The 115,343-nt window shown below is 37.4% G+C and carries 112 protein-coding genes, 1 pseudogene and 1 other annotated feature (1 of these 114 cut by a window edge); of the genes and pseudogenes, 16 read left to right on the plus strand and 97 right to left on the minus strand.

Annotated features, from left to right (window positions below):
• Window positions 1-26: 26 nt before the first annotated feature.
• From IGK03_RS12020 to IGK03_RS12045, 6 genes are all read right to left on the minus strand, one after another.
• Entirely contained in the window at window positions 27-1,808 is a 1,782-nt protein-coding gene (locus IGK03_RS12020) for a hypothetical protein (protein ID WP_010707040.1), read from the minus strand.
• Between the two features lie 151 nt (window positions 1,809-1,959).
• A complete protein-coding gene (locus IGK03_RS12025) occupies window positions 1,960-2,886 on the minus strand; it encodes an anti-sigma factor (RefSeq protein WP_202334911.1) in 927 nt (308 codons plus the stop codon).
• A 2-nt stretch (window positions 2,887-2,888) separates the two neighbouring features.
• A complete protein-coding gene (locus IGK03_RS12030; protein WP_025187365.1) occupies window positions 2,889-3,353 on the minus strand; it encodes an RNA polymerase sigma factor in 465 nt (154 codons plus the stop codon).
• A 139-nt stretch (window positions 3,354-3,492) separates the two neighbouring features.
• A complete protein-coding gene (gene gst / locus IGK03_RS12035; protein WP_002370068.1) occupies window positions 3,493-4,002 on the minus strand; it encodes a DinB family glutathione transferase in 510 nt (169 codons plus the stop codon).
• Window positions 4,003-4,041: 39 nt separating this feature from the next.
• Window positions 4,042-4,803 (minus strand): hypothetical protein, encoded by a 762-nt coding sequence (locus tag IGK03_RS12040; protein WP_016618057.1) that lies wholly within the window; start codon window positions 4,801-4,803, stop codon window positions 4,042-4,044.
• Between the two features lie 33 nt (window positions 4,804-4,836).
• Complete coding sequence (locus IGK03_RS12045; RefSeq protein ID WP_010707036.1) at window positions 4,837-5,538, minus strand: hypothetical protein; 702 nt, start codon at window positions 5,536-5,538, stop codon at window positions 4,837-4,839.
• A gap of 327 nt (window positions 5,539-5,865) precedes the next feature.
• On the opposite strand from IGK03_RS12045, the gene IGK03_RS12050 reads away from it, so the two are divergent.
• On the plus strand, window positions 5,866-7,269 hold the full coding sequence (locus tag IGK03_RS12050) for a dicarboxylate/amino acid:cation symporter (RefSeq protein WP_002387350.1): 1,404 nt from the start codon (window positions 5,866-5,868) through the stop codon (window positions 7,267-7,269).
• 70 nt (window positions 7,270-7,339) lie between these two features.
• Here IGK03_RS12050 and IGK03_RS12055 read toward each other — a convergent pair whose 3' ends face one another.
• Together IGK03_RS12055 and rlmH are read right to left on the minus strand one after the other, a co-directional pair.
• Window positions 7,340-11,032 carry a polysaccharide lyase family 8 super-sandwich domain-containing protein gene (locus IGK03_RS12055; RefSeq protein ID WP_142964131.1) on the minus strand — a complete coding sequence of 1,231 codons (3,693 nt, stop codon included), beginning with the start codon at window positions 11,030-11,032 and terminating at the stop codon, window positions 7,340-7,342.
• A 580-nt stretch (window positions 11,033-11,612) separates the two neighbouring features.
• Window positions 11,613-12,092 (minus strand): 23S rRNA (pseudouridine(1915)-N(3))-methyltransferase RlmH, encoded by a 480-nt coding sequence (rlmH, locus tag IGK03_RS12060; RefSeq protein WP_002355021.1) that lies wholly within the window; start codon window positions 12,090-12,092, stop codon window positions 11,613-11,615.
• Window positions 12,093-12,492: 400 nt separating this feature from the next.
• Between rlmH and IGK03_RS12065 the strand changes: the two genes are divergently transcribed.
• Window positions 12,493-13,791 carry a S1C family serine protease gene (locus tag IGK03_RS12065; RefSeq protein ID WP_002368406.1) on the plus strand — a complete coding sequence of 433 codons (1,299 nt, stop codon included), beginning with the start codon at window positions 12,493-12,495 and terminating at the stop codon, window positions 13,789-13,791.
• A 46-nt stretch (window positions 13,792-13,837) separates the two neighbouring features.
• Here the strand turns inward: IGK03_RS12065 and ytpR are convergent, their stop codons facing one another.
• The 10 genes from ytpR to pepA all read right to left on the minus strand — a co-directional run bounded on the left by ytpR (window position 13,838) and on the right by pepA (window position 20,658).
• Entirely contained in the window at window positions 13,838-14,458 is a 621-nt protein-coding gene (gene ytpR / locus IGK03_RS12070; RefSeq protein WP_002361057.1) for a YtpR family tRNA-binding protein, read from the minus strand.
• A gap of 103 nt (window positions 14,459-14,561) precedes the next feature.
• Window positions 14,562-15,386, minus strand: a complete 825-nt coding sequence (locus tag IGK03_RS12075) for a PTS system mannose/fructose/sorbose family transporter subunit IID (RefSeq protein ID WP_049095591.1) — start codon at window positions 15,384-15,386, stop codon at window positions 14,562-14,564.
• Window positions 15,370-16,140, minus strand: coding sequence for a PTS mannose/fructose/sorbose/N-acetylgalactosamine transporter subunit IIC (locus tag IGK03_RS12080; protein ID WP_002365320.1), 771 nt, complete (start codon window positions 16,138-16,140; stop codon window positions 15,370-15,372). The genes IGK03_RS12075 and IGK03_RS12080 overlap by 17 nt, the downstream gene beginning before the upstream one ends.
• Before the next feature lie 21 nt (window positions 16,141-16,161).
• Window positions 16,162-16,635 carry a PTS sugar transporter subunit IIB gene (locus IGK03_RS12085; protein ID WP_033625179.1) on the minus strand — a complete coding sequence of 158 codons (474 nt, stop codon included), beginning with the start codon at window positions 16,633-16,635 and terminating at the stop codon, window positions 16,162-16,164.
• Window positions 16,636-16,637: 2 nt separating this feature from the next.
• Complete coding sequence (locus IGK03_RS12090) at window positions 16,638-17,381, minus strand: BtpA/SgcQ family protein (protein WP_010710898.1); 744 nt, start codon at window positions 17,379-17,381, stop codon at window positions 16,638-16,640.
• Between the two features lie 11 nt (window positions 17,382-17,392).
• Window positions 17,393-17,803 carry a PTS sugar transporter subunit IIA gene (locus tag IGK03_RS12095; protein ID WP_002359084.1) on the minus strand — a complete coding sequence of 137 codons (411 nt, stop codon included), beginning with the start codon at window positions 17,801-17,803 and terminating at the stop codon, window positions 17,393-17,395.
• 14 nt (window positions 17,804-17,817) lie between these two features.
• Complete coding sequence (locus tag IGK03_RS12100; protein ID WP_002365323.1) at window positions 17,818-18,549, minus strand: GntR family transcriptional regulator; 732 nt, start codon at window positions 18,547-18,549, stop codon at window positions 17,818-17,820.
• Window positions 18,550-18,652: 103 nt separating this feature from the next.
• Entirely contained in the window at window positions 18,653-19,108 is a 456-nt protein-coding gene (locus IGK03_RS12105; protein WP_002385249.1) for a universal stress protein, read from the minus strand.
• A gap of 147 nt (window positions 19,109-19,255) precedes the next feature.
• On the minus strand, window positions 19,256-19,570 hold the full coding sequence (locus tag IGK03_RS12110) for a thioredoxin family protein (protein ID WP_002355015.1): 315 nt from the start codon (window positions 19,568-19,570) through the stop codon (window positions 19,256-19,258).
• An 11-nt stretch (window positions 19,571-19,581) separates the two neighbouring features.
• On the minus strand, window positions 19,582-20,658 hold the full coding sequence (pepA, locus tag IGK03_RS12115; RefSeq protein ID WP_002355013.1) for a glutamyl aminopeptidase: 1,077 nt from the start codon (window positions 20,656-20,658) through the stop codon (window positions 19,582-19,584).
• 306 nt (window positions 20,659-20,964) lie between these two features.
• Here pepA and IGK03_RS12120 point away from each other — a divergent pair, with 306 nt between their 5' ends.
• Both IGK03_RS12120 and IGK03_RS12125 read left to right on the plus strand, forming a co-directional pair.
• Window positions 20,965-21,306 (plus strand): PepSY domain-containing protein, encoded by a 342-nt coding sequence (locus IGK03_RS12120; protein ID WP_002355012.1) that lies wholly within the window; start codon window positions 20,965-20,967, stop codon window positions 21,304-21,306.
• 318 nt (window positions 21,307-21,624) lie between these two features.
• Window positions 21,625-23,280 carry a peptide ABC transporter substrate-binding protein gene (locus tag IGK03_RS12125; protein WP_002355011.1) on the plus strand — a complete coding sequence of 552 codons (1,656 nt, stop codon included), beginning with the start codon at window positions 21,625-21,627 and terminating at the stop codon, window positions 23,278-23,280.
• Window positions 23,281-23,346: 66 nt separating this feature from the next.
• Here the strand turns inward: IGK03_RS12125 and IGK03_RS12130 are convergent, their stop codons facing one another.
• The 7 genes from IGK03_RS12130 to IGK03_RS12160 all read right to left on the minus strand — a co-directional run bounded on the left by IGK03_RS12130 (window position 23,347) and on the right by IGK03_RS12160 (window position 29,233).
• Complete coding sequence (locus IGK03_RS12130) at window positions 23,347-24,183, minus strand: PTS system mannose/fructose/sorbose family transporter subunit IID (RefSeq protein WP_002396861.1); 837 nt, start codon at window positions 24,181-24,183, stop codon at window positions 23,347-23,349.
• Window positions 24,155-24,928 (minus strand): PTS N-acetylgalactosamine transporter subunit IIC, encoded by a 774-nt coding sequence (gene agaW, locus IGK03_RS12135; RefSeq protein WP_010713739.1) that lies wholly within the window; start codon window positions 24,926-24,928, stop codon window positions 24,155-24,157. The genes IGK03_RS12130 and agaW overlap by 29 nt, the downstream gene beginning before the upstream one ends.
• A 24-nt stretch (window positions 24,929-24,952) precedes the next feature.
• Complete coding sequence (nagA, locus tag IGK03_RS12140) at window positions 24,953-26,104, minus strand: N-acetylglucosamine-6-phosphate deacetylase (protein WP_033625182.1); 1,152 nt, start codon at window positions 26,102-26,104, stop codon at window positions 24,953-24,955.
• A 45-nt stretch (window positions 26,105-26,149) separates the two neighbouring features.
• Window positions 26,150-26,626: a PTS N-acetylgalactosamine transporter subunit IIB gene (agaV, locus tag IGK03_RS12145; protein WP_002355007.1), complete on the minus strand. Its 477-nt coding sequence runs from the start codon at window positions 26,624-26,626 to the stop codon at window positions 26,150-26,152.
• Window positions 26,627-26,652: 26 nt separating this feature from the next.
• Window positions 26,653-27,090 carry a PTS sugar transporter subunit IIA gene (locus IGK03_RS12150; protein WP_002365328.1) on the minus strand — a complete coding sequence of 146 codons (438 nt, stop codon included), beginning with the start codon at window positions 27,088-27,090 and terminating at the stop codon, window positions 26,653-26,655.
• A 146-nt stretch (window positions 27,091-27,236) separates the two neighbouring features.
• Window positions 27,237-28,331: an acyltransferase family protein gene (locus IGK03_RS12155; protein WP_202520398.1), complete on the minus strand. Its 1,095-nt coding sequence runs from the start codon at window positions 28,329-28,331 to the stop codon at window positions 27,237-27,239.
• Between the two features lie 86 nt (window positions 28,332-28,417).
• The gene (locus IGK03_RS12160; RefSeq protein WP_174116500.1) at window positions 28,418-29,233 is read right to left on the minus strand and encodes a carbohydrate deacetylase; all 816 of its coding nucleotides are present in this window, start codon (window positions 29,231-29,233) and stop codon (window positions 28,418-28,420) included.
• A gap of 144 nt (window positions 29,234-29,377) precedes the next feature.
• On the opposite strand from IGK03_RS12160, the gene IGK03_RS12165 reads away from it, so the two are divergent.
• Window positions 29,378-30,130 carry a MurR/RpiR family transcriptional regulator gene (locus IGK03_RS12165; protein ID WP_002365331.1) on the plus strand — a complete coding sequence of 251 codons (753 nt, stop codon included), beginning with the start codon at window positions 29,378-29,380 and terminating at the stop codon, window positions 30,128-30,130.
• A 68-nt stretch (window positions 30,131-30,198) separates the two neighbouring features.
• Here IGK03_RS12165 and IGK03_RS12170 read toward each other — a convergent pair whose 3' ends face one another.
• Window positions 30,199-30,750 carry a DNA-3-methyladenine glycosylase I gene (locus tag IGK03_RS12170; RefSeq protein ID WP_002400471.1) on the minus strand — a complete coding sequence of 184 codons (552 nt, stop codon included), beginning with the start codon at window positions 30,748-30,750 and terminating at the stop codon, window positions 30,199-30,201.
• Window positions 30,751-30,826: 76 nt separating this feature from the next.
• Entirely contained in the window at window positions 30,827-31,603 is a 777-nt protein-coding gene (locus IGK03_RS12175) for a peptidase C39 family protein (protein WP_002355000.1), read from the minus strand.
• 216 nt (window positions 31,604-31,819) lie between these two features.
• On the opposite strand from IGK03_RS12175, the gene IGK03_RS12180 reads away from it, so the two are divergent.
• A complete protein-coding gene (locus IGK03_RS12180) occupies window positions 31,820-32,182 on the plus strand; it encodes a hypothetical protein (RefSeq protein ID WP_002354999.1) in 363 nt (120 codons plus the stop codon).
• Between the two features lie 119 nt (window positions 32,183-32,301).
• On the opposite strand, the gene thiT is transcribed toward IGK03_RS12180, so the two are convergent.
• The 3 genes from thiT to IGK03_RS12195 all read right to left on the minus strand — a co-directional run bounded on the left by thiT (window position 32,302) and on the right by IGK03_RS12195 (window position 34,555).
• Window positions 32,302-32,877, minus strand: a complete 576-nt coding sequence (gene thiT, locus IGK03_RS12185; protein ID WP_002354998.1) for an energy-coupled thiamine transporter ThiT — start codon at window positions 32,875-32,877, stop codon at window positions 32,302-32,304.
• Window positions 32,878-33,039: 162 nt separating this feature from the next.
• Window positions 33,040-33,693 (minus strand): PepSY domain-containing protein, encoded by a 654-nt coding sequence (locus tag IGK03_RS12190; protein ID WP_033625185.1) that lies wholly within the window; start codon window positions 33,691-33,693, stop codon window positions 33,040-33,042.
• A gap of 76 nt (window positions 33,694-33,769) precedes the next feature.
• The gene (locus tag IGK03_RS12195) at window positions 33,770-34,555 is read right to left on the minus strand and encodes a hypothetical protein (protein WP_002354996.1); all 786 of its coding nucleotides are present in this window, start codon (window positions 34,553-34,555) and stop codon (window positions 33,770-33,772) included.
• 233 nt (window positions 34,556-34,788) lie between these two features.
• Here IGK03_RS12195 and IGK03_RS12200 point away from each other — a divergent pair, with 233 nt between their 5' ends.
• On the plus strand, window positions 34,789-35,523 hold the full coding sequence (locus IGK03_RS12200) for a class A sortase (protein ID WP_430602353.1): 735 nt from the start codon (window positions 34,789-34,791) through the stop codon (window positions 35,521-35,523).
• 47 nt (window positions 35,524-35,570) lie between these two features.
• Here the strand turns inward: IGK03_RS12200 and IGK03_RS12205 are convergent, their stop codons facing one another.
• The 15 genes and pseudogenes from IGK03_RS12205 to rpsO all read right to left on the minus strand — a co-directional run bounded on the left by IGK03_RS12205 (window position 35,571) and on the right by rpsO (window position 51,121).
• The gene (locus IGK03_RS12205; protein ID WP_002383277.1) at window positions 35,571-35,801 is read right to left on the minus strand and encodes a hypothetical protein; all 231 of its coding nucleotides are present in this window, start codon (window positions 35,799-35,801) and stop codon (window positions 35,571-35,573) included.
• A gap of 88 nt (window positions 35,802-35,889) precedes the next feature.
• On the minus strand, window positions 35,890-36,360 hold the full coding sequence (locus IGK03_RS12210; RefSeq protein WP_002378799.1) for a low molecular weight protein-tyrosine-phosphatase: 471 nt from the start codon (window positions 36,358-36,360) through the stop codon (window positions 35,890-35,892).
• Window positions 36,361-36,400: 40 nt separating this feature from the next.
• A complete protein-coding gene (locus IGK03_RS12215; protein WP_002354991.1) occupies window positions 36,401-36,970 on the minus strand; it encodes a TetR/AcrR family transcriptional regulator in 570 nt (189 codons plus the stop codon).
• 652 nt (window positions 36,971-37,622) lie between these two features.
• Window positions 37,623-37,850 carry a hypothetical protein gene (locus tag IGK03_RS12220; RefSeq protein ID WP_192211694.1) on the minus strand — a complete coding sequence of 76 codons (228 nt, stop codon included), beginning with the start codon at window positions 37,848-37,850 and terminating at the stop codon, window positions 37,623-37,625.
• A 19-nt stretch (window positions 37,851-37,869) separates the two neighbouring features.
• Window positions 37,870-39,894 (minus strand): annotated as a pseudogene (locus IGK03_RS12225) (WxL domain-containing protein); the annotation flags it as partial.
• 295 nt (window positions 39,895-40,189) lie between these two features.
• Window positions 40,190-40,561, minus strand: a complete 372-nt coding sequence (locus tag IGK03_RS12230) for an LPXTG cell wall anchor domain-containing protein (protein WP_192211692.1) — start codon at window positions 40,559-40,561, stop codon at window positions 40,190-40,192.
• A gap of 36 nt (window positions 40,562-40,597) precedes the next feature.
• Window positions 40,598-41,653 carry a DUF916 and DUF3324 domain-containing protein gene (locus IGK03_RS12235; protein ID WP_430602608.1) on the minus strand — a complete coding sequence of 352 codons (1,056 nt, stop codon included), beginning with the start codon at window positions 41,651-41,653 and terminating at the stop codon, window positions 40,598-40,600.
• A 120-nt stretch (window positions 41,654-41,773) separates the two neighbouring features.
• Complete coding sequence (locus tag IGK03_RS12240; RefSeq protein WP_430602355.1) at window positions 41,774-42,529, minus strand: WxL domain-containing protein; 756 nt, start codon at window positions 42,527-42,529, stop codon at window positions 41,774-41,776.
• A 250-nt stretch (window positions 42,530-42,779) separates the two neighbouring features.
• Window positions 42,780-43,523 carry a LytR/AlgR family response regulator transcription factor gene (locus IGK03_RS12245; RefSeq protein ID WP_192211689.1) on the minus strand — a complete coding sequence of 248 codons (744 nt, stop codon included), beginning with the start codon at window positions 43,521-43,523 and terminating at the stop codon, window positions 42,780-42,782.
• Window positions 43,524-43,544: 21 nt separating this feature from the next.
• Window positions 43,545-44,882: a GHKL domain-containing protein gene (locus IGK03_RS12250; RefSeq protein WP_430602357.1), complete on the minus strand. Its 1,338-nt coding sequence runs from the start codon at window positions 44,880-44,882 to the stop codon at window positions 43,545-43,547.
• Window positions 44,883-45,252: 370 nt separating this feature from the next.
• On the minus strand, window positions 45,253-46,671 hold the full coding sequence (locus IGK03_RS12255) for a CHAP domain-containing protein (RefSeq protein ID WP_025188766.1): 1,419 nt from the start codon (window positions 46,669-46,671) through the stop codon (window positions 45,253-45,255).
• Between the two features lie 331 nt (window positions 46,672-47,002).
• Window positions 47,003-47,512, minus strand: coding sequence for a rod shape-determining protein MreD (gene mreD, locus IGK03_RS12260; RefSeq protein ID WP_002354987.1), 510 nt, complete (start codon window positions 47,510-47,512; stop codon window positions 47,003-47,005).
• On the minus strand, window positions 47,509-48,369 hold the full coding sequence (gene mreC, locus IGK03_RS12265) for a rod shape-determining protein MreC (RefSeq protein WP_002383273.1): 861 nt from the start codon (window positions 48,367-48,369) through the stop codon (window positions 47,509-47,511). The genes mreD and mreC overlap by 4 nt, the downstream gene beginning before the upstream one ends.
• Before the next feature lie 181 nt (window positions 48,370-48,550).
• Window positions 48,551-50,665: a polyribonucleotide nucleotidyltransferase gene (pnp, locus tag IGK03_RS12270; RefSeq protein WP_002367402.1), complete on the minus strand. Its 2,115-nt coding sequence runs from the start codon at window positions 50,663-50,665 to the stop codon at window positions 48,551-48,553.
• Window positions 50,666-50,851: 186 nt separating this feature from the next.
• Complete coding sequence (gene rpsO / locus IGK03_RS12275) at window positions 50,852-51,121, minus strand: 30S ribosomal protein S15 (RefSeq protein WP_002354983.1); 270 nt, start codon at window positions 51,119-51,121, stop codon at window positions 50,852-50,854.
• Window positions 51,122-51,400: 279 nt separating this feature from the next.
• On the opposite strand from rpsO, the gene def (IGK03_RS12280) reads away from it, so the two are divergent.
• Window positions 51,401-51,964, plus strand: a complete 564-nt coding sequence (def, locus tag IGK03_RS12280; protein WP_002354981.1) for a peptide deformylase — start codon at window positions 51,401-51,403, stop codon at window positions 51,962-51,964.
• A 170-nt stretch (window positions 51,965-52,134) separates the two neighbouring features.
• Here the strand turns inward: def (IGK03_RS12280) and IGK03_RS12285 are convergent, their stop codons facing one another.
• From IGK03_RS12285 to IGK03_RS12295, 3 genes are all read right to left on the minus strand, one after another.
• Window positions 52,135-52,911, minus strand: coding sequence for an HAD family hydrolase (locus IGK03_RS12285; protein ID WP_002361040.1), 777 nt, complete (start codon window positions 52,909-52,911; stop codon window positions 52,135-52,137).
• A 9-nt stretch (window positions 52,912-52,920) separates the two neighbouring features.
• Complete coding sequence (locus tag IGK03_RS12290) at window positions 52,921-53,574, minus strand: DNA alkylation repair protein (RefSeq protein ID WP_002354978.1); 654 nt, start codon at window positions 53,572-53,574, stop codon at window positions 52,921-52,923.
• Window positions 53,575-53,645: 71 nt separating this feature from the next.
• Window positions 53,646-54,449: a formate/nitrite transporter family protein gene (locus IGK03_RS12295; protein WP_002375588.1), complete on the minus strand. Its 804-nt coding sequence runs from the start codon at window positions 54,447-54,449 to the stop codon at window positions 53,646-53,648.
• A 323-nt stretch (window positions 54,450-54,772) separates the two neighbouring features.
• On the opposite strand from IGK03_RS12295, the gene rpsD reads away from it, so the two are divergent.
• The 3 genes from rpsD to lepB all read left to right on the plus strand — a co-directional run bounded on the left by rpsD (window position 54,773) and on the right by lepB (window position 56,689).
• The gene (rpsD, locus tag IGK03_RS12300) at window positions 54,773-55,384 is read left to right on the plus strand and encodes a 30S ribosomal protein S4 (protein WP_002365342.1); all 612 of its coding nucleotides are present in this window, start codon (window positions 54,773-54,775) and stop codon (window positions 55,382-55,384) included.
• A gap of 158 nt (window positions 55,385-55,542) precedes the next feature.
• Window positions 55,543-56,091, plus strand: a complete 549-nt coding sequence (locus tag IGK03_RS12305; RefSeq protein ID WP_002354975.1) for a biotin transporter BioY — start codon at window positions 55,543-55,545, stop codon at window positions 56,089-56,091.
• A gap of 61 nt (window positions 56,092-56,152) precedes the next feature.
• Window positions 56,153-56,689, plus strand: a complete 537-nt coding sequence (gene lepB, locus IGK03_RS12310; protein WP_010707024.1) for a signal peptidase I — start codon at window positions 56,153-56,155, stop codon at window positions 56,687-56,689.
• Between the two features lie 55 nt (window positions 56,690-56,744).
• Here the strand turns inward: lepB and IGK03_RS12315 are convergent, their stop codons facing one another.
• From IGK03_RS12315 to IGK03_RS12360, 10 genes are all read right to left on the minus strand, one after another.
• A complete protein-coding gene (locus tag IGK03_RS12315; protein WP_202334915.1) occupies window positions 56,745-60,581 on the minus strand; it encodes a WxL domain-containing protein in 3,837 nt (1,278 codons plus the stop codon).
• A complete protein-coding gene (locus IGK03_RS12320; protein ID WP_202334916.1) occupies window positions 60,562-60,930 on the minus strand; it encodes an LPXTG cell wall anchor domain-containing protein in 369 nt (122 codons plus the stop codon). Before IGK03_RS12320 ends, IGK03_RS12315 begins: the two co-directional genes overlap by 20 nt.
• Before the next feature lie 381 nt (window positions 60,931-61,311).
• Complete coding sequence (locus IGK03_RS12325) at window positions 61,312-61,923, minus strand: YktB family protein (protein WP_202334917.1); 612 nt, start codon at window positions 61,921-61,923, stop codon at window positions 61,312-61,314.
• Window positions 61,924-61,957: 34 nt separating this feature from the next.
• On the minus strand, window positions 61,958-62,515 hold the full coding sequence (locus IGK03_RS12330; protein ID WP_202334918.1) for a GNAT family N-acetyltransferase: 558 nt from the start codon (window positions 62,513-62,515) through the stop codon (window positions 61,958-61,960).
• A gap of 85 nt (window positions 62,516-62,600) precedes the next feature.
• The gene (gene pepT, locus IGK03_RS12335; RefSeq protein WP_430602360.1) at window positions 62,601-63,821 is read right to left on the minus strand and encodes a peptidase T; all 1,221 of its coding nucleotides are present in this window, start codon (window positions 63,819-63,821) and stop codon (window positions 62,601-62,603) included.
• Between the two features lie 21 nt (window positions 63,822-63,842).
• Window positions 63,843-65,486 (minus strand): peptide ABC transporter substrate-binding protein, encoded by a 1,644-nt coding sequence (locus IGK03_RS12340; RefSeq protein ID WP_002359061.1) that lies wholly within the window; start codon window positions 65,484-65,486, stop codon window positions 63,843-63,845.
• Between the two features lie 49 nt (window positions 65,487-65,535).
• Window positions 65,536-65,781, minus strand: a binding site (T-box leader).
• Between the two features lie 147 nt (window positions 65,782-65,928).
• Window positions 65,929-66,882, minus strand: a complete 954-nt coding sequence (locus tag IGK03_RS12345) for a siderophore ABC transporter substrate-binding protein (RefSeq protein ID WP_010713727.1) — start codon at window positions 66,880-66,882, stop codon at window positions 65,929-65,931.
• Between the two features lie 38 nt (window positions 66,883-66,920).
• Window positions 66,921-67,676, minus strand: coding sequence for an ABC transporter ATP-binding protein (locus IGK03_RS12350; protein WP_002354962.1), 756 nt, complete (start codon window positions 67,674-67,676; stop codon window positions 66,921-66,923).
• Window positions 67,673-68,638 carry an iron chelate uptake ABC transporter family permease subunit gene (locus IGK03_RS12355; RefSeq protein ID WP_002371665.1) on the minus strand — a complete coding sequence of 322 codons (966 nt, stop codon included), beginning with the start codon at window positions 68,636-68,638 and terminating at the stop codon, window positions 67,673-67,675. Before IGK03_RS12355 ends, IGK03_RS12350 begins: the two co-directional genes overlap by 4 nt.
• Window positions 68,635-69,582: an ABC transporter permease gene (locus tag IGK03_RS12360; protein ID WP_002354960.1), complete on the minus strand. Its 948-nt coding sequence runs from the start codon at window positions 69,580-69,582 to the stop codon at window positions 68,635-68,637. Before IGK03_RS12360 ends, IGK03_RS12355 begins: the two co-directional genes overlap by 4 nt.
• A 184-nt stretch (window positions 69,583-69,766) precedes the next feature.
• Between IGK03_RS12360 and IGK03_RS12365 the strand changes: the two genes are divergently transcribed.
• Window positions 69,767-70,219, plus strand: coding sequence for a YueI family protein (locus IGK03_RS12365; RefSeq protein ID WP_010707017.1), 453 nt, complete (start codon window positions 69,767-69,769; stop codon window positions 70,217-70,219).
• Between the two features lie 214 nt (window positions 70,220-70,433).
• Here IGK03_RS12365 and IGK03_RS12370 read toward each other — a convergent pair whose 3' ends face one another.
• The 3 genes from IGK03_RS12370 to gshAB all read right to left on the minus strand — a co-directional run bounded on the left by IGK03_RS12370 (window position 70,434) and on the right by gshAB (window position 73,426).
• Window positions 70,434-70,535, minus strand: a complete 102-nt coding sequence (locus IGK03_RS12370) for a putative holin-like toxin (protein WP_162780856.1) — start codon at window positions 70,533-70,535, stop codon at window positions 70,434-70,436.
• Window positions 70,536-70,865: 330 nt separating this feature from the next.
• On the minus strand, window positions 70,866-70,967 hold the full coding sequence (locus tag IGK03_RS12375) for a putative holin-like toxin (protein ID WP_224800345.1): 102 nt from the start codon (window positions 70,965-70,967) through the stop codon (window positions 70,866-70,868).
• Window positions 70,968-71,155: 188 nt separating this feature from the next.
• Window positions 71,156-73,426 (minus strand): bifunctional glutamate--cysteine ligase/glutathione synthetase, encoded by a 2,271-nt coding sequence (gene gshAB / locus IGK03_RS12380; RefSeq protein WP_002372833.1) that lies wholly within the window; start codon window positions 73,424-73,426, stop codon window positions 71,156-71,158.
• A 170-nt stretch (window positions 73,427-73,596) separates the two neighbouring features.
• Here gshAB and IGK03_RS12385 point away from each other — a divergent pair, with 170 nt between their 5' ends.
• Window positions 73,597-74,103: a cysteine hydrolase family protein gene (locus IGK03_RS12385; RefSeq protein ID WP_202334920.1), complete on the plus strand. Its 507-nt coding sequence runs from the start codon at window positions 73,597-73,599 to the stop codon at window positions 74,101-74,103.
• A gap of 189 nt (window positions 74,104-74,292) precedes the next feature.
• Window positions 74,293-75,189 (plus strand): YitT family protein, encoded by an 897-nt coding sequence (locus IGK03_RS12390; protein ID WP_002365354.1) that lies wholly within the window; start codon window positions 74,293-74,295, stop codon window positions 75,187-75,189.
• 59 nt (window positions 75,190-75,248) lie between these two features.
• Here IGK03_RS12390 and IGK03_RS12395 read toward each other — a convergent pair whose 3' ends face one another.
• Window positions 75,249-76,115, minus strand: a complete 867-nt coding sequence (locus IGK03_RS12395; protein WP_002415662.1) for a helix-turn-helix domain-containing protein — start codon at window positions 76,113-76,115, stop codon at window positions 75,249-75,251.
• A 188-nt stretch (window positions 76,116-76,303) separates the two neighbouring features.
• Here IGK03_RS12395 and IGK03_RS12400 point away from each other — a divergent pair, with 188 nt between their 5' ends.
• Entirely contained in the window at window positions 76,304-77,860 is a 1,557-nt protein-coding gene (locus IGK03_RS12400) for an ATP-binding cassette domain-containing protein (RefSeq protein ID WP_080487593.1), read from the plus strand.
• A 108-nt stretch (window positions 77,861-77,968) separates the two neighbouring features.
• Here IGK03_RS12400 and IGK03_RS12405 read toward each other — a convergent pair whose 3' ends face one another.
• The 26 genes from IGK03_RS12405 to IGK03_RS12530 form a co-directional block, all read right to left on the minus strand.
• Entirely contained in the window at window positions 77,969-78,367 is a 399-nt protein-coding gene (locus IGK03_RS12405; protein WP_002354951.1) for a VOC family protein, read from the minus strand.
• Window positions 78,368-78,486: 119 nt separating this feature from the next.
• Window positions 78,487-78,972 carry a cupin domain-containing protein gene (locus IGK03_RS12410; protein WP_016617386.1) on the minus strand — a complete coding sequence of 162 codons (486 nt, stop codon included), beginning with the start codon at window positions 78,970-78,972 and terminating at the stop codon, window positions 78,487-78,489.
• 160 nt (window positions 78,973-79,132) lie between these two features.
• On the minus strand, window positions 79,133-80,461 hold the full coding sequence (gene ftsY, locus IGK03_RS12415; RefSeq protein WP_075578744.1) for a signal recognition particle-docking protein FtsY: 1,329 nt from the start codon (window positions 80,459-80,461) through the stop codon (window positions 79,133-79,135).
• Between the two features lie 2 nt (window positions 80,462-80,463).
• On the minus strand, window positions 80,464-81,291 hold the full coding sequence (locus IGK03_RS12420) for a Cof-type HAD-IIB family hydrolase (RefSeq protein ID WP_002359053.1): 828 nt from the start codon (window positions 81,289-81,291) through the stop codon (window positions 80,464-80,466).
• Window positions 81,292-81,315: 24 nt separating this feature from the next.
• Window positions 81,316-84,894, minus strand: coding sequence for a chromosome segregation protein SMC (gene smc, locus IGK03_RS12425; RefSeq protein ID WP_002354947.1), 3,579 nt, complete (start codon window positions 84,892-84,894; stop codon window positions 81,316-81,318).
• Window positions 84,895-84,914: 20 nt separating this feature from the next.
• Window positions 84,915-85,607 (minus strand): ribonuclease III, encoded by a 693-nt coding sequence (gene rnc / locus IGK03_RS12430; RefSeq protein ID WP_002354946.1) that lies wholly within the window; start codon window positions 85,605-85,607, stop codon window positions 84,915-84,917.
• 254 nt (window positions 85,608-85,861) lie between these two features.
• Window positions 85,862-86,380 carry a transporter accessory protein gene (locus IGK03_RS12435; RefSeq protein ID WP_010776174.1) on the minus strand — a complete coding sequence of 173 codons (519 nt, stop codon included), beginning with the start codon at window positions 86,378-86,380 and terminating at the stop codon, window positions 85,862-85,864.
• Between the two features lie 352 nt (window positions 86,381-86,732).
• On the minus strand, window positions 86,733-86,999 hold the full coding sequence (locus IGK03_RS12440; RefSeq protein ID WP_002368441.1) for a hypothetical protein: 267 nt from the start codon (window positions 86,997-86,999) through the stop codon (window positions 86,733-86,735).
• Window positions 86,986-88,344, minus strand: coding sequence for a hypothetical protein (locus tag IGK03_RS12445; RefSeq protein WP_002406483.1), 1,359 nt, complete (start codon window positions 88,342-88,344; stop codon window positions 86,986-86,988). Before IGK03_RS12445 ends, IGK03_RS12440 begins: the two co-directional genes overlap by 14 nt.
• On the minus strand, window positions 88,289-89,071 hold the full coding sequence (locus IGK03_RS12450; protein WP_002378963.1) for an ATP-binding cassette domain-containing protein: 783 nt from the start codon (window positions 89,069-89,071) through the stop codon (window positions 88,289-88,291). The genes IGK03_RS12445 and IGK03_RS12450 overlap by 56 nt, the downstream gene beginning before the upstream one ends.
• Entirely contained in the window at window positions 89,068-89,289 is a 222-nt protein-coding gene (locus tag IGK03_RS12455; RefSeq protein ID WP_002368444.1) for a hypothetical protein, read from the minus strand. The genes IGK03_RS12450 and IGK03_RS12455 overlap by 4 nt, the downstream gene beginning before the upstream one ends.
• 376 nt (window positions 89,290-89,665) lie before the next feature.
• Window positions 89,666-91,447, minus strand: a complete 1,782-nt coding sequence (gene opp2A, locus IGK03_RS12460; protein WP_430602365.1) for an oligopeptide ABC transporter substrate-binding protein Opp2A — start codon at window positions 91,445-91,447, stop codon at window positions 89,666-89,668.
• Between the two features lie 28 nt (window positions 91,448-91,475).
• Window positions 91,476-92,399, minus strand: a complete 924-nt coding sequence (gene opp2C / locus IGK03_RS12465; protein WP_002365358.1) for an oligopeptide ABC transporter permease Opp2C — start codon at window positions 92,397-92,399, stop codon at window positions 91,476-91,478.
• Window positions 92,400-92,426: 27 nt separating this feature from the next.
• A complete protein-coding gene (gene opp2B / locus IGK03_RS12470) occupies window positions 92,427-93,389 on the minus strand; it encodes an oligopeptide ABC transporter permease Opp2B (RefSeq protein WP_002354943.1) in 963 nt (320 codons plus the stop codon).
• Complete coding sequence (opp2F, locus tag IGK03_RS12475) at window positions 93,389-94,333, minus strand: oligopeptide ABC transporter ATP-binding protein Opp2F (protein ID WP_002354942.1); 945 nt, start codon at window positions 94,331-94,333, stop codon at window positions 93,389-93,391. Before opp2F ends, opp2B begins: the two co-directional genes overlap by 1 nt.
• The gene (gene opp2D, locus IGK03_RS12480) at window positions 94,333-95,373 is read right to left on the minus strand and encodes an oligopeptide ABC transporter ATP-binding protein Opp2D (protein WP_002365359.1); all 1,041 of its coding nucleotides are present in this window, start codon (window positions 95,371-95,373) and stop codon (window positions 94,333-94,335) included. The genes opp2F and opp2D overlap by 1 nt, the downstream gene beginning before the upstream one ends.
• A 263-nt stretch (window positions 95,374-95,636) precedes the next feature.
• Window positions 95,637-95,876, minus strand: coding sequence for an acyl carrier protein (gene acpP, locus IGK03_RS12485; protein ID WP_002354939.1), 240 nt, complete (start codon window positions 95,874-95,876; stop codon window positions 95,637-95,639).
• A 136-nt stretch (window positions 95,877-96,012) separates the two neighbouring features.
• A complete protein-coding gene (gene plsX / locus IGK03_RS12490) occupies window positions 96,013-97,014 on the minus strand; it encodes a phosphate acyltransferase PlsX (protein ID WP_002354938.1) in 1,002 nt (333 codons plus the stop codon).
• Between the two features lie 102 nt (window positions 97,015-97,116).
• Window positions 97,117-99,153, minus strand: a complete 2,037-nt coding sequence (gene recG, locus IGK03_RS12495; RefSeq protein WP_002370092.1) for an ATP-dependent DNA helicase RecG — start codon at window positions 99,151-99,153, stop codon at window positions 97,117-97,119.
• A gap of 115 nt (window positions 99,154-99,268) precedes the next feature.
• Entirely contained in the window at window positions 99,269-100,945 is a 1,677-nt protein-coding gene (locus IGK03_RS12500) for a DAK2 domain-containing protein (RefSeq protein WP_002354936.1), read from the minus strand.
• Between the two features lie 82 nt (window positions 100,946-101,027).
• Window positions 101,028-101,390: an Asp23/Gls24 family envelope stress response protein gene (locus IGK03_RS12505; protein WP_002354933.1), complete on the minus strand. Its 363-nt coding sequence runs from the start codon at window positions 101,388-101,390 to the stop codon at window positions 101,028-101,030.
• 211 nt (window positions 101,391-101,601) lie between these two features.
• Entirely contained in the window at window positions 101,602-101,808 is a 207-nt protein-coding gene (locus tag IGK03_RS12510) for a LytR/AlgR family response regulator transcription factor (RefSeq protein WP_309543735.1), read from the minus strand.
• A gap of 22 nt (window positions 101,809-101,830) precedes the next feature.
• Window positions 101,831-102,322, minus strand: coding sequence for a response regulator (locus IGK03_RS12515; RefSeq protein ID WP_010829476.1), 492 nt, complete (start codon window positions 102,320-102,322; stop codon window positions 101,831-101,833).
• A 1-nt stretch (window position 102,323) separates the two neighbouring features.
• The gene (locus tag IGK03_RS12520; protein ID WP_202334921.1) at window positions 102,324-103,652 is read right to left on the minus strand and encodes a sensor histidine kinase; all 1,329 of its coding nucleotides are present in this window, start codon (window positions 103,650-103,652) and stop codon (window positions 102,324-102,326) included.
• A 228-nt stretch (window positions 103,653-103,880) separates the two neighbouring features.
• A complete protein-coding gene (locus tag IGK03_RS12525; RefSeq protein WP_202334922.1) occupies window positions 103,881-105,122 on the minus strand; it encodes an ABC transporter permease in 1,242 nt (413 codons plus the stop codon).
• Complete coding sequence (locus IGK03_RS12530; protein WP_010816830.1) at window positions 105,115-106,005, minus strand: ABC transporter ATP-binding protein; 891 nt, start codon at window positions 106,003-106,005, stop codon at window positions 105,115-105,117. Before IGK03_RS12530 ends, IGK03_RS12525 begins: the two co-directional genes overlap by 8 nt.
• A 284-nt stretch (window positions 106,006-106,289) precedes the next feature.
• On the opposite strand from IGK03_RS12530, the gene rpmB reads away from it, so the two are divergent.
• The gene (gene rpmB / locus IGK03_RS12535; RefSeq protein WP_002354928.1) at window positions 106,290-106,478 is read left to right on the plus strand and encodes a 50S ribosomal protein L28; all 189 of its coding nucleotides are present in this window, start codon (window positions 106,290-106,292) and stop codon (window positions 106,476-106,478) included.
• Between the two features lie 102 nt (window positions 106,479-106,580).
• Here the strand turns inward: rpmB and IGK03_RS12540 are convergent, their stop codons facing one another.
• The 9 genes from IGK03_RS12540 to priA all read right to left on the minus strand — a co-directional run.
• Entirely contained in the window at window positions 106,581-107,225 is a 645-nt protein-coding gene (locus tag IGK03_RS12540; protein ID WP_202334923.1) for a thiamine diphosphokinase, read from the minus strand.
• Complete coding sequence (gene rpe, locus IGK03_RS12545) at window positions 107,222-107,875, minus strand: ribulose-phosphate 3-epimerase (RefSeq protein WP_002354925.1); 654 nt, start codon at window positions 107,873-107,875, stop codon at window positions 107,222-107,224. Before rpe ends, IGK03_RS12540 begins: the two co-directional genes overlap by 4 nt.
• 23 nt (window positions 107,876-107,898) lie before the next feature.
• The gene (rsgA, locus tag IGK03_RS12550; RefSeq protein ID WP_002359046.1) at window positions 107,899-108,792 is read right to left on the minus strand and encodes a ribosome small subunit-dependent GTPase A; all 894 of its coding nucleotides are present in this window, start codon (window positions 108,790-108,792) and stop codon (window positions 107,899-107,901) included.
• A 249-nt stretch (window positions 108,793-109,041) separates the two neighbouring features.
• Window positions 109,042-111,198 carry a serine/threonine protein kinase IreK gene (gene ireK, locus IGK03_RS12555; protein WP_010824012.1) on the minus strand — a complete coding sequence of 719 codons (2,157 nt, stop codon included), beginning with the start codon at window positions 111,196-111,198 and terminating at the stop codon, window positions 109,042-109,044.
• On the minus strand, window positions 111,195-111,944 hold the full coding sequence (locus tag IGK03_RS12560) for a Stp1/IreP family PP2C-type Ser/Thr phosphatase (protein WP_002354922.1): 750 nt from the start codon (window positions 111,942-111,944) through the stop codon (window positions 111,195-111,197). The genes ireK and IGK03_RS12560 overlap by 4 nt, the downstream gene beginning before the upstream one ends.
• Before the next feature lies 1 nt (window position 111,945).
• Window positions 111,946-113,325, minus strand: a complete 1,380-nt coding sequence (rsmB, locus tag IGK03_RS12565; RefSeq protein WP_010707003.1) for a 16S rRNA (cytosine(967)-C(5))-methyltransferase RsmB — start codon at window positions 113,323-113,325, stop codon at window positions 111,946-111,948.
• A 5-nt stretch (window positions 113,326-113,330) separates the two neighbouring features.
• Entirely contained in the window at window positions 113,331-114,272 is a 942-nt protein-coding gene (fmt, locus tag IGK03_RS12570; protein ID WP_002383238.1) for a methionyl-tRNA formyltransferase, read from the minus strand.
• The gene (gene def, locus IGK03_RS12575; protein ID WP_002371656.1) at window positions 114,265-114,759 is read right to left on the minus strand and encodes a peptide deformylase; all 495 of its coding nucleotides are present in this window, start codon (window positions 114,757-114,759) and stop codon (window positions 114,265-114,267) included. Before def (IGK03_RS12575) ends, fmt begins: the two co-directional genes overlap by 8 nt.
• 26 nt (window positions 114,760-114,785) lie before the next feature.
• Window positions 114,786-115,343 carry the 3' end of a primosomal protein N' gene (gene priA / locus IGK03_RS12580; RefSeq protein ID WP_049095409.1) on the minus strand. Its footprint extends 1,875 nt past the window's final position, so 558 of the gene's 2,433 nt are visible here — the last part of the coding sequence; its start codon lies off the right edge, out of view — the gene reads right to left on this strand; it ends in the stop codon at window positions 114,786-114,788.

Here is a 115,343-nt window from a genome sequence, read left to right on the forward strand (position 1 = left end):
GAGTTAAACACTTCTGTCCCGACCTCTTAGTTTAATCCTGCAATTTTCAATTCTTCAACATTCGCTGCTTTAGCATTTTCAGTCACTACGGCTTTAAATGTCACTTGGTCGCCCTCTTTTAAGAATAGCGCCAGCGGACTGTTATTAGTCGTTACGCTAAAAATGGTTTTTTCATCTTCTAGTAAAAATGAAACTACCGTTTGCGCTTCTCCAGCTACTACTGAGACACGAGCTACTTTACCTTGCATCGTTTTCAAGTTGGCTTTGTCTGTATTTTCATTGTTACTTCCTTTGGTTACTAACTCAATTCGATAAGCGTCTAATGCGCCTTGTGCCGTGTCTGCATCAATCACAATATCATTATCTACGGCGTTTATATAGACATATTTTTTGAAAATCCCTTTACTGTCCATTAGCGAAACAATCCACGTTGGCACGCCATCAATGTTATAAAGGACTGGCATACTAGCTTTCCATTTCTTTTCTGGATAAATTTTTGAAGCGATAGAAATGGCGCCATCACTATCCATAATGCCGACTTTAGTATCACGATAATACGTAACTTGGCCTGTTCGGGCATTGATTAAGGAATAACCTAAAGCGGAATCTTGGTCTTTTTCACTACTTGTAAAGTCCGTAAAATAAAGCAACTGGTTCCCTTCCTTGTTCATCATCGGCGTAATTTGTCCTGATGCATAAATACCATTTTCAGTTGGAATTTTAACATCTTTTTTGGCACCAAACATTGTCTGGTTCCACCAGCCTTGACTGTAACGACCAAAGAATTCATTTAAGCTATTCGCCGCTGAGCTAGTAATCGGCGCATCAACGAAACTTGGGGCTTTTTGACTGTCATAAACGTTAACTTCTCCTGTTGTAGCATTTAATACGGCCGTTTTAAATTCATTATAGTGCATGCGACCAGAAACCCCATACTCTTTGTAAAGCGTTTGAATATAGTAAGGATTCCCTTGGTCGTCCAGCTCTAAATTGATTGTGCCAGTTGCTGCATAACCTGGATAAGCGGAATAAATTTTTCGTGCGGCATCTTTGCCAAAGTAAGCTGAAGGAGTATAAACAATTGGTTTTTCTACAAATTCTGGCTGTGCGTTGATATCTGTTGCACTAATGATGAAATAGCCAGGTACTTCCCCCAGTTTTAGCCATTTAAAGAAGCCATTAAATTCGACTGTTGCTACATAAACATACTCGCCATTGACGACTTGTGCCGTTATACCATCCAAAGTAAACATATTGGAATTGGGAATGACAGAAAATTTCTGTAACATTTTTCGTTTCGCCGTTTGTGGTGCAATCGCAATGGGTGTTTCTTTCGCCGAAGTTAAAACTTCAGCTTTTTCTTCCGTTTTTAAAGGAATTGTTTGATAAATTTCATCAATGGAAGAAATTCTGGTAATACTACTGACAATGGTCAACAAAATCATTGCCACAACGGCAACACCCAAAATTTTGCCAGACCAGTCTTTGTTAGCCGTTTTGTTGGTATTCTTCCCTACTTCTTTGCGGCCCTTTTGGATACCAGGAACTTCGACTTTACTAGCTAAGCGTGTACTTAATAACACCCCACTAGCAATCACTGCGCCAATCAGATTAATCCATAACACGGTTGAAAGATTTTTACTTGGCAAAGTCACAAATAAAAAGATACCTAACAAGAGCAATTCCATCACCATTAATAGAATGGTCCCCTTACTCTTTTTCCCTTTATTCGCTACAATTTTGGCGCCATTCGCAACTAAGATCCCGATACCAAAAAATAACGTTAACCCAATAAAATTAAAAAACATTCACTTGCCCTCCTCATAGATAAGTAAAAAAAGTGCTCCCACGCATTGTAGAAGCACTTCCTGTGATCCATTCTATTATAACGTTTTCTATTTTTACTGACAATATCGTTGAAGCAAAATCAGTCGGAAGGCTTAGAGTTCTGAAGAACGTTTATTTCTCTGGCTGAATATAAGGAACGATAGGTGCGGTCACGCCAATTGAAGCACCACGAACAAAAGGTTCATTTTGTAAGGCTTTGAAATTTTTGGTTTGTCCGGTGAGCATGACTCCCCAAATAGGTAACTTTTCGACTTTTTTATTTTTATTTTGTTGGATAAACTTTTGGCCTTCTTGGTTGTCAGCAAACATGGGGGATTTTTCTAAGGTTTCAAAAAAGTGTTGCTTGTCGTTTTCAGGATCAAATATTTCGTTTTGATCGTCCATGCTTAATTGAAAACCATAAGGCAGCGTACCAGAAGGACCTTCTTTTTCATTAACCGTTTTGGAGTAAACATAGAGCCAAACTAAGTTGACATTGCTCGGTAACATTTTGCGGACTTCTTCATATGGATAAGGTTTATCAAAAGAAATCGCCACTTCCGCTACTTGGTTTTCCATTTTATCTAATTCACTTAATTCGTTTTTAACATCATCATAGTAATTGGTAATCGCTGGGTTATAAAAAGTTGCCACTTTCTGCTTGGTTTGTCGGTTGTATTCATAGGAATTCTTAGAAGAATAATAGCTACCAAGATAGGCTTCATTCCGGTCAATCGAATTTCTGAAAAAGCTATATCTGCTACGTAAATTACTCCACTCCACCGTGTAACCATCAATATTTTTTGAACGATTAGTTACAACTTCGCCCCCAAAAGGCGAACTATTAGCAATTACTTGGGAGTCTAATTGAGTGTTTGGTGAAGCAATCATTTCTTGATCATTAATTACTTCTAGTAGGGTATGATAGTTTTTCGTCGAAAGTTTATCCATTCCCACAAAAAAACCGACAAACAATACAGCAAAACTAACAACGGTTATGGCACCAATCACGATAAATTGTTTTCTTTTCGCTTTACGAATACTTTTTTTTAAATCCACTTCTATTCCTCCAGTTCTTTTTTTAGTTTTTGACGTGTGCGATACAATTTTTTGCGAACATTTTCAACAGATAATTCTAAAATCAACGCAATCTCGGCATACGATAATTGATAATAATATTTCAAAAGCAATAGTTCTTGTTCCTCATCTTTTAAGGAATCGATCAATAATAATAGCTCTTGCCCTTCCATTTTTTCTATTGATTGCACAGGATGGCTGTTTGCCACAAAAGTGCGTTCTCGTTTCTTTTTTCGATACATCGTAATGTAGTAATTAAATGTTACTCGGAAAAACCACGGGCGTAGATTTTCTGATGTAATTTCAGGTAATATTGAAAAAATCGTTGTATACGTTTGCGACACTGCATCTTGTGCATCTTCAAGACTTGCTCCTCGGTGAATCAAGACTTGGATGACTTCTTGCCCCAAAGAAAATAGTACTTCGTCAAAATTTGCCTCCTTTTTCATCTGATTTCTCCTTTCACTTATACAACGTTTCAACTAGGGAAAAAGTGGACAGTCCTTCGTTCATTATTTTTATGTATTTTTTCTCTCAATAAAAAATACTCCTGCTTAGGCAGAAGCATTTTTTGTTTTTTCTTATTTATCATTTTCCAATGACTAATCTTCGTGTATAAACGGCTTGCCCAGAATGCATCACTGCATCATCAATCACTGAAACTAAACGCACTTGTCTAGTCACCGGCGGGGTCCAATTTTTATCAATCACGTCTGACAATTGTTCTTCTTTGATTTGGTCTAAATAGCTTTTGGTAAGTGCCACACTGGCAGCCAAATAGTCACTAAGCAATTGCTTTTCTGCCACCACGACTTTCGCCGCTTCTTCTGGTGTGTGATGCCAGTCTTCTGTTTCATCTGGCAAATCCAAGGCAAATTTTTCTGTCCAGTGTTGGCTAAGCCATAACGGTTCACTATGATTAAGTGCGGAAATTTGTAGGTCTAATTCTCTGGCTGTGTGCCACATCAGCCAAGTAACAGACTTGATTAATGGTGCGGGCATCGTGTTTGCTTCGGCAACGGTCATTTGCGCAAGTGTTTCTTCAAAACGTTCATGCGCTCGGTCAAGAGTTTCACTAGAAAGTTGAGTGACTTTCATAAAAATACCTCCTTTGTGTTGGTGCCTGTTCTTTCGTTTCTATTTTCTATTATACTGCAAAAGAATCCGTTGTAGCTCTTTTTTGGCTGCGGTATCTGCGGAAAGGGTAAATGTTTGAATAGGCCTTCCATTTTCTTGCCGATTGCCTTTATCATCCATCTCATAAAAACCATCTGTAAAAGAACCACTACTGTGATATTCATAAATTTCACCATCATCACCAAGTAAATATTTTATAATTGGTTTTCCTAAATCAGCAACTTCATTATAGCCTGCTGCTAAAGCCGAAGTCATTACTTTATCAGACCGGCCCAAGGTGCCATCTTTCGAAGTATAAAATGTTACCCCACCCAAGGCTTGAATAGGGTAGCTATTTTGCCTAGATGGATCTTGCCGCTGAACTAAAATAGCTTGCCGATCTGGTGTTAATGCATACCAATCACCTTTACCACTCGCTCCATGATCAAAAAATCTAGTGGTAACAGCCATTCCACCAATTTCTGCTCGTTTACTAGCCCAGAGCAGAAATTCATTAGTTATTGCTCGCTTCTCTGACTCCGTATAATTCATTTCGTTTAATCTTGTTGAACTATTTTGCTGTGAACTCATTGTTTGAGGTATGGTTTTCAAACTCTCTTTACTAATTTTTGTTGTTTGGGTTGTTTTGCTGGAACTTTTTGTTTGTTTTTCAGAATTTGTCCCACCAGTAACAATAAGAAAAATAAGTAAGCCAATAATGACTAGTAGCAGTATAATCACAACAAAGAAGTATTTATTTTTTTGGTGACGATGATTAAACATACGCTTTAACTCCTTTTCTAAATCAGTGCTCTATTACTTTATAACAATCTGATCCGCCACTCGATTCATACTACTTAAATCACCCACATCAAAAAAATTTTTCCAAATTTTATTCATATTAGCTTGTCCCAAGTTTATCGCTGTTGGTTGAGCGGATGAATTATCCAGTTTCGTTTTAACAACATAATAGTAAATCATTTCCCCATCACGTCCGAACGCATAGATTTGCGAAGGAACACCGCCAACACCTTGTATATTTTTTCCAGTTGCAAAAAACATTTGATCATTTTCACTAGTGTTATCACTTAACTTACTACTTACTTTGGTTAACGTTATGGTATTCATATTGGACAAAGCAATCTCTTGAACTGATTGATTCGAATTTTCTTGAGCTGGATAGCCATTAAACCGCCATCCTGAAGGCGCACCCAAAATAACTAGCGCCGCACGTTGGCTAGTGGAGAGTTTTTTTACTGCTTCTGCAGCCACATTTTCTTCATCTGAAATAGTAGTAACTTCTGAACTACTTTCACTTTCTTGCACCACTGAGGTACTTGAATAACTGCTAACGGTCTTTGTCGAGGAAGATGGTGTTGCATCTACTTCTTCTACCGTCTTTCTTTTTAAATTTGTTTGCCCATTCACTAAGATGAATACTAATAATCCAATAATAACAATTAATAATCCAATCACTATTCCTAAATACTTGTTATTATGATGTCGATCACTTCTCATTAAAAATACTCTCCTATCATATAGAAAGGTAATATTTCCTTTCACTTATTCTACTAATGATTATTTTAACACAATCATTAAACAAAAAATGAAAAACGTCTGTTTCTTTCCTTTCATTTCTTCAAAAATAACACCCCCCTAAGTAAAAAAGAATTGACAATTCTTGTAGTTTCCCTTAGTATGTGGAAAAGTACCTTTAAGATAGTCCGAGAGGCTAACAAGGCAAAGTTCTGTAAAATTCTGTATTTTTGTATAGTGAATGATACGAGATGTCTTGCCCTTTTTTTGTGTGCAAGGCTTTTTTTGCGCGGTGCTTAATCAATTTATTTGGGAGGCAACAAAGTGGAAAAGAAAAAACGTGAAGTGAAAGGTATCTCATTTACCAAAAAAATGGTGATTTCATTGGTGGGAGGTTTAATCGTTGGGCTCGGCTTTTTATTTTTAAGAGAGCACCTTATTCGCAGCAATCAAGGCGCTGTGTGGCAGACAATCAATCAGATTCTTTTCCAAGATATTTCAGATCCTGAAAAAGGACAATCTGCGATTGGGCTTTTCTATATTATTGGTCAACTATTTATCAACGGCCTACAATTAGTGATTGTGCCGATGGTCTTTACTTCAATTACTTTAGCCATTTGTCATATTACCGATACGCAAAAATTAGGACGAATTTCTTATAAAACAATTTTTGGCTTTTTATCGATGTCACTGATTGCTCTATTAACGGCAGGAATTGTGGGCTATAGCGTATATTTAACTGGCGCTTTTAATGTGTCGTTATCTGAAACGCTAGCTCCTGTCGAAGTAAGTACGAGCGGCAACCCATTAATGGTGATTGTCAATGCTGTCACGAAAAATATCGGTTCTGCATTTAGCGACAATGGTGCGATTTTAGCCGTTGTTGTGTTGGCAGTGATTACTGGTTTATGTATTAATGCATTAGGGGATAAAATTCGTGTTTTCAAAAAATTAATTGAAGAAGTCAATGCGATGGTCACGTTATTTTTAACCTTTGTAATTACTAAATTTGCTCCTATCGCCGTCTTTATGTTGTTAGTTCGGACGTTTGCTTCTTACGGGATTGATTATTTAAAACCAGCGTTAGTCTACGTTGTAACAACGACAGCGACGCTCTTAGCCTTTTTGATGATCGGTTACCCATTATTTATCTTATTTGCGACAAAATTAAATCCTGTTCCTTTTATTAAAAAGATTATGAAAGTTGTGGTTTTTGGATTTTCTACTTCTTCTTCAGCAGCCACTTTACCGTTAAATACAAAAACAACGGTTGAAGAGTTAGGTGTCGACAGCGATGTTGCCGCCTTTGTCTTGCCGTTAGGAATGACTATTAATATGAACGGCACAGCGATTATGCAAGTAATTGCGGCTATTTTTGTAGCGGGCGTAGCTGGTTATGAAGTGACACCAGCTAATATTGCCTTGATTGCCATTTTAGCTTTAATGTCATCCATTGGTACACCGGCGGCACCTGGCGCTGGCGGAATTATCCTTTTCACTATTTTAACTGGTTTAAACTATAACAATGAGATTGCGATTGCGACGTATTCATTAATTTTAGCCATTAATCGTCCAATCGAAATGCTCGTTACTAGCCTAAACGTGGTGGGTGATAGCGCCACTGCGATTTATGTTGCACATTCGGAAGATTTGTTGGATGAAGCCACTTATCTGACTGATGTCGCTGACTTGCAAAATGCGGAAGCGGAGTAATTAATGAAAAAGCAGACTTCTTGTATGGAAGTCTGCTTTTTTATTATGTTTTTAGTGAATCCGTAATTTTTTACTTCTTCGATTTACTTTTACGAAAAACTAAAAGACACCCACTGGCGATAACTAGAAGACCAATAATCACAAGCGCGATCGATTTCTTTTCTCCTGTGCTCGGTAAAAATTGGCTAGCTTTTCTGAAACCACCTTGGCTTGATGGCTTAACTTGTTTCGTACCAGTTTGATCAACTCCCGCACTAGTATTTAAGTGTCCATTATTCCCCCCATTTTTTTGTTCCGTTTTATTTTCCCCACTATTTTTCAATGTTAATTGCTTCACTGCCGAACGTAGTTTTGCTTCTGCTTGGTCTACTTCTGCTTGCGTTGCTGTTGTTTGATCTGCCACAGTTTGTGCTTGTTTCAACGCTTCACTGTAGACTTTCCAGCTGCTTGCGGTGTAGTCTTTTTCTTGGTGTTTCTCGTTTTCTTTGATGATTTTCAACAAGTTGGTTTTATCTACTTCTTTAGTTGGCACTTTTACCAATTGCTTCACTGCCGAACGTAGTTTTGCTTCTGCTTGGTCTACTTCTGCTTGCGTTGCTGTTGTTTGATCTGCCACAGTTTGTGCTTGTTTCAATGCTTCGCTGTAGACTTTCCAGCTGCTTGCGGTGTAGTCTTTTTCTTGGTGTTCTTTTTGTTCCTGAATTAATTTTTCTAACGCTTCTTTCGTTACTTCAGGAGTTGTTTTAACTGTGATTGAACGCGAGCTGCCATTTAACCCCGCACTATTTAAAGTGATAATATTTTGGTCAACAGAAATTTCTGGATCCGCTGCGACTACTTCAAGAATGCCCTTATCAAATTCAATAGAAACGGATGCATTATTTTGTAAAGGATTCGCAAGAGTCAAGCGATAAACACCGTTATCAATTTTTTCTGAAATAACCGACATTGGATCATACGCATACAGTCCTGCAATTTCTTGGTCATTATTCCATGCATTCATCATGATATAATTACCTGCTTCAATGGCTTGTAAGTTTGCTGTATTTTCTAGAACAGTATAGCCTTTGTTTTTAGAAAGAGCTGCGATTTCTTCATTCGTTTTCCCAACCACTGTTAAATATTCGTAAGTACCATTTTCAACAGTCTTGCCATAATTTTTACTAATTTTAGCAAATGTATTTGTATAGGTTTTATCATTAACAAAGTATTCGTTAATATCTCCGTAGCGACCAGAGCGTTCTTCTATTTGAACATCAAGCGTATTCATTGAATTAGGAAAAACATAGCCAATGTTATTCAATGGATTCGCTGCGCTTAAACTAATCCAAGAATTATCTTTATCTGAACCTTGGTCAAGCTTCACTTCCTGTGGATGAATCATCCGATTATCGAGGATTGTTTCAATCGAAGCATCTGTCGTACCAGTAATGCCACTTCCCAAATTGATGATTTGTCCATCTAATAAGAACCAAGATTTTTTAGCAACTAAGTTCATTCCTTCATTATTTTTATCTAAAAACATTCCTATAGAGGCAACCTGTCCATTATTTGAGCCACCTACCCATGACTGGGGACTGCGTTTCCCTGTATAAGCTCCATTTGCCAATTCTCTTGTGTCAACTGTCGTTCCTGGTAATCGATATGGATCGATCGTTGCCCAATATCCTTCATCAAACTGAGCAAAGTCTTGATTGTATAAATAAAGCATGCCGTCTGCTGTATGCCAGCCTTTTTTATTTTCCGTATTCCCAAATTCATAGTTTCCGACACGTTGTGAATACATACTGATCCCCACCGCATATTCGTTATTTTTCTGTAGGACTCGATCCATCGAACCATATACATTTAAAGATTGCATTGGTGTCGCTTGGGCAGGTGACGCACTATTCACCACATTTTTCAAGTCAATTAACGCTTCAAAATCTCTTGGTTTTTTAAAGAAATGATAGTATGACCCACTTTGTTGGAGCCACGTTTGGACAGATGTATAAATGTCATTTCTTAAATTTTCTGGTGCAAATTTTGCAATTAAGGTTAAATTAGCTATTGTTTCTTTACCCGATTCAAACTCTGTAGTAAAAGGATTCGTTTCTGGCGCTCTGGAAATACTTCTACCAGAAACCATCGATGGCATTTTTCCATTTACCATCAATTGTAAGTAACCTTTATCAACAACATTAAATAAATTACTAATGTTAGGGTCATTCATCTCCCAGTCGGAACCTTGTAAAATAGTCTGAATTCGTCCAAACCCTTTTAGCAACTCATTCCCGTAACTGCCGTTGTACGGAAAATAACCATGTTGAATCAAGGAACCATCAGGATATAAGCCATCACCAGAGGAAACACTTTTTAAAACGGACGGAACAGCTTCTTGTACTTGTACTAGGCGTTGATTATCTTCTAACAAAAGTCCAGTACCTAAAACGGTGATTGAAATATCTGTTAAGTTAGCCCCTGTTGCACGATAAATTGGCCATTGTATGTTTGGATCTTTTGCATACAGCATCAGCGGAGCAGTAAATTTATTTAATTTTTCTGCATCTGTATTCAATAGGTCATCATGTAATAAAATCAATGTATCTGTTAGCGGCTGCGCGGAACCAATTTGCCAATCCCACCAGTTACCTGTGTAATACGTTCCATTGTATTTTTTTGTATCAATCATAAATTCAATGCCTTTAACAATCGCATCATAAACTTCTGGTTTTTCAAAAAGCTCACTTGATGGTTCATAGTAGCCTAACGCTAATTTTTTAATATTGGTAAATTGAGTCGTGTAATCAGCAGACACTGTATCCGATGGTTTTCGTTCCCACAGATACCCACGATCTGCTGCTTGATTAAGCGTTTGCCACAATGCTAAACTCTCCGTAGCAATCTGGGCACGATACTGTTGCACATCTGCATCGTTATCATACTGCGTTGTACCTAACAATCGCATTTTCCATTTTGCTCGCATTTCCGCATATTGTTTATTTTCTGCTACAACAGTCACAGGAATTGTATCACTAATTTCTGTTCCTTTAATTTTGACTGTTACCTTCGCTTCACCACTCTTAACTGCTGTTAAATTACCCGTTTGGTCAACCGTCACAATGGTAGGATCACTACTCGACCACTCAATCTGATCCTCTGTGATATCTACTCCAGCTGGTGACACTTCAAAGGCTAGCTGTTGCTTTCTTTTTTCACTAATAGTCAGGTTCTCTGTTAAAAGTTTAATCGCTTCTGGCAGTCGTTTTTTTTCATATGCTTCAAACGAAATAATACTTGAACTGTAAAATTGCTTATTTGTGTGTTGCCACATTTTCATCTGCTGATATTTTACAAAACGTGCTTGTACATTATTGCCATCAATATATTTTTTAGTAGGTTGGCCACCTTGCCCATTCTCTTCTTTAAAGATAGATTGATAGCTTTCACCATCTGTTGAAACTAAGATTTCATACACAGGACTTTCTGCATGCAACTGTAAAACGAGTTCGCCAATGTTTTTTACTTCACCCAAATCAACAATTAACCATTGTTCATCTTGCTTATCAGCGGACCAGCGTGTTGTTTCATCGCCATCGACAGCTTTTTCGCCAACAAATTGAGGGTATTTCCAATTCTCTCCAATTTTTCCTCCTTCCACACCAGAATATGTCACTTCTTTTTGTAAAAATAAATCAGTTATTTCTTCTGCAGAGGCACTCATCGCAGTTAGCGAGAAGCCTGTAAGCATGAAAGCAACAACGACTATTATTTTTTTAATCATATTTTTCCCCATATCTTTCTATTTTTAAGCAACCAATCCGACTTTTCCAAACACTTTTTTCTGATAATTTAATCAACTTCCTCCTCTACTAAGTATTCTATATAAAAATTAGGCATGAAAAGACAACCTAAAGTAATTACTTCAGACAGACTTTTCATGCCTAGTTTTCCCTAGTCACATGAAATATTATACATGTTTACGCTTTCACTTTAAGGTAATTTTTGGTTACTGTCAATAGCGTTTTCTTCATTAAAGAGCTTATTCAACTTTTCACGTTAAAAATATTGATTTTTATGATAATCCCTTAATTTTTTCTCATTTTAAAATAATAATTATGGGTGCTGAACCTATTTCTGAGGCACAACAATCGGACAATTTTAAAAAAAACAAGAGGAATGACCATTGTTTTTTGCCATTCCTCTCATTTTTATTTATTGTTTGAACGGTAACGTTGCTCTCAAACCAGTTTGATTGAATTTTTTTATTTTCTATCAAACAAACAGACTAAAGATATTTTACTTCATATATTTTTCAAGCAATGACTTGATTCATAGAACTTACTGAGCAACCAGCCTACTTCCTATTTATGATACGGTTCCCCTTTCATAATCCGAAAACCGCGATAAATTTGTTCCACTAATACCAAACGCATTAACTGATGTGGATAAGTTAAGCGGCCAAAAGAAATTTGTTGGTTACTTCGCTGAAGGACTGAATCACTGAGACCTAAGGAGCCACCAATGACAAAGGTTAGATTACTTTTGCCACTAATCCCTAATTGTTCAATTTCTTTTGAAAATTCTTCACTAGATAATTGTTTGCCATTAATGGCTAAAACAAAGACGTATTCGTTGTCATTAATTTTCCCCAAAATACGTTGGCCTTCTTTTTCTTTGACTTGAAGCATTTCAGCGTCACTGAGTTTCTCCGGGGCTTTTTCATCTGGTACTTCAATGATTTCCATCTTGGCATAGCTATTTAAACGTTTCAGATATTCATTAATGCCTTGAATCAGGTATTTTTCTTTCAGTTTTCCGACTGTTACTAGTTTAATTTTCACCTATTCCACTACTTTCTCGTTTTCTCTTCTTTCTTATTTTAGCACGAAGTTTGGCTACTTTCCACAACGTTTCCACATACTTATACACATATACACAGAGTTATCCACAGAACAAACTAAAAAATTACTTTATTTAACAGCTTTTTCAATACAAACACATATTCGCCACTGATTTGTCCACATTATCCACATTCTGTGGATAACTTTCTTAAAAACTATACACAGAGTTATTCCCGATTTGTTCACATTTTTCTGTGTATAACTTTTTCATTCGTATTTTTTCTGTAATTTTTCCCTAAGTTGTTCATAAAAAATTCAAAGCTATTCGATAGACTAAAGGAGTAGGAAACAGATATACTTAATATAGAAAATTCAGATGCACTTATTGGGAGGTTATTTTATGCAACGAAAAGATGTTACACCTAATTCAGATAAAAAAAGTTTATTGCAAAAATTTGGAATTGGTTTAGCTGGCGGCTTACTTGGTGGCGCCCTTATTCTAGGAGGCGCTTATTCTGGGATTATTCCCACACCCAACGGCGGAAATAATGCAGCGACGACGACGTCCACTAATCACGGCGACACAAAAGTCAGCAATGTAAGTTACAATGTTTCTAGCGATGTCACAAAAGCCGTGAAAAAAGTTCAAAATTCTGTGGTTTCTGTCATTAATATGCAAAGTGCTAGCAACAATTCTTCGGCAGATGATCCTTTTGGGGGATTGTTCGGTGGGAATGAAGGTACTCAAGACTCTTCCGGCAACAATGGTAACGATTTAGAAGCAGCCAGTGAAGGTAGTGGGGTTATTTATAAGAAAGATGGTAAAACGGCTTATGTCGTGACAAATAACCACGTCGTAGATAAAGCGCAAGGATTGGAAGTTGTTTTATCTGATGGTACCAAAGTGAAAGGCGAATTAGTCGGAACCGATGCTTACACGGATTTAGCCGTGATTAAAATTTCTTCCGACAAAGTTGATCAAGTCGCTGAGTTTGGGAATTCTAGTAAAATCACAGTCGGTGAGCCTGCTATTGCGATTGGTTCCCCGCTAGGTTCTGATTATGCTAACTCTGTCACACAAGGAATCATCTCTTCTGTGAATAGAAATATTACCAATAAAAACGAGTCTGGTGAAACCATCAATATTAATGCCATTCAAACCGATGCTGCCATCAATCCAGGAAACTCTGGTGGTCCACTAATCAATATTGAAGGACAAGTCATTGGCATTAACTCAGTAAAAATTGTGCAATCAACTAGTCAAGTGAGCGTTGAAGGGATGGGCTTTGCCATTCCAAGTAATGACGTAGTCAACATTATCAACCAATTAGAAAAAGATGGTAAAGTGACACGGCCAGCTCTTGGGATTACGATGTCTGATTTAACAGGTATCTCTTCACAACAACAAGAACAAATTTTAAAAATTCCAGCTTCTGTAAAAACTGGCGTAGTGGTTCGTGGTGTTGAAGCAGCGACCCCTGCTGAAAAGGCTGGATTGGAAAAATACGATGTTATCACGAAAGTTGACGGCCAAGACGTAAGCTCTACTACAGATTTACAAAGCGCGCTTTACAAGAAAAAAGTTGGCGATAAAATGGAAGTGACTTATTATCGTGGTTCTAAAGAAATGAAAGCAACGATCGATTTAACCATTGATAAATCAGCTTTAACACAACAAAATAATCGCAGCAATCAATAAAAGAAAGAAACGACCTGTTGTTCAGACAACAGGTCGTTTCTTTCTTTTATTCTCCTACCGCAAATGCAGAACCAACTTCTGCATCAAAAGGCAATTCTAAGATTCCTTTTTTAGCAGGTGCATTTGGTAAACGTAATTCTTTTGCTGAACAAATCATTCCAAAACTTTCTTCACCACGTAAAACCCCTGGCCAAATCATTAAACCATCAGGCATCATTGCGCCTGGTTTGGCCACAACTACTTTTTGTCCTGCTTTGATATTCGGTGCGCCACAAACAATTTGTAAGATTTCGCCGTTGTCTACTTCTGTTTGTGTGATAGATAAATGATCTGAATCTGGGTGTTTTTTACATGATTTGACAAAGCCGACCACAATTTTAGGGGTGTCGTCTTTTTCAAGGGTTTCTGAAAATCCCGCATCTTTAATCGCTGTATTGACTTTTTCGATTTGTTCGTCTGTTAAAGTCACTTGGCCAGTGCCATTAATGTCACCTAGAAGCGCTGAAGCATTAAAAATATTCCAAGCTACCACTGTTTCTGGCGCCTCAACTAAACTTACACGTGCCACATCGCCGACACGTTTTACTTGGTTTTCCGCCCCTTGATCGTCCGCAACGATGACAAGTAAGACATCGCCAACGTGTTCTTTGTTATATGCAAAAATCATTTCTGTTCCTCCTAAATTTGAAAGCTATAGGCTGGATAGCTAAATTCTCTCCTGTCCTATAGTAACAAAAAAAGGGGAAAGTTGCACTTACAATTATTGAATTTTAGGCAATCCCTAATGCTGCCAAAAAAATAGATAATAGAATAACCCCAACTAAAAGTGTCGTTGTTTTCACTTTTCTCCCTAATAACCAGTAAATAACTAAGAAGAATAAAGCCGGGAAAAAACCTAACATGATTTGGTCGATATATTCTTGTAATGGCGTGGCGATTTTTCCAGAGCCAACTTTGGCAGTTAACTCAAACACGACATTAGAAGCCGTCATCCCACCAATAACCATTAACCCTAAAATAGAGGCAGCTGTGGTAACTTTTTCGATTACGCCGCTATCTTCAACATCACTAAAAAATTTAGCACCTAATTTAAACCCTTTATCCAAACAGATATACCGTAAAGCAAAATGCGGAATATTGATAATCAGTAAAAAGGCAATCGGACCAAAAATATTTCCTTGTTTAGACAATGAAATAGCTACACCTGTTGCGATAACTTTTAAGGTCCCCCAAAAGAAAGAATCCCCAATCCCAGACATTGGTCCCATTAAACTAGTTTTCACTGCATTAATACTAGCTGAGTTAAATTCATGATTTTTAGCATTTTCTTCTTCCATTGCTCCAGAAATTCCTAATAATAAGGTAGAGATATGCGGGGTGACAGACATAAACTCTAAATGTCGTTCTAAGGCCGCTTTCTTCTCTTCATTATTTTTATACAACCTACGTATAATTGGAGCCATTGCATAAGCATAAGCTAAATTTTGCATCCGCTCATAATTCCATGATGCATCTAACGTTAAAGAGCGAAAAAATACAGACCAAAAATCTTTTTTAGTAATGACAGATTTTGTGTTTTTAGAATTCATTGTCATCGACAACAGCCTCCTTTGTTTGACCATCACTCATATTCATATATAGTAGGACAATCACGATGCCAAACAAAGCAATCCCCACTACTGAAATTTTTAAATAAGCAGCGAATAAAAAGCCTAATAATAGAAATGGAATCATCTTTTTTGTTACCATCATTCTTGCTAACATCGCAAAACCAATTGCTGGAATAATACCTGCCGCAATATCTAATCCATGCGTAATAAAGTCTGGGACATAAGACAATACCTTTTCAATAAACGGCACGCCTAAGTAAAAGCCTAATGCCACAATTAGAGCTAACAAAACTTTATTGCCAATTCCTGCAATTAGTTGAATTCGCTCTACCCCTTGAATATTGCCTCGTTTTGCTTCCTTATCAGCTAAATGGCTAGCGCCTGTAAGTAAAAATGTCATCTGAAGATTATCGATTAAAAGTACTAATGTAGCGATTGGAACAGCTAAAACAACCGCACTAGAAATTGATTGCCCACTCATAATTACATAAGCTGTTGCAATAATCGTTCCTGAAACAAAATCTGGTGGATTACTTGCGCCAACAGGAAATGCACCCATAAATACCAACTCTAATGTTGCGCCAAGCTTAATTCCCGTATCTAAGTCTCCTAAAGCTAACCCTACTAGCGGAGCGACAACAATTGGACGGTTCCACATCGTTGAACCAAACCAGCTATGCATGTAGGCAAAAAAGGCAATTAAAAACATTAATAGAACCTTGATAAATGTCACTTCCATCTATTTGACCCTCCTATTTATTTAATTTAATAACTTGTTTATGGCAACCTTTTGATCGTCAGGGACTAATTGAACGGTTAATTCGATTCCTTCATTAGTTAGTTCTTTAATTTGTGCAATGTCGGTTTCTGATAAATGAACAGCTTTTGAAATTTGTTTGCGCGTTCCCCCATTTTTCATTCCACCTAAATTAACTTCCTTAATTGTTGGCACTTCTTTGACCAATTGATACATATCAGCAACTGATTCACATAAAATAAATAGTTTATATTTATCTGTCACCCCAGAATTTAACGCCTTAATTGAATCATCAATCGTTTTCATAACTAATTTAACACCTGAAGGTTTTGCCATTTTCATAGCGCTCATTCTTAATGGATCCTCAACCAACGTATTACTAGCAATCAAAATACAATCTGCTTCTAAAAATTTTGTCCAAGTAAACCCGACCTGACCATGAATCAAACGATGGTCCACTCTTGTCATTTTAATCATCCTTATTCACCTCTCAGTTCTTTCACAATTTTCATAAACGAATCAACATAAGGAGCATAAATATCTCCCGTATCTTTTCTCGTATCTTTGAAGTTACTCCCTACAATTGCTGCATCGCAAATCGCCAATTGTTCTTTCACATTTTTGTCATTTAAACCCGCTGCGACAATTAACGGAAACTCAGGTAATTGTTTTCTAAACAACTTAATCTTTTCTAGTGATGTCTCTTCACCCGTTGCATTTTCTGTCACTGCAATAGCATCACAACGTTGCTGTGCAATTTTCAAATCTTCTTCGACTGATTTTTCAGACAACATTGGTTGATATTTGAAGCGCACGCCACCAATTAATTTTGCTGTTGTTTTTGCACGATATAAATCAAAAAAAGCTTGTAAGGATGCTTCATCCCGCGGTTTCACATGACCAACCACAGAATCAATCTGTAAAAATTGTAAATGATATTTATTGGCTAAATGAAAACCTAATGGGTCAACATTTAACACATTTACACCAATAGGAATCGGTAAATCTAATGAAGTAACATATTGGAGCGCTTTTTCTAGCTGAACATAATCCCCATAATAGTTCTCCATCAAAATTGCATCTATCCCATGTTCACTGTAAATTTGAATCTCTTTTTTTGCTCGCTCTTGAATCTCCTGATCTGTTTTACCTTTTAAATGAATCACCCCAATAATTGGTTTTTCAACTGCAAACAGCTCTAAAAAATCAGCTTTTTTCTTCATTAATACTCCTCCTAGAAATCATCATTTTCTATCTCTTCGATATGAACGCGTTGAATTCCTTGTCGTGCATTTCGAATAATTACCTGAATCTTTTCATCTGTTAATTTTTCTGAACCTGCTAGCATAAGCTCTAGTGCCAAATTCAAATTAACGCCAGAGAAAACGATTACATTTTCAAGCACAGTTAGCCCCATCATAGCTGTAACCACACTTGCACCAAATAAATCACCCATGAGGATAAATTCATCTTCTGGCGCTTGTTCGGCTTTCTTTTTTAACTCTCCAAAAAAATCAACTGCACTTTCACCTGGATACAGACTATATGTATGAACGGCAGCTGCAGAGTGTCCCGCAATCATTTCTAGCGAGTGTTTAATCCCCTTAGAAAAATCACCATGTGAAGCAATGTAAAACCTTCTCATTTCATAAACCTCCTTTATTTATTATATGAACGAATGGCTACTTTGTAGGATTCGCTACGGATATATTGCTCATTAAAATATAAAATTTGATTATCATTATCCACAACTGTTTGATTAATTTTGACCAACGCTTCTTCTTCACTAATCGCTAATGCTTCTGCCAACTTTTCATCGGCCAAGGCAATTTCAATGATATTATCAAAATAGCTAGCAATTACCCCTCTATATTGCCGTAAAATATCTAATAATGAAGTATCTGTTAATTCTAAGTCCAACATAAACTGATCTTCTTTTCTAAAATAATCAATCTCGAAAATTGCAGGCATATTATCTAACGAACGGAGGCGCTCAATAACAATAACTTCTGTCGCTTTTTCAACACCCAATGCTTCTGCAACATGCCCTGTTGCTTTTTTCAAACAAATTGATATGATCTTAGTTGTTGGTTTACGATTCATTTTTAAACCTGACTCAGTAAAACTCCCACCAGCTGTCATGCTCTCAACATAGGATGGCATTGAAACAAATGTCCCTTTTCCATGCCGTTTAATTAAAATATTTTCATCAACTAATTGTTTAATCGCATTACGAACGGTTACTCGGCTCACTCCGTAAATGGTCATCAATTGTTCTTCTGAAGGGATTTTTTCTCCTACTTGATATTCACCACTTCTAACTTTATTTAAAATAGCATCGTATAATTGTTGATAAAGCGGTGCTTTTTTATTTGATTCTAATTTATCCATTAATCATACACCTCATTTTAATACGTCTTAATACGTCTTAAAAATAGCAAATAAAAAAGAGAATGTCAAGAAAGAGTTTCCTTTCTTGACATTCTCTTTTTGCTTATTTTTCTTCAGAGTGAACAATTAAGACATCGCAAGGTGCTTGACGAATAATGTAGCTACTGACGCTTCCCATGACCACACGTTCGACTGCGTTTAATCCTGATTGTCCCACCATAATTAAATCAACATTGTATTTTTCAGGTAATTCATGACTCATGACTTCTTTGGGTGAACCAAACATGGTAACTGTTTCAACATTATGAAAATCAACGCTTTCAGCATACTTTTTACAATCGGCCATTAATTCTTCCGCAGCGGCTGTTTCTTGATCAATTAATTGATCATTTAACGTCGAATACCCCATCATTGTATACACTTGATTTTCTAAAATATTTGCAACAATGACTCGGCTTCCGTTTCGACGAGCAACCTCAATTGCACGTTCATAAGCTAAATTGGCTTGATCACTACCGTCTACGCCGACAAGAATATTTTTATACATTTGTTCTTCCATTTTCGTCACCTTCCCGATGGAGGCTGATCTAAAAGGCTTCTTTGACTAAGAAACTAGAGTCAAAAATGAATTTAGGACCCTTACGCAGAACGCCCTTTTGTCCAGCTGATTCTCTCTTAATTTAATGGTTCCTCTGGTTCATGAAAATTAGCCTAAGCTAGTTAAAAATGCACTGATTTCTTCTTTTGTTTTTCGGTCTTTGTTTACTAAGCGTCCTAACTCTTGACCGTTTTCAATTACGACAAAACTCGGAATACCAAAAATATTCCACTCGGCAGCCACGTCAATAAACTGATCACGGTCGACTTCGATAAATTGAAACGCTGGAAATGCTTCTTCAATTTCAGGCATGACTGGTTTAATGAAACGACAGTCTCCGCACCAATCAGCAGTAAAGAAGAAAACATTTTTACCTTTTTCAACATAAGTTGCTAGTTCTTCTAATGAATTAGGATAAATCATTTAAACATCCTCTACTTTCCGTAAACAATTGTATTAACTGTTGATTTATCCAAGCCACGTAATGCTTGTAACAACATTTCCCGTGCTGCTTCATAATCCGCAATACTAAACATTGTTTGATGCGTATGGATGTAACGACCACAAACGCCGATGACTGTACTTGGTACACCATTATTAGTTGTGTGCGCTGCCCCAGCATCCGTTCCGCCTTTAGAAACAAAATATTGATACGGAATATTGTGTGTCGCTGCTGTATCCAATAAATATTCACGCAAGCGAGGCAATGTGATTAAACCTGGGTCGAAAATCCGTAATAACGTTCCTTCACCTAAATGACCATATGTCCCTTTTTTCGTGTGAATATCATCTGCCGCTGAACAATCCACCGCAAAGAAGATATCTGGATTAAATTTATGAACAGATGGTTTAGAACCACGTAAACCAACTTCTTCTTGTACGTTTGCTCCAGCAATTAATGTGTGGCCTAATTCTTCATTTTGTAACGTTTCCAATGCATCTAATACCAACGTACAACCATAGCGGTTATCCCATGATTTACTGATAATATTTTTGCCATTGGCTGTTTTAATCGTTTCTGTTTGTGGAACAATGGAATCCCCTGGACGAACACCAAAGCTTTCAGCTTCTTCTTTTGAAGAGAATCCTGCATCAAATAACACATCAGAGACTTCTAATTGTTTTTGACCACTCGTACCACGCAACAAGTGTGGCGGAATAGATGAAGAAATACATGGATAGTTCCCTTTACTTGTTTTTAACGTAAAACGTTGTGCTGAAACAACATAGGGATTCCAGCCACCTAAAGGAACTACTTGGAATAAACCATTATCGTTAATTTGAGTTAACATGAAGCCAACTTCGTCCATGTGGGCTGCTACCATTACGCGTGGCGCTGCTTCCACTTTTGAACGTTTAATCCCAAAAATACCACCTAAACCATCATATTGGACATCGTCCACTAATGGGGTGATATGTTCTTTCATGTACGCGCGAATGTCGTCTTCAAATCCGCTGGTTCCTTGTAATTCAGTTAATTCCTTGATTCGTTGAAATGTTTTTTCTTCCATAGATGTATGTCCTATTGCTTTTGATTTGTTGGAAATTACGCCAACCAAGCGTCACTTTTTCTCTAAAAAGTCACTTTATCCTGTCGATAAAAATAGGTACTCCTTTCATATGATTTCACTCTTATTATAACGCAAATACTAGAAAATGCACATCGCTTTCTCTTTTTAAACGTGACAATGAGAATGCTCTAAAAGAATGATTGAAAAACTTTTTTTATTTCTCAGCGGCCCCTTCTCTATGGTAAAATAAGAGTGATACTGACAAAAGTAATAGTAAGCAGAAACCGACCAAGGGAGGTCATACAAATGAACGAAGAAAATGAGTTGACATACTTTAAAGGCGGCTTAGCGCTAGGCGTTGGTCTTGGTTTAGTAGGCGGCATTGCCTCAACCTTGTTCTACCATAAGAAAAAAACAATCTCCGCTGATCTCGTCTTAGAAAATGTAAAAGCTGCTTTTTTAAAAGAAGGACCGATTGAAGGTTCGTGGATTGAGTTTGAGAAAAAGCCCTTGCGGAAATTCGCCATCCACTCCAAAACATATACTGGAGGAATTTGCCGCATTGAAGACGACGGCATTGTTCAATACGAATTCACTGCAGATGCCTACACAGGAACTGTCATTGACATCCAACGATTAAAAGATTAAAAAGATTGTTACAAAAGCACTTATTTGCTTTTGTAACAATCTTTTTTTCTTCTCATTTGTTTTTTGTAAAAGGGATGTTTATTTTATGTCAAAAAAATCAAATCAATGATGAATAAATACTCAAAAATCGAATGTTTTCTGTATGGAAATCACCTCAAATCTTTACTTATCAACGTTTGTCCACTTTTTTCATAAAAAAGATTAGACATTTTTTAAAAATTGATAAAAGAATAATCATTTCTAACGATTTTTTAATTTCTCCTTTTCATTTTTACATTATACTGAGAGTATTGCTAAAAATGAAAAGGAGCGTGTCAAATGAAGAAATCTGTTTTATTTACTTCATTACTTGTATTATCAAGCTTAGCTTTAGCGGCCTGCGGCGGTGGCAGTGACGATAAAGGAGCAAGCAACGGCGGCAGCGACAACCAAGTATACACAATGGTTGAATCCCAAGAAATGCCTAGTGCCGATCCGTCCCTTGCGACAGATGAAGTGAGTTTTACCACTTTAAATAATGTCTACGAAGGAATCTATCGTTTAGATAAAGACAACAAACCCGCGCCTGCTGGTGCAGCCGAAAAAGCGACTGTTTCAGAAGACGGTTTAGTTTACAAAGTTAAATTACGTGAAGAATCAAAATGGTCTGATGGCAAACCAGTTACTGCTGCAGATTACGTTTACGGTTGGCAACGAACAGTGGACCCTGCCACTGCTTCAGAATATGCCTACATGTTTGAACCAGTAAAAAATGCTGAAAAAATTTCTAAAGGGGAACTACCTAAAGAAGAATTGGGCATTAAAGCAATCAATGATCATGAATTGGAAATCACTTTAGAAACAGCAACACCATATTTTGACGATTTATTGGCTTTCCCTTCTTTCTTGCCGCAACGTCAAGATATCGTTGAACGTTTTGGTAAAGATTATACAAAGAGTAGCGATAAAGCAGTCTACAATGGTCCGTTTACGCTAACTGAGTTTGATGGTCCCGGAACAGATACTAAATGGTCTCTAACTAAAAATGAAGAATATTGGGACAAAGAGACTGTCAAGTTAGATAAAGTCGCTATCAACGTGGTGAAAGAAGCCCCAACTGCCTTAAATCTTTATGAAACTGGTGAAGTGGATGATACGTATTTATCTGGCGAACTGGCCCAACAAATGCAAAACTCGCCTGACTTGGTCCAATTAAAAGCCGCTTCTTCTTTCTATTTAGAAATGAATCAAGCAGATGAAAAATCACCATTGACCAACGCAAACTTACGTCGTGCTATGTCTTATGCCATCGATCGCGATTCATTAGCTAAAAACATTTTAGCCAATGGCTCTCTTCCTTCACAAGGCTTCGTCCCTGTGGATGTCGCGAAATCACCAAAAACGGGTGAAGACTTTGTTAAAGAAGCTGGTAGCGACAAATTAGTCAAATACGACAAGAAAAAAGCTGTGGAATACTGGAACAAAGCGAAACAAGAACTTGGTGTTTCCAACTTAACGGTTGATTTAATGGTAGACGACTCTGAAGGCGCTAAAAAAATGGGCGAATATCTTCAAGGATCACTGTCTGATACTTTGGAAGGCTTAAAAGTAACTGTGACGCCTGTCCCTATGGCTGTTCGCTTAGATCGTACCTTAAAAGGGGATTTCCAAATCGCTGTTCGTGGTTGGAGTGCCGACTATTCAGACCCAATTAACTTCTTAGATTTATTAGAAAGCTCAACTTCTAATAACCGTGGACGTTACAGCAATCCTGAATACGATAAATTCATTGCTGCGTCCAAAACCACAGATGTTAACGACCCTGAAAAACGCTGGGAAGATCTAATCAACGCTGAAAAAACAGTAATTGCTGATATGGGTGTTGTGCCAATTTACCAAAAAGCAGAATCACACTTACGTGCACCAAACGTGAAAGAAATTATTTATCATCCAACAGGTGCTAAATACGACTTCAAGTGGGCGTATAAAGAATAATCACTCGATTAAATTTAGAAAAAGATTTGGAACAATAGCGATTTTGGCTATTGTTCCAAATCTTTTTTATATAATCCCGATTAAAGAACCTAACAACCCAAAAATCACAGTAAAAATAATTAAAGCAATCGGCGTACGTCCTTTTTTCAACATAATAAAACAAAACAGCGTAAACACTAAAGGTAATAAATTGGGCATGATTGTATCAAACAATTGTGTTTGAAGGTCTAACTTAGTGTCTTTCAAGCGAAAAACAAAAGTTGTCGTTAATTGTACACTCTTCGGAATCAACGCGCCCACCACGGAAATTCCTACAATTGTTGCTGAACGAGATAATTTTTTAGTACTTTCGCTTAAAACTGAAATTGCTTTGACACCCATTTTATAACCTAGATTAATTAACCCAATTTTGGCAGCCATATACGGAATATTAAATAACAACAAGAAAACAATTGGTCCTAAGATATTGCCTTCTAATGATAGTTGTGAACCAATCGCTGCTGCAATCGGCAAAACGGTTAAATAAAATAGCGCATCCCCAATTCCGCCTAACGGGCCCATCAACGCTGTTTTAATCGCTTGAATGGATTTTGGTGATTCTTTTGACTCTTCCATTGCAATAATCACACCATGCATGAACGTCACCAATTGTGGATTCGTGTTCATAAATTGTAAATGATTTTCCAAAGAAAGAGCTAAGTCTTCTTTATCACGATGAATCTTTTTCAATCCTGGAATTAATGAGTAGGTCCAGCCGCCTGCTTGCATTCTTTCATAATTAAATGAAGATTGTAGCAGATACGAACGGAACATTATTTTTTTTAACTCTTTTTTTGTTATTACTTTTTCGGATATCGTATCATTATATGTTTCTTCAGATGCCATCTTCTTCAAACCCTCCATTATTATTTGATGCAGTGACTGTATTATTTCTTTGTGCGTAAAATTCATATAAAGCAATTGCGACAGCTAAACCTGCAACCGCTAATGTATCTAATCCTAGATAGGCAGCCATAACAAAACCAAAAATAAAGAACGGCGCGTAGGATGTTTCCCACATCGTTTTTAATAACATGGCGAAACCTACTGCTGGCATCATACCACCTGCAACGCTCAAGCCATGAATACTCCATTCGGGTAGAATAGAAATGAAACTAGATGCTTTATCAGCACCAAAGAAAATACATAAAAATACTACAAAAAAATAACAAATGAATAAAACGATTGGTAAAAAACTAGACATTCTTTCGATGCCTCTTGTATCTGCTTTTTTTGCATAAGCATCAAATTTATGCATAATTGGTGACATCGCTGTATATAACAAGGTAATTAACGCTTGCGCTGCAACTGCGAAAGGAACAGCCAACCCTACGGTCACTTGTGGGTCAGATTTTGTGATAATTGCTAACGCTGTTCCAATAACTCCCCCAATTACTACGTTGGGTGGTTGCGCACCGCCGATTGCTACTGCACCAATCCAAACTAACTCTAGCGTTGCCCCAGTGATTAACCCTGTGTTGACATCTCCCAATACTAAACCAACAATCAGCCCTGTAACAATCGGACGATGAATATGTGTCTGTAAGACAAGCTTATCAACCCCTGCTATCCCAGCCCAAATTCCTACCAAAATTGCCTGTACTAACATTTTTTTCCTCCTATTAGACTTCGTCTACTTTTTATAAACTGTTTCACCATTTACTAAGGTTTCTAGCACTTCGTATTTCTCATCAATAATTGTAAAATTACCTAAAAGCCCTAGTTTGATTTCTCCCATAGATTCGTTCACATTCAACAAACGAGCTGGATTTTTCGTGACTGAATTAATTGCAATCACTTCTGGAAGTAATGCTTTTTCAACAAGGTTGCGAACCATATTATTTAAATGGTTCGTACTTCCAGCTAACTTGCCATTGGCTAAACGGACCACATTTTGTTCATCAATAACCATTTCGATCCCTTTTTCTGGTTTTGGATAAACGCCTGGTTGACATCCTTTGGCCCAGATAGAATCTGTCACAGCAATTAAATAGTCCTTGCCTTTTAGTTTGGCTAACACACGTACTAATGAATAATCAACATGTACCCCATCAGCAATAATTTCAGCAAACGTTTCTTCACTATCCAAAGCAGCAACTACTGCGGTTGGTTTCCGGTGACTGATATCTTCCATCCCATTAAACGTATGGGTAAAACTTTTTGCACCTGCTTCGACAGCTGCCATTGCTTGTTCATAGGTCGCAGCCGTATGGCCAATTGAAATGACTACATCATGTTCATGACAATATGTAGTTAAGGTATTCTCTACATCATTTTCTGGTGCCAACGTCATTAATTTTATGTGCCCTTTTGCTAACTCTTGCCATTTTTTAAATGTCTCAACGGATGGTTTTACTAATAACTCTGGATTATGAGAGCCACGAAATTCTTCAGAAATCATTGGGCCTTCCGCATGAATCCCTAAGATTTGTGCCCCGTTGGTTCCTTGGTCTTCCTCAATAAATGAACCAATCACTTCAAATGAATGTTCCAAGTCTTTTGGAAATGTGGTTGACGTTGTTGGTAAAAAAGCTGTAATCCCTTCTTCTGGAAGGTAAGCTTGCCACTCTTTGATAAATTCATGATTGGCATGATTGGCATCCCCACCATGCCAACCATGATCATGAATATCAATAAATCCTGGAAGAATGCGATTTTCTCCGTATTCTTTGTCGACAGCTTTTTCATTGTACGGTAGAATTGCAACAATTCGTTGTTCTGACACTTCAACTTGAGCTGGTTGAAATTGTTCGTTAATCCATACGTTTTTACTTTGAATAATCATTCTTCCCACTTCTTCTCTTCAAAATTATTGTCCAACATTACTTTTTTATGAAAATAATGCATCTAAACTTTCTTCTGGCGTTGACGGGACACGTTGAATCGAAAGTTTAACACCTAATTCTTGTAGCTTTTTAAAGGCGTCTACATCTGTTTTATTAACCGCAACAGCGGTAGCTACTTGTTTTTTGCCTTCTTCCATATGCATATTACCAATGTTTAATTTTTCGATTGGCACACCACCTTCTACCAAGCGCAATGCATCAACAGGATTATCAACTAACAGAAAAATCTTTTGTCTTTCTGAGGCTTTATGAATGACCTCAATCGTTTTCTTAATGGAGAAAAAACGGGTTTGTACTTCTGCAGGGGCCGCCATGTTTAACAATTGTTGGCGCATTGTATCCTCAGAAATTGCATCATTTGCGACTAAAATTAAGTTGGCGCCTAAAGAACCGTTCCATTGTGTTGCGACTTGACCATGAATCAAGCGATTATCAATTCTTGTTAATAAAATATTCGGCATAGTGCTTCCTCCTCTTTTCTAATTGGTTAGATTCCGTCTGCTTCTTCTTGAGTATTTGCTTGTGGTTGTTCTAGTTTTTTATGAACAATCCCGTCTCTGGCTGAATCTGTGACCATTGAAACAAAATCTTCTACGTTCGTGCTGATTGTGCGTAATGCAAGCCCTTCAAGAACCATCGGTAAATTTGTTCCTGCTAACACTTCAACATTTTGATAATTACTTGCGACAGTCATTGAAATTCTAAACGGTGTACCCCCTAAAAGATCAGTTAAAATGACCACTGCTGGACACGTCTCCAGCATAGAGTCAACGGCTTTACGAATGTTTGACTCTAATACATCAAGCCCTGTATCATTGAAAAAAGGGACCGCCTGAACATTTGCTTGCTCTCCTGCAATCATACTAACTGATTGATGCATTCCAGTTGAAAATACCCCATGTCCCGTTAAAATAAGACCTATCATTTATTCTTTCTCCCCTAACTATTTACTGAGCTTACTATTTAATTGGATAAGCAGAACTTATTCCTCAAAGAGTGTAACAATTCTTGTAACAATTGAGTATGCTTTCCCATGATTTTGGACGATGATTTCTATTTAAGAACATGTCCCTATACAGATACAAGGCGTCCCAACTTAAATATGCTTTTGAAAAAATGCTCGATTACAACCGTTAACCCAAATGAGCCAACAAATGTACCCATATACAACACAAGAATAACCAAGCTGACTGGTTGATTGGTTAAAAACGGATGGACCAGTTTCAAGACCACTTGAAAAACAAAAACATTCGCTAAATAACTGCGATACGCATAAGTGGCTATCCATTTAACCATTGGTAAAAGACGAATCTTTTTGGCTATTCCTTGTGTTCCCAAATAAAAAACCAACCCGATAATCAGTAAACTATAGGCACTTTGAAGAAGATCCAAATAAGGTAGATCGTTCGGTGTCATCTGTGTTCCATCAAATAAATTCCCTTGGACTGCCTGCCAAAAAATAAACAGAAACAACAGAAATAGCACCACTCTCGTCTTTTTCAAGAAAGTAAAAATTGCCCCTTGATACTTCGCTGCGATGACCCCGAAAATACCATAAATGAGATAACTAAGCCCTGAACGATCTATTAAGTACCAAAGAGAAGTTTCTGCATATGGAAAAATCATTTTCTGGTACCAGAAGCACCAAAGGATATGCGCACCGATTGTAAAAAAGACAATTGGTAAAATCACTTTTTTGTTTTTTGTAATTCTGGTTGCCAACCAAATAAAATACGGCATAAATAATTGGAATTGCAACATCATTACGGCATACCATAGATGTGCCGCGCCATCACCACTGAGAACTTTTCCTAGAAATCCTAGGGGCCTTTCATAGGGCATTCGTTGTTGTAAACTAGGAAAAGCATATAGATAGAGACTGGACCATACCACATAAGGAAGCACCAATTCATAAAATTTTTCCTTTAAAAATTCAAGATACGATTCAGCTTGACTCTTTAACACCATGTTGTAAATAATTGCAAAAATAAACATGGGTGCCGAATATTTAGACATTCGGTAAAAACTACCGATTGAATTCATTGCTTCCGTTTGCGGAGAATGTATCAACACGTATGATAAAACCGTTTGTAAAATAACTGATGCTACAGCGAAAACTTTAAAAAAATCGCTGATATTCAGATTTATTGGTTGTTCTTTACTCATGTACGTCCTCTTTCTTTCAATAATTTAGCGTGTAAGTAAGCGCTCAGATTAAGAACTTACTCACACGCTATTCACGCTTCTTTGATTTACATTGCTAGCGATTCATAATTGGCTAACAAGATGCCGCGTTCTTCAATCGCTTCTTTGACTTCTTGAGACGTTAATATTTCCACTTCACGAATTCGAGGCATACAATACCCTGATTGCTTTTGTAAAATAGTATCGATAAACGCAGGATGACAATTGATTTCAAAGACCTCTCCTTCACTACAAACAACCATATCAAGCAATTGCAAGATGGTTTCAGTTGAAATCACCTTGTCATAAAATTGGTACAACATTTCATCTGGCGTGCGAACATCCTGATATAACTCTAAATAGTCTTTTGTTTCAATACTTCTTGAAGCGTTACGTAAAGGTAATTGATATTTGCGAGCAAGTGCCAAAGCCACACCTAATAACTTTTCATTTTTTCCATGAACGTTATGATGAGAATCAATATGATCAGGGCGTCTGCCACTTTTCATAAATGAAATAATTTGAGCATCCCATTCGTTATAAACCTCTTCTAAATTGACTTTTTCTTCAAAAATCGATTGATGCCAAAAATAACCAGCTTCATCTACTAAGGAAGGAACCATTTCTCGAGGTAAAATAGGTTTTGCTTGGTTCAATGTCAATGTTAAATGGACACCGATAGCTAAAGTCGGCGCACTGATTCGAGCACTCTCCATGGCCTCTAAAAAATAAGGAGAAGTTGGTAATGCAGTTGTTGAAGTAACCACACCACGTTTGTGTGCTTCAATGATTCCTTGCGTTACCGCTGGCGTGTAACCAAAATCATCAGCGTTGATAATTAATTTTTTATTGCTCATTTTTCCCCACTCTCTCTTCTGTTTCATGAATTTTTAGTTGTTTCTCTAATTGATTGTAGCTAAGTAGCGCCGTTTTTTATAGCTAGTTTTCTGATTGAGTGCTATAATCTACAAATAAGACCATGTCCCTAAAAAAGGACATTACGTTCACAAATGACAGGAGGGATCAGCATGCTGTTTTTAACCTATGATCCACAATTAAATCCAACAGAATTAGAGATTTACAAGTATATTAGCCACAATATTGAAAAAGTTCCTTATATGACAATTCGAGAATTAGCAGATGAAATTCATTTCAGTAAAACGGCAATCTGGCGTTTTTGTCAAAAATTCGAGTGTGAAGGCTATACAGATTTTAAATTTAAATTGAAGAATTATCTAAGCGAACGAAAAAAAACAGCCCAACCAAAATCTTTAGATGAAACAATGCTGATTCATTTTTTGCAACGCTCATCAGAAGAATTATTAGAAGGACGGATTGTTCAAGCTGCGGAATTACTGGCAAAAAAAGAATTTGTTCTTTTTATTGGCGAAGGAACGTCCAAAGTCCTAGCTGAATTTGGTGAAATTTATTTTTCCAGTATCTATAATTTATCTGCTTCTGTATCACACCTTTTTTCCCATCCCGTTAGCAAATTATCCGAAGAAACGGCTAAAAAAGTGGGCGTTATCGCCTTATCAGTTTCGGGTGAAACACAAAAAGTTCGGCAAAATATTGATTATTTTATCGAAATGGGGATTGATGTAATTGCCATTACAAATAGTGAAAAAAGCACGATTGCTCAACTTTCAACAGTCACAATCCCCTACTATATAACAACCGAGAAAAGTTCCATTGCAGACGTGACGTCCCAACTACCTGCACTATTCTTAATAGAAAAGTTGGCGAAAACTGTTTCAACGATGTTAAATGAGTGTCCATAATCACTGCAAAAAAAGGAAGGAACTAGCCATTCGTTTTGCTAGTTCCTTCCTTTTTAATTCTTCTATACTTATTTATACTGACACGTTTCTAAATGATCATTCACCAATCCCGCCGCCTGTAAAAAGGAATAGACTGTCGTGGCACCTAAAAATTTAAATCCTCGTTTTTTTAACGCTCGACTAATCTGTTGCGATAATTCCGTGGAGGCTGGAACCTCTTCTGGGTGCTGCCAGTGATTAACGATTGGTTGCTGATCGACAAAGTTCCAGAGGTAGCGATCAAAGGAGCCAAATTCTGCCTGAACTTCTTGAAAAACTTGCGCATTCGTGATGGTCGCTTGAATTTTTAAACGATGACGAATCACACCAGGATTTGCTAGTAAAGCTAAAATTTTTTCCTCATCATATCGCGCAATTTTCCGATAATCAAACGCATCATAAGCTGCTCTAAGCGTTTCTCGTTTATTCAAAATAATCGCCCAGCTTAAGCCTGCTTGCATACTTTCCAAGGTCAATAACTCAAATAACTGTTGCTCTTCATGAACTGGACGTCCCCATTCATCATCATGATAGGCTTGCATCTCTTCAGTTGTATCCGTTGCCCAAGTACATCGCTCCATTGTCCTGCCTCCTTTTATTTGCTAAAAAAGATGCGAACAAAGGGTACTGCCTGTTGTTCCACACCTTTTCTTATTCCTAATAAAATGCCCAGAAGTTTAACGCTTCATTCATCACTTCTTCGGCTGTAAATGTCCGTTTTGAATGGCCCTTTTCTTCTGAATCGTTTGGATCATTAATCCAGAAATCGCCTTTTTCATCCACACCACTCATCACCATAATGTGGCCAGTTGTAGTGAAATAGCCCGGTTTTACAGAAATAATGACTGGATGACCTTCCTTCAAGAAAGCTGCCACTGTTTCAATATCCCCAATTTCTTGACAGTTATAGCCTTTCATTTCAGCATATGCACTAAAAATAGACCACGCCGTCCCTTGTCCTTCCATAAAGAAGTCATTTTTTGCCCAAGCTAACACATCCAGAGGGGTAACTTCTTGGTGATCCATGTATGAACCAACCATTGCAAGCGACACAATCGCACAGCCATTAATTTCGATTGTATTCGGCTTATCCACATTGCCAAATCCGTATGCGGTGTCTTTCCATTTAGCATCTGTCTGCAATTCTAACGGCAAATCCAGATGTCCATTATATTGCTTCTTTTCAATTTCTTGATTGACCTGTTGTCCATAGCTTAAAGGTTTGACTTTTTTCTCAATTTTAACTGGTGCTGGTTCTTTTGTTTTACTTGATTCAGCACTAGCTTTGACATATGAATCATCAAACCAACTTGAAAACCCACCTGATTTCATCGGCGAAAACTGCGCTAACAACCCGCCAAAGCCAAACGATACCAACAACACCGTGAGAACTTTTTTTTGGTAACCTGATGGTTTTTTTGACATACTATTCATCCTTTTCTATCTATTGACTACATCCGATAATCTTATGTATTTCTTATACGCTCACACATTATACTACTTTCTTTTTCGAAAAACAGAAACGTTGGTAAATTCTCATAATTATTGAAGGCGAACATATTTTCTTGAATTTTATCACAAAATTAGGTAAAATACAGGTAATTAGTCATTTGAGTTTTATTCTATTTTATTCGTAAAGGAGGCAGAAGAATGGATCAACATAAAGCTACCATCAAGAGCATTTCTAAACTGATTACGCTCTCTTCCCAACATTTCTTTTCGGCATTTTTAGAAGATTCTCAAGATCAAAAGAATAAAGAAAAGGAACGCAGTGCGCTTTTACAAGAGCTCCAAGTCGCTGCCGCCCAAAAATCCTTAGTGGTCTTACAATTGAAAGAAGTCCCTACAGCGCATAAATTCGAAACGGTGATCGGCTGGATTGTCTCAAAAAATATTTCGGACAATATCGTCGTTCGTTTACAAACGGATGAACAACAGTTGCGCATGATTCCTGTTGCTTCTGTCATGAAAGTCAGCACGTTAGCCAATCGTCACCAACGTCAAATTCACTAGAATATTGAAGTCTTTATAAAATAAATGGAAACCACCAACCCTGGCGATTGCAGGTTGGTGGTTTCTTTTATTTATGACTTTAGTCAAAATCCCATGAAACTTCTGACTTAGGACTCAACTTATTTCTTAGGAACAAATAATTGCGGTGCTACTTTTGCCAATAAGCCTAGAACTAGACTTACATACAAACAATTGACGACAGTACTTGTACCGTTTAGAACAAAGGAATAGAGATATGGGCTCATCCCTTCTGGTGCATACATGCCCCAAACCAATACACCCGCCCAAAAATGCCAAAACCAGCGGGCGAAGACTGCGACAACACTTCCTAAAATAATCGTACGAATGGCTGATTTTAAACGATTCGCTTGAAAATACAGTTGAATTTTTCTAGCGAATACGCCACCCATTCCTCCAAACGCAAAAGCAAAGGGATATTCAAAAATAATCTGTGGAACGGACAAGAAATTTTTCATGGCTGTACCGAGAATAATATTTAACATGCCCCAAACAAAGCCTGCTGCAACTCCAGGAAGCAACCCACGACGAAACGAATAAAGAACTAATGGGACCATTCCCAACGATAGGTCCAAGCCACTATTGGCAAATTCAATCGGTAAAAAAGAGAGGGCCATTGCCATTGCTGCGACGACTGTTCCTTCTACCCAAATACGTAAATCCATTTTTCTAGCCAAACAAATTTCCTCCTATGTTCTGACGCTCTCAACCACTAATACATCGTTATTTTACCATAGGGACTTTAGAAAAACACGTTTGTCGAACAAGCAAAAAAATAGCTGATCAGCATTTAAGGGAATCAACTCCTACTCAAACGCATGCCAGCTACTGTTTATCCATTAATCGTCCCGCTCAGTTGTCAAAATTTTACCAGAATGAGCATCGATTTTTACCTCTATTTTTTGTTGGCCCTCTTTCACTTTCACTTCCCAATAGGTGATTCCTAATTCTTTCTCTAACTTCCAATCTGTTGCCTGGCCGACTTTCGCTTCTTTTTCAGCCAAGGTTGTGGCTTGTTCTCTGGAAATGATCTTTGTTAAATCAAGTGCCTCTTCTTGCATTTTAACGCCATTTTGTTCATCGGCATCCAAGGTTTCGACTTTTTCTTTTGTGAATTCGCCTGTTTCTGCGTTCACTTCAACTTGATATTCTTTTTGCTGATCCACGCCTTCTATTTCATAAAAATAACGGCCAAAATCTGTATCTAACTGCAGACTTGTTATTTTAGCTTCTGGATATTTTTTCTCAAATGCTGTCGTTACTTTTTCTAAAGAGACAGCTACCGCGCTTGTCTTCTCTGATGTCGTCGTTGCTTCTTGTTGTACGGATGAACTTATTTCACTAGTTGATATTGCTGTTTCTTTTTGTTCATTTGTTGATGAAACAGCAGTAGGCGTTTTGGGTGTACAGCCAGCTACCAAAAAGAGTGCCAAGCCAGTCAGAGCGCCATAGAGTATTTTTTTCATTAAACAACCTTCTTTCCTTTTTATCATTTTATTATACTTGATTTCTCATTCAAATCATAGCTACAAAAAGAGCCCTACTTTAGTTGATAAAGTTAGAGCTCTCTCAGCCTTCATGGGCTAACATAAAAATTTCACCGAAATCATTCTCTTGTTCAATGTGCCAAATGCGTTTTTCACTATTATAGACAAGCGTTGCCAAAATTTCTTCTTTTTGGTATGACGTATTTTTCATCTTGCTAAGTGAATCTTCCACCAAGTAAATAGGAATCCGATATTCTTCTTTATCCACTTCTGTTTGTTGGAAGCAAAAAATAACACCTTCTTGCAAGATACCTTTCATATTTTTAAGTAATTCAGGACTTAATTTTTCGACAGGCGTATTTCGTTTAAAGAAGGCCTTTTTCTGATTCACTTTCTCTAAAACAACACGTGTAATTTTATCAGCAAAGATTCGATAAAATTCATCAATATAACGATAATAGACACGCGTCATCTGATCTGCAAATTCAAAAAAGACAAAATCATTTTGTAGCTTATAAAAGAAAGGCGAATGCAAACTATTCTTCATGTGTCCAAAATAAAGAAGTTCCGAAATTTCTAATGGCGTTAGCTCTTTTAGCATCGTCACATCGGAAAAGTCAATCCATTTAATTTCTTCAGTCATCCAACGACGTTGTAGCGATTGAAAATAGCGATTGACGCTTTCTTCTCCACGAATAATTTTCAAACCTGAATGCATATCGTATTCGCCAGCTTCGGCAGAAGGATCTAATAATAGTAAGTTCTGTGGATGATGCACAATTGAACGAACAAAATCGGAATGGGTAATTCCTTTAGATAAAACCGCATTGCTGGTTACATCTATATGTACATAAATTAAATCAAGCAAATTCCCATCTCCCCTCTACTAGCCTCCTTACCATTTTACAATATTTTCAAAAGAAAAGCTTGTTTCTTTTACTTTAAAATTCCATTACAAAATGAGGATTTTTTTGAAAAATCAATCGATTCAGTTGTTTTTTATTAAATCAAGGTCCGGTCTGCTTACCTATTCCCCAAAGAAAATAAATAGGTTTTTCAAATAAATTGTGGTAAACTTGATACATTAAAAGGAGGGAGAATATGCGCCCAAAAGAGAAAAAAAGAGGAAAAAATTGGTTAATCAACAGCTTATTAGTTTTACTATTTATCATTGGCTTGGCCTTAATTTTTAACAATCAGATACGCAGTTGGGTGGTTCAACAAAATAGCCGCTCGTACGCCGTTAGCAAGTTGAAACCAGCTGATGTGAAGAAAAATATGGCTCGTGAAACAACGTTTGACTTTGATTCAGTTGAGTCCTTGAGCACAGAAGCGGTGATGAAAGCCCAATTTGAAAACAAAAACTTACCTGTGATTGGTGCCATTGCGATACCAAGTGTCGAAATTAATTTGCCCATTTTTAAAGGATTGTCAAATGTCGCTTTATTAACTGGTGCGGGGACCATGAAAGAAGATCAAGTCATGGGGAAAAACAATTATGCCTTGGCTAGTCATCGAACGGAAGATGGTGTTTCCTTATTTTCACCTTTAGAAAGAACCAAAAAAGACGAACTCATTTATATCACTGATTTATCTACTGTTTATACATACAAAATAACTTGTGTAGAAAAAATCGAACCAACTCGTGTTGAGTTAATTGATGACGTTCCTGGTCAAAATATGATTACCTTAATTACCTGTGGCGATTTACAAGCAACGACGCGAATTGCTGTTCAAGGAACATTAGCAGCAACGACGCCTATTAAAGACGCCAACGACGATATGTTGAAGGCTTTCCAATTGGAGCAAAAAACCTTAGCCGATTGGGTGGCTTAATAAAAAAATCCTTGAAAAGTTTTGACACTTTTCAAGGATTTTTTGCTTTATTTCATCGCTTGACGTTCTTGCTGTTTCAGACGAGCAAAACCATAACGGATACCTGCAAACAATAAAACTAACGGAGATAAGAAGACAGAGATCATTAACCATTCACTTGTATACATACTACTAAAAGATAAATGATACGTGACAGCATACACTAGCGGCAGACTCATTATCAACAATAAATAATACAAACTCAATTCAAAAACATAGGATAAATAACTACTGTTCATCTTACTTCCCTCCTGTCTCTTTTTCCCTGAACAATTTGTTAACACTATTGTACCAAGGGGAAACAGAAAGTACTATCGGACTATAGTCCTAATCTTTCAGCTGTGCTTTTATTTTTTTCAACCATTCTGAGGTACCTGCTTCCACTAAGCGGTAAGTTTCCTCAAAATCACCAGTATAATAAGGATCAGGTACGTCCATGGTTTCTTTACCAGCCACAACTTCCATAAATAAATGAATCCGCCGTTGCTCTTCTTGAGGAGCTAATGCTTTTAAATCTGCCACATTATTCGCATCCATCCCAATGATATAGTCATATTTTTTAAAATCACTTGGCTGGATTTGTGTTGCCCGCATTCCTTGATAGGAAATTCCTTGTTGCTCCAAAATTTTTCTGGTTCCCTTATGTGGCTGACTGCCAACTTCCCAGTGACTAGTAGCTGCTGAAAATACTTGAATAGTCGATTCTAAACCAGCTTGTTGGACTTTCTGACGAAAAATCGCTTCTGCCATTGGCGAGCGACAAATATTGCCTAAACAAACAAATAACACAGTTACCACAACGTTTCACTCCTTCATAAAACTTTTTATCCTTCACACATTACTCATTGGCTTCTTGTTCATACAAATGATAAGCCATAAATTCTGTATCTTTCGCTAAACGGAATAATTGCGTCGCCATTTCCAAAGGAGTCTGAGGATATTCCTCAAGAATCCATTTCGTTAAGACGCCGCTACATCCATAAGAAAAGAAATTCGCATAAAATTGTTTGTCTTTATCTGTTAAATGGTTCTCAACATCGACTTGTTCAAATAATGAAATAAATAAGCGATTGGTCGAAGCGGAAAAAACATTAAGAAGAACTTCTGAATCTGAGGTCACTGTTGTATAGTAAAAATGACTCTTCTCTTTAATCGCTTTTAATAACTTCAGGGCTTGTTCCTCCCAGTTTTCCAAACAAATATCTGTTTCCAAGTAAATCAATGCATCGTGACGATAAATCCAACGTAATAAATCATATTTATCTGTAAAGTGATAATAAAATGTTTGGCGATTCAAGCCCACTTTTTTGGTAATATCTTGGACACTTATTTTACGAAAATCCTTTTGTTCACATAATTCTATTAAAGCTGAAGCGATTGCTTGTTTTGTATCGTGCGTTCCGCTCATGCTGATTCCTCCGCTCCTAATATGTATATACCTCTATAATTGCAAAAAAATGGCCAGATTACAATATTTTCAGATACATTTTATGCATATATTTAAAATTAAATGAATAAAAAAAGCGGCAACTAACGTTTTTTGTTAGCTCTATACTTTCTGAAAGATGGGACAAAAGTAAGAAATAAGTTGAAATTCTCCCAAAATAAAAAAACACCCAGTCCTTCAATCTTAGCATGTTCCATACAAAGAAATTGATGCGAACGAAACGGCGTTTAGTGTATCATGATGCAACATCAACTCGTTCCTCGTTGTGTTTTATGACAATTTTCGGAAACTCCTTCTTATTGGCTTTCTCATGTGAACACTCGTCGCAGTTTAGCCTTTGAGAGTGCCGAACAGTACCTACTTGGTTCTCAGAGCTAAGCCCTTTTATATCAGCTTCGTTCTTTTTACTTGATTTTAGGGTACACAAAAAGCACTCATCCCTGTATTAAATTAAATCAGAAAGGAAGTGAGTGCTTTATGTTTAAAAATTATACCATCAACCAAATAACTTTACCAATGTCTAGAAGTGTGGGGCCGAAGAACCACTAGGGTAATCCCTCAAAATGATGTTAAAATTATTCTATATGTTGATAGGCAGTGTTTTTTTCAGGTACTAAATGCTGGCTTGAATTTGAAGCTCAAAATTGAGCAGTAATGCCAAAACAAACCAAGTAATACCGAGAATTAATAAGAACCAACTATACCCCGTTTGAGCAAGCATCGATTGCTTCGTTCTCGCGTTATGAACAAATGAGATATTTTTCAATAATAAGATTAAAAAAAAGATGAAACAAATGAGACCATTGCCAATACTAAGCCAAAGCCAAATCATAGTATTCACGTTTTCGTTTCCTTCTTCTCTATGGACCAGTTACTAAATTCCAAGTAACAATCCCTTGATAATTTTCGTTAACTTTCCCTTGATTGGCTGGCACTTCTAATTTTATGTCAGAAAAATCAAAGTCTAGTTGAAAAATATCACTTCCTGTAAACTGTTTATTGGCAATGACGTTTGTAGCTGTACCATCTGCTACTAAAGTCAAATTGGCTGTTGTCCCTACTTTATTCATGGTTTCCACTGATTGGTTGTAGCTCTCAATCTCTAAAACATTAGCTGTTCCTAATAATAAACGAGTATTATTCGATAGTTGATTATTTGCTGATATTGGTTGAGAAAATTGTGCCGTTAAAGACCAATCAGGTTGACTTTTTTTCAATCTTAGATATGGATTACGCGTGCCATTTGCATAATAATCGTCTGCTTTTTTCAGTCCATATTGCTGTGTGCTGGTACTAATAGCAGCTGACCCAAAGTCAAATTCTGGCGTACTAATGAAGCCTTCCTCCGTTGGTGTCGGTGTAATGATTTGATCTTCCCCTTGAATACGGACAAAGTTACTTGCTGTCACAGCAGTAAAGTTTCCTGTGGCTGTCATTTCAGCAGTTAAAACTTGGTTTGGATTTCCCGTAATTTTCTCAGTAGATAATTGAATGGTTGCTTCACCTTTTGCAGGAATTTCAATATCTAAATCCACGCCAGCTTGCCATTGTTCTGCTGTCACAGAAATATTTTTATATGACCCATCATTAACTTTTACACTTAATTGGCTTGGATACAAAATCCCTGAATCCCAGTTTGCTGTTGGCGCTAACTTAATATTTGTTAGAGTAGCTTCACTTGTATTTGTTAATTTTGTTGTCCAATCCATTGAATTACCATTATCAATAACTTCATACAAGCGGTCAACTGTTAATGTTGCAGTAGGTTGAACCTCTTCATAGACAACTGTCAAATCGTCTTTATTATTATACGTAATTGCATAGCTTGGGGTTTTGGTCGTTTCTAAATTTGTTTGATCCGTCCCTTTGTACCAACCTTTGAACTTATAAGTTTTTCCGCCAGAAGTGTATAAATCTGGTAAAGCTTTATCGCTAGTGTACACAAAGTTATCAGTATCTATCACTGTTTTCTTTCCTTGGGTAAAACCAGTTGGTGGCATAATTTTAGTACCAGAAGCATCTACAAAATTTTCGGTTACTCTGCGGTTTTCTAAATAATAGTAAATCGTACCTGATGGTGAAGATAAATTATAATTTTCTCCCGCTATTCCTGAGTAAATACCCATTGCGTATGATGTTTTAGTGGTATCCCATGACCAATAATTACGACGTGTACCAAAAACAATGCCGTTAGTGGATAAGTAGTAACTCTCTGTTCCTGGTGTTGTAGAAATCACCTGAGTATTTTCAATATTTTGACGAACTGCGTTTGGCACAGGATATTTTGTCTTATCGCCAGTGTAAGTTGCAGTTGGCGTAATCGCCATGAGTCGGTAGTATCTAGGAATTGTATGATTTACATAGCGAGTACCATATGTTTTAACAGACATATCTGGTAATTCATAAGACTTTCCAGGAATCGTTAATTTTTTTAATTTAGTCTCCGCAACATCTGTTCCATAAACTTTTGATAAAACAGTAGCTTGTGTTTCATCATTTTCACCTAGCTCAGCTTCTACTGTAAAATCTGCTGGATTAAGTAAATTACCTGCTTCGTCTACATAGCCAAATTGGATTTCTTTTGTTGGAAATGTGTATGTTTTAGTTACTGCCTCTTCGTAAACTACTGTTAAGTCATCTTGATCATTATACGTGACTGCATAGCTTGGTTTTGGAGTTGTTTCCATTTTTGTTTGATTGGTGCCTTTGTACCATCCTTTAAAGACATAATTTTTACCATCTGCTGCATATGTTTCTGGCAATGTTCTACTTTCTGTGAAGATAAAATTATTGTCTGTGATTGGTACTTTCTGATTTTGAGTGAAGCCAGTTGGCGGCGTAATTGCCGTACCCTTTTCATCGATAAATTTTTCAGTGATTTGTTTCCAGTTATCTGATTCTGAGATGGAAGAAGTAGTTTCTGATTGTTGTGTTGTATTCTCTTGACTGTCTTCTTTTAAGATTTTTTGTGCTTCAGAATCGTTTTCTTTAATTGCTTGTAAATCTTTTGATTCTTCTTTTCCCCCTGTTTCTGTCGTCCCTGTATTTGTTGCCGGTTCTACTGCTGTCCCATCCGTCTGATTACTTTCGCTTGTTAATGTTTCTGCAGTTGCCGTGATGCCTATTAATGAATTCACTAATAATGAACAACAGATTCCTAATGTTGCCAATTGTTTCAATTTATTTTGTTTCATTTTGTTGACCTCGCTTCTTTTTCCACAAATGAATCCCACTATAAACAAGTACAATACTCCCTAAAAGATAATACCAATTATTCATTATTTCCCCTGTTTTTGGTAAATGTTGATTATCGGTCTCTATGTTTGCCTGATTTTTAGGAGGAATCGTTAGTTCCTCTCGTCCCTCACGTTGAGGATTCTCTTTTACCCCTTGTCCTTGTTCACTTTTATAAAAGGTGATTCCGACATCCGTCGAACCAACTGATTCTGCTAAAACAGATTTAGGAACAATACTCATCGCTAACAAGCTACACCCAATGCAAAATGACATAAGCACTCGCTTATATAATTGCTTCTTATTTTTTTGTTTCATCGCGCTCTCCTTTTGACTCTTCGTTTTTTTCTTCTATTAATCTAATTGTTTTAGCAACAGATACTGATTAAATGACATTTTTATCGCTAAAATGATTGCAATCACTGTGATAGCCAATAAACCATAAAAAGTCGGTATCCACCACTTAGGTAAAACAAGTTTAATACTGGCTTCCTTATTTAATGCTTTCGCTTGCTGATTAGTAATCTTAAATTCTCGTTTAAAGTGCCAACCTTGATTTTCATCCGCTTTCAGTCGAGCTGTTCCTTCAAAAACATATGTGCCTGGCTGGAGATTTTTTTTCCCAAGGTCTATGTTAAAGTTCATAACAGTATTTGGTGCAAAACGAACAATTGATAACACTCGTTTGGCAATTTTTTTAGATTCACCTTTTTTTGTAATTTGCCCTTCTAAAGATACCTCTGGGAAAATAGCTGCGGTTGGATTTTGAATTACCGCTTGAACTGTTTTACTCCCTCGTTCAATTTTGGGTACGACTGTTGTTAATTGAAGAGTTTCTGCTAGATACATCGGTACTTTTTCTGAACTGCGAAGCGTAATCGCCACATTAAATCCATAACGACTTGTCAAACCAGTTACTGTCCTAGCCTCTTCTTTCTCAGAGGCAAGCGTTGCATAAATACCTCCTAAAACCACGCCTTTTAATCCTTTTGAAGGGATTTCCATAAACATTTGTGCTAATACTGTTTGTTTAGCGGGGATCTTCACTTGTTTATTTGGTAAGTAAATGAGTGAAGTTAATGGATTTTCCATGCTTCTATCAGGTTTTGTCTTTAAATCATTGTAAACAATTAAACCATTTACATTGGTGGTTGCATTTGCTATCGCTAAATCAACAGTCAATTCTTCATTTGTCTTATTAATCAAAGCTAGCTCCAACTTTTGTGTTTGACCATTGGTAACGATTAAATCATAATAGGATTGCGTCGCTGCTACTTGATTCTTTGGTAAAATAGGATTCACAGTGAACTTCGTTGTCATATTTTCTTCAGCTTGTACTCTTTGAGCAAAACAAACGCTTCCAATAATAAAAAAAAAGACAGCCATTGTACACCAACAATTTCTCTTCATCATTGTTTCTCTCCTTGGATAACTAAAAAACTAGTTAAGAGAGCTGCTCCTTTTATGCAGCCCTCTTAACGATTTATTTAATGTAACTAGAATCAACCTTTTTATTTTTATAAACCTTTTTTATGCTGAAGGTCCTGAAACAAGTGTCCAATTAATTTTCCCAGTATAGGTACCAGCTTTGATTTGTGAGGCTGGTGTTTGGATAGATAATTTAATATCTGACAATTCTGAATCCCAAGTACCTTGCCCTTGACCTTTGTCTGCATTAGCAATCGTCACTGCATCGCCACCTACAGGAATACTCGTACCTGCAAAAGTCGGTGCTGCCAAATCTGTATCGAAACCTGCTACTTCACGTTCATATGAAGTTCCATTGTATTTTGCATATGCACCTGTTTGCTTAAATTGAATTTCGCCGACTAATGCATCAGAACCATTTTTCATTTCAGCAACATTCGCTGTTACATGCCAACCTTCATTTGTACCACGAACATCACCAACACCGAAACGTTTTACTAAGGTATTCGTTCCTGTTAATGGAGGCGTGGCTGTTTGTTCTGCTTCAATACTTGGGTCAATCGCAATTCCTGCCGTTAAATCAGAACCGATTTGTGTCGCAGCAAAATTAAATGCTCTTGGTACATAAAGTAAATCAAAGCTTGTTAAAGAACCACCTTCATTATCACCATCATTGTTGCCATCCCCTGGGCCATCAGTACCATTGTCACCACCGCCACCACCAGGTAATGTTCCTTCTCTAAATTCAATTTGTGCAGGAGACGTTCCTGTTGTATTTGCGTGTACTGCTGCTGGTGCCACACTCGCGCCTAAAATCGCTGTAGCAGCAAATGCTGTTGCTAACATTCTTTTCTTCATTTTACTAGTTCCCCTTTTAACATTTTTTCAAATAATTATCATGATTGTTTAAAAGTTTCTTTAACAACTTGATAATTTTATTATATTCATTTTTTTTCAACACGTGTTAGCCATTCACACACATTTGACGACCATTCAAACAAAAAGCACCTTTTGTGATAATAAGCAGTTGTTAATAAGCTACTATCATCACAAGTTTTTTAACACAACAATAGTTGCTGCAGAAAATACTGTTATTTTTCAATCATCATTAAATTTTTGAACTCCAATCAGTATATGCTTTTGCTAGTTTATTAATAATCTTTGTACCCAAATACAACGCTTGTCCATCTGCAAAAATAATTGTTTCGTTTTTCTTATCAATTTCATTAATCAGATTAAAATTAATAATGTACGAGCGTAGTTCTTTATAAAAGTTTTTTTCCACCATGATTTTTTTAAGTTCTTTCATGGTCATATGAATCATCTTTTCCCCTGTCAATAGCTTAAATGTAACCCAGTTTCTAACTTCTTTATTTGTTTCTACAAATTTAATTTCCTCTTTGTTAATCCTAATGGTTTGCCCACTTAATTGAAAAATCAAAGGTTCACCATTCTTCTGATAAATGGTCTGCTGAATTTTTTTTAATACTTGTTGTAGATGTTCCCCTAATTGAGGATCGCCTTTTACTAGCATCCCAATCGGCAAAATATTACGGCAAATAATTTCTAGGCTATTTGCTGAATTTGCTGTATAAAAAACAATTTGACACTCAACATTCTTATTTCTTAGTTTCTCTGCCAAATCAATTCCTGTCACAGAGTCATTAAAATCAATATCAAAAAAGAAGACATCTTTTTCACTTAGTTTTTTTTCACTAATCAATTGTTCAAAATTATAAATATCTACTTCCTCATGAAGAACACTCTCTTTGCTACCAAATGTTCGTAGCAATTTTGTTAGTTCTTTTTTATGAAAGTAATTATCCTCTATAATGTAAAAATTTAAATCCACTTGTTTCAACCTTCTTTATACTTATTTATGTAAAGGATAGACCATGAAAACTTGACAGGTGTTCTGTTGAATATCTATCTGTAGATAACCATGTTTCTTTCTACTAAAATATTCTTGGATACTAGCCAAACCGATGCCACGCCCCTCACCTTTAGAAGACCGTCCTTTGTTCAGCGCTTGACGATCTTTCTCAACCACGCCATTGTTTACAACCGTGATTTCTATCCGCTGGTTTTTCTCAACCATGCCCACTGCAATAAAACTATCTTGCACCCCAAAAGTAGCTTCTATACTATTGTCTAAAAGAATGCCCAAATAACGAATCAATCTCAACTCATCTTTTGCAGAAACAATTCTAATAGTTTCTGGAATATGCAGAGTCATACGAGTCGGAGCTTTAATCTGTGCAAGCTTATTTTTTAAGACACCTCTCAACCCTTCCGAATCAACATTTTTCAGTTCATTATAAATATCTGTCTCTTGGAATTTTATCTCTTGAAGGTGTTCAGACATCGCAATATGTATTTTTTTTAAACCTTCCAGATCTCCTTGCTGAATATATTCTTGAATCCCAGCTAACATATTCGTGTAATAGTGTTTAAATTTTTTCATTTCATCATTCATACGTTCTAATTCTGCAGCATAATTAATTGCTTGTTCACTTATCTGACGTTCGCGCAAATAATTTGAAACGTAGGTTCCTAGCCAAGCTGCTAAAAAAGGAATAATAAAATAAAAAGCATTACCGATTAATTGTTGCCACAGTTCATAACGGAAATCATCAAATAGTAAAAACGGCCCAATTTCCAACATACAAATAGTTAAGACAATAATACAAATGCCCGCAATCATATTTTTTTTATTCATAGGTAGTTCAACTAGCTTAGAAATCACATCAAAACGAGTAAACACCTTAGCTAATACCCAAGCTAGCATAAAAGTTAGCCCTGCTACAATGAAACGTTCACTGATTAAATAAACTTGAAAAGCTAGCTTATCCTCATGGACAAACATAGTTATCACATTAACTAAAGAACCATCAAATCGTTCATATACAGACTGACTCACGTTTTGTAATAACAGTGTCAAATTAATAATATAAGCACTTAATAGTAAGTTCTTCTTTAAAAACATTAATGGAATGAGCAAGATAAACACAATAAGAGAGTGAATAAAAGAGGCATTTTCTAAAATCCCTAATTGGTAATGACCCCACATCAATAGTTCGTAAAAAAGTTTAGCAAGTACAATCAATACAACCACTTTTTTCGTTAGTATTGACTTTAAAAATAAAAATATTGGTGAAATTTCTAAAACAAAAATGATAATTGTTATCAAAAATATCATTATACGTAGCATTTGTTTTTCATCATCCTTCAACTAATTATTTAGTTATAAATATCTCCTATAAAAATAACATTAAATTTTAAAACTGAAATTAATTTTAACAGATATTTCTTATTTAATCCACATAACTTTCAATCAATATTGCCATTTTTTGTTTATTTTTTCACCATTTTTTTTCATTATTAATGAGTAAAAAATAATTTAAATAGTAGTAACTAGAAAAAAATCCAGAAGATTTTCTCCTCTGGACTCAATATGATTCTACGATTTCTCTTATCCAACATTATTTGACAAAGAGCCAAATTAAATGAATAAAAAAAGCGGCAACTAACGATTTTTGTTAGTTACCACTCCTTGTTATCAATTATTAATAGGTGACTATTTATCCTGGAAAACGCCATACAACAGCGCGGAATCCTGCTGGTGGTGCTGGTGACCAGTTAGAGTTAGAAGAAACATAACCAGAACCTCCTGGGTTGTTCGCTTCAACGATTTGGACACTTCCACCACTTACACCTGTAACTAAGACAGTATGCACGCCACCAATCCAGCTATCTGGACTATAGGCACTTTCATATTGAACAACATCGCCTGGTTGCACGTTACTCCAGCTAACTTGTGTTGCGCCAGAAGCAACATAGCCACTGTTTGGACCACCATAACCGAAGTTAATACCGCCTGCCGCTAACCAGCGACGAACAGATACTAAACATTCGCCTGGTTGATTCCAACCTGTTGCATAAGAATTACCAACATCTGCTAAAGCTGCATTAATTGCGGCTTGTTTTCCTGAAGTCACGCCACCATTCCCTGGTTTTGCTTCATTACCTTTTTCAGGAGTCGTTGGGTTAGTTACAGGAACTTCTTTTTCTTTTTCAGGTGCTGCTGCTGGTGTTGTTACAACACTTTCTGTTTCAGTACTTGAAGTTGTTGTTTCTTGCGTTGTGGTACTTTCAGTAGTTGTTGATGATTCTACTACTGGTGTTGCGGCTTTTTCTTCAGCGGCTGATGCTGCTGCCTCATTGGCTGCTTTTGTTGCTTTCGCTTGCTCTGCTGCCGCTTTTTGTGCTGCGGCTTGTGCTTGCGCTGCCGCTTGTTCTTCTGCTTTTTTAGCAGCTGCACGTTGGCGTGCTTGTTCTTCTGCTAAACGTTTTTCCGCTTCTTTTTTCTGTTTAATGAAGCTGTCTTTTTTCCCTTGTTCTTCAGAACGTTGTGCTTCTAAATCATTTTTAGCCACTTCTTGTTGAATCTTCAATGTTTTTAATGATTCTGTTTTGTCATTTAATTCTTTTGTTGCTGCTTCTAATTCAGCAATTTGTTTTTCAACATTCTTTGTTTTCTTTTCAACAGTCGCTTTGTCTTCTTTTTGTTGTTCTAGTAATTCATTGTTGGCGCTCATCATTGTTGAGACCGCTTGAACGCGACCAATTGCATCTGCTACTGAATCTGCATCTAAGACAGCATCAATAATTGAATCACTTTGACCATTCACTTGGACATCGCGTGCTTGTTTTGTCATTTGTACTTCACGTTTTTGAATACGGACATTCAAATCAGAAATTTCACTATATAATTTAGATACTTCTGATGATAGCTTGTTCTTTTTAGCTGTTAATGTATCGATTTGTTTGGCCGTTTCAACCATATCATTTTCAATAGCGGCAACTTTTGCTTCTGCATCTGACATTTGGCTAGTTAACGCATTAATTTTTTGATCTTGTTGTTGAATCTTTGTATCGTATTCATCTGCAAATGCTGCGGATGGTAACGCTACGCTTGTTAAGGTAATGGAACATACCATTAGAGCCGATAATACACTTTTCTTCAATCTGTTGTCCTCCGAAAATCCTTTTTTGTTAAGCTTTTTTATTATTTATTAAAATTTGAATAAATTTCTCTTTTTCAACGATAGAGCAATTGTAGCATAGCTGTATGTCACTGAGATAATATGGATGTTACAGTAATATTTCAATTTTCTTCTTGTAAATGACAAAAAAAAGCTTCACTTTTTTCACAACTTTCTTCATGGCTCCAGGGTAATCTTCTCATTGTTTTGTTATTTAAAGAAAATAAAAAAAGCGAAAAATGCTAACAAATGAGCATTTTTCGCAAACGAACAAAATTTTCAATTTTTATTTTACGGAAAACAGTTTTTTCAGTGGATAAGATAAAATAACATACCACACCATGTTCAATAGCAATGTAGGGCCCAACACACGTGTAATAAATAAAATTGGGCTGACATCCGCTAAATGAAAGGCCACTTGAATCAGTACCGCAATCAGTTCATACAACGTGGTAAAAATAACGATCCCAAAAAAACCAGTTAGTAAATTTGTTTGAATTACTTCTTTAAATGTATACATCAACATAACCGAAAGCGTCAGTGCGACTGTATAAATCCCGATAATGCCAATGTAGTAGCTATCGCAAATAAAGCCTAAAATTAACGAAGTAATTAATAAATAACGTTTAGAAAAATTAGGAACGGCAAACATAAACGCAAGTAATAGCAGATGAGAACTGGCGAAGTAAACATTACTTGTCCACGTTTCAAAAGACTTTGTTAAATGAGCGTCAATTAACATTAAGAAAAACAAGAGGATAGGTGTGACGTATTTTAAATACTCTTTCCGAATCATTCGCTTTCCCCTGCCGATCTTTTCACGACCGTCACAACGGAGATACCATAGACATCCGCATAAGGTTTCACATAGACTTCACGATCTAAACCAAAACTATCTGGTTTCACTTTAATAACTGTTCCTACCGCTAAATCGGCTGGTGAATTACCCCCTAAGCCAGAAGTCTGAACGACATCGCCTTCTTTCAGCGTGGCATCGCCAGTTAATTGTGACACAATTAATGCATTTGTCTTATTGTCGTAATTTTTAAGTAAACCAAACGATTCGCCATTTGCGGAAGTTACTCGCACAGGGAAATGGTTCGAGTTGACATTTTTAGACGTTAGTAGTTCCACTTTTGCAGTCGTTGCATTGACTTCAATAACACGCCCCACTAACCCTTTTTGCGCCATGACCGCCATGCCCGCTTCAATGCCATCATTGGTTCCTTTATCGATAATTAATAAGTCTTGCCAAGTATCAGGCGAACGCGTAATGACATTCGCAGTTACTTTTTCATAGTTGGCCAACGTTTCGTTCAGATTCAATTCTTGTTTTAAACTATCAATTTCGCGTTTATAGTTATTGTTTTGGACAGCTAATTCATTATAGCTATCAATTTTTTCTTTTAGACGTTCATTTTCTTTAAACGTGTTAATTAAATTGCCCATTGAAGACAAGCCGTTTTCCACCACACGAGCTGGAAAAGAAATCACACGATCCACCATACTAACGCTATTGTTGACACCACCTTGAACGACATTGGTTTTGCCTTTTTCAGAACGTTGCGCAGCAGTTAAACTAATAATGGTTACTAAAATAATGACTAAAATTAAGGTAATGATTATATTTTTATTTGGATTAAATTTTTTCACAAAGACACCCCAGATATTCTTCAGACTGATAGTATTAATTTTACCACTAATTGACTATAAACAAAAGAGTTGGCGATCGTCTTTAGCTTTTTTTATCATTTCTTTTTTAGGGCTTGTTTTCAACGAAAAAACCAACGAAAAGAAAGGAAACTTCCTTGGTTTTCGTTGGTTTAAAAAGAAATTATTTTTCTTTGTTTTCTTCGTTTAATAATGCTTTTCTTGAAACGTTGACACGGCCTTGTTTGTCAATTTCAGTTACTTTGACAAGGACTTCGTCGCCTAATTTCACGACATCTTCAACGTTGTTCACACGTTCGTTTGCTAATTGAGAAATATGGATCAAGCCATCTTTGCCTTTAATTAGGTTAACAAACGCACCAAATTTTTCAATGCGGACAACTTTTGCTAAGTAAACTTGACCGACTTCAACTTCTTTGGTTAATTCTTCAATAATCTTGATGGCTTTTTTAATCATTTCAGCATCTGATGAAGCAATACTTACGTTACCGTCTTGATCGATATCAATCTTAACACCAGTTTCATCAATGATGCTGTTGATTGTTTCGCCACCTTTACCAATGACATCTTTAATTTTCGCTGGTTTAATTTGAATCATTTCAATTTTCGGTGCATATTGACTTAATTCTTCACGAGGGGCAGCAATCGTTGTTGTTAATTCTTCTAGAATTTCCATCCGTGCTTTCTTCGCTTGGTCTAATGCTTCCGTTAAAATTTGTTCTGTAATTCCTTGGATTTTGATGTCCATTTGTAAAGCAGTGATTCCGTCTTTCGTTCCCGCTACTTTAAAGTCCATATCGCCAAGGTGGTCTTCTAAACCTTGAATATCTGTTAAGATTGTATAGTTTTCACCATCACTAACAAGACCCATTGCAATACCTGCAACTGGCGCTTTAATTGGCACACCCGCATCCATTAATGCTAATGTTCCCGCGCAAATACTTGCTTGTGAAGAAGAACCATTTGATTCTAACACTTCTGCTACTAAGCGGATTGTGTAAGGGAAGTCTTCTTCTGATGGAATAATTTGTGCTAAGGCACGTTCACCTAACGCACCGTGACCGATTTCACGACGACCTGGTGAGCCCGCGCGTCCTGTTGAACCAACAGAGAATTGCGGGAAGTTATAATGATGGATGAAACGTTTGCTATCTTGGACACCCAACCCATCGATAATTTGATGTTCCCCTAAAGGCGCTAATGTACAAACGGATAAAGCTTGTGTTTGACCCCGAGTAAATAAGCCAGAACCATGCACACGTGGTAAAATACTTACTTCTGATGATAAATGACGAATTTCGTCTAATTTACGGCCATCCGGGCGAATCTTATCGATCGTGATTAACTCACGTACGACATCTTTTTCAAGATCTTCCGCAATTTGTTTCACTTCTTTTAGTAATTGTGCTTCTTCTTCGTGTTCCGCAAATTTTTCAGCGTAAACTTCTTTGACTGTATCTTTTACTTTGTCAATTTCAACTTCACGTGCTAATTTTTCTTCCGTCATTACGGCTGTTTTCATTGTATTGTAGTACGCATCAAAAATTTCTTTTTTAAGATCAGCGTCCACTTGTAATAAGTCCACGTCCATCTTTGGTTTACCTACAGCGGCAACGATTTCTTCTTGGAACGCCACTAGTTCTTTAATGGCATCAAAACCGAAAAGTAAGGCACCTAACATATCTTCTTCTGATACTTCTTTGGCACCACTTTCAACCATATTGATGGCTTCTTTTGTTCCAGCAACAGTTAATTCAATATCTGTTTGTTCCGCTTGTTCTACCGTTGGATTTAAAACATATTCGCCATTAATACGACCAACGTCAACACCAGCAATTGGTCCATCAAACGGAATATCTGAAATTGCTAACGCTAAGGAAGACCCAAACATTGCAGCCATTTCTGGTGTACAATCTTGATCAACACTCATAACGATGTTCGTGATTTGGACTTCGTTACGGAAGCCTTCTGAGAACATTGGACGAATAGGACGGTCGATTAAACGAGCGGTTAATGTCGCACGTTCACTTGGACGACCTTCACGTTTAATGAAGCCGCCAGGAATTTTTCCTACCGCATACATTTTTTCTTCATAGTTTACAGTTAATGGGAAAAAGTCTACATCTTTTGCTTCTTTAGAGGCAACAGCAGCACTTAAAACGACCGTATCGCCGTAACGTACTAAGACAGCTCCATTGGCTTGTTTGGCTAATTGGCCGATTTCTACTTCTAGTGGGCGGCCGCCCCAAGTTGTTTTAAAGACTTGTTTTTCTGTCATAATTCTTCTCCTTTACTCTTGCTCTTTGGAAAAGTCAGACGGCTACTAAACAAATGAAAAAGTAACAAGTCGTTGCTGCTCTTTCATTTGGTTAGTAGTTCCTAAAAACTTTCCAAAGAGGACCTTCAATAGTGACAATAAGATAAAAAGCGAGATTCTGATTGAACCTCGCTTTATACGTAATGATTAACGACGTAATCCTAAACGTTGGATCAATTCGCGGTAACGTTGGATGTCAGTTTTACGTAAGTAAGCTAACAAGTTACGACGGTGACCGATTTTTTTCATTAAACCACGGTAAGAATGGTGATCTTTTTTGTGTGTACGCGCATGTTCGTTCAATTGGTTAATGTCTTCAGTTAAGACAGCAATTTGTACTTCTGGAGAACCAGTATCTCCTTCATGACGTGCGTATTCTTTAATGATTTCGTTTTTTCTTTCTTGTGAAATTGCCATTTGTTCCACCTCTTTCTCTATTATTCGTCTGATCACTGAGTGAAGCGTTGGTGACTCGCTAAACCAAGTGATAGATGGTGTGTTTCCACACAAGCTTACTTTACAGGAAACACCGCTAAAATGCAAGCTTAATCTCTATTATTCGATAGTTTTTTTAAACAATCTAGCCCCTTTTTTGGTGATTTTGTGATACACTAAATGGTGGTAAACAACTGATTATTTCAGCGCATGAATAAATAAAAGAAGAATTTTTTTATGTTTCAAAGGAGGAACCATTGAATGATTACAATGAAAGATATTATTCGTGAAGGGAATCCCACACTTCGTGCTGTGGCAGAAGAAGTGCCTGTCCCTATCACTGAGGAAGACCGACAATTAGGTGAAGACATGTTGACTTTCTTAAAAAATAGTCAAGATCCAGTCAAAGCTGAAGAATTACAATTACGTGGTGGCGTTGGTTTAGCTGCACCACAATTAGATATTTCTAAACGAATTATTGCTGTCCATGTTCCTAGTAACGACCCAGAAAACGAAACGCCTTCATTAAGTACGGTGATGTACAACCCTAAAATTTTGAGCCATTCTGTGCAAGATGTATGTCTAGGTGAAGGGGAAGGCTGTTTATCTGTCGATCGGGATGTACCTGGATATGTCGTTCGCCATAACAAAATTACCGTCAGTTATTTTGACATGGCTGGCGAAAAACACAAAGTTCGTTTAAAAAACTACGAAGCGATTGTGGTTCAACATGAAATTGATCATATTAATGGCATCATGTTCTACGATCATATTAACAAAGAAAATCCATTTGCTTTAAAAGAGGGCGTTTTAGTCATCGAATAAAGGAGCGTGGGACAAAAATCACTTTGGATTTTTGCTCCACGCTCAAAAACTAATAAACGGCGGGAACAGAAGCAACTCCTTCGGAAATAAGCCGAAATTCTCCAAAAATTAAAGAACAATTTTCGGAAATTCCTTCTTATTTCTCGGAGTTAAACACTTCTGTCCCGACCTCAAATGGCCTTCATTTCTTTTAAGGCTTTCCAAATCCCATCATTATCATTGGTATCTGTGACCATCGTGGCCACTTTTTGAATGGAAGGACTCGCGTTGCCCATTGCGACTCCAATCCCTGCATGGCTTAACATTTCTCGGTCATTTTCGCCGTCCCCAAAGGCAATGATATTTTTTGCATCAATGCCCACACGTTTAGCTAAATACGTTAACGTAGCTGATTTTGAGCCATCTTTAGGCACAACATCTACGCTATGTTGATGCCAGCGAATAAAGCGAAATTCTGGGTATTCTTCTTCAAACGTACACTGATCTTCTGCGTCATAAAAAGCTAGCGCTTGGTAAATATCATTTTGACGATAAAAGTGTTCATCATAAGCAGGTGAATGAAAATGAAAAGAGTTCATCGCAATTTCCATTTTTTCAGCACGGTGCTGGTTGCTCTTCTTAATATCATCTAAGCCCACACAAGCAAATCCTAAGCCGCGTTGATCACTGTCTTGTGCCAAACGTTCCAACGCTTCAGCATGCAATAAATTTTGATAATATTGCTCATGATCCACAAAAGCCGCGGCGCCATTACATAATACGTAATTGGTAAAATCTAAATCCCAAATCACCTCTTGCGCCATATAACGACTTCTGCCAGTTGCCAGCGTAACTAAGTGTCCTTGCTCCCGCAATTTTGCTAGCGCTTCTCTCGTGCTATCCAATGCTTTCTTCTCCGAATTTAACAACGTCCCATCAATATCAAATGCAAAAAGTTTTCTTTCCATCATTTCTCCTTATTCGCTCGCTTTCGCTAAATATTTACTGCCTTCTCGTTGTGCTAAAGGACTCAACACTAATTCTTTCATCAATTCCTCGACCCATTGCGGATTCGTTTTACTATATTGGCGTAATGACCAGCCAATCGCTTTTTGAATGAAGAACTCCTCTGTAGTTCTATCATAAATAATCGCCTTTTTCAACAGGTCCTGATTGGTCTTTTCTTTCAACATCAACTGTAAATTCAGCGCAACACGCCGATTCCAGAAATTTTCAGCGCCATAAAAAAGGGCAAAAATCGTTGGCAATTCAGTCAGATGCAACGCCACCCACGACCCAAAAAATTTTCGCCAAGCATCCACACTATCCCACCACGCTTTTTGTGGAACATAGGCTTTAAACGCTACGACCTCTTCTAATGAAAATCTCCGAACATTTTGAAGGGCTAAATCAATAGCGACATACTGATATTCTCGTTCTGTTTTTTGATAGTAAGCCTCAATCTCTTGGCATAATTTTTCCTTTGGCCACGTATGACTTTCTTTTAAAAGTTGTTTACTTAACGCTTGACGTTCTGGGGCGGGGATGCCTGCAAAAACAAATTGGTGTTTCATATAAGCAGACATTTTTGCTGCTGTTTCTGGGTTCTTCTGAAATTGAAGTGTGTCCATTCCTTCGCTCCTCATAATAAAAAAACTATACTAAAACAGTGTACCATGTTTTAGTATAGTTGGTTGGTCAATTAATCAAAATACGTTAAGTTTTTGTTGTCTTTATCTAACCAAGCATAGCCGAGACCCATAATTAAGCCACCACCGATAAAGTTACCGATAAAGGCCCAGAAAAGATTATGAATAACATTACCAGCTGTGAAAGCTTCAATTGCGCCGTTTGAAGCAAAGTAAGCTAAACTGAAGGCTGGGAAGTTGGCAATCACGTGTTCAAAACCAAGGAAAGCAAAGATAAAGATAATGAAAATAATGGCCGCGACTTTGCCGGCGTCATCTTTCATTCGCATACTCACTAATACGGCTGTATTAACCACAATATTGGCGAACATAGCTTCAACTAAAATTTGCAGGGTGGTTTTTTCTAATTTTCCAGCAATCGACGTAAAGAAGAAACTATCTTTTGGTAAATCTTGGAACGGCACCGTAAGTGATACCAAGAAACCAAATAAGACACCACCAATTAAATTGAATAAGATACAGGTAAATAAAATTTTTGCAGCTAAGGAAAAGTTGACTTTTTTACGATAGACGCCAACAGTCATGTACAACATATTCGAGGTACCAAGTTCGGCATTCATATATAAAATCATCACAAGTGACCAACTGAACATGAAGGCGTAAAGCATTTTCCCTAAACCATGAGAAATTCCTTCTCCTTTAATTGCGATTGCAAAAGCAACGGCTGTTCCCAACGTTAAAAATAGACAAGCAAGCATTGCACGAACAGCGTAGCGGGAAAAGCTGTTTGAGAATAAATTCACTTTCTTGTCGATGGATTTATCAATTTGTTCAAACAATGGTGAACCAGACTTCATTGTAAACTCCCTTTCATTCCGTTTTCAACTTATATTTTCAAAACATCTCTCCTTATTCTAATGAGGAAAAGTGTTTTTGTCTACCTTTTTTTCATATTTCACTTTAAAACCTTGACGTTTCCTATCCTATTAAGTATACTAGATTTTGTGTAAAATAATTGCAGCAGAAGAATAATAACTCGTCAACAGTTCATTGCCAAACTTGGTTCAACTGCGTAACCGCGGCTGCAAAGGCGAAGGTTGAAGAATGAACTGAACGAATATGAATTTTTCATCTAATTATTTTACTCCAAAAAAACATTTATTTATTGGAGGAATTTTTAATGTCTCGTTATACTGGACCATCATGGAAAGTATCTCGTCGTCTAGGTATCTCTTTATCAGGTACTGGTAAAGAACTAGCTCGTCGCCCTTACAAACCAGGACAACACGGACCTAACAGCCGTGGTAAAGTTTCTGAATACGGAATGCAATTAACTGAAAAACAAAAATTACGTCATATGTATGGCATGAACGAACGTCAATTCCGTACGTTGTTCATTAAAGCAAGCAAAATCAAAGAAGGTAAACACGGTGTTAACTTCATGGTTTTACTAGAACAACGCTTAGATAACGTTGTTTACCGTTTAGGTCTTGCAACTACTCGTCGTCAAGCACGTCAATTAGTTAACCATGGCCACATCACTGTAGACGGCAAACGTGTTGATATTCCATCATACCACGTTGAAGTTGGTCAAGTGATCGGTGTTCGTGAAAAATCTCAAAACATCTCAACAATTAAAGAAGCGGTTGAAGCAACTGTTGGACGTCCAGCATTCGTAAGCTTTGACACTGAAAAATTAGAAGGTAGCTTCACTCGTTTACCAGAACGTGATGAACTTTACCCAGAAATCGACGAAGCACTTGTCGTTGAATACTACAACCAAAAACTTTAAGATTTCAAAAGGTCGAACTGCGGTTCTTACCTTCTTTCAAAACCTTGCCTTTCTTGGCAAGGTTTTTTCTTTGCCCTCTTTACAAAATTGTTTACTTCCGCTAAACTATTGTTAACCAAATAAAAATAATTGGTTAACAATAGAAAGTGAGGCTTCTTATGAATAAAGCATCGTTACGCTCTTTAATTTTAGCAGCAGAATTCGCTGTGATTATTGCTGTACTTTCACAATTTACAATTCCATTGGGGATTGTCCCCTTAACTGGACAAACATTTGCCATCGGCTTAACCGCTACCGTTTTGGGCAAGCGAACGGGGACCTACGCTATTTTAATTTACTTCTTATTAGGATTAATTGGTTTACCCGTTTACGCTGGGATGTCTAGCGGGTTCGGTGTACTCTTTGGACCAACTGGCGGCTATTTAATCGGCTTTATCTTTAACGGCTTATTAACTGGTTATATTTTAGAAAAAACAACCTTTAACTATACTTGGGCCATTATCGCAAATATTGCCGGCGCCTTAGTTACCTTAGTTTTCGGTATGATTTGGTTGAAATATTCCGCAAATCTACCGTGGCCAAATGCTTTCGCGGGCGGGTTTGCTCCGTTTATTATTCCTGGTATCATCAAGGCTGTCGCAGCTGCTTATGTTGGTATTTTAATTCGCCAACGCTTTATGAAACGTTTTTTAGCACACCTTTCTTAAGGGGAAAACTTTTTTCTTTTCCTTGTCTGTAGTACACTAAAAGGACAAAGGAGTGAAGTCCATGTCCTCATTATTAAAACGATTGGTTCAGTTGGTTTTGTTAGTCGGCGCTGTCTTGCTAATTCGACACTATGTTTTCTCCCCTGCTGCGGTGAACGGCTCTTCAATGGAACCAACACTTCATAACAACGACCGTTTATGGGTGACCTCGATTAAAAAGCCACAGCGCTTTGATATTATCGCTTTTCCCAGTCCTCGCAACGGCCAACGAGTAGCCAAACGTTTAATTGGTTTACCTGGCGAAACAGTCGAGTATCGCGATGATACCCTTTATATTAACGGTGTATCACTTAGTGAAGATTACTTAGCAAGTGCTAAACGAAATGTCTCTAAAAATGAAAATTATACCCAAGATTTTACGCTAGAGACCTTAGAAGCAACCCAATCCCTGACCGTTCCAGAAGGCATGTATTTTGTCTTGGGGGATAATCGCCCACGCTCAGATGACAGTCGTTACTTTGGCTTTGTTAAACAAGCGAGCGTGGAAGGTGTTTTGACTTTTCGTTATTATCCGTTAGATAAAATTGGCTTTCCATAAAAATAATAAACCGCCCTCAAAAAGTTAGACTTTTTGAGGGCGGTTTACTATTTTTTTAAGGTCCAGTGACTAAGTTCCACGTCACCGTTCCTTGATATTTCTCATTTATTTTCCCTTGATTGGCAGGGACTTCTAATTTCACATTGGCAAAATCAAAATCTAATTGATAGACATCATTACCTGTAAATTGGTTATTAAGAATTACTGGTGTAGATGTGCCGTCACTCGTCAAAGCTAACGGCTCCGTAATTCCAACTTTATTCGTTAATTCTGTGACTTGATTATAGTTTTCGATTGTTGCAACGTCTGCATTGCCTAATAATAAGCGCGTACTAGTTGGCAAACTATCGGCAGACGCTTTTAGCTGTGATAATTGTGCTGTCAACTGCCAATTGGGTTGGCTTTTCTTTATCCGCAAATACGGATTACGTGTGCCATTCCCATAATAATCAGCTGCTTTTTTCAGGCCGTACTGCTTAGTACTACCGCTAATCATAATTTTTCCAAAGTCAAACGTCGGCGTACTAATGAAGCCTTCTTCTGCTGGTGTTGGCTCAATCGTTTGATCTTCGCCTTGAATACGTACAAAGTTACTAGCTGTCACTGGGAAAAAATTCCCACTTGCTGTCATTTCTGCGGTTAAAAGTTGTCTTGGTTCCCCAGTGATTTTCGCTGTGTTCACTGTCACTAAAGCTTCACCATTCACCGGAATTTCCACACCCAAGTTAACTCCTGTGCGCCATTGTTCTGCCGTCACTGGAATAATTTTATTTGGCGTATTACCAAGGCGAACAGCTAATTGGGTCGGCGCCGAAATACCTGCCGCCCATTTGGCCGTTGGTGCTAGTTTAACGTTGGTCAATGGAACTTCACTAGTGTTTTTTAGCCTAACTGTCCAAATCATAGAAGCTTCATTGGAGACAACTTCTAGTAACCGACTAACGGTCATTTCTGCCGTTGCTTGGACTTCCTCATAGACTGCCGTCATGTCGTCTTTATCATCGTAAGTTACGGCATAACTTGGCGTTTTCGTCGTTTTCAACGCAGTTTTATCAGTACCTTTGTACCAACCTTTGAACTTGTAGTTTTTGTCCCCTACTGTGTAGGTGGCTGGCAAGGCTTTGGCACTGGTGTAGGTGAAGCTGTTACTTGTCATTGGTGTTTGTTTCCCTTGCGTGAAACCTGTCGGTGGCGTAATTTTAGCACCAGTGGCATCAACAAAGTTTTCGGTGACTTGTTTTCGTGTGACTTTATAGTTTATCGTTTGCTTGTAGTCGCTAGTTCCATCGAAACCAAATAATCTTGGTTGGGAATTTGCACTAGTTAGAAATAATAGACTAGGAAGGACATCTCTTGTTAGTCCTGATTGGCCCCACCTTGCCTTAACAGAAAAAGTATTGTTCGTCTCTCTGTTAAACACTGTTTCAAAACTAGTAAAACTAGTCGTTGCTGAATCCGATAGAAGGTTGGTGCCAATGTCACTAATGGTCTCGTAGTCGTACAACGTAATGGTTTTCGTTGTTGCTTCCACTTTGTCAACATACTTCAATTCATTCGTAATATCAAAGTTGTTCAACGCAAAACCTTTATTTAAAACACCTGTTGGTAGATCAGAAAAAAGTTCATAATCATTAGGAATCAAGACGTTTTGCTTTGTTTCTACTTTATAGCGATTAGCAACGGTCGCCTCTTTACTTCCCACCATTGGGTAAAGCGAACCTGTTGCTTCAAAGGGACTAGTGGCGGTTTTTCTGAAAAATTCTGTATAGTTTCCAGAAAGCGTAAGTGGATTCGTGAACGCTTGACCTTGTTCATCGACAAACTCTGCGTAGAATCCTGGGTGAACAGTGATTTCTTGCACTTCTTCATAGACTGCCGTCATGTCATCCTTGTCATCGTAAGTGACGGCATAACTTGGTGTTTTCGTCGTTTTCATTTTGGTTTGATCAGTGCCTTTGTACCAACCTTTGAACTTGTAGTTTTTGTCCCCTACTGTGTAGGTATCTGGCAAGGCTTTGGCACTGGTGTAGGTGAAGTTCTCACTATCAATCACGGTTTGTTTGCCTTGTGTGAAACCAGTTGGCGGTGTAATTTTCGTTCCATTACTATCAACGAAGTTTTCGGTGACACGGCGGTTTTCTAAGTAGTAATAAATGGTTTTATCTGGTGCTGCTAAATTGTAGTTATTACCAACCAATCCAGAATAGATTCCCATTGCATACGCAGTTTTATTGGTATCCCAGGACCAAGGTAATCGCCGAGTGCCAAAAACAGTACCATTTGTTGATAAACGATAGGAAGTTGTACCACTAGTTGTACTTACAGTAGCATTCGGAGCTTCAATATTTTTACGAACTTCATTTGCCATAGGATATTTTGTCTTATCGCCTGTATAAGTAGCTGTTGGGCTGATTGATAATGTCTTATAGTATTTAGGAATGGTGTGATTCACATAGCGAGTGCCATATGTTTTTATACTCCCCTCTGGAATTGTGTACGATTTCCCTGGAATAGCAAGTTTTTTTAGCATGTTACTCGTATCATTCGTACCATAAATCTTTGATAAAACTGTAGTTTCTGTTTCACTGCTATCGCCTAATTCAGCTTCGATAGTAAAGTTGGCTGGATTGATTAATTCTCCTTTTTCATCAACATAGCCAAAAGAAATTTCTTCACTTGGCAGTGTGTACGCTTTGGTTGCCACTTCCTCATAGACCACATTCAAATCATCGTTGTCATCATAAGTAACAGCATAACTTGGTGTTTTACTTATTTCCAGTGTAGCTGGTTCAGTTTTCCCTTTATACCAGCCTTTGAATTTGTATGCTTTGCCATTATTAGCTGTGTAAGTGTTTGGTAAGATACCACCTTGAGTAAACGTATAATCATTATTGGTGATACTTGTTTTTTTGCCTTGAGTGAAACCAGTTGGCGCTGGGATTGCTGTACCGTTTACGTCTTTGAAGTTTTCGGTTACCTTGCGATTGGTTAAGTGGTAATATACTGGCCCCTCTGAATAATAAGAATAGTGAGTATCCATAGTGACAGAATCTACCCGCCTTTCCATAATAATTGGCCAACGAAGAGTTGTTGTCGTAAAGTTATTCTCAATAGTATTAGTATATGTTCCATCAACTTTCTTTTTAACATTCATATAGAAATATATGCTAGTAGTGCTAAGAGCCGCTAGACCTGAATTATTCCGTTGTTTTACAATCGGTAAAGGATAGGCTGGACTTATATTTCCCGACTGATCGTAGAGACTAAGATTTTCATAATATTTAGGAATACTAATAGAAAAGTTAGTAGGTGCTGTTCCCCTATAGGCATTTTGTGTTCCTGCGCCGTTTGGTCCTGGATAGTTTGTCTGTGCAATATTTGCAGCAGGTAATACTATTTGTTTAAGACCATTTACGTTTGGTACTTCAACATTTGGTGTAATTATTGAACTAGTAAATCTATTCGAATAATCATTTTGTTCCCAATTGATATAGTCGTATTTAATTGAGAAATTTTCTGGAGCAACTAAGGCACCCTTCTCATCAACAAACCCAATTTGAAAGATAGATTCTGGAAAAATGACTGTCGCACGTGGTGAAATTTTATTAATTGATGGTGCTACTATATCTTGTTCCACCTTCTCCTTTACTACTTCTTGCTTTACAAATTCTTCTGTTTCTTGCTCTTTCATACCTTCTCGACTTGTTTCAGTCGTTGTCTCACTTGTTTCTGTACTAGCTTTTGTCGTTTCTTCCTTCACGCTGCTTTCCGCGGTTGGACTACTTTCAATCGTCACAGTTTCCGCAACCGCTGTGACTCCTGTCAATGAATTAACTAATAATGAACAACATAAGCCAAATGTTGCTAACTGTTTAAATTTTATCTGTTTCATGTCGTTCCTTCTTTCTATGTACGATTCCCACTAAACCAATTAAGACCAAGCCGAGAATGCTAAGATTTGCCTGCCGCTTACTCCCTGTGCGCGGTAGCTGTTTATTGCCAGTGGTAATGGCGCCTTGACCACCTGCCATACCTTGATTAGTGCTCGTCTGTCCTGGTCCTTTCCCCTTGGGACTTGCCCCTGGTTGATCTGTTTTCGGTGAGGGCTCTTCTTTCGGGGGTGCCTTTTTGTAAAATTCAATCCCCACCGAACTAGAACCACGTTCAGACGCTTCAACATTTATAAAAAAACTAGGGGAAAATAGTAGGAACACAATCATTAAATAACGCTTTTTTTTCATTTAAAAACCTCCTTTTAATTCAACAACAGATTTGAGTTTCTCTACAATTACTGCTCAAACCACCTTTTTTCATATCTCTATAATAACAAAGAAAAAGCTTTCCAAAACACCATTATTTTCCATTTGACAACCCTATTTCCCACAAAACCCTTATATAACAAGCGTTTCGTGCTTTGTTATTTAAAATTATCCTTTGAAAATGATTGTCGAAACACGTTTATCCTTTAGAAATCGCCTTTAATTTCTTAAATTTTTGCTAACCAAACCTCAGAAAAGCTCACAATGTTAGTTTTCGATACTAACATTGTGAGCTTTTCTCATTTTTGACGATTAGATAATTCGATAAAATAACACTAAAACACAAAATGCTGTCTGTTTCTCTTATTGGGCAACAGCTAATTGGTACAATGGCAGGAGTTGTTGATAGGTTGCCAACATATAAGCTCGTGCTTTTTCAGGGTTTTGCCACAAAGCACTATCTTCGGGAATGATGCGCCCAATTTCAAACTCACCTTTTTTTACATCTCTAAAACGAGTTAAGGCTTTTTCTAAATCCGTGTCTGGTAGCGGAGTAATTTGAGGAACCGTGTGATTCAAAGAAACATACGTATCTTCTGGTAATGCTTGGAATAATTGCTGATTCTCTAAAAAGGCTTGCGCAATCTGCTTTTCATTTTTAGGATTATCAATAAATGACAACCACATAAACACATAGTCGCCCCAAATGCCTAATTGAAAATGCGGCTGCATTTTATAGCCGCGCTTATTCGGGCTAAGTGCTGACCAAGTATTTTCTGGTGGATACACGGTGCGACGGCGATGTTGCGCAATATGGACAAACAACTCCGTTCCTAGTTCAGGCGCTAGTTGTTCGGCAAAATACGTGTCTAATTCTTGAAAAATAGGTTGAATTTGCGCACGGATAACCGCCATTCGTTCATCTAATCCAGCAACTTCAAAGGCTGCGAATTCTTTTTCTGTAAACATCAACATTTCTCTAATTCCTCTCTTAACTTGTCTTCCGCTTCTATTTTTGTCGATTTTGCCATGTTTCCAGTGTCATCCCACGATAAACATCTGTGACAATTTTCCCTTTACTAATTCGGGCATTGGGCAGTGTTCCTTCGTAGGTAAAACCAATTTTCTCCATGACACGACCAGAAGCTGGATTGTCTTGATCATGTAAAGCAAAGATTCTCATGAGTTTCATTTTTGCAAAACCCAGTTCAACTAACGCCGTCGCGGCTTCAGGCATGTAGCCATTGCCCCAAAAGGCACGGTTCAAGACATAGCCTAATTCTCCAATATTATTGGTTTCATTGACCCGCAAATCAATCGTGCCAATCATTTTGCCCGTTTCTTTCACTTCAATCCCATATTTTCCTAAAGGTTCCCCCATAAAATATTTAGCAATGTTTTTTCGTGTTTCAGCGATTGTTTGGTTTTTCAAAAACACATAGCGGACCGTTTCCTCATCTGAAGCATATTCGTACATATCCTCTGCATCGGCTAATGTGACGGGCCTTAAAATCAAGCGTTCGGTTTCGATTCGTTGGTTTTCTGCAAAAATCAATGGATAATTCATGAGCAAAACTCCCTACTTTTCTACATACTTTACCGAAAAACAGCGAAACACGCAAGGAAAATCGGCATTTCCCTTGCGTGTTTCTTTAATTAGCGTTTAAGCGAATGATGGCAATGATCGTTTGAACAGCTTTGGCCATTGATTCAACGGTAATGAATTCATATTGCCCATGAAAATTCTCGCCACCTGTAAATAGATTAGGCGTGGGAATGCCCTTGAAAGAAATCTTAGAACCATCTGTCCCGCCACGAAATGGTGTGATGATTGGTTCAATGTCACAACTTTCCATTGCTTGGACGGCCAATTCTACAGGCGTCCAATCTTTTTCGATGATTTCCTTCATATTATAGTATTGGTCTTGGAAAGTAATTGTTAGTCTGGGTTTATCCGCCAGCGCATTTAAACGTTGGACTTGTTTTTCCAAAAATTGCTTTCTCGCTTGAAAGTTTTCTTGATCATGATCCCGAATGATATAGACAAGTTCTGCTTTTTCAATACTTCCTGTAAATTTATTGAGTAAATAAAATCCTTCATTTCCACGTGTTTGTTCTGGTACTTCCTTTTGCGGCAGTGATTGATCAAGTTGTTCGCCTAATTTAATGGCATTTACTAACGAACCATAGGCCGTTCCCGGATGGACACTGGTTCCCTCAATTGTTATCACAGCTTGAGCAGCGTTAAACGTTTCATACTCGAAATGCCCCACGCGGCCACTGTCAATCGTATACGCAAAAGCGACTGGGAAGTTCGGCGCATCAAATTGATCGGCCCCGCGTCCAATCTCTTCATCTGGACCGAAGGCGAGCCAAACATCCCCCCGCGCTACTTCTGGATGTGCCAAAAAATACTCAACAGCAGCTAATATCTCGACAATTCCCGCTTTGTCATCTGCTCCTAAAAGTGTGGTTCCGTCTGTAGTAATCAACGTTTCCCCTTGATACTCTTTTAAATTGGGAAATTCAGCAACCGATAAAACGATGCCTTGTTCTTGATTCAAGAGGACATCTTGGCCATCATAATTAGTGATGACTTTGGGACGGATATTTTCTGCTGAAAAATCCGCCGTATCCAGATGTGCAATCAACCCAATACTCTTCGCTGCAGGTTGGTTACCCGGCAACCGTGCCGTTAAAAAGCCGTTTTGTTCGTTATAATGCACATCGGCCAAGCCTAATTCATGAAGTTCTGTTTCAATCATTTTGGCTAAAACCACTTGACCGACCGTCGTCGGTGTGGTTTGACTATTGGCATCTGAACGGGTGTTAACTTTCACGTAAGTTAAAAATCGTTCGACTAATTTTTCCATTTTTTACTCCTTCTTCCTGAATCATTCTGTTAAATAGGCATTGCGCAAGTGGAAATAATCCCCATACAAGTGATAACTAATGCCTTTCAATTTAGGATTGATTAGATAATTTGAGGCACTTTGATACAGCGGTACTTGGGCAGCATCTTGGTTCAACAAGATGTCTTCCGCTTCTTTGTATTCTGCAAACTGTTTCTCTGGATTATTGGCATTAATCGTTCGTGCATCTTCTACCAATTGGTCGTATTTGGCATTATGATAATTGCCATAATTGTAACTTGATTCTCCTGCATATAAGTTAAAGTAAGAGTCTAATTCACTACTGCCGGCAATCCATCCTGAAAGAGACAACTCATAATTTTTTTCACGTCGCGATTGGTTCACATTATTACTTGGTTGCGATGAAATGGTAATTTCTAAACCTGGCAGATTTTCTTGCAACTGACTTTGAACATATTCAGCAATTCGTTTTCCTTGATCTGTATCTGCCGCCAGCAATGAAAGTTTCACTTTTTTACCGACATCCGCCTGGGCTTTCGTCCATTCAGCTTGGGCTTTTTTGACGTCATTTTTCAAATATTCGCCACTGTAAGCTCGGAAATCTTCATCTGTTTCTGGGTTCGCATAAAGTTTACTTGGAATCAATCCGTTGAGGGGTTTTGACCCATCGTTTAAGACACTTTGTGTTAAGGCTTCTTTATCAATTGCTTGGCCAATCGCTTTTCGTAAATGAACATTCGCTAATGGCGTTCCTTCTTTTTTGTTGAAATCTAAGAAGTAGTTGGCCACATCTGGATGACTGACATAGCCTGGATCATCTTGATATTGTTGAACATATTGTCCGTTAATGCGAACTAAGTCTAGTTCATTCGCTTGATATAAATTAATCCCAGTATTATCTTCTTTGATTGTGCTAACCGCAACTTCTTCCAGTTTCACTTGATCCGCATCATAGTATTCTGGATTTTTTTTCAATGTCCAAGTATCTGAAGTCGCATCCCAATTGGCTAGCGTAAATGGCCCGCTATAAAGTAAATGTTCACTATCCAAGGCGTAATCTTTACCTTGCGCTTCGACAAATTTTTGATTTTGTGGCGCTAACCAAGCAATCGAAACGACTGCTAAGAAGGAAGGTTGGGCCTGTTTTAATTCAACAATGAATTCTTTGTCATTAGGGGCTGAAATCCCTAATTCATCGACTGACTTTTCACCGTTGCGTATTTCAAAACTATTTTTAACACTATCTAGTAAATAGGCATTCGGTCCAATCGTCGCTGGTGTCACCAGTTTTTTCCAAGAATAAACAAAATCTTGGGCCGTGATTGGCTCGCCGTTACTCCACTTAATCCCTTCCCGCAAGGTAAAGTGGTACTTGCGCCCATCGTCACTAATCTTGACATCTTTTGCTAGAGCTGGCACCGTGGCACTATCATCATCAAACCGATACAGGCCTTCAAATAAATGTTGCGCCATTGTAAAGGTATTTTTATCTGTTGTTTGTGTTGTATCCAATGTTGAGATTGGTGCAGGTGAACTAATACTGATTTTTTGTTCAGCTGCTAAATTTCCCGAATCTACTTTCTCTGCTGCTTCTTTGGTTCCGCCACATGCGGCTAAAAGAAACCCTGTTGCAATCAAACCTACTACTTTTTTCCCCAATTTCATGTTGTTGCCCCCTCATATTTTTTAAACAAATAAAAAAAGCATTCGTCCTAAAAAGGACGAATGCTTATGCAATCGCGGTACCACCTTTGTTGATCTCTTCGCTAAAAAAGATCCGCTCGTTTCCAGTACAATCATACTGTAGCGCTATAACAGGCGCACCTGAATTGGTTTAAGCAAACGGCTTCAATCAACCTGTTCAAAGGCCATTTTCCCCTTTAACGTCACTACCTCTTCTCACCAAACGAGGCTCTCTGCAAGCTATTTTAAAAAGTACTTTCCTTCTCATCACATTTTGTTCTTTTATTTGTTTCATCAATCATACTGATTTACGGATAGTTTAGCAAACATTTTCGAGGCCGTCAACCACATTTTTAATTTAAAACTTTTTTGTTTTTCATTAAAAAAAGAAAAGAGGTTTCAATCCCTCTTTTCTAAAACAATTTTACTCTAATCCTTTTTTAACATCTTCTATCATCAAATGCATTGATTCTAATCCACCACCGCTTAGATACCAAACATCTGGTTGAAGCATAATGACTTTATCATTTTTACCAGCATCGGTTTTTTGAATCAATTCGTTTGCAGCGACGTTATCTTTCGAATCATCTCCACCAATTGCTTTGGTGCGATCTACCACAAAGAGAATCCCAGGATTTTTTTCTAAAACATATTCGTAAGAAACACTTTGCCCATGAGTGGAAGCTTCAATCTTATCGTCTGCTGCTTTGAAGCCAAATGTATCATGAATTAAACCGAAACGAGAGCCTTTTCCGTAAGCGGAAAGTTGTCCTTCGTTAACTAACACAACAAGCGCATTATTCGCGCTAGCTTCTGCTTGTTTTTTCACGTCAGCAATTTCTTTTTCTAAGCCAGTTATTTTTTCTTTAGCTACCTCTTCTTTATCAAAAATAGTGCCTAACGTTTCGATATTTTGTTTCGTTGATGCCCAAGGATTTTTGGCATCTACAGCTAAGTAAATGGTTGGCGCAATGGCTTTTAATTGTTCTTGATAGTCTTGTTGACGACCAGAGATAATAATTAAGTCTGGTTTTAGTTGATTGATTTTTTCTAAATCTGGTTCTTTAATGCCGCCTGCTGATTCAACTTTTTGGTATTTTTTCAAATACGCAGGGATATTTTTGGTTGGCGCACCTACCACGCGGTCACCGACACCTAGTGCGTCCATTGTATCCAAGGAACCATTATCAAAAACAACGACTTTCTGAGGATTTTTGGGAACGGTTAATTGACCATTGGTGTCTTTGACTGTGACTTCCGTTTTAGCTGTTGTTTCTTTTGTTGCAGAATCTGCTGTTTTTTTATTTGTTTGACAAGCACTTAACATCAACAGTCCCATCATTGAAACTGCCATCATTGCTAAAAATTTCTTTTTCATTCTTTTCCTCCAAAAACGTTATTTTTAAATTGCCCGATTTAGTGATAAAGACAAAAGCGTTTTCCTTCAATTTCACAAATCCGGATATTCATTTCATAAAGATCATTTAAAATACTTGTTTGAATAACTTCTTCTGTTGCGCCATGCGCATAGAGCTTTCCGCCTTTCATGGCGACAATTTCATCTGCATAGCTCGCGGCAAAATTAATATCATGTAGAACAATCAGAATCGTTTTTCCTAGTTCATCCACTAAGCGTTTAAGAATCTGCATCATTTGAACCGCATAATTCATGTCGAGGTTATTTAAGGGCTCATCTAATAAAATATAATCGGTATCTTGGGCTAAAATCATGGCAATATACGCCCGTTGTAATTGGCCCCCAGAAAGGGTATCAATGTATTCTTCCGCCATTTCAGTTAAGCCCAATTGTTCCAGTGCTTCTGTTACTTTTTCATGGTCAGCGCTTTTTAAGCGACCTTTGGAATAAGGAAAACGGCCAAAATTGACTAGTTCTCGCACAGTTAATTTAAGTTGTACACCGTTGGCTTGTTTTAAAAGGGCAATTTTTTGTGAAAAAGCCGATTGCTTCCAGGTTTTTACTTCTTGCTTGTCCAGATAAATTTCCCCGGTATCTTTGGGAATTAAGCGACTCATCATGGCTAGCAGCGTGCTTTTCCCAGCGCCATTTGGCCCAATAAAGGCCGTTAATTTGCCTTCAGAAATAGGTAAATCAATGTCTGAAACGACAAATTTATCGCCATATTTTTTTGATACATCACTCATCTGGATCATGTGCGTTGCTTCCTTTCTGCAATAATTTTCCATATAAAATAAACGCCCCCAACAAATTGAATCACGACACTGAGCGGGGTATTCAAATGAAAGACCTGTTCAACCATCAATTGACCGAACACCAGTAAAAAGACTGCTATTAAACTCCCTGCCACAAACAGTTCTCGGTGGCGATAGGTTTTCATGAATTGATAACTCATATTGGCTACGATAAAACCTAAAAATGTAATCGGTCCCACTAATGCTGTTGATAAGCCGACCAGACTACTGATCAAACACAACAACACTAATTGAAACTGATTCACAGCAATCCCCAAATTCTGGGCTTGATGGTTCCCTAAATGTAAAACGTCTAAACGGTAACTTTCCCGCCAAAGTATCCCACAAATCATGAGTACCGCCACACCAACGAAAACGAGATACTGACTATTGACGTTACCAAAACTGGCAAACAACTTTCCTTGGAGTAAGTCGTATTCGTTAGGATCCATAATCACTTGTAAAAACGTACTAATACTACTGAAAAAAGTACCTAAAATCATGCCAATCATCAATAATAAAAATAAATCGGATTGATTTTTGCGTAATAGAAAATACGATAAACTAGTACTTAAAAACACCATTAAAAAGACGTTCATCAAAAACGAGCCAAGACTTACTTGACCTAACGCTTGTGCGCCTCCTAAAAGAAAAAATAACACCGTCTGCACAAAGACATACAAGGAATCCATCCCTAAAATGTTTGGCGTTAGGAAATGATTTTGCGTGACCGTTTGGAAACTAATGGTTGAAAAAGCCGCAGCGATTCCGACAAATATAAAAGCCAATAACTTTTTCCCTCGTAACGCCAAAGCAAAGGACCAATTGCCATAAGTGTTATAAGTTAAATAACAAAGGCTCACAATTACTACGGCAGCTAAAAGCAAAAGTAATGAAAGCCATTTTTTTAAAGGCCGTTTCATTGTTTGCGCCCCCTTAGTAATAATAAAATGAACAAAATGCTCCCTAATGTTCCGACAACCACGCTGACAGGAATTTCATAGGGGGCAATCAATACTCGTGCTAAAATATCACAGATTAACAAGAACAAACTCCCACAAATCCCAGTTAACCACAAGGTATTTTTCATATGATCGCCATAACGTAAAGACACGAGATTGGGAATCACAACTCCTAAAAACGGAATATTCCCCACCATCAATAAAACGATGGCACTTGCTAAAGCAACCAGCGTCAAACCTAAAAACTGAATTCGCTGGTAATGGACGCCAAGACTATTTGCAAATGCTTCACCCATACCAACGACAGTGAAATGATAAGCAAATAAATAAATAACAAACCACAAAGGAATCATTAAGAATAACCATTCATAATTCCCTTTCATAACTGTGGAAAAATTTCCTTGTAACCAAGCAGACATATTTTGAACCAATTGGTATTGATAGGCAAAAAATGTGGCAATTGAGCCTAGAATGTTACCAAACATCACGCCCACCAAAGGGACCATCACTTGATTCTTACTTGGTAATAATCGAATGAGCGCTAAGAATAATAAGGTCCCGCTTAGCGCAAAAATAAAAGCAATTGCCGTTCGATAGAGAAACGGAGCTGTTGGGAAAAATAACATTGCGACTAAAATACCCAACCTTGCACTATCGGTTGTTCCAGCGACACTAGGAGCGACAAATTTATTTTGTGTGAGTTGCTGCATAATCAAGCCAGAAATACTCATCGTACTACCAGCAATGATTAAACTCAACGTGCGGGGAACACGGGTGGTAAATAAAACAAATTGTTGCTGCGCATCTAATTGAAACAACTGAGAAAGTGCAATGTCCTTCACCCCTATCACTAATGACAATAAACTGAAAAGTAATAGTAGAACAAACAAACCAATCTTTTTCATGAGAAAACTCCATTTTTATTTAATTGAGAATGATTCTCATTCTTAATTACAGTGTATGAGAAAACCATCACAAATGCAACCACTTTTTTTCCTTTCTTAAAAACTTCTTCTCAAGCCGACTGACCAACGACTTATCTAAGATATGCTATAATGGAGGGAAACGTTATGAAAGGAGTGTTACTGAATGGCGAATGATGACTTACAACAACGTCTGGATAAAGGAATGTACGGTACGCCCCTCGTCAATCCTGAAGAACAACACAAATATATGGGTACATTTCGTGAACGCTGCCGTCTCTCCATGACCGTCGCTGAAATGAAAGATACACAGAATCAACAACATTTATTAGAAGAATTAGCGAAGCATCCTGAAGTTACAGTACTTTTAAATGGCGAAATCTCTTCTGACCTGCAAAGTACCTATATTAAATTATTAAATCAGCATGGCGCAACCTTTAAGATTGTTAACAATTTTGTGGAGAACAACCCTGACTCTCTCGGCTTACTGTTAGCTGAAAAACATGCAGTCGATGAACCTGTGATTGACGTTACAGAAAAATATCCTCAAGCAACCGAAACGCCAAAAGAAGAGCCAACAGCTAAAAAAGGCTTCTGGCAAAAACTATTTCACTCATAAAAAGCTCAAGAAAAGTTATGAGTCATTGGATTGTTTAAACATAAGTTATGAGCGCTTCCATTTATAATAGAATTGTGCTATTATAAAGATGAAAAAGAGAGGTATGCGGGTACATACCTCTCCTTTATACCAGCGCCAGTTATAAGAACTGGTGGCTTACTGAGTTAAATTTTTGTTACTATTTAACCGTTCGGCCTGTCAAGCTTATGAACGGTTATTTTTTATTGTTTTTCGTTGCTTCAAGGATACCGAAAATCAGTAACGCAACAAGGGTTGCAAAACTAATCATCAATTCCAATGTCGCTTCGATTGACAAAAAAAATGCTCCTTTCGTTAAAGTGCATCGGATACACATAGGCATCACCTGCCTCTCTAACTCAGAGCCACCGTCATACAACTTTCATTGGTAATAGCTTTAGTATAACCTATTGGGTTCACTAAGAAAACGTTTTTATAGGAATTTTCTATAAAATGATATAAGTTATGAGCGCTTCCATTTTAAATAGAATTATGCTATTATGAAAATGAAAAGAGAGATATGCTACTACATACCTCTCCTTTTATACCAACACCAGTTATAAGAACTGGTGGCTTACTGAGTTAAGTTTTGAATCTTAACCGTTCGGCCTACGAAGCGTGTGAACGGTTATTTTTTATTGTTTTTCGTTGCTTCAAGGATACCGAAAATCAGTAACGCAACAAGGGTTGCAAAACTAATCATCAATTCCAATGCCGCTTCGATTGACAAAAAATGCTCCTTTCGTTAAAGTGCATCGGATACACATAGGCATCACCTGCCTCTCTAACTCAGAGCCACCGTCATACAACTTTCATTGGTAATAGTTTTAGTATAACCTATTGGGTTCACCAAGAAAACGTTTTTATAAAGAATACCGCCAAAAAATCTATTATGAATTTTTTGGCGATATTCTTTTTTTATTGAACCACTTCTGGGTATAAAAGTTTTAAAACGTCCATTGTCAAGCGTCTACCCTGTCCAGCGTATGGATACACATGCATGTGCATGGCTGGATTAAAGTTCGCTTCGATAATCCCGTACGTTAAGCTATCACGTGTGCCTTTTACGTCTTTGTCAGGAATGATTAAATCAATGCCACAAATTTTGGCTCCTAAAGCAGCTACGGCCTCAATGGCGATTTGTTTATAACTATCATCAATGACATCGGTCATATCAATCGAATCCCCGCCCGTGCTAACATTAGAATTTTCTCGCAAGTACACGATTTGCTCTTTTTCTGGCACAGAATAGATAGTTAAACCTTGTTCTTTCAACATTAGTTTTTCTAAATCATTTAACTGGATTAATTCTAGTGGTGCACGGTGATTGGTCCCCCGCAATGGATCACTATTTTTAGCGGCCACCAATTCTTCTACAGTGTGTTTGCCATCTCCGGTAACATTGGCTGGCACGCGCAACATGATGGCTTTTACATCATTATCTAACACAAAGAACCGATATTCTGTTCCAGGTAAAAACTCTTCAATTAAAACCGCTGTGTCCTCTTTAAAAGCAATCCGTAACGCTTCCGTAAAGTCTTCCAACGAAGCGCCTTCTTTAAAAATGGTAATTCCTAAACCGTAATTCGTTGATTTTGGTTTCACGACAAACGCTTTATTGGCGTAGCGTAAATGTGCTTCTTGTGCCTCAATAAAAGATGAAAATTCTTCACCGCCAGGCACATGGAACCCTGCTGCAGACAAAATTTTCTTTGTCACGGTTTTGTTTTCCATAATCAATGGTACCACGTAGTTATCTTTGCTAGTCATGTTGGCATTTTTGACGTATTCAATGTGCTCGCCATGTTGCAGTTTCAAAAATTGCTCTTGTTCATCTAAAATTTCGATTTCCAAACCTTTTTGAATCGCATCAAATAAGAAAATTTGTGTGGATAATTCCATCTCACGGAAACCAGCTAATTGATAAGGGCGTTCAAAGGCCATACTTTGATATTGGTTTCCAAAAATATTTCCCAGTTCACTGTTGGAGTTTTCTTGAATAATCGTCCACATTTTGCCAGAAACGGTGTCTTGTGGATTCCGCAGTTGTTGATAATACTTACCGACAACTTCTTTACCTTTACGAATGCCTAGAGCATCTAACATATCAATCATTTCTGAAAAAATCCGATCGCCTTCTGCAATTAACTTAATCGTTTCATGAGGATGACCAAGAGCCACTTGTTCATTAAAAATATCGCCAGTTTTTACCCATTCATCCGCTTCTTCTTTTTCATCTGTCCACAATAAATACAACATAAAATAATGTAAGAAATCCACAGTATCTTCCACAATGCCTAAACGTGAAAAAGGATTTAAGTCTAAATTACGCAACTCGATATAGCGAATACCTGTTTTAGGCAGATCAGACATTTGTTTCCCACCACGTAAGCGCACAGGCGCATAAAATTCTTTTTCTTCAGAAAGTAAACCATTTTCCACCATGCGATGAATATCTTCTAAATAGCGTTCCAATGAGGCATACGATACTTTCACATTGTCATGATTTCTGTAGCCATACGTACTATTCCGAATACTGCGAATAGGTTCTTGCGGTTGGTCGTCATAGACCCTAAAGTAGCCGTCTTCACTAACTGGCGAAGCCCCAAAAAGATACGTAATTAACCAACGATAACGTAAAAAGTTACGGGCAACTTTCATGTACACTTTCGTTTTAAATTGTTTGCAATCTGTCACTTCGGATTGTTCATCATATAATTGCTGAATCAGGGCTTGGTCATATTCAAAATTAAAATGAATTCCGCTGACCATTTGTTTTCGTTTGCCATACTCTTTTGCCAAATAACGACGATATAACACCGCATCATATTGATCTAATTTAGCGATTTTAATCTCTTCATCTTTTGTTGGTAATCGTGGCGGCATACTTAATGGCCACAGCATTTCATCTTCTGGAATCGAACGACGAGCCACATCGTGAATGGCATCTAAAAAACGAAGCATTTCTGTGCCGCTATTTGCTACAGGCGTGATTAGTTCTAATTGTGTTTCACTAAAATCTGTTTGAATATATGGATGATAAGAACGGTTACCAAAAACCGTGGGATGATCAGTTGTCGCTAAAAGCCCTTCTCGTGTACTACGTTGGTTTTCTTTTTCTAAACCAAAACGAGCCATCAATACGTAAGGACGAACATTTTTCTTTTGCATTAATTCTCTATAATTCATCTTGTCGCCTTTCTTTCTACAAACTATCTGTTTCTCTTACTATTATATAGGAAAACGAGTAAATATGCTGTTTTTTTGAACGTTCGCTTGGGAATTTTCGAGACACTTTTAGAGAGCGCCTTTTTCCGTTATACTGAAAACAACTAGTTTATAGAAAGTGGGGATTGCTCATGAAAAATCGTGCATTACTTTTAATTGACTTTCAAAAAGGCATCGAAAGTCCGTCGCAGCAATTGTACCGTCTACCAGCAGTGTTGGAAAAGGTCAATCAGCGTATTGCTGTCTACCGCCAACACCATGCGCCCATTATTTTTGTTCAACATGAAGAAACCGAATTACCTTTTGACTCAGACTCTTGGCAACTTTTTGAAAAACTGGATGCACAACCTACAGATTTTTTCATCCGCAAAACACATGCGAATGCCTTTTACCAAACAAATTTAAATGATTTATTGACGGAACAAGCCATTCAAACGTTAGAAATTGCTGGCGTGCAAACCGAGTTTTGTGTGGACACTACAATTCGGATGGCTCATGGTTTAGGCTATACGTGTTTGATGACACCGAAAACCACTTCCACCTTGGATAATGGACATTTAACCGCGGCACAAATTATCCAGCATCATGAAGCTATTTGGGCTGGCCGCTTTTTGACTTTTTTGCCTTCAATAAATTGAGAGCTTTTCCAAAAAATTGTTTGTTCACTATGTTTTCTTGTCGTATTTCATGTTAGTATAAGGAAAAAGTGTTCAGTTGATTAGTTGAAGATTTAGAGTGTGGGACATAAGTCGATTAGGCTTGTCTCTCATGTTCTGTCTTTTTTTATGTCATCATTCACTAAACTAATAAATAATTGGAGGTATTTTATGAACAAATTTTTTACAGCCCAACGTTTAAAAGACACCGCCTATGTAACAGTTGGTGCATTCATTTTGGCCATTTCAATCAATGCGGTCTTATTGCCAAATAAACTTGTCGCAGGCGGAGCCAATGGCATTAGTATTGTTATTAATTATGTTTTCGGGATTAGTCCCGCCATTGTTCTTTACGCCATCAATATTCCTCTTTTAGTGCTTTGTTTCTTACTTCTTGGGAAAGAGGTCGGTGTCAAAACCATTTACGGCAGTCTTATTTATCCATTTTTTGTAGGAATTACTTCAGGGATGCCTGTTTTAACACATAATATTTTTCTAGCAGCATTATTTGGCGGTATTATTACAGGTGCTGGCCTAGGCTTGGTTTTCCGTGGCAATGCTTCAACTGGTGGGACAGCAATCATTTCACAAATTGTCAATAAATACTTCAAAGTTTCCTTAGGTATTGCTATTTTATTCGTCGATGGTTTAGTCATTTTATCAGCAATGTACGCTTTTAATGCAGATATTGTGTTATTCTCTTTAATTTGTTTATTTACAATTGGTCGTGTCGTTGACATGATTCAAGTTGGTCTGGTTCGCTCGAAGAATGTGATGATTATTTCACCAAAATATGTCGCTATTCAAGAACGCTTATTACGTGAACTAGATAAAGGTGTGACCTTGGTGCCAATCGAAGGCGGTTATCGAAGCGCGAAAGGTATGCTCTTAATGACCGTCATTCGTGAAAAAGATTTTCCCCGCTTAAAAGAAGCCATTCTTGAGATTGATGAAGAAGCCTTTTTGATTTCAATGAGTGCGAGTGAAGTCTACGGAAAAGGATTTAGCTTGAAAAAAGTAGCTGATTCTTATGGCGTTGAAGCAACTAATGCCAATAATTTACAATAGTTTTTTGTAGGAAAAGAGCCGCAAAATCTGTAGAGATTTTGCGGCTCTTAATTTATACTCTATTGTTCAGTCATCTTAAAAAATTCGATTTCTTTATTCAGTTCTTCGATTAATTCGTTTTCATCGGTTAATGTTAAGATTTTCATTCCTCGCTCTATTAGTACGCTATTTTTTTCACAAATTCCCATTCTAACAAAATAAACGCCTAAAAAATCATACCGTTTTAAATCTAGTGCTAGTTGTTTCATTCGAAGCAAAACATTTTCACACTCAGCCATCTTACAATTTTTCAAATAAATGGTTGATAAATTAGTCAATATAGATATTTCAAGATCTTTAATTTTAGCATATGTACTGTATTTCTTTAAAGAATACAATAACTTATCGGATATGGCTTCGATTGTTTCAAGTGGGAAATAAAACAAAATACCATTAAGTAAGCGAATCTCATTATAATACCATACATCCATTTTCTCTAATCTAGTCCAAATTTGACTAATTAGCAGTTTCGATTTGCACACATTGCTACTCATTGATTCTAATTGGAAGGCTAACTGAGCTTTTAATAGCATCTGAATATCTTTGATATAATAATCATCCGTTATTTTTAAAAATTTTTCGCATCGTTTTAGTAAGTCCTTGATATTCACTTTGTCTGTATTATTTATTAAAGAATTGAATTCTTCAATGATACACTCTCTTTCCTGGGGCTGATAAACATTACATATATACTCGAACTCAGAAAAACTCATATTTATTTGTTGTAATAAATACTCCATAGTTTGATAACTGGGCATTATTTTACAATTTTCTAATTTGGATAAGGTTGTTCTGGATAATGCTTCATGACAAATTTTTTTCTGCGAAATACCTTTAGACTCTCTTACCTCCTTATAAACTTTCCCAAAATTCCATTTCACCACCATCACTCCTTTTTATAATACTTGTGACTAAAGTGTACAAACTGATTTTTTCTTAATTTTATTTGTTAACATAATTCTAATCAAAAATTCAGAAAAATACAAATATAGACTGGAGGTGATTAAGTTTACCAATTTTTTTTATAGACAATTTCACACTTTTAGATTATTCATAGAAAGGACATCCCACCTCGATGCTTAAATTTTTATTCAGTAAAAATCGAAAGTTATTCCTTGCTACATTTCTGATGACATTACTTTTCGCTACCTACAAACCGATTTTTTCGCTACTGATTTTATTCGACTCCAATTATATTAAACAAGAACAAACTTTACCTTTTTACATCTTAGTTTGTATCAACTTAGGAATTCTATTTAGTCTTGTTTTAATTAATTTAGGATCACAAATTGTTCAACAACATTTTTTTGCCAGTTCTTTAAAAAAAATGAATAATCAAATGTACCAAGCTTTGATTCGGTTACCGCTGGCTACTTTAATAAAAAAATATCCTACAGAAAAAGTTGTTAAAATAATGACGATTGACAATCCTTTTGTGATAAAAAAATATCTAGGTGCGCTAATTAGTTTGATTTATTTTATTTGTTCATTTTCTCTAGGTTCGCTATTAATTCTGACAATTAATTGGCATATTTGGCTCTATTTATTAGCCTTAACGTTGATTTCTTTTTTTACAACGAAACAGTTTGTCAAAAAAATCGCTATACATCAAAAAAAATTTAATGATTCACAAGCTAATATTGTACAAACATTGCAAGATATTTTTGAAGACTTAGCAGTATTAAAAATTTTTTCTATTGGCAAACGTCTCTTTCCTCGTTTTTCTCAAAAAAACAAAGAAGCTGAAAAACATTTTTTCAAGAATAATTTTTTCCAATCAACGATAACAGTTATTAATGATACTTGTGGGTGGTTTATTCAAATTGGTTTGTTATTAATAGGTATTTTTTTAATTCGCCAGCAAGAATTGACTTTTCCCGAACTATTAGCGATAACACAATCTGTCGAAACAATTACTACTCCTATTTTTTGGCTCTCAACTGTATTAACAGAACTTTATTCTACAAAAGAGATTCGCAAAGTTAATGATGTCTTGCTTTCCACCGAACCTGAACTTCTTCATTCTTCTATAGTTCCCAAAACAATTTTATTTAATAATGTTTTGATTACTTATGAAGAAAAAAATATTGGTCCGATTAATTTAGAATTATATTCAGGAAAAAAGTATATAATCATTGGTAAAAACGGAAGTGGAAAATCATCTTTCCTAAAATTGTTGACACAAGAGATAAATCAGTATCAAGGAAAAATATTATTGAATCAACAACAAGAATTACGCACAGTCGACTTCTCGACAATGATTGGCTATGTTTCCCAAAAAGCCAAGCTTTATGATGGGACAGTCGCAGAAAATATTACTTCTTTCAATAAACCTAATAAAGAGAAGTTACATGAAATTGGTAAAAAAGTTTTTGGTGCCAATTTTGAAATAATTTCCAATCAATCTACTGCCACAATCAGTGGTGGTGAGGCTATGTTAGTTTCCTTGGCTCGGGCGCTATATGAAAATCGTCCATTTTTATTGGTAGATGAACCAACTTCTTCAACAGATAAAGAAAATACTGAAAAAGTTTTATCCCTATTAGCTGAAAGTTCTAAAACAGTCCTTGCTGTTCTTCATCATGTAAACAATGATATTTCTAGTAAATTTGATGAAGTAATTCAAATGTAAAAGAATATACACCATTTTCAAAGTTAGACTTTTTAATCTAAGTTTGAAGAATGGCGTATATTTTTGTTTGATTATAATATTTTTTCTGTAGAGATTTTGCGGCTCTTTTTACATCTTCATCCAGACAGGTTCTAAGCTATTGCCATCCAAATCTTGCACTTCTAAGCCATACATTTGCTCTTCTGGTATTCCCATATCAACTCGGTAGCAGTTGCCTCCGTTAGCTTTGGCGGTTTCACCAAACTGTTTTACGGCTTCGGCACTCTCTAAACTAAAGGAAATTAATGCCCCACTGGTTGTTTGCGCATCAATAATTTGCTTTTCTTGGATAAATTTTCCATAAAAGTCATGGTTCAACAACATAATCCAAAATTGATCATCCCACATCATCGAACTAGCTTCCTCTGTTGAAAATTCCTCGTTCTTTTTGAATCCAAGTTTTTCATAAAATGCTGTAGAACGTTGGACATCCGCTACTGGGAAGTTAACAAAAACCATTGTGCCCATGTGATTCATCCCTTTCTTTTAATCATCTACGACAGCTAAGTGTGCGTTGCGACAAAATCAACAAGCTTGTTTGATTTATACTAGCATATTCATAAAAGAAATGTTACTAAAACGTTTTCTTAAGGTAATTCTCGATAAGCCAAGTGCTGAATGATTTCACTATGTTGTGGATAATCGTTTAACAATTCCGCTTGAGTAAATAACTCGAAGTCTTCAAACTCAAAGCCTGGTGTAACCACACAACTGACTAACGCAAATCCTGTCGCTACTGTAGAGCCAAAGATTGTGCCGGCAGGAACTGAGAACGAAAGCTGTTGTCCTTGAACTAAGTCTTTCCCTAACTGAACAGCTTGATACGTTCCATCAGGAAAAATACAGTGAACGGTTAATGGCTGACCATCGTGAAAAAACCATAATTCATCCGCTTTTAAACGATGAAAATGTGATGGACTTTCTGTGTTTAATAGAAACAAAATCGCTGTATGCAATGCCCGTTCGCCTCGTTTGGTCGGAATCAATTGTTCACTTTTATTGGTTTGTTTAAAATAACCGCCCTCAGGATGCGCTTCTAATCCTAACTTCTCAATCCATATTTGTTCTGTCATCTTCTCCCTCACTCCTTCATTTTTTTCAGAAACGATTTAGGAAGAACTTAGAACATCCGTCTCAATCCTAAAATAAACGGCGGGACAGGAGTAGCTTCTTCATTCTTGAAGCTAAATACTCCTGTCCCACGTTCTTCCCAAACCTGTTTATTTTCTACAACTAAACATCTTTTAATAAGCCTTTAAATAAGCCCATTGCGAAATCGTTGGCATTGAATGGTTCTAAATCGTTAATGCCTTCACCTAGACCAACTAATTTCACTGGCAAGTGTAATTCATTCCGAATAGCAATGACAATACCACCTTTGGCTGTTCCGTCTAGTTTGGTTAAAACTAAGCCAGTGACATCGGTTGTTTCTTTGAACTGTTTGGCTTGTGTCATCGCATTTTGCCCAGTAGTTGCGTCCACGACTAAGAGAACTTCGTGAGGCGCATCTGGAATTTCTCGTTGAATGACTCGTTTAATTTTTTCTAATTCCTTCATTAAGTTGACTTTATTTTGTAAACGACCTGCTGTATCCACTAGCAAAACATCGGCCTGTTCTGCTTTGGCACGTTCCACTGCATCGAAAACGACCGCTGCTGGGTCGCCGCCAGCATTTCCACGTACAACTTCAACGCCAGCCCGTTCGCCCCAAACAACTAATTGGTCGATGGCGCCCGCTCGGAACGTATCGGCAGCGGCCATTAAAACTTTCTTTCCTTCCAACTTGTATTGATGGGCTAATTTACCAATGCTGGTTGTTTTACCAACTCCATTAACACCAACAAATAAAATCACGGTTAAGCCATTTGGCTGTAAGTTAATCGCGTTATTTTCATTAATTCCTGCTTCTTCATACAAATCAACCATTTTTTCAATGATGGTATTTTGAACTTGAGCTGGTTTTTTCACGTTTCGCAGTTTCACTTCTTGTCGTAAGGCTTCTGTAATTTTTAAGGATGTATCAAAGCCTACGTCTGCACCAATTAACGTTTCTTCTAATTCTTCAAAGAAATCTTCATCAACGCTTCGGAAATTAGCAAACAATTCGTTCAACCGTTGACCAAATGTTTTACGCGTTTTTTCCAAGCCTTTTTCATATTTTTCTTGGACTTGCTCTTCTTTTGACTCTTCAATTTCTTCTGAAACCTGCGTGTCTGTTGGTTCTGCCAACGGAGTTACGACACTACTTTCTTCCTCAGGCGCTTCCACAACAACTTCTTGTGTTTTCTCTGTCAAGATTTCTTCTGGCTCTTCTTCTAATGCTTCTTCTACGCCAGCTAATTTTTCCATTTCAGCGTTATCTGTTAAATCGGCTGTTTCTGTGACTTCTTCCGCTGTCGTTTCTGGCGTTGTTTGCGCCTCTTCTGTTGCGGTTTCTTTTGATTCAGCAGGCGCTGATTCATCACTTGGTGTTTCGTCTGCTGTTTCTTCAATTATCTCTTGTTTTTCTTCTTCCTTTTTTTCAGCGGAAAAAGCTTTTTTAATTTTATCAAAAAATCCCATTCTTATTGGCCTCCTTCCAACGGCGTTAAAATATATTTTTCGACCGCTTTGGCAACGCCATCTTGGTCATTCGTGTCTGTAACGACATCTGCGGCTTCTTTAACTAATGGAATCGCATTTGCCATGGCGACACCTAAGCCAGCGTATTCGATCATCGGCAAATCATTTTCTTCGTCCCCTAGGGTCATGATTTCTTCTGCACGGATTCCTAAATCTTTGGCTAACAAGGAAATACCATAGGCTTTCGTAATCCCTTTTGGCATAAATTCTAATAAGTTATTTCGCGTTTTAATAATTTCAAAGCGCTCATAAAAGGAGGCCGGAATTTCCTTGATGCGTTCATTTAAATACGCTTCATCAATCGCAACAACAACTTTGTTATAAATTCGATTCGGGGTTAACTCTTCTAATTTGTAGGACTCAAAGGTTAATAATTTGTTTAAAGAACTATAAATTGAAGGATAATTAGGTGCAGAAGGCAATTGCATCACGACCTCATCGGATAAGACATCAAACGGCATGTTGAGTGTGGTTGCTAATTGGTACAGCTCATGAATCGCTTCCAAGGGCATCAATGTTTTCTCAATAATGGCCCCTGTATCATTTTTTTGAACCAACCCGCCGTTAAAAGTAATGCTATAATCGCCTTCATCTTGTAAACCTAATTCTTCTAAGTAAGGACCAATAGCTGCCAAAGGTCGACCTGTGCAGATAACAACTTTCACGCCTGCTTGTTTCGCAGCCATCAGTGCTTGTTTATTCCGTAAAGAAATCTCTTTTTGGCTATTTAATAATGTTCCATCTAAATCAATAGCAACTAATTTTATCAAACGTTCGCTCCTCCTTGCTTCTGGCTAATTGCTTTTTTCAATTGCGCCACCTTCTTTGACCTCTTCCAAGCGAACTGAAACGATTTTTGAAACCCCAGATTCTTGCATAGTCACGCCATATAAAACATCTGCGGCTTCCATTGTCCCTTTACGATGCGTCACCACAATAAACTGTGTGCCATCTTCAAATTCGCTTAAATAATGACCAAAACGAGCAACGTTGGCTTCATCTAAAGCTGCTTCTACTTCATCTAAAATACAGAACGGAACTGGTCGAACACGAATAATTGAAAAGAGTAACGCAATCGCCGTTAATGCCCGTTCGCCTCCAGACAACAAGCTTAAATGTTGTAATTTTTTCCCTGGTGGTTGCGCCTCAATCTCAATCCCTGTATTCAAGAGATCCTCTGGGTTGGTTAGCACCAGTTCTGCCCGTCCGCCACCAAACATATTAGGAAATACCACTTTGAACTGGCCACGAATTGCTTCAAAGACTTCTTTAAACCGTTCTTTCACTTCTTGGTCCATTTCATCCATGGTTTCAAATAATTGTTCTTTCGCATTTAATAAATCATCACGTTGACTGACTAAAAATTGATGGCGTTCATCGACTTGTTCAAATTGCTCGATGGCACTTAAGTTAACAGGTCCTAACCGCTCAATTTCTTGTTTTAGGCGTTTCACTGTTTGTTGCGCTTGCGCCAAATCATCGATTGGGAAATACGCTTCATAGGCAGCTTCAAAGGTTAAGCTGTATTCTTCCTGTAAGTAACTTAATGAGCTATCTAATTGCATTTCTGCACGATTTTTTAGGACTTCAATTTGTGTTTTATCTGCTAAATACTGTTGTTGGCGTTTGTTTTCTTCCGCTAATTTTGTATCTAACTCGTCTACTTCTTCTTGCAACGCTTGTCGTTGACTACGTGCCGTTTGTAAAGACGTTTGCAACGCTGTTTGTTTCTCCGCTAATTGAGCGACTTGTGCCGCTAAGCCTTCTTCGGTTAACTGGTGATCGCTAGAATGGCTACTTAGTTGTTGTAGCTGTTGACGGATGGCCGTTTCTCGAATCAACAATTCGTCCAATTGTTCTTGTTTGTCTTGCTTTTGACGAGCAAAATGGGCACATTGTTCCGCCGCTACTGCTTGTTCTGCTTGAACTGTCGTCAAGCGTTCTTGCGCTTGGGCTTTAAAGGTTTCCATTTGGCTAGCTTCTTGTTCCACTTGTTTCATTTCAGCATCTAAACGTTCTTTCGTTGCTGTTAAGCTTGCTTGTTGCTCTGTCAATGTGGCTTTTTTCGTTTGATATTCGGTTAAGAATTGATGTAATTCTCGTGATTCATATTCAAACAAGCGTTTTTCTTTTGTTAAACGAGTAATCGTTTCTGTTTGATTGGCTAATTTATTATCAATTTCTTGTTGTTTTAAGCGATTTTGTTCACCAGCAGAGCGCAACATTTCTGCACGTTCCGTGGCTGTTTTCACTTCTTGCGAGAGCGCTTGGACTTCTTGTTCTACACTTCTTAGTTGTGTTTCTAATTGAGTCATTTGTTCAGTAATTGTTTGAAGTTCTTGCGCTTGTGAAAATAGGCTTCCTTGGTTGCCACGTTTATTGGCTCCCCCAGTCATCGAACCGCCAGGATTCATCACATCGCCTTCCAATGAGACAACGCGATATTGGTAATTGACTAATTTTGCTAACTGGTTGGCACTCGTTAAATCTGCCGCTAAAATCGTGACGCCTAAGAGATTTTGAATAACGGTTTGTACTTGTTCTGGATAACGAACTAATTCACTGGCAATCCCCACGAAGCCCGGTGCACCAGCCAAACGATTCTGAACCATCGCCGATACAGAGCGTGGCTTAATGGTGGTCAATGGTAAAAAGGTCGCTCGGCCACTGTGTTGTTGTTTTAAGAAGGTGATGCCTGCTCGACCATCTTTCTCATTTTCCACAACAATATGTTGCGCCGCACCACCTAAGGCCGTTTCAATCGCCAACGTATATTCTTTAGGCACTTCAATTAACTCAGCCACTGCGCCAACAATCCCAGTTAATTGGTTTTTGTGACGCAATACAGCTTTCACGCCTTGATAGAAGCCAGCGTAATTTTCTTGAATTTCTTGCAAACTTTTTTGGCGTGCCTTCGCTTGTTGCACTTGATTCATCGCTTGGTACATATCGTTTTGACGCTGTGCTAATCGTTCACGCTTAGCTTCAAGCGTTGCTTTCAACGCAGTGTATTCTTCCAACTGTTCTTGTAAGCCTTGTTTTGCAACTTTTTGCTCTTTTTCTAGCGTCTCTTTCATTGCGAGAGCTTCAACCATCTGTTCTTCTAGCGCTTCGTGTTTTGCTAGCGATTGTTGATTTTTAGCTGTTTCTTGTTGATATTGTCGTTCTAAATATTTTAAGTCATTGGCTGTATTGGCTTGTTCTTGCATGACTTCCACATACTGACTGCGCAATTCTTCCATTAATTCTTTAGAAGACTTACTATATTTTTCCACATCTTTCGTTGCCAAAACCAATGCTTCTTTTAACGTCTGACGTTGTGCCGTTTTTTCTGCGATTGCTGTTTCCAGCGTCTGCAATTCTTCTCGATAACGAACAATTTTTTCGGCCGTTTCTGCCAATGTCTCTTCGTATTCGCTTGCCGTTTGGGAGGTGTGTTTGGAACGTTCAATTAAAACATTTTTTTGTCCTTCTGCTTGTTTCAACGCTTCTGTCACTTGTAATAATTGTTGTTGTTCCGTTTCAATTTGTTCATCTAAACGATTGCGCTTGCTTCGTAAACGTACCAATTTGCCTTCTAAGTCATGGACTTGCTTACTTGCGCCAGCTAACTTTTCTTCAATGGCTGTTAATTCTTGCGTTTTCGTTTCCCAAATAGCTTTTGCTTCTTGAATTTCGGTCACAGTTAAATTGACATCAATTTCGGTAAGTTCTTCTTTCAAAGCTAAATACTTTTTAGCCGCATCTGCTTGGGCGGCTAGAGGAACTAATTGGTCTTCCAATTCGTAAATGATATCTTGGACACGGCTTAAGTTGTCCTCGGTTTCGAAAAGCTTTTGTTCAGCTTTTTTCTTTCGTTGTTTGTATTTTAAAACGCCCGCTGCTTCTTCAAAAATCCCTCGACGGTCTTCAGGTTTACTATTAAAAATCGCTTCAACTTTCCCTTGCGAAATAATTGAAAAAGATTCTTTGCCTAACCCTGAATCCATAAATAAATCTTGAATATCTTTTAAACGGCACGCTTGTTTATTAATAAAAAAGTCACTTTCGCCCGTTCGTTTTAAACGACGGGTGACACTAATCTCACTATAATCCAATGCTAAATAATGGTCGCTGTTGTCTAACGTCACGGTAACTTCCGCAATATTTAGCGGCTTACGACCTTCCGAACCGGCAAAGATAATGTCGTTCATTTTGCCACCGCGAAGGTTTTTCGCAGATTGTTCACCTAATACCCAGCGAACGGCTTCCGTGATATTACTTTTCCCACTTCCATTCGGACCAACCACTGCTGTCACATCATCTTCAAATTCAATAATGGTTTTATCTGCAAATGATTTAAATCCTGTAATTTCAATTCGTTTTAAATACACGAATATTGCTCCTTCCAGCCTTACTGAGGAATACTTTTCAGTGCCCGCTCAGCGGCATCCTGTTCAGCTAACTTCTTCGATTTTCCTTGGCCTAACCCAATGAGTTCACCATTCATGTAAACTTCAGTGAAAAAGGTGCGGTCATGAGCAGGGCCTTCTTCTTTAATTAAGCGATATTCAATTGAAACATCGCCTTTGCGTTGTAAAACTTCTTGTAATTGTGTTTTGTGATCCATCTCATGTGAAAAAGCACCGGCATCAATTTTCGGAAAAATAACGTCTTCAATAAATTTCTTGGCTGCGCCAACTTTTTGGTCTAAGTAGAGGGCACCTAAGAAGGCTTCAAATAAGTCACATAATAATGATGCACGTGTTCGTCCGCCCGATGCTTCTTCTCCTTTACCTAATAAAATGTAGTTGTCGAAGTGACATTCTTTCGCAAATTTGGCTAAACTATCTTCCCGAACGATGGCTGCGCGCATCTTCGTTAATTTTCCTTCTGGAAGTTCTGGGAATTTTAAATACAAATATTGTGAAACAATTAATTCTAAAACTGCATCTCCTAAAAATTCAAGACGTTCATTATCGGATAATTTTAAATAGCGATGCTCATTCACATAGGATGAATGAGTAAAAGCTTGCTCTAATAGATTGACATCATGGAAAACAATGCCGTAACGTTCTTTTAACTCTGTTGTTAACTGATTGTCCATTCTCCACATTCCTTTACATTTATTTACACCTTGTTTCATTATACTTTTTTTTTCACTTTTTTTAAATGGTTCTATTCAGAAAAAGCCTGTTATTCACTGTGTTCTCATTATTTTTTAGAAAAAAAAAAATAAATCACCTCTCCAGCTATCAAATCAGCCACTGCTACCCCATAAAAAAAGAGAAAACGTAGCAACGTTTTCTCGGAATTTTTTGAATAAACGTACCAGCAAGAGACAATAAAAAAAGGATTCAGTTATTCACTTTCACTAAATATTAACATCTCATTTAAAGATTGGGATAATTCTTCTTTTTGTCGTCTTTTTAATTTTGTTTTAGTCGCATCATGATTCTTTACTGTGCCTATATGAACCTGCACCTCTTTCTTATTATTTATAGCAACAATAAAAGGTACAGAAAGCGACTCATCCCCAGTATATTTTTGATAAAATTTTTGTAATAATTCATCATCATTTTCTGTATAGTCATCATCACGAGTATTTACAGCATAAGCATTCATACTTTCCTTCTCTAATTCTTTATCTAGTATTGGTAATAATTCTAGACACCAAGGACAAGTCGGAAAGCCAAAATAATAAATTCCTTGTTGTCTGTTCACCAGATTTTCCATTATTTTTGAAGTATCAGTATGTACAAACTGTTTTGTCTCGTCATTATATGATACATACTTATTTTGATTAAACGCTAAGTAATAACCAAAAACAAATATAATCAAACTAACAAGAAAAATAATGAACACTTTTCTTTTTTTCATTTATTTCTCCTCCTAAAAATTTGAAAAATTGAAAGCAAAATTATTTCTCCATCTGCAGTAAACGGTAAGAGATTAAAAATATTACTAATACAAGATACTTTTAAAATCACAGTATAATAATTTAATGGCAAAATTATTCCTACTATAACCAAGAAAAGCGGAGATATCGCTGAAATCAATAAATTATCTAGAGGATTATTTCTGTTCGTATACACCACTTTAAATGGGTATAGACCAACTCTCTTTATATAAGCATTGTATTTGAAGAATTTGGCTAAAATAAAATGTAACCACTCATGTACAAGTAACACGACATATATTGACAACACATACAATATTGATAACTTAATAATCATATTTTCTTTTTTCCAAATAACCCAGTCAAAATATAGACAACTAACAATAACAACAAATAGAGTACTAATACCTTAATTGTCAAACCAAAAGTAGTTGAAATTTCATGTTTACTTATACGATTATCAATCGTAATTCCTAATAAGGTAGTGACTTTCGTTGATTCTGTGCGACTGGTATGGAATAGCTCCCATAATGTTTCGATCACAAGAACTAACAAATAGATAACTGTTATACTTCCTAAATATTTACTATTCTTTTTCATTTCTCACCTTCTTAATTACTAACAAATGCAAGAGTACTAAAACAATTAGAATCAACCAACCAAAAGAGCGATTTGTCAATAAACTAACTAGAACAAATACAATAAATAATAACAATAATGAAGTCGTTTCATTTAAACTTCCTTGTGATTTTGGAAATACATATCCCAAAATTATAGCTACTAATGATAACGACAACGCTGTAATTAGTTGAGCTAACTCCCCAAATCCCCAAAAACAAAGCAGTAACAATGGCATTGCCAACATTATCACTAGCAATAGTTGACTCAACCATTCATTTCTAATTTTTATTCTCAATAAATCGTATTGTTTTCTGAAATCAGCAGTAATATCTCCATAGCTTAATAATAAAACGCCTGAAAAGGCCATAACAGTTGTCAAAATGAATAACATTGTTCTTAAACCACTTTGGAAAAAAATAACCAACATAACAACTGTAGTAAAACTAATAAAATACCAATTCGCTTTATAACGAAATATAACTTTATTTAAGAATGGAATGTATATATATTTTGAATGTTGAGACATTTGATTTTCAAGAATACTAATTAGTCTTAATAGACCTATACTAATAAGCATTAAACATACCACTATTAGAAAAAAAGTGATAGGAATCATATAGGAGATACTCCACAATTGGTTTGCTAGAAATAATTCTAAACCATAACGAAAATCAAAAAAATAAAAAGTAGCAAAAATCATTAATAAACTATCACCTATCACTTTGAGACTATTGATTTGTTTCACTCTTCGTTTCAAAAAGAATGTAAACAAACAATGTATAAACTCAATCACCCCAATTACCACTAGGTAAAAAAGATGCTGAACAATAAAAAAAATGACATATTCAATAGGAACAGTCGTCACAAGTTTAATAGCTGGCGTAGAAATGATCATAACTAATTCATAAAGCAATATCATAATTACAAATTTGAATAGCATAAAAGATAAGCTGATGTCTTTCTTTCTAAAAGGCAATGTTTTCACAAAAAATAAGGAGTTTTTATCTAATGCAACAGTATTATCAACTAAAATATATGCTATTATACCTAAAACAAATGTATTACTAAAATAACTATAAAAAGTTATTTTTCGACCTTGTTCTATCAAAATATGACTAATTTTTTCTGAATCTGGTACAATTCTAGCTAATTCACTCATATTATAAAAAAAGTATGCAAAATAGATAAAAAATACACACACACCTATTACGATGCGAGTACTCTTTTTTGACAAAATAGAGTGCTTGAGCAAACCTCGTAAAGCATTATCAATAAATAACTCGATTAATAGGATGATATCCTTTGATGTATTTAATTTTTTCATGAATTTTCTCCGTACTTATCACTTCTTTTTCTAAATTCTCTGACGCCCCTAAAAATGGAGTTAAATTGCCATTGGACATCAATAAAATATTCTCTGAAAACCTTTCAATAATTAATTTATTATGAGAAATAATCACTATCCCTACTTCTCTAGATAAATTTTCAAACAGCTCTAACGTAAGCAATGTTGTCTCAAAGTCAAGTCCATTAAATATTTCATCACCTAATATATAATCAGTGTTAGCTAGTGCTGCTGCAACTATTTGTATTTTTTTCTTCATACCAAATGAGTACGATTCTATTAAATTAGTTCCAGCAAATTTTAAATCAAATAGTTCTAAAAAATCATCTATCCGTTCTATATCACTACAGCGATATCTTGATAAAACAAAGTTTAAGTACTCTTTACCCGTCATATAATTAGGTAGATAAAATTCCGATGGTATATAGAATATACATTCTTTAAACTTTTCAGAATCATTAGAATAGCTCTCAATAAATACCTTTCCAGACGTTGCATCTTTCAATCCTACAATACAATCTAATAAAGTAGTTTTCCCACTTCCATTTATACCTACAATCACACTAACTCGGTTTTTAGGCAATGAGATAGTTATATTATCTAAAACTTTCCTATCAAATTTTTTTGTTAAATTTTCAATTCTTATCATAAGTTTCTTAACAAGAAGCCTCCATAAAATAGAGGCTCCTTCCTCCTTAAATATCAACGTTTACAATTGAAGGTAACGTGTACCAAGTCGGGAACACCAATTTTAATACTCCCAGCAAATGTTCCACCTACCCAACTACAGTAAACTGCATAACCAATACAGCCAATCACTGAAAGTAATATTACAACTGCCCAAACCCATTTTACAGTTATTTCTTGTGAATATTTTGATTGCAACGCAAGCAAATAATTCTCCATATAAAGTGGCATATCCATTCACTCCTTTCTTTAAATATAAGTTTTAGTTATAAACAATACCAAACACACCTTCAAAAACTAACTAAAACTTAATCTAATTGTAACTTATCGTTCTTTATACGTAAAGGTAGTATTATATATATAATAAAAAAAATAACATTTCATAACAAATATGTAGATATACACACTAAATAAAATAAAAAAACAGAACCTCCCATCAAAAACCATACTGCATAAAAAACAATTCATCTATAACAAAAAAATAACGCATACATATAAATTGTAATTGCTTAAAGTAACAAAAATTTTCACATAAAATAAGATGGCCTAAGAAACTATCCTATCCAAAAAAACAGATTCTAGAAGAGCTTTATGTCTTCTAGAATCTGTTTTTTTATTTCCGTGAGTCTGCAGTGACACCCACCGTTGCCCATGGATTATCTTTCGTATCAACTGCCCAAGTAAAGTCAACTACACGGTCGTTGACAGGCAAGACTTCATTTCTGTAAAGCGTTGGGATTACAAACGCTTCATCAATGGCATACTCTTGCCAATCGTAGAAGGCTTTTTTACGTTTTTCTTCATCAAATGATGCTTTTGAATCGATCGCATCAAGTAATTTAGTATTTTCTTCTGACTCAAAACGTGTGTAGTTAAAGGCTGAGTTTGGACCATATAAGCCGGTTGGTGAAGGATCTGAACCTGTGCCCCACGCACCTTGATAGATATCTACTTCTGGGTCATCATTTTTCAATTTATCATAGAAGGCTTGGAAATCAATTAAGCGTCCTGTTGTATACGTTACGTTTAAGCCAATTTCTTTCCATTGTTGGACATAGTAATCAGCAAGTGGTTGTGCAGTTTCGCCGCCTGACATTGAAGCAAACTTGATTTCTAGTGGTTTGCCTTCTTTGTCTTCGCGAATGCCATCGCCGTCTACGTCTTTATAGCCAGCATCATCTAATAATTTTTTCGCTTTGTCTAAATCAAGCGTATAGCCTTTCGCTTCGCTATCATGCAAGCTCTTGAAGACTGGTGGAATTAACGTTGTTGCCCCTGTTCGTAAGCCGTTGTAGAATTTTTGGCCGACTGCATCATTGTCAATTGCATAGCCCATGGCTTGACGTAAGCTTTTATCTGCCATTTTAGCTTTTGGATTGTATTTCACTGTATTTGTTTCTTTGTCAAACGTACCCATTTTAAAGCCAATATACGTGTAGGCTTGTTCGGGACGTCCTAAGATTTGATACCCTTCAGTATCTTTGTATGTTGGATACGTATCTGTTGGCATTGATAATGCAATATCGTATTGTTTCGCTTTCATCGCTTCTACAATGCTCGCAGAAGGAACAGATTTGAACACTAATTTATCTAATTTAGGTTTGCCACCGTAGTAATACTCATTTGGTAGGTATTCAACAGATTCACCTGTCACAATATTACTCATGTAGTATGGTCCAATAGTTACAGGGTTTTTACGAACTGCATCGCTTGATTCCATGTCTTTAACAGCAATTCCTTCAAAGGCATGTTTTGGTAAAACTGAACCCCAAACACCGCCACCTAATTGTTGCATTCCTGGGTGAACTTCTTTGTAAGTAATTTTAACTTCTTTATCATTGACTTTTTCTATGCCAGAAATGGTTGGCGATTTACCATCATGGTAGTCTTCCATACCAACAATATTCGTAAAGTTATCATCATAACGAATCCCTGTATAGTCTTTATGACCAATGACTTCATAAGAGAAAATCACGTCATCTGCCGTCACATCTTTACCGTCAGACCATTTTAAATTGTCACGTAATTTAATGGTTGCTGTATTGGCATCTTCATCTAATTTCAGATCCGCAGGACCCCCATCGACAATCTTAAAGTCTGCATCATTGTTAAATAATGGCTGTACCGTTGGAAGCATGTATTGTGCATCATAGTTGTCTTGATAAAATTCTTGCTGGAAAAGTCCTTGGAATTGTGTATCCATAACTACAGCGACATCTAATGTCCCGCCATCAATTGCTTTTTTATCATTTTTAACAGCGATTGGCATTTTTGAAATGTCTTCTGTTTCCGTTGCTTTATTGCCCCCGCCTTTATTGCCGCCACCACATGCAGCTAACCCGATTACTAACACAGAAGCTAACGTGATTGCACCTAAAATCCGTTTCTTGTTCATCTCTTTTCCTCCCTCATTTTTTGGCTAATTAGCCTAATCGTTGTCGTGCATCTGCTGAGCGCTTAAATGCTTGTCCAACATAGTTTATACTTAACATCAAGACTAAAATTAGAATTGATGCAGGTAACCAAACCCATTGTTTATTGACTAATACATCCCCACTGCTGGCGTAGCCAATTAAGGTTCCTAAACTTGGGACACTTTGTGGTAACCCGAAGCCTAAGAAAGTTAACGTTGTTTCGATCCCGATATTGGCCGCGAAATTAATCGTTAAGTTCGTAATAATTAATGAACTTAAATTCGGCATAATTTCTCGAAACATAATTTTAAAATCGCTTGTTCCCATTGTCTTAGAGGCACTAACGTAATCTCGGCGCCCTTCAGATAACGTTTTACTGCGGAACAACCGCGCTTTTCCAACCCAATAAAACGCACACATAATCCAAATAAAGGACCAGATACTATATTTAGGAATCACGGAAACGAACACAATAATAATTAACATAATTGGCAAAATCATAATAAAATCCACGATACGCATCAAAATATTATCAATCATGCCTCCATAATAACCGGAAATAATCCCTAAACCGACCCCGATAATAGACGTAATAATCGTAATGGCAAAACCGATTAAAATCGAGTTCCTAGCCCCGATAATCAATTGTCCTAAAACATCACGACCACCTTCATCGGCACCTAAAATGAACTTGGTGCCATTCATTGTAACGGTACCTGGTTCCGCATATTTATCTAAAATACTTACATGCATAACGGCACTTTGGTCTAACACTAACGAACCGATAAAAACGGCTAATAAGATAATGACCAAAAGGATTAAAGAAAACATCGCCATTTTTTCTTTGACGAATTCTCGCGCAATCATCCGAAAGCCCATTGGTGGAATACTTTCTTGTAAGACTTCTTCTCTTTTTTCTTCTGTCAATTCCATTTTTATCACCCTTTCTTCGTGTTTTTTCTACTGAATTCGAATTCTTGGATCAACAATACTCATTACAATATCAGAAATTAATGTTCCGATAAGGGTTGCCAATCCCAAAATCAACACGAGAGCGGTAATAACGGAATAGTCACGTTGAATGATACTATCAATAAATAATTTTCCAATTCCTGGGAAAGCAAAAATCTTTTCAATAACGACTGATCCGGCAATCAGAGCAGTAATTTCATAACCTAATTGAGAGGCAATTGGTAATGCTGCATTTCTAAAAATGTGTCGATTAAAAATTTTATTCGTTGGCACTCCTTTTGAACGAGCAGTACGAACAAAGTCCATGTTTTTAACATCAATCACTTCACTGCGCAAATATTGAATAGTGACCGCTGTCCCTAGCAACGCTTGAGTGACCCCTGGTAAAATTAAATGCTTCAGTTTATCTAAATAATACGGCCACGTTCCCTCAGCCAAACCAACAGTCACGGTTCCACTCGTTGGGAACCAGTCTAAGCGATACCCAAAAATAAAGAGCATAATCAAGGCAAAGATGAATAATGGTACGGCAAAACTGAAGAAGTTGTAGATAACCACCATTTTGTCAAACCATGAATTTTGGTAACGGCCAGCAATTAAACCGAAAGGAATGGCGATTAAATACGTGATTATAACTGACACAGCGGCCAATGCAATCGTATTCCCCACCCGACCAGCAATGAGCGTGGACACAGGTAATTTAAAGATAAAACTATGCCCAAAATCTCCATGTAAGGCATTGCCAATCCAACGGAAATATTGTTCGTACCAAGGATCATTTAATCCGGCAGCTTCGCGCATGGCTTCAATCACTTTCGGGTCTTGGTTCGGATTAATCAATCCTGTAAACGGATCACCTGGCATCATTTTAGCCAACAGGAAAATCAAGACACTTAAAATAATCACTTGCGGAATCATCAATAACAAACGGCGTAAAATTGTTTTCCACATTATTCAGCACCTCCATTTTTTAACGCTACTTGGTGGGTTGGACTAATCGCATGTAAGTTATAAACCCGCCCATTTTCATCATAATAGTCTTTATGATTTTCCCGATACTCTTGCTCAACTCTTCTTCGTTCTTCTTTGTGAGCTTCTCGGTTCGCTACGTCAATTTTAGGAATTGCTGAAAGTAAGCGTTTGGTATAAATGTGTTGTGGATTAGTGTAAATATCTTGGCGTGTACCGATTTCTACAAAACGGCCTTTGTACATAATGGCAATGTTGTCACACATATGTTTAACTACGCCCAAATCATGGGAAATAAATAAGTAACTTAACCCATATTCCTGTTGAATGTTTTTCATAAAATTCAATACCTGTGCTTGCACAGATAAGTCCAGTGCTGAAACAGGTTCATCTGCAATAATTAATTTGGGGCTGGTAGCCACCGCTCGGGCGACGCCTAAACGTTGGCGTTGTCCACCAGAAAATTCATGAGGATATTTGTACAACGCATCTTCTGGCATCCCCACAATATCCAACAAACTTTTGACTTTTTTCTTTTCTTCTTGGTCACTTAACCGTTCAAAATTTCGAATTGGTTCGGCGATAATATCTAGTACTCGTTTTTTAGGGTTTAAACTTGACATCGAATCTTGGAAAATCATTTGGACATCTTTGTTGTATCCAATCGCTTTTCGACTTCGCGGCTTGGTTACATCTTGTCCTTGATAAATAATTTCACCATTTGTAATTTTTTCTAAACCAATAATTGCTTTTCCTGTCGTTGATTTTCCAGAACCCGACTCACCAACTAACCCATATGTTTTACCTTGTTCAATCATGAAATCCACACCATCAACCGCCAAAACATGATCAGTGATTCGATTGAAGAAGCCGCTGCGAATTGGATAATGAACTTTTAAATCTTTAATTTGAATAATTTCTGTCATTACGCTTCCCCTTCCCCGTCTCTAAAATGAAAATGTTTATAACATGTACAACGAACAAAATGATTCGGTGCAACTTCATGTAATGTTGGATTTTCTTCATGTTCCGATGCATCAATCCAAGGAATTCGTGGGGCAAACCGACAACCTTTTCTAGGTAATTTGGTTAACGAAGGAACAATCCCTTCAATCACATGAAGTTCTTCTTCATCGGAATTCTCTTGGGGAATGGACTGAAGTAAGGAACGTGTATATGGATGTTTCGGATGACTAAACAATTCTTCAGCAGTGGCTACTTCTACAAACTGACCCGCATACATAACCGCTACACGATCAGCCATTTCCGCAACTACACCTAAGTCATGGGTAATTAAAATAATGCCGCTCCCTGTTTCTTCTTGTAAATCTTTTAACAAATCGAGAATTTGTGCCTGAATGGTAACGTCTAAGGCCGTTGTGGGTTCATCTGCAATTAAAATCGGTGGTTTACACGCGATTGCAATGGCAATAATCACCCGTTGGCGCATGCCGCCAGACAATTCATGAGGATACTGTTTCCCGACACGCTCTGGGTTGGGAATCCCCACTTGATCTAACAGTTCAATGGCCCGTGCTTGTTTTTGTTGTGCAGTCATTTTGGTATGATACGTGAGACTTTCTTTAATTTGGTCTTCAATTCGCATGAGCGGATTCAGTGCAGACAACGGATCTTGGAAAATCATCCCAATATCGTTTCCTCTGACTTTGTTGTACAATGTTTCATTAAACGTAGTTAAGTTTAAATTGTTGTATAAAATTTCCCCAGTAATTTTGGTATGATTGGGATCATGTAAGCCCATAATCGTTGTTGCTAAGGTACTTTTTCCACAACCAGATTCTCCGACGATTGCCAGAATCTCATTTTTCTTCAATTCAAATGAAACATCATCGACGGCATTATAATAATCATCTTTGATTCTAAATGCTGTTTCTAATCCTGAAACCTCTAGTAATTGTTCATTTCCTTGCATCCATACGCACCCCTTACGTCCTTTCAAAAACATTATATAAATTAACTAATATTTAATGATAGCACTTTCTAATTTTTATCAATGTTAATTTACAGCTCATTGTTTTTTCATAATTTTATAGAATTATTCCATAAAAAGCAAGATAAAATAACTTTTTTCGCAGTTATTTTTTTACATGTATGATTTTTTTTACAAAAATATGTGTAAAAATAGCCTTATTGCTTAATAAAATAACCATTATGTACGCAAAAAAAGTCGATTAACAGGAATGTTAATCGACTTTGTCTTATTATTTTTTATGAATTACTCACAATATAATCTACAGCGGCACCAACTGTTTCAATTTTTTCTGCATCTTCATCTGAAATCTCTGTTCCAAATTCATCTTCAAGTTCTAAAACAAACTCCATTACGCTAATTGAGTCAGCGTTCAAATCATCTTTAATGTTTAATTGATCTGTTACTTGATCCGCTTCAATATCAAAGTGGTTTGAGATAATCTTCGCTACTTTTTGAAGTACTTCTTCACGAGTCAACTGTATTCACCTCCACTGCTTTTGAAAAAAGGTTCTTTCTTTTACTAAAACGCTAAGATACATTGTACTCACAATTTGGCTATTTGTCCATCTTTTTTTCATTTGAGTAACAAACTGATGTCAAGACAATTGCAAATTACTCTGCTTTGCCTTCATAATATTCCACTAATTGTGGGACAACTTGGGTTTCTAACATTGTATGAATTTGACGAATGGTGTAGCGGACGGCATCAGGACCCGTGGCCCCATGCGTTTTAATGACTGGCGCTTTTAAGCCAAATAAAACCGCCCCCCCATGTTTTGAGTAGTCCATTTCGTCTTTCATGCCACGCAACGCATTCTTTAATAATAAGGCGCCCATTTTTCCTTTGACACCTTCAGAAAGAATCGCTGTTTTCAGCAAGCTCATCATGTTCATAGCTGTGCCTTCGATGGATTTTAAAACGGCATTTCCTGTGAAGCCATCTGTCACCACCACGTCAGCTACGCCATTTAATAATTCTCGTGCTTCAACGTTTCCGACAAAATTAATCGTTTCATCTGCTGCTAACAATTCGAAGGCTTTTTTCGTTAATTCACTGCCCTTTGTTTCCTCAGTTCCGTTATTTAATAGACCGACACGAGGATTCTGAACGTTCCGAACTTTTTCAGCATAGAATGAACCTAAAACGGCATACTGAACCAAATGTTCTGGTTTATTGTCTGCATTGGCTCCTAAATCTAACATGTCAAACCCTTTGTCTGGTTCTCCCATGACAGGTAAAGTTGACATCAAACCGGGACGTTCCACATTTTTGATGCGCCCGACAATGAACAGACCCGCTGCTAATAGCGCTCCGGTGTTGCCTGCAGAAAAAATCGCATCGGCTTCCCCATTTTTAACTGCTTGCGCTGCTAAAACCATGGAAGCAGTTTTCTTACGACGGATTGCTTTAACTGGCTCATCGTCACTAGCAATTTTTTCATCGGTATGAATAATCGTAATGTTTTTTTCATCGGTGATGTATTTTTTTATTTCGGCTTCTTTTCCATATAATTGAAATTCAATGTCTGGGAAGTCTTGTTTGGCTAGCATAACCCCTTCAACAATTGCTTGTGGGGCGTTATCTCCACCCATTGCATCTACAGCAATTTTCATGAGTGATTCCCTCCTACTTTTTTGTTTCCTAACAAGTATAACATATTTTTTTCAAAGAAATACGCATTGGCTTTTACTTTCTGGCTTCAAAAATTACCTCTTCTAATCGAAAAATTGGGCTGCCTCATCTTGGGGTTTCACTCGATTGGCTAAGCCTTGATAAGCAGGATATTGCCACCACTCTTTCACTTTCCATAGGGCACTTGCTTCTTGGCGCGCAACTTCTAAAATGTTAAAGTCCGTCACGATATCTCCTACCGCAAATTGAGGCACCCCTGATTGCCGTGCACCGAACACTTCCCCAGGTCCGCGAAGTTCCAAATCACGCTCACTCAAGACAAAACCATTGGTGGTTTCTGTCATGATTTTCATACGCTCAACGCCCATTTCATTTTTCGGATTGGCCACTAAAATACAATAAGATGCACTGGAGCCACGCCCCACACGTCCCCGTAACTGATGTAATTGTGCTAACCCAAACCGGTCCGCATCCATAATTAACATCACTGTGGCATTTGGTACATTCACGCCAACTTCAATAACGGTGGTAGAAACCAATAATTGCAGCTGATTGTCTTTGAACTCCTGCATAATGTCATCTTTTTCTTGGTTTTTCATTTTACCATGTAGTAATCCCACTTGATATCTTGGGGAATAAAAGCTTTGCATATGTTCAAAAATTTCTGTTGCGTTTTTCACATCTAAGGCTTCTGATTCTTCAATCAAGGGACAAATAATATAGGCTTGATGTCCTCGAGCCAGCTCTTTTTCCATCCATTCTAAAACAGTATCTAACTGCGGCGGCCGAATCCAACGTGTTTCGATTGGAATCCGTCCAGCTGGCATTTCATCAATGATTGATACATCCATTTCGCCATAGGCTGTAATGGCCAGCGTTCGAGGAATCGGAGTGGCCGTCATAAATAGAACATCTGGTTTTAAGCCTTTTTCTCTTAATATTTTTCTCTGATTCACACCAAAACGATGTTGCTCATCGGTGATTACCAAACCTAATTGATGAAAACTGACATCTTGTTGTATCAAAGCATGGGTCCCTACCACAATGTCAATCTCGCCATTGGCCAGTTCTTCGAGAATTAGACGACGTTCTTTCGTTTTGGTGGAACCTGTTAATAAGGCCGTTCGCACTTCTAATGGATCAAACAACTGCTGTAAGCTTTCCATGTGTTGCTGCGCTAAAATTTCAGTCGGAACCATTAACGCCCCTTGAAAGCCAGCGGTCATGGTGGCGTATAGCGCAATCGCAGCCACTACCGTTTTCCCACTCCCCACGTCACCTTGAAGCAATCGTTGCATATGCTTCGGACTTCGCAAGTCTCGACAAATTTCATTGGTCACTTTTTTTTGGGCGCCTGTCAATTCAAACGGCAGTCCTTGGGTGAACGTTTTTAAGCGATCCACGTCATATTGAATAGCTAAACCATTTTTTTCCGCTTTTTCTTGTTTCTTCAATCCTTGCATTTTAAGTTGGAAAAGGAAAAACTCTTCAAAGACTACTCGTCGTTTAGCTTGATGGCTTTCTTCTGGATTACTGGGAAAATGCATCGCCCACATTGCTTCTTTTCTAGGCATCAAGCGGTACTTTTCTAATAAATCATTCGGTAAAATCTCTTCAACCAGTGAACCATACTCTTCAAAAGCAGTGCGGATTAACTGAACCAACGTGCTTTGGCGGACTTTTTTATTCACATGATAAATGGGGGCGAAATCTTCATTGTCTCCTTTAGAAGCTAAGATTTTCATGCCATTTAATGATTTTCTCTTGGCATCCCATTTGCCATAAACAGCAATTTCTTCGGAAAGAACTACTTTGTCTTTTAAAAAAGGTTGATTGAAGAAGGAAACATTAATGACCGCATGTTCTTGCATCATTCGAAACGTTAACCGGCTCTTCTTATAACCGTACCGACTAACGACTGCTTCCGAAACCACTAGCCCTTTTAGCGTAACTTTTTCCTGATCCTGAATCTCACTTAAATCCTTTTCTTGGATATCATCGTAGCGGAAGGGATAATACGTCAATAAGTCTTCAATTGTAGCAATCCCCAGTTCTTGTAAATTTTCAGCACGTTTTGGGCCAACACCGGGCAATACGCTGACTAAATCTGTGATGTCCATAAAATCCCCTCCTCATTAATATACGCAAAAAAATGGATCATTCATTAAATAGGCTGGTTCATTAGCCCTAACTAATGAACCAGCCTATTCGTTTTTATTTTTTCATCACGAAAACCTATTCTGCTGAGAATAAGTATGGATATACAGGTTGTCCACCTTCATGAAGTTCTGTTTCTAGTTCATCGTTTTCAGAAACTAAAATAGCGATTAGCTTTTCAGCTTCTTCAACCGAGCCATCTTCGCCGACAATAATTGTCACGATTTCAGTGTCTTCATCAATCATGCGGTTCAACGTGTCTAATGATGCATTAAAACGATCTGCTTCAGAAACGACGATTTTACCATCAATCATTCCTAAGAAGTCATCTTTTTTAATTTCAACGTCATCAATGGTTGTGTCACGAACAGCTGTGGTTACTTGACCACTCACAACGCTGTCTAACATTTCCGTCATACTTGCTTTGTTTTCTTCTAATGATTGTTGATCATTGAAAGCTAACATTGCTGTCATTCCTTGAGAAATGGTTTTAGATGGAACAACCGCTACTGGTACATCGGCAACTTCTGCTGCTTGATCAGCCGCCATAAAGATGTTTTTGTTGTTTGGTAAAATAATGACTTGCTCTGCATTCACTTCTTTGACTGCTTTTAAAATATCTTCCGTACTTGGGTTCATTGTTTGGCCACCACTAATAATGTAGCTTGCACCTAAACTTCGGAATAATTCTTGAACGCCTTCACCGGCTGCAATAGCAATCACAGCAAACGGTACGCGAACTTTTTCAGTCAACGCTTCTTGCTGAGCATCGCGTTCAACTAACGTTTCATGTTGTAAACGCATATTGTCTACTTTTATTTTTACTAACGAACCAAATTTTTGGCCGTAGTTCATCACTTCACCTGGATGCTCAGTGTGTACGTGAACTTTGATAATTTCGTCATCGTTAACGACTAATAGAGAATCGCCTAGTTCATTTAAGTAGTTTCTGAATGTTTCATAATCAAAAGCGCTGTCCACGGTTGGGCCTTCGCCGATACGAACCATAATTTCTGTACAATAGCCAAATTTAATGTCTTCTGTCGCAACGTGGCCACTAACACCACGGTGATGTTCAGCATTAACCATTTCGTCCATTTCGGCAGGACTTGGTTCATACGTTTCAGTTGGTAAAAATTCACCACTAAGCGCTTCTAAAAATCCTTCATAGATAAATAGTAGTCCTTGACCCCCACTATCTACAACGCCGACTTCTTTTAGGACAGGTAATAAATCAGGTGTTTTCGCTAAGGCACGTTTAGCACCTGCTACAACAGCTGTCATAACTTCGATACAGTCATCTGTTTCTTTCGCTTTACGTTCACCAGAACGCGCCGCTTCACGAGAAACAGTTAAGATTGTTCCTTCAACGGGTTTCATCACTGCTTTATACGCTGTTTCTACACCATGTGTAAATGCAGCGGCCAAGTCTTTGGCGTTTAATGTTGTAACCTCAGGAATTTGTTTTGAGAAGCCACGGAATAATTGAGATAAAATAACCCCAGAGTTTCCACGAGCACCCATTAATAACCCTTTGGATAACGCACCTGCTAATTCTCCTACTTTTTCAGAGCGAGAATCGGCCACAGCCTTTGCACCACTGGTCATTGATAAGTTCATATTTGTTCCTGTATCACCATCGGGTACAGGGAAAACGTTTAATGAGTTGACATATTCTGCATTTGTGTGCAGACGAGTCGCACCTGCCTGGACCATTTCCTGGAACTGACCTGCGCTGATTTCTGTTACATTCACCTAAAAAATCCTCCTTCAGATTTACCGCTAACGGCAACACACGACTTCCTTGTGCAATTGCATCGTTGACAGTACACTACCTCTAATCCGGTAATACACGAACTCCTTGAACAAAAACGTTAACTGAATTCGCAGTGACACCTAATAATGTTTCAAGATTATATTTTACTTTTTCTTGGACGTTACGAGAAACTTCAGAAATTTTTGTACCATAACTAACAATCGTGTAGACATCCACTGCGATTCCGTTGTCTTCTTGACGAACAACGACACCACGTGAGTAATTCTCACGACGTAAAATATCGTTTAAGTTATCTTTAATTTGATTTTTGCTTGCCATTCCGACAATTCCGTAAATATCTGTCGCAGCTCCGCCAACTACTGTAGCGATCACATCATTGGTAATCTCAATGGTACCTGCGGGTGTTTGAATTTTTACAGCCATTGATGAAAGCCTCCTTATAAGAGCACATTCGCCCTATTTTCTTCCATAACATTTTATCATATCCAGCCTTTAATTAAAAGGAAGTTCGTCAGATATTCTAGACCCTTCCTCATAATTACCAACATTTGTACAATTTACAACGTTTGTCGTGCATTGTCAATGCAGAAAAAGACAAGATTCGACTTGGTACATTGAATCTTGTCTGCTGATTTTAGAGGTTTTTCATGGCTCTCACTGAGACTAAACATCTTTCTCCATTACTCATTTCGACAATCCGTTCGCTTTTTATAACTTTACTTATATGCTTGCGGTTGATTAAATATGATTTGTGACAACGATAAAAGTCATTAGATTGTTCTTCAATCTCCTTTAAGGAACCATAAAATTCAATTTCTCCGTTTTCAAGATGTAAAACAATTTTATGCGATACGGAAGAAGATTCAAAAAAAAATGATTGTTGTCATATCTACAGACCGAATGGTATCGCCGTCCTTAAATTTAAATAATTTTTTTGTATCTCCACGTTCACTAGTTATACGTTCATGAGCCAATTGAATATTTTCACAGATTTTCTGCTGTAGATGTTCTTTATTGTCTTTAATGATATAATCCAGCGCTTCCACTTTATACGTAAACGTCAGATAGGACAGTTCCCCATGTGTTGTGACAAAAACGATTTTACCTAAATTATCGTAGTCTCTGATTTTAGCTGCTAAGGTTAATCCTGACATTTCATGTTGTAAATCAACATCTAGAAAATATAACCCAATTATTCTAGACTGACTTTTGACAAATTCAAGTACTTCTAACGGATTTCCTGTTGAAAAAACCAGTTCCATATCAAGACTTTCCATCATTATGTAATTTTTAACATAGGTTTCCAACATTTGTCGTTGTCGCCAATCATCTTCGCAAATAATAATAGAAATCACCTTATTCGCACCTCCTATTGTTTTCAATCGTCAATTTTTGAGTAAACCATCCATCACTGATGGAGGTAGCTAGTTGAACATTATTTAGGGATTGAAGCAATTCTTGAACATTACTCAATCCCATTCCTCTATCAGTGCCTTTTAATGAAAAACCGCGTTGCTTAAGTAGATGGAATTTTGGTAAATTTTTCCTACATGAATTTTGGATAATAATATGTACAGCAGAGGCATCTTTATATACAGCGATTACAAGCTTACCCTCACCTAAAAATTCGATTTCTTCTATAGAGTTATCTAAAAAAATACCTAGTATTCTAACCAAAGAAATTGAATCAATGGCTAATTCTTCAATTGGTTCAGTCACTTCTAACTGTACATCCATTCCTTTTTCTTGCGTTGAAATCAACTTAGACACAAGGAGACTTTTAACTTCTCTTACTCGAATGTTTCCAATCGCTTCTAACTTGAACCCATTTTGGTCAATGCATTTTGATGCTTTCTTTATTTTACTGAAATAATAGTCATTAAGACTCTCGTAATCTCCACTTACAATAAAATCTTCTAATGAATTTAGGATATTTTTATAATCATGCCGAAACTTCCGAATCTCCTTGAATTGTTTCTCCATTGCCTCCATATATCTCTGATTTTCTAAATATTCTGTTTCCTTCTGTTGAATATCATATTTATTTTTGAGCGAACTAAGATACACAATAAAAGAAATTAATGAAACGACTAAATAGAGCGTGAGAAAGATTGAATTTACTACAATTATTTCCTTGTTATTCCCCAAATATTTTCCTAAAATCAGGCTGGTATAGTAGATAATCATTGTGCCGATTCCTATCAAATTAAAAAGCAGAAGACATTCATTGATAATAGAAAACTTTTTTTCTAGTTTTTTTATCCCCTTTATCATTAATATCGTCAGAATTACTGATAGCGCTAGCCGAAATGTACTATGTAAAAACATAGTTAAATTACTTGAAAAAATTAGTTCTGTGCCAAATATTTTTTCCTTTACAAAGGATACAAACTGACCACTTATAGCTGAAATAATGACGATATAAGAATTTATACCCAAAACTTTAATAAGGCTTTTAGAGATAAAAAAATAACCTAAAATTATTATACTCAAATAAATCCAAGCAAATCCGTACATTCCTATAGCAGAAATTATTTTGCCATTCAAAATTGCAATAACCATCAAGCCAAAAATACTATGTAAAGTAATTTTTTTATTAAGCTTTACTACTTTTGACTTTAGATAATTAAAGAACACTTGAAACACTGCCGTGATATTACTTAGAATAAAAATAAACCTCACCAAATTAAAACCTCCTTATATTTCAGTTAATAAAAAAAGTATATACTCTAATAAAAGACAATTCAAGCTTTCTTTATAAGTGAAACTGAGAAAAAGTAGATTTCGGTGCCCGACTATTACGCTATAAACAAAAATTGTACACTCGCTATACTGAGTGTACAATTTCAATTACTTTTTTATTTATCAAAATAAATGTTTTATACATGAGAGTTGCGACAAGATTTTTTATACTCATCTAACATAATATTTCCCAGATTTAAACGCTTTTTTGAAAACATTTGTAAGTTTATCTCCACTATAAATAAACACGCCCCCTTGATAAACACTCTTCCCTAGAAACGCTAAAATCGCAGTAAAAACCAGATTAATTCCCATCGCTACAGCAAAAGCATTTAACGATGCATCCCCCAGCATATAACGTGCGTACATGACTATCGGTGATAGATACGGTATATAAGATGAAATGATAGTCGCTTGGTTACTTCCTAATCCAGTTGCAAGAATCATTACCATAAACATCGCAATAAATAAAGGAATAATCAAAATATACATCAACTGTTGAACTTCCTGAACAGAGGAAACAACAGAACCTAAAATAGCAGCCGTAACAGAATATAGCAAATAACCTAAAACGAAACATATGACAGCTAAGATGATTGCTTGACTATTTTTGCCTTCACTCAAAAAGTCAAATACTCCTGTACTATCTCCAAAAATTCCATAAGATGCATACGCAGCCCCAAAAATTGCTGCTGCTTGCGTTACCCCAACTAGCCCAATGCCAACAATTTTACCAATTAAATGCTGAACTGGTGTAATTGTTGTGAGTAAAATTTCCATAACTCTTGAACTCTTTTCCACCGCAATGTCTTGGGCAACCATTGTAGAAAAGAGCATAACTGCAATGTAGAGAATAAAACCAACAATATAAACTAGTATTAATGTTTGAACCGAATTATCTTGATTTCCAGCTAAAGATTCTAAGGATAAACGTGTGCTTTCATTCAAAAACTGTTGTTGCGCCGCATCAATATTTAATTGATTTAATTTAATCGATTGATTTACAGTGGTTACAAGACTTTGTAATTGTTCAGACACATTATATTGGAGAGCTCCTTCGTAATAAATTTTTCCTTCGTATAGACCAGTGCTACTCTTTTCAATTTTTAAAATGGTTTTACTCGCTCTATCTTTCAGCTCTTTCTCAGCATCTGATAACTTTTGACCGCCGTCAACAAAGTTCAGACTGGTACCTTTACCAACTTCTTTCAGCATAGTAACAGTTTCTTGATTATTTGAAACAACAAGGATGGTTTCTTTACTTGGTTCCTCTTTTTTTAGAATCCCTTCATAATTCATTCCCAAAAATGTCCCTACCATCAAAACCAACAGTATAATAACAAACACTTTTGACACGACTTTTTGTTTGTATGTTTCTAAAGCAATCGTCACTATATTTTTCACTTTACTCACCCACTCTTTCTAGAAAAATATCATTTAACGAGATTGGCTCAATTCTGAATTGCTGAATATTTTCTGATTGAAAAATAAATTTTTGAATTTTCTTCGCAGTACATTCATCTTTTACATAAAAAGAAATAACATCATTTTCTTCTTTATACGATTCTATTTCAAAATCTCGCTTTAATATTTCTCTGTCAAAATCAGCCTGAACAATCACTTTTCTTTTATCCGTTTCATCTTTGATTTCTTTTAAATTTCCTTCTAAAAGAACCTCACCCTTTTTTATCATACAAATGTTTTCACAGATTTCTTCTACGTTTGCCATTTGATGAGAGCTGAAAATTATCGTAGCACTATTTTCCTTCAAAAAAAGAATTGCTTCTTTTAGTTGATTCGCATTAATCGGGTCTAATCCAGAGAATGGCTCATCCAAAATGACAAGCTTGGGTCCATGAATGATCGACGCAATAAATTGAATCTTTTGTTGATTTCCTTTTGACAATTCACTAATTTTTCGATCTACGTTCTGTTGTATCATAAAAAAATCTAGCCAAAAGAGGATACTTTTTTCAATTTCTTTCTTTTTCATTTTACGGAGCTTCCCAAAGAAAGTTAATTGTTGTCTCACCGTTCTTTTCGGATATAGGCCACGCTCTTCTGGAAGATAACCGACCTCTTTAGCATCAAAGCGATCAACTTTACGTCCCTGCCATGTTATTTCCCCTTCATCAGGAGAGTAGATGCCTAAAATATGGCGGAAAATAGTAGTTTTACCTGCACCGTTTGCGCCTAAGAAGCCATAAATTTCGCCTTCTGGAATAGTCAAATTGATTCCTTTAATAATTTCCTGCTCATTCATTTTCTTTTTCAACTTTTTAATTTCTAAGCTCATATTTTCCTCCTTTTTCATTTATCTAAGTACTTTAATTATATTAATCAAACACGGACCACTACATTTTTTTCTTGAACTCTTAAATTTTCATCTTTATCGTCTTACGTTTGTGCATGGATTTCTTAAGTATTTAAAATCAGACAATGAAAAACTATCACCTGACAAGCTACTTTTGTTGTTAGTCACTAAAAATCTTCTTGCAAATCAGTGCCTAATATGATAAATTAAGTTAGTATGAGCTGAATATTATCGCTCCAAGATCAAGGCAAAGGAGGAAACTTAAAATGGCAAAAGTATGTTACTTCACTGGTCGTAAGACTTCAAGTGGTAATAACCGTTCACATGCGATGAACTCAACAAAACGCACTGTGAAACCTAACTTACAAAAAGTTCGCGTATTAATCGATGGTAAACCTAAAAAAGTTTGGGTGTCAACTCGTGCTTTGAAATCTGGTAAAATCGAACGTGTTTAATAAACTTAAATAAGCAAAGCTGGACGTTCGTTGTTCGGCTTTTTTTATTGCATAAAAAAAGAGGTTGGACCTTCATCACTTTGCTGAAGGTCCAACCTCTTTTTACTTATCTTTACTTTGAATAACCGCAATCATCCCTGCATCGAAGGAAAAAGCAGCGGCTTCTTCGATAAATTCATTACTTGCATACGATGTTGGGTAAGGAACATCTTGATTGGTTAATAAATATTTACTGCGTCGTAGCGTCAAGTTTTCTACAGGCGTCAAACAGCAGTAGGCCAGATATTCTTTATCTGGCTCTTTTGGTACGATATACGAACCAGGGGCGTAATACTGGATGCTATTTTGACGATCGCATAGACGGATTTGGCGAAGTACGCCTTGAAATCGTGGTTCAAAGGGTAACCAAAGATTGGCTAACAGGTGGTCAATTCTGCCCCCTGTCGCACCGATAATCGTCATCTCTGCTTGTGGAAATCGTTGTAAAGCTTCTTGAAGCGCTAATTGTGTATCTGTATCATCTTTTTCAGCAGGTGCTTGGATGAGTGTTTCGGCAGTTTCTTGGACAAAATGGTATTCTTCTCGTGATAATGAATCAAAATCGCCCACTGCTAATTGTAACGGTAAATCGGCCTCTAATAAATGGAGACAGCCGCGATCAATACCTACGAAATAATCATACGTAGATGGTTCAATGGTTGGCCAATCACTTGGCTCACCGCCAGCTACCAGTAAGACACGACTCATTTGTCTAGCACTGCTCTCAGTGCATCGATTCGTTCTTGAGGATTTTCAGCATTATAAATGTAGGAGCCTGCAACAAACACTTCCGCACCAGCTTCTTTGCAGCGTGCGGCAGTTTCAGGAACAATCCCGCCATCGACTTCAATTTCATAGGTGTATCCTTTTGTTTCTTTCCATTCTTTTAATTGAGCAATTTTTTCTAGTGAGTTTTCAATAAATGATTGTCCGCCAAAGCCTGGATTGACAGTCATTACCAAGACTTGGTCTGCTAAGTCTAATACATTTTCAATCATCGAAAGTGGTGTCCCAGGATTGATGGTTACGCCAGCTTTCACACCCGCATTTTTAATCATTTGTAAGGCACGATGAATATGGGGTGTTGCTTCTTGATGGACAGTAATAATATCCGCACCAGCTTCCGCAAAAGCATTGATATAATTTTCAGGTTGTACAATCATCAAATGAACATCCAATGGTAGTTTTGTCACTGGACGAATCGCTGAAACGATATTCGGTCCTAAGGTAATGTTGGGCACAAATTGACCGTCCATGACATCAACATGAATATAATCTGCTCCTAATTCTTCTACTAAACGGATATCTCTTTCTAAATTGGCAAAATCGGCACTTAAAATGGATGGTGCTAGTTTCATTTGGCTCGCTCCCTTTATATTTGCTATGATTTTTTCTTATAAACAGGTCGTCGATTCTCGATTTCCATTAAAAACTGTAAATAATTTTCGTAACGACTCGTCGCAATGGTTCCCGCTTCCACTTGGCGTTTCACTTCACAGCCAGGTTCTTTGTGGTGCATACATTCACGAAACTTACAGTGAGAGGCTGCGGCAACAAATTCAGGAAATTGCTTTGGTAATTCCACTGCTTCCATCTCCAAGAAATCGATGGCACTAAATCCTGGTGTATCAGCAACCAAACCGTCGTATAACGGAATCAACTCCACGTGACGGGTCGTATGTTTGCCCCGTCCTAAAGATTGGGAAATTTCCGCAGTTGCTAGTTGTAATTCTGGTGAAATTTGATTCAACAATGTTGATTTTCCAGCGCCTGATTGTCCCATAAAAACAGTCAACCGTTCTGGGAAAAAGCGTTCTAATTCTTTGGTGGCTTCTACGTCTTCCGAAGCGATTACCGCATAACCTAACGCTTCATAAATCTGTTTAATTTCAGTGACTTCTTGACGTTGCGGCTCATCTAATAGATCAACTTTCGTTAAATAAATAACTGGTTCTATATCCTTATACTCTAAGCTGACTAAGAAACGATCCAACAAATTAAACGAAAAATTTGGCGAAACCATACTCATGACAACCACGCCTAGATCCACATTTGCAACAGGCGGGCGCACTAATTCATTTCGTCTTGGTAAAATTTCCAACACATAACCATCTGTTAAATTATCGCTTTCAAAAAGTACTTCATCTCCCACGAGTGGCGTAATTTTTCGATTACGAAAATTCCCTCGCGCTCTTGTTTGATATGTTTCTCCATCTGCGTATACATAATAAAAACCGCTTAACGCTTTTCTGATTTGACCTTTCAGATAAACCACTCCTAACTACTTTCGAATATACAGGATAGTGGCAGAGAAATCAAGGGAGCCTCTCGATTCTATTAATTAAAAAGAGCCTAGGACATAAGTCGAAATGACTTACCTTCCTAGACTTAAATCTTAAGATAAACGGCGGGACAGGAGCAGCTTCTTCAGAAATAAGCCGAAATTCCTCGAAAGACGAAAAGCATCTTTCGGAAATTTCTTCTTATTTCTTGAAGCTAAACACTCCTGTCCCAACCTCTTGTCTTAATTACTCGTACTACTTTCACTAGTGGTGCTTTTTGAATCATTTGCTTTTGAATAATAAACTGTAACAGCGTCGCCTTTTTTGACTTTGCTGCCAGCGGATGGGCTAGTTCGTTCAACGACTTGGCCATCGCCAGAGCCAGATAATCCTTGTTCATTGATTTTAAGGCCAGCGTTATTGATGCTGTCTTCTGCAGCTTTTGGCGAATAACCTGAAATATCGGGAACAGTTACTGAGTCGCTGCCTTTGCTGACATGTAAAGTAATCGTGTCATTTTTCGGATCAACAGCGGTACCAGAAGCTGGTTCTTGACTAATCACGGTATCTTTTTCAACTTTGTCGCTTTCTTCGTCCACTCGTTTTATTTGAGATTCTGGGATACCTAAAGCAATTAAGCGACTTACCGCATTATCATAAGAAATTCCGCTATAATCAGAAAGTGTCACTTTGTCGCTACCTTTACTTACATATAATGTCACTTGACCATTTTTAGGTACTACGGTGCCCCCTGGTGCGGGGTCTTGCGTAATGACTAAACCTGGTTCTACCGTATCGCTTGCTTGGTCGACACGCGTAATTTGAGATTCAGAAATACCTAATTGTGCCAGTGCATTTACTGCATTTGTGTAAGAATAACCGGCGTAACTAGGCAAAGTAACCGCTTCTGGTCCTTCACTGACCGTTAAAGTGACGTTGTCTTTTTTCGGATCAACTTTTTTACCTGCAGCTGGTTTTTGTTTAATAATGTTATCTGTAGACACAGAATCACTGTATTCTTTTTTCGTTGTAATTTGGTCTTCTGAAAACCCTAGTTTTTTCAAGGCTTCGACAGCAGATTCATACGATTCCTTTGTATAATCGGCCATCTCAATTTTTTCTGTTCCAGAGCTGATATATAAAGTAACAGATCGGCCTTTTTTCACAGATGATTTTGCTTCGGGGTCTGTTTTGACCACCTTGCCTTCTTCAATCTTATCGTCGGGAATTTTTTTGGTTTCACTATCGACTTTCAGCCCGGCACTTTGTAGCGCTTGTGAAGCGGCCGCTTTCGTTTCATTTGTAACATCAGGAACTTCAACGTCTTTACCGCCCGACATTGCAAAGGCTAAGCCACCTATTGCTAAAGCAATTAATGCCGCAATTGCTAAGCCAATCCACAATTTTTTGCGGTTTTTCTTCGGTGGTTGTTCAGCTAAAATGTCATCTGCGATATCTTCTGGAACTTCGACAGGCGTTGTCTCTTCCGGTTCAGCGATGTCTTCGGGAATCGGAGTTAATACTTTCGTTTCTCCTAATAAAGCCGTTGGTTCCCACGCAGGTTCGTTTAAACGACTGGCTGACAAGGACGTGTATAAGTCTTCTGCCATCTCATTCGCTGTTTTGTAGCGATCGCTTGGGTCTTTTGCGGTTGCGTGACGAACCACATTTTCCAATGATTGAGGAATCCCTGGATCAAACATTTTGACAGAAGGAATTTCTTCTTGAAAATGTTTTAAGGCAATCGTTACGGCTGATTCACCATCAAACGGTACATTCCCCGTTAACATTTCATAGAGAATAATTCCCACAGCGTAAATATCTGATTGGTTAGTCGCCATGCTTCCGCGCGCTTGTTCTGGCGATAAGTAATGCACCGAACCTAACATTGTGTTCGTTTGCGTAATTGACGTTTCTGACAAAGCAATCGCAATCCCAAAGTCAGTAATTTTGACTGTGCCGTGTTCGTCAATCAGAATGTTTTGCGGTTTTAAATCCCGGTGAATAATTCTATGTTCATGTGCCATTGCGACAGCAGATAAAATTTGTTGCGTAATGTCCACAACTGTGGAATAAGGGATTGGGAAATGCGTTTGGATGTAACGTTTTAAGTCCATTCCTTTCACATATTCCATGACTAAATATTGTAGTCCATCTTCTTCGCCTACATCGTACACACTGACGATATTCGGGTGAACCAGCTCAGTTGCGGCTAGTGCTTCACGCTGAAAACGTCGGATGGCGGCTTGATCGTTTTGGAAGTCAAAGCGCAAGACTTTTACTGCAACGTCTCGGTCTAAAATTAAATCGTGTGCTAAATAGACGTTGGCCATGCCGCCGCTTCCGATGCTGCCAATAATGTGATATCGACCATTCAGCTTCTTGCCGATTTCTATCATTGGTTTTCCTCCTTCTGTTCGTCAAAGTGTATCACTAACACGGTAATGTTATCTAAACCACCCGCTTCATTTGCTTGGGCAACGAGTTGGCTTAATTTGGATTCTAAGGGATCTGACGTCTCTAAAATTTCTAAAATTTTTGTCTCAGGAACCATATTGGTTAAACCGTCCGAACATAACAGTAAATAGTCATTAGGCAGCCATTCATGATTGGTTACATCGACTTCGACAGTGCCAGGCATTCCCAAAGAACGTGTTAGGACATTTTTTCGTGGATGATTTGCAGCCATCTCACGAGTAATCTCCCCTGATTTTACTAGTTCATTCACTAAAGAATGATCTTCTGTTAATTGTAACATGTGTTGGTCACGAACTAAATAAGCACGACTATCCCCCACATTTGCTAAGACAAATGAATCCGGTAAAAGAATGGCACCAACCACGGTTGTCCCCATTCCTAAATACTCTGGTTTCGATTGTCCGCGTTCATAAATTTTTTCATTTTCCTTTTGAATTGCTTGAATTAACCACTGTGCAGATTTTTCAGCTGAGTCGACAGACGCATTGGACCAACTCTCACCTAAATTATTGACTGCCATTTGGCTAGCGACATCACCTGCTTGGTGACCACCCATGCCATCTGCTAAAACAGCAAAGGTTATGTGTTGTTGGTTCTCAAAAACGTTGGCATAATCTTGGTTCGTATTTCTTTTGCGACCGACATCTGATTGAACGTTGATTTCCAAATTATTTCACCTCATTTGAACTAACTTTCCGCATACAGCAAATAAAGAAGCCATCTGTCATGTATTGATGGGGATACAGAACCAGTTCTTGCTCTTTTACTACTGCTTGGACGTTTTCATTTGCAACAATTTCAATTTTTTCAAATTCAGGGTGTTTGGCTAAAAAGGCTGCCACTACTTCCTGATTTTCTTCTGGCGTAATAGTACAAGTGCTATAGACCATTATACCCCATTGTTTTAGTGTTGGGGCAACACTTTCTAAGATTTCTAACTGAATTTTAGGTAAATTTTGAAAATCATTGGCCGTTTTATGGTATTTAATGTCTGGTTTACGGCGCATTAGCCCTAAGCCTGAACATGGTGCATCAACTAAAATCCGATCAAAGGTTTCTGCGGGAAATTCTTCGGCCACTTGTCGCGCATCAAGCTTTTCTGCTTGGACGACTTCCGCCACATGGAGGCGTTGCGCATTTTCATTAATTAGCTTAATTTTGTGCGCATGAATATCTAAAGAAGTCACACGACCACCTGCTTCAGCCTCTAAAAAAGTTGCGATATGAGTCGTTTTGCCACCAGGAGCCGCACAAGCATCCAAGACACGATGATGCGGTTCAATTTGCATCGCTGGAGCCACGAGCATAGAGCTTTCATCTTGAATGGTTAAACAACCGTTAATAAACAGTTCACTGCCAGCTAAGTAGCCTTTTTCAGCGACAACACCATAAGGGGAAAGTTGACTTTCCTTCGCGGCAATCCCTGTTTCTTGTAATTCTTCCAGCGCTTCTTCTCGTGAAATAAACCGTGTGTTTACTCGGCCACTCGCATGGCTTTTTTCAAATAATGACAAACCCAACTGCCGTGTTTCTTCTTCGCCTAATTGGGCAAGTAATTTTTCTGTTAACCAACGTGGCATGCTAATTTCCGTTGCTAAACGATCAACTGGATCGCTAATTGCGGCCAAACTAGGTGCTCCATTTCGTTGGAACGCCCGCAGCACGCCATTCACGAATTTACCAATCCCAGGATTGCCACGACGTTTGCCAATTTCAACCGCTTCATTAATGACTGCATGATCAGGCACTTTATCTAAATAAAGTAATTGATATAACGATAAAATCAATAAATTTTTCACCCAATTATCGACTTTTTGCGGTTTCTTAACAAATGGTGTTAAGTAGTATTCCAACAATAATTTGCGACTAATTGTGCCGTAGACAAGTTCTGTAAACAAGCGGCCATCTTTCTCGCTTAGTTCTGATTTTGTCATCATTTCATTAAGTAAAAGATTGGAGTACGCCCCACCTTTATCCACACGTTCGATGGTTTCTAAAGCAACGTATCGAACAGAACGTTTTAATTTCTTGGGGATTTTTTCAGCCATTTTTGTTAGTCCACCTTATCTTTTTCTGCGACATTTTGACCAACGCCATTTAAAAATTCTTGAATCGTTAATTGACCTTTACCTGCTGGTTGCAGGCGATCAATTTGAAGAACTGTCCCTTCGCCACAAGCAATCCATAGCGCTTTTTTACTACGTTGGATAATCGTTCCTGGGGCGCTGGTTGTTGTTTCAGTCAGTGGTGTCACTGCCCAAATTTTCCAGTTGGTCCCTTGATAGGTTGTGAACGCTGTTGGCCAAGGACGCATACCACGCACTTGGTTATCAATTGCCTCAGCAGTTTTTTGCCAGTCAATTCGTTCTTGTTCTCGAGTAATATTGGGTGAAAAAGTAGCCTCTTCTTCCACTTGTGGAATAGGCGTAATTTCGCCAGCAATTAGCTTAGGTAACGTCTCTAATAAAAGTTCTTTTCCTAGAATGCTTAATTTTTCAAACATGGTGCCTACATCATCTTGTTTCGTAATCGGAATTGCACGTTGCGATAAAATCGCGCCAGCATCCATTTTTTTCACCATTTCCATAATCGTGACGCCTGTTTCTTTTTCTCCTTCAATAATCGAGTAATGTACAGGTGCGCCGCCACGATATTTTGGTAAAAGTGAGGCATGGACATTAATCGCACCTAGTTTGGGCGCTTTTAAAATTTTCTCTGGTAAAAATTGTCCAAAGGCTGCTGTCACAATTACATCTGGTGCTAAGTCAATCACTTTTTCCATTTCAGGAGAACCTGAAATTTTCTCTGGTTGTAAGACTAATAAGTTATGTTTTAAAGCTGCTTCTTTGACAGGCGTTGGGGTAATCACTTTTTTTCGGCCAACTGGTCGATCTGGTTGCGTGACAACCGCTTGAACGTCATAGCCTGCCTCGATTAAACTTTCTAAAATCGGAACCGAAAAGGCTGGTGTGCCCATAAATACAATTTTAGTCATCAAAATGTTCCTCCATATACGCTTCTAAATCTTCTGGTGCAATTTTCTCAATCATTTTGTCGATAAATAACTCGCCATTCAAATGATCAATTTCGTGTTGAAAAGCTCGAGCTAAATAGCCGTAAGCCGTAACTTCCATTTCTTCACCTTCACGGTCAAAATAACGGACAGTCACTTCATCTGCTCGTTCAACGGTTCCATATGTTTCTGGAATACTTAAACAGCCTTCCACATCAATACTGGTTCCTTTTTTTTCAATAATCACAGGATTAATTAGTTCAAAACGACCAGATTCTTCATCGATTTCAATCACTGCCATTTGCAAATTTTTACCAATTTGCGGGGCTGCTAAGCCAATCCCATCATGGGCCAGCATTGTTTCATACATATCCTCTAGTAACTGCACAATTTCATCGGTAATAATCGTCACAGGTTGAGCCTTCATTTTTAAGTGTTCGTTCGGGTGAATCACAACTGGATAGCGCATAAGTGCTCCTTTCAAAGCTGTATTTTTTAAATAAAATTCATGGGTTCTGCATCAATGGAAAGCTTTAAGCCACGAGCCGTTGCTCGTTGTGTATCGGTTAAAATTTCTTTCAATAATGGTTGAAGCATTGGTTCTTGTTTATACTTGATAATCACTTGATAAAAGTATCGATTATTGACACGCATAATTGCGTTAGGCGTTGGTCCCAACAAAATAGCTTGCGGCGATAAGCCTTGTTTTAATTTCGTCGCGATTTGAAACATTTGTTTCGCTGCTTCATTTTCTTCAGGATGGCTAGCCGTAATTTGGACCGTAAAATAGTACGGTGGATAATCCCCACGATGACGGATATACATTTCTTTTGTATAAAAATCTTCATAATCTTGGGCTTTTGCCAATTGTATCGCATAATGCTCGGGGTTAAAAGATTGAATGATGACTTCCCCCGGTTTTTCAGCGCGACCAGCGCGACCGCTGACCTGTGTCAATAATTGGAAGGTCCGTTCACTGGAACGAAAATCGGGTAAATTCAAGGCGGTATCAGCATTTAAGACACCGACTAACGTCACATTTGGAAAGTCCAG

It is taken from the genome of Enterococcus sp. DIV2453a, from assembly GCF_050533535.1.
Lineage (GTDB): Bacteria > Bacillota > Bacilli > Lactobacillales > Enterococcaceae > Enterococcus > Enterococcus faecalis.

What these genes read in the sequence shown, in the direction of transcription:
- IGK03_RS12365 (WP_010707017.1), top strand. Translation starts at nt 69,767, where the DNA reads ATGGCGAATGATGACTTACAACAACGTCTGGATAAAGGAATGTACGGT.
- opp2B (WP_002354943.1), bottom strand. Translation starts at nt 93,389, where the DNA reads ATGTGGAAAACAATTTTACGCCGTTTGTTATTGATGATTCCGCAAGTG.
- IGK03_RS12040 (WP_016618057.1), bottom strand. Translation starts at nt 4,803, where the DNA reads ATGTTTAATCATCGTCACCAAAAAAATAAATACTTCTTTGTTGTGATT.
- IGK03_RS12235 (WP_430602608.1), bottom strand. Translation starts at nt 41,653, where the DNA reads ATGAAGAGAAATTGTTGGTGTACAATGGCTGTCTTTTTTTTTATTATT.
- IGK03_RS12065 (WP_002368406.1), top strand. Translation starts at nt 12,493, where the DNA reads ATGCAACGAAAAGATGTTACACCTAATTCAGATAAAAAAAGTTTATTG.
- IGK03_RS12215 (WP_002354991.1), bottom strand. Translation starts at nt 36,970, where the DNA reads ATGAGCGGAACGCACGATACAAAACAAGCAATCGCTTCAGCTTTAATA.
- IGK03_RS12400 (WP_080487593.1), top strand. Translation starts at nt 76,304, where the DNA reads ATGCTTAAATTTTTATTCAGTAAAAATCGAAAGTTATTCCTTGCTACA.
- ytpR (WP_002361057.1), bottom strand. Translation starts at nt 14,458, where the DNA reads ATGATTTTTGCATATAACAAAGAACACGTTGGCGATGTCTTACTTGTC.
- fmt (WP_002383238.1), bottom strand. Translation starts at nt 114,272, where the DNA reads ATGACTAAAATTGTATTTATGGGCACACCAGCCTTTTCGGTTCCGATT.
- IGK03_RS12055 (WP_142964131.1), bottom strand. Translation starts at nt 11,032, where the DNA reads ATGATTAAAAAAATAATAGTCGTTGTTGCTTTCATGCTTACAGGCTTC.
- ftsY (WP_075578744.1), bottom strand. Translation starts at nt 80,461, where the DNA reads ATGGGATTTTTTGATAAAATTAAAAAAGCTTTTTCCGCTGAAAAAAAG.
- rnc (WP_002354946.1), bottom strand. Translation starts at nt 85,607, where the DNA reads ATGGACAATCAGTTAACAACAGAGTTAAAAGAACGTTACGGCATTGTT.
- rpsO (WP_002354983.1), bottom strand. Translation starts at nt 51,121, where the DNA reads ATGGCAATTTCACAAGAAAGAAAAAACGAAATCATTAAAGAATACGCA.
- IGK03_RS12340 (WP_002359061.1), bottom strand. Translation starts at nt 65,486, where the DNA reads ATGAAATTGGGGAAAAAAGTAGTAGGTTTGATTGCAACAGGGTTTCTT.
- IGK03_RS12190 (WP_033625185.1), bottom strand. Translation starts at nt 33,693, where the DNA reads ATGATAAAAAGGAAAGAAGGTTGTTTAATGAAAAAAATACTCTATGGC.
- ireK (WP_010824012.1), bottom strand. Translation starts at nt 111,198, where the DNA reads ATGATAGAAATCGGCAAGAAGCTGAATGGTCGATATCACATTATTGGC.
- IGK03_RS12090 (WP_010710898.1), bottom strand. Translation starts at nt 17,381, where the DNA reads ATGAAGAAAAAAGCTGATTTTTTAGAGCTGTTTGCAGTTGAAAAACCA.
- rpe (WP_002354925.1), bottom strand. Translation starts at nt 107,875, where the DNA reads ATGAAACTAGCACCATCCATTTTAAGTGCCGATTTTGCCAATTTAGAA.
- agaV (WP_002355007.1), bottom strand. Translation starts at nt 26,626, where the DNA reads ATGCCGAATATTTTATTAACAAGAATTGATAATCGCTTGATTCATGGT.
- IGK03_RS12505 (WP_002354933.1), bottom strand. Translation starts at nt 101,390, where the DNA reads ATGGCTGTAAAAATTCAAACACCCGCAGGTACCATTGAGATTACCAAT.
- def (WP_002354981.1), top strand. Translation starts at nt 51,401, where the DNA reads ATGATTACAATGAAAGATATTATTCGTGAAGGGAATCCCACACTTCGT.
- IGK03_RS12320 (WP_202334916.1), bottom strand. Translation starts at nt 60,930, where the DNA reads ATGAAAAAAAAGCGTTATTTAATGATTGTGTTCCTACTATTTTCCCCT.
- nagA (WP_033625182.1), bottom strand. Translation starts at nt 26,104, where the DNA reads ATGATTATTCAAAGTAAAAACGTATGGATTAACGAACAATTTCAACCA.
- IGK03_RS12030 (WP_025187365.1), bottom strand. Translation starts at nt 3,353, where the DNA reads ATGAAAAAGGAGGCAAATTTTGACGAAGTACTATTTTCTTTGGGGCAA.
- IGK03_RS12405 (WP_002354951.1), bottom strand. Translation starts at nt 78,367, where the DNA reads ATGGGCACAATGGTTTTTGTTAACTTCCCAGTAGCGGATGTCCAACGT.
- IGK03_RS12085 (WP_033625179.1), bottom strand. Translation starts at nt 16,635, where the DNA reads ATGATTAAAATGACAAGAGTGGACCATCGTTTGATTCATGGTCAGGTC.
- lepB (WP_010707024.1), top strand. Translation starts at nt 56,153, where the DNA reads ATGTCCTCATTATTAAAACGATTGGTTCAGTTGGTTTTGTTAGTCGGC.
- IGK03_RS12410 (WP_016617386.1), bottom strand. Translation starts at nt 78,972, where the DNA reads ATGACAGAACAAATATGGATTGAGAAGTTAGGATTAGAAGCGCATCCT.
- IGK03_RS12020 (WP_010707040.1), bottom strand. Translation starts at nt 1,808, where the DNA reads ATGTTTTTTAATTTTATTGGGTTAACGTTATTTTTTGGTATCGGGATC.
- gst (WP_002370068.1), bottom strand. Translation starts at nt 4,002, where the DNA reads ATGAAAGTCACTCAACTTTCTAGTGAAACTCTTGACCGAGCGCATGAA.
- IGK03_RS12325 (WP_202334917.1), bottom strand. Translation starts at nt 61,923, where the DNA reads ATGTTGATGTTTACAGAAAAAGAATTCGCAGCCTTTGAAGTTGCTGGA.
- IGK03_RS12205 (WP_002383277.1), bottom strand. Translation starts at nt 35,801, where the DNA reads ATGAACAGTAGTTATTTATCCTATGTTTTTGAATTGAGTTTGTATTAT.
- IGK03_RS12110 (WP_002355015.1), bottom strand. Translation starts at nt 19,570, where the DNA reads ATGATTTATCCTAATTCATTAGAAGAACTAGCAACTTATGTTGAAAAA.
- IGK03_RS12255 (WP_025188766.1), bottom strand. Translation starts at nt 46,671, where the DNA reads ATGGTATGTTCCATTACCTTAACAAGCGTAGCGTTACCATCCGCAGCA.
- rsmB (WP_010707003.1), bottom strand. Translation starts at nt 113,325, where the DNA reads ATGGCTGAAAAAATCCCCAAGAAATTAAAACGTTCTGTTCGATACGTT.
- plsX (WP_002354938.1), bottom strand. Translation starts at nt 97,014, where the DNA reads ATGAAAATTGCTGTAGATGCAATGGGTGGAGATAACGCCCCACAAGCA.
- IGK03_RS12330 (WP_202334918.1), bottom strand. Translation starts at nt 62,515, where the DNA reads ATGAATTATCCATTGATTTTTGCAGAAAACCAACGAATCGAAACCGAA.
- IGK03_RS12345 (WP_010713727.1), bottom strand. Translation starts at nt 66,882, where the DNA reads ATGAAAAAGAAATTTTTAGCAATGATGGCAGTTTCAATGATGGGACTG.
- IGK03_RS12360 (WP_002354960.1), bottom strand. Translation starts at nt 69,582, where the DNA reads ATGAAAAAGATTGGTTTGTTTGTTCTACTATTACTTTTCAGTTTATTG.
- IGK03_RS12170 (WP_002400471.1), bottom strand. Translation starts at nt 30,750, where the DNA reads ATGGAGCGATGTACTTGGGCAACGGATACAACTGAAGAGATGCAAGCC.
- IGK03_RS12250 (WP_430602357.1), bottom strand. Translation starts at nt 44,882, where the DNA reads ATGCTACGTATAATGATATTTTTGATAACAATTATCATTTTTGTTTTA.
- pepT (WP_430602360.1), bottom strand. Translation starts at nt 63,821, where the DNA reads ATGGAAAAATTAGTCGAACGATTTTTAACTTACGTGAAAGTTAACACC.
- IGK03_RS12130 (WP_002396861.1), bottom strand. Translation starts at nt 24,183, where the DNA reads ATGGAGGGTTTGAAGAAGATGGCATCTGAAGAAACATATAATGATACG.
- IGK03_RS12200 (WP_430602353.1), top strand. Translation starts at nt 34,789, where the DNA reads ATGCGCCCAAAAGAGAAAAAAAGAGGAAAAAATTGGTTAATCAACAGC.
- IGK03_RS12240 (WP_430602355.1), bottom strand. Translation starts at nt 42,529, where the DNA reads ATGAAGAAAAGAATGTTAGCAACAGCATTTGCTGCTACAGCGATTTTA.
- IGK03_RS12440 (WP_002368441.1), bottom strand. Translation starts at nt 86,999, where the DNA reads ATGAAAAAGAATAGTAAATATTTAGGAAGTATAACAGTTATCTATTTG.
- IGK03_RS12290 (WP_002354978.1), bottom strand. Translation starts at nt 53,574, where the DNA reads ATGGACACACTTCAATTTCAGAAGAACCCAGAAACAGCAGCAAAAATG.
- IGK03_RS12155 (WP_202520398.1), bottom strand. Translation starts at nt 28,331, where the DNA reads ATGAGTAAAGAACAACCAATAAATCTGAATATCAGCGATTTTTTTAAA.
- IGK03_RS12175 (WP_002355000.1), bottom strand. Translation starts at nt 31,603, where the DNA reads ATGAATAGTATGTCAAAAAAACCATCAGGTTACCAAAAAAAAGTTCTC.
- IGK03_RS12295 (WP_002375588.1), bottom strand. Translation starts at nt 54,449, where the DNA reads ATGAAGTCTGGTTCACCATTGTTTGAACAAATTGATAAATCCATCGAC.
- def (WP_002371656.1), bottom strand. Translation starts at nt 114,759, where the DNA reads ATGCGCTATCCAGTTGTGATTCACCCGAACGAACACTTAAAAATGAAG.
- IGK03_RS12530 (WP_010816830.1), bottom strand. Translation starts at nt 106,005, where the DNA reads ATGAGCTTAGAAATTAAAAAGTTGAAAAAGAAAATGAATGAGCAGGAA.
- IGK03_RS12120 (WP_002355012.1), top strand. Translation starts at nt 20,965, where the DNA reads ATGAACGAAGAAAATGAGTTGACATACTTTAAAGGCGGCTTAGCGCTA.
- IGK03_RS12125 (WP_002355011.1), top strand. Translation starts at nt 21,625, where the DNA reads ATGAAGAAATCTGTTTTATTTACTTCATTACTTGTATTATCAAGCTTA.
- opp2F (WP_002354942.1), bottom strand. Translation starts at nt 94,333, where the DNA reads ATGACAGAAATTATTCAAATTAAAGATTTAAAAGTTCATTATCCAATT.
- IGK03_RS12165 (WP_002365331.1), top strand. Translation starts at nt 29,378, where the DNA reads ATGCTGTTTTTAACCTATGATCCACAATTAAATCCAACAGAATTAGAG.
- IGK03_RS12435 (WP_010776174.1), bottom strand. Translation starts at nt 86,380, where the DNA reads ATGAAAAAAAGAAAAGTGTTCATTATTTTTCTTGTTAGTTTGATTATA.
- IGK03_RS12095 (WP_002359084.1), bottom strand. Translation starts at nt 17,803, where the DNA reads ATGAGAAGGTTTTACATTGCTTCACATGGTGATTTTTCTAAGGGGATT.
- IGK03_RS12395 (WP_002415662.1), bottom strand. Translation starts at nt 76,115, where the DNA reads ATGGTGGTGAAATGGAATTTTGGGAAAGTTTATAAGGAGGTAAGAGAG.
- IGK03_RS12285 (WP_002361040.1), bottom strand. Translation starts at nt 52,911, where the DNA reads ATGGAAAGAAAACTTTTTGCATTTGATATTGATGGGACGTTGTTAAAT.
- IGK03_RS12230 (WP_192211692.1), bottom strand. Translation starts at nt 40,561, where the DNA reads ATGAAACAAAAAAATAAGAAGCAATTATATAAGCGAGTGCTTATGTCA.
- opp2D (WP_002365359.1), bottom strand. Translation starts at nt 95,373, where the DNA reads ATGTTTTTGAAAGGACGTAAGGGGTGCGTATGGATGCAAGGAAATGAA.
- IGK03_RS12385 (WP_202334920.1), top strand. Translation starts at nt 73,597, where the DNA reads ATGAAAAATCGTGCATTACTTTTAATTGACTTTCAAAAAGGCATCGAA.
- IGK03_RS12315 (WP_202334915.1), bottom strand. Translation starts at nt 60,581, where the DNA reads ATGAAACAGATAAAATTTAAACAGTTAGCAACATTTGGCTTATGTTGT.
- opp2C (WP_002365358.1), bottom strand. Translation starts at nt 92,399, where the DNA reads ATGGAATTGACAGAAGAAAAAAGAGAAGAAGTCTTACAAGAAAGTATT.
- IGK03_RS12075 (WP_049095591.1), bottom strand. Translation starts at nt 15,386, where the DNA reads ATGACAATGAATTCTAAAAACACAAAATCTGTCATTACTAAAAAAGAT.
- pnp (WP_002367402.1), bottom strand. Translation starts at nt 50,665, where the DNA reads ATGACAGAAAAACAAGTCTTTAAAACAACTTGGGGCGGCCGCCCACTA.
- IGK03_RS12390 (WP_002365354.1), top strand. Translation starts at nt 74,293, where the DNA reads ATGAACAAATTTTTTACAGCCCAACGTTTAAAAGACACCGCCTATGTA.
- IGK03_RS12045 (WP_010707036.1), bottom strand. Translation starts at nt 5,538, where the DNA reads ATGAGAAGTGATCGACATCATAATAACAAGTATTTAGGAATAGTGATT.
- IGK03_RS12180 (WP_002354999.1), top strand. Translation starts at nt 31,820, where the DNA reads ATGGATCAACATAAAGCTACCATCAAGAGCATTTCTAAACTGATTACG.
- IGK03_RS12100 (WP_002365323.1), bottom strand. Translation starts at nt 18,549, where the DNA reads ATGGATAAATTAGAATCAAATAAAAAAGCACCGCTTTATCAACAATTA.
- IGK03_RS12445 (WP_002406483.1), bottom strand. Translation starts at nt 88,344, where the DNA reads ATGAAAAAATTAAATACATCAAAGGATATCATCCTATTAATCGAGTTA.
- recG (WP_002370092.1), bottom strand. Translation starts at nt 99,153, where the DNA reads ATGGACATCACAGATTTAGTCAGCGTATTGCCCGGTGTTGGCCCAAAA.
- IGK03_RS12160 (WP_174116500.1), bottom strand. Translation starts at nt 29,233, where the DNA reads ATGAAACAGAAGAGAGAGTGGGGAAAAATGAGCAATAAAAAATTAATT.
- IGK03_RS12305 (WP_002354975.1), top strand. Translation starts at nt 55,543, where the DNA reads ATGAATAAAGCATCGTTACGCTCTTTAATTTTAGCAGCAGAATTCGCT.
- rpmB (WP_002354928.1), top strand. Translation starts at nt 106,290, where the DNA reads ATGGCAAAAGTATGTTACTTCACTGGTCGTAAGACTTCAAGTGGTAAT.
- opp2A (WP_430602365.1), bottom strand. Translation starts at nt 91,447, where the DNA reads ATGAACAAGAAACGGATTTTAGGTGCAATCACGTTAGCTTCTGTGTTA.
- mreD (WP_002354987.1), bottom strand. Translation starts at nt 47,512, where the DNA reads ATGATTCGGAAAGAGTATTTAAAATACGTCACACCTATCCTCTTGTTT.
- rpsD (WP_002365342.1), top strand. Translation starts at nt 54,773, where the DNA reads ATGTCTCGTTATACTGGACCATCATGGAAAGTATCTCGTCGTCTAGGT.
- IGK03_RS12150 (WP_002365328.1), bottom strand. Translation starts at nt 27,090, where the DNA reads ATGATAGGTCTTATTTTAACGGGACATGGGGTATTTTCAACTGGAATG.
- gshAB (WP_002372833.1), bottom strand. Translation starts at nt 73,426, where the DNA reads ATGAATTATAGAGAATTAATGCAAAAGAAAAATGTTCGTCCTTACGTA.
- pepA (WP_002355013.1), bottom strand. Translation starts at nt 20,658, where the DNA reads ATGGAAGAAAAAACATTTCAACGAATCAAGGAATTAACTGAATTACAA.
- IGK03_RS12080 (WP_002365320.1), bottom strand. Translation starts at nt 16,140, where the DNA reads ATGGAAGTGACATTTATCAAGGTTCTATTAATGTTTTTAATTGCCTTT.
- IGK03_RS12105 (WP_002385249.1), bottom strand. Translation starts at nt 19,108, where the DNA reads ATGGAAGAACAAATGTATAAAAATATTCTTGTCGGCGTAGACGGTAGT.
- IGK03_RS12455 (WP_002368444.1), bottom strand. Translation starts at nt 89,289, where the DNA reads ATGGATATGCCACTTTATATGGAGAATTATTTGCTTGCGTTGCAATCA.
- IGK03_RS12540 (WP_202334923.1), bottom strand. Translation starts at nt 107,225, where the DNA reads ATGAGTCGTGTCTTACTGGTAGCTGGCGGTGAGCCAAGTGATTGGCCA.
- IGK03_RS12350 (WP_002354962.1), bottom strand. Translation starts at nt 67,676, where the DNA reads ATGATCCAGATGAGTGATGTATCAAAAAAATATGGCGATAAATTTGTC.
- agaW (WP_010713739.1), bottom strand. Translation starts at nt 24,928, where the DNA reads ATGTTAGTACAGGCAATTTTGGTAGGAATTTGGGCTGGGATAGCAGGG.
- IGK03_RS12355 (WP_002371665.1), bottom strand. Translation starts at nt 68,638, where the DNA reads ATGAAACGGCCTTTAAAAAAATGGCTTTCATTACTTTTGCTTTTAGCT.